Origin of the sequence: Phytohabitans kaempferiae (assembly GCF_042433955.1) — a bacterium.
Classification (GTDB): Bacteria; Actinomycetota; Actinomycetes; order Mycobacteriales; family Micromonosporaceae; genus Phytohabitans; species Phytohabitans kaempferiae.
In genome coordinates this window covers 56,516-160,655 of record NZ_JBHLUH010000023.1, presented here as the reverse complement: position 1 = coordinate 160,655, position 104,140 = coordinate 56,516, and the positions used below count along the sequence as shown (strand labels likewise).

The following is a 104,140-nucleotide window of genomic DNA, read 5'->3' as shown; positions in this document are numbered from 1 at the left end:
GAGCGTGCCCGTGAGGTCCTTTCCGACATAGATCTTCCCGTTCGGATACGTGATCTTATACACGACCTTCACGCGGACGACTATAGGCGCTCTCATACCGCATGAGCTACGGGATGAGACTTGCTACTACCTGACCAGTTACACTGCGCCTACCGATTCGCCTCATGCGCCGCACCCGACGCGATCAACTCGTCGACGTTTCCGATACCCCAGGCCTCCAGCGCCATTCTGGTGTCCTGCCCTGGAGCCGAAGGTCCTCTCGACAACGTCGCTTCCGTACGCGAAAAGCGTGGCGCCGGTGCCGGCTGTACCCGGCCCTCGTGTTCGACGAACACGCCGCGAGCCGCGATGTGCGGATGCCGTACCGCCTCGCTGAAAGGCAGGATGGGTGCCACACAGCCGTCCGTGCCGTCGAAGACCTCCGCCCACTCAGCCTGGGTCTTTCGCTTGAACGCCTCGGCCAGGGCCGTTCCAAGCGTGTCGAGGTCTTCGGCCGGTGCCCGGTCGACGCCGGTGAGGCGCAACAGATCGGCGTGGAACTGAGGCTCGAGCGCGGCCACCGAGACGTGCTTGCCGTCCGCTGTCTCGTAGATCCGATAGTTCGGGATGCCGCCGTCGAGAACGTTGACACCACGCTGTTCCTTCGCGATGCCGCTGGCGAGCATCGAGGCCCACATCAGGTTGAGATGTGCGGTGCCGTCGACGATAGCGGCGTCGACGACCTGCCCCTGACCGCTCGTGCGCGCCTCGAACAGTGCCGCGAGGAGGCCGATGACGAGATAGGTCGAACCGCCGCCGAAGTCGCCGAGCAGGTTCTGTGGAAAATGTGGCCGTTCGGGGTCCTGGCCGAGGGCATGCAGTGTCCCGGTGATCGAGATGAAGTTCATGTCGTGCCCGGCCGTATGAGCCCACGGTCCGGTCTGCCCCCAGCCGGTCATCCGGGCATAGACGAGTCTTGGGTTGTGGGCGAGGCAGTCGTCGGGCCCGAGTCCCAGCCGCTCGGTGACGCCAGGGCGCATCCCTTCCACGAGCGCGTCCGCACTCTCCACCAGTTCGAGCACCGCGGCGACCGCGGCTGGGTGCTTGAGGTCGAGCGCGACGCTCGGTCGGCCGCGGGTCAGCAGGTCTGACCCGCGCGGTTCGATACCGAAGCCGCCCTCGCCTGGACGCTCGATCCGGATGAGGTCGGCGCCGAGGTCGGCGAGAATCGTGGCCGCGTGCGGTCCAGGACCGATGCCCGCCAACTCGACGACTCTGAGCCCTTTCAGGGGGCCGGTGCCCTGACCGAGCGCGTGAGACGTCATCGGATACCTGGCGAGCGGTTGGTCGGCAACAGACTGGCGACGATCGCGACATCGTCGACCCGCTTCGCCGGTTCCGTGGCCAACGGGTTGAGCAGCAGCGTGGTGACGCCGGCGGCGGCGAGATCGGCGACCTGGCTCCTCAACTGGTCGGGGTTTCCGATCAGCGACACGCCCCGAACGAGTTCGTCGGGGACCGCGCGAGCGGCATCCTGCGTGCGTCCCGCGAGGTACAGTTCCTGGATCTCTTTGGCCTCGACGGCGTAGCCGTATCTACGGGCGAGCTCGTTGTAGAAGTTCTTCCGGCGCGCGCCCATGCCGCCGATGTAGAGGGCCAGCTGGCGGCGGACGGACGCGAGGATCTCCTCGGCCGGCTCGCTCACCGCGAAGGGGACCTGCAGCATGATATCGAGTGTTCCCAGCGCGGGATCCCGACGTGAGTAGCCGATGTCAAGGGCCTCGCCCCAGGCGGCGCGGTAACGTTCGCGATGAAAGAACAACGGCTGCCAGGCGTCCGCGATCTCGACCGTCATGGCGACGTTGCCCGGTCCCAGTGCGGCGACCGCGATCGGGATGCGGCCGCGAACCGGATGGTTGATCAGCTTCAGCGGCTTTCCCAGACCCGTCCCCTCGGTCTCCGCAAGCGGGATCCTGAAGTGCTTTCCCGCGTGCCGCAGCGGCTCGCGCCGCCACACGCGACGGCAGATCTCGATCACCTCACGCGTACGACCGAGCGGCGCGTCGTAGGGAACGCCGTGGAACCCCTCTACGACCTGCGGGCCGGAGGCTCCGATGCCGAGCGTGAACCGGCCGCCCGAGACGTGGTCGAGTCCGGCGGCCGTCATGGCCAGCAGTGCGGGAGTTCGGGAGTACACCGGCAGGATGGCGGAGGCCAGCTCGACCGTCCGGGAGCGGGCGGCGAGGTACCCCAGCTGGCTCACCGCGTCGAAGGAGTATGCCTCAGGGACAGCGACGAGTCGCAGGCCGGCGGCCTCGTAGTCGGGAAGGAGCTCAGCGGTCTCGTCGAAGCCGTGCGCGTAGTCGATGATCATCCCGAGTCGCATCGCTGTCCTCCCCCGTACAAACCGGAGTGCCCCGCCCCCGCCAGTTCGACGAGGCACTCCTCCCCCCAGCGCGGGCACGGTCAGCCGGCCTGCTCCACCGGCTTGCCGTTTTCGAACTTGAACGCGACAAGGCAGAGCTTGAACGCGCTGTGGCTCTCCTTGTAGCTCATCTGGCAGCCTTGCTTGCCGCTCACGCCCTCGATCGGCTCCATGGCGTCCAGGGCCTGCACGAGCTTCTCACCGTTGGTGTCGCCACCGGTCTGGTCGAGCACCTTGTCCAGGATCATGAACGCGTCGTACGTCGCGCCCGCCTGCTCGACCAGCGCGACCTCTGTGCCGTTGTTGTACTCGTCGGCGTACTTCTTCGCGAACTCCTGGTACTGCGGCTTCGACGGCTGCATGTTGGAGAACGTGTAGATGGCCGGCAGCTTCGTGAAGGCGTCGCCCCCGATCTTGAGGGCGTCCGGCGCGATGAGCGAGCTGAACCCGAGCACCGGCGTCTGCACGCCCTGCTCGACCATCGTCTTCATCGCCAGGCCCGCGTCGGCGGCGGAGCTGCCGATGGCGATCACCGAGTCGGCACCGGAGCGCTTGATCTCGGCGATCGGGCCGGAGAGGTCAGTCGCGTTGAGCGCGTACTTCACCGTGCCGGCCGGCTGGAGACCGGCCGCCTTGGCCGCCTCCTCGATCGGGCCGAACAGGGTGGCGCCCGTCGGCCCGTCGTCCGCGAGCACGACCGGCTTCTTGTAACCGAGCTTCGTGAGCAGTTCCATCATCTGCACCGGGTAGTCACGCTGGTCGTGACCCACCCGATAGGTGTAGACCGCCTTGTCGAGGAACGCCGGCGAGATCGTCGACGGGCCCAGGAAGACAATCTTGCGGGACTCCGTCACCTGGCGGATCGCCAGACCTTCGATCGTCGTGTACGCCCCGACGACGACCTCGGCCTTGTCCACGGTCACCGCTCGCTGCGCCACCTTGACAGACTCGTCCGGCGAGAGCTTGTCGTCATACTCCTTGACGACGAGGTTGCGCCCACCCGCGCCACCGCCAGCGTTGATGTCCTTGACCGCGAGCTTCGCCGAGTTGAGCATCATCTGGGCGGCCGCGCTGTTGCCGCTGGTGAGCGGGACCGGGACAGCCACCACGAGGTCTTCGCCACGGCCCTCGCCGCCCTGACCGGTCTCATCGCTGTCGCCGCACGCCGTCAGAAGCAGGAGAAGGGCGGAAAGGCCCGCCGCGGTCGCGTGGATTGGTTTCACAGGAATGTGCCCTTCGTCGATGTCATCCGATGAGAGGAGAGGCCCCAGTCCCCAAGCCGCCGCACGTGTCCGGCCGGCATCGCAGCTCTCGCGCACGCCACCTATCCACGTATCACTTAACAATGCAAAACAGTTGCACAGGTCACAGGTCACGTCAAGGATCTGTCATCGGATCGTGACACGGATTTCACACGGGTTCAGGAGGTTCGCAGCGCGAAGACACCTCGGTCGAGCACCACGCGGTCGCCGGCACGCGCCTGGAACAGGATGCCGGCTTGCGCCTTCCAGGCGTTCACCAACAGCTCCTGGCCCGGAAACACCGGCGCCGTGAAACGCACGCTCATCCGGCCGAACCGGTCGGGATCCCCGCCGGCACAGGAGTGCAGCAGCGCGCGGGCGGCCACGCCGAACGTACACAGCCCGTGCAGGATCGGCCGGGCGAACCCGGCGCGCTCGGCCGCGACCGGGTCGGAGTGCAGCGGGTTGCGGTCGCCGCTGAGCCGGTACAGCAAAGCCTGCTCCGGGCGCGTCTGCATCCGTACGCTCACGTCCGGATCGCCGGCCGGCAGCTGCCATCGGGCCGGCGCGGGGCCGCGTTCGCCACCGAACCCGCCCCCGCCGACGACGAGGCTCGTGCTGCGCGCCACCGCCAGCGGCGCACCCGTGGCGGGCTCACGCAGGGTCGTGCGCACCACCACTAGCTCGTCACGTCCCTTGTCCAGTACCGCTTCGGCGACGGTCTCGGCCTCGACGGCGCCTTCCGCCGGCAGGACGCCGCGCAGCTCGATCTCCATGCCGGCGTGCAGCACCTGGCTCAGGTCGAAGCCGCCGAGGCGTGGGTCCAGGCCGAGGGACGCCAGTGTGACCACGAACGACGGCAGCACCCGCTGCGGTCGGCCCACGGAGTTTTCCGTGACGAACGGCAGCTCGTCGAACCGCTCGTCCGAGCCCGCGCCGACGCCCAACGCGTACAGCAGCGCGTCGGTGCTCGACCAGGTGCGCGATTCCGCAGGCCAGGGCTGGCCCACGATGTCGGCGCGGAGGCTCATCTCGCGAGGCGCCACTGCGGGACGCCGACGTCCGGGTTGGCCCGCATCACGAACGCCCGCACCCGGTCGCCCACGGCGACCTCCTCGGGGTCGCAGTCGACGATGTTTCCCATCAGCCGAGGCCCCTCGTCGAGGTCGACGAGTGCCAGGACGTACGGAAGCATGCCCTTGAACGGTGGCACGCCGCTCTGCCGGACGATGCTGAACGTATAGACCGTGCCCAGACCCGACACCGCCTCGAGTACCGGCGTCGCACCGCAGCGCATGCAGATGCCGCGCGGGTAGTGCTGGGCCGAGCGGCACTCCGGGCAGCGCTCGACGGTGAGCGTGCCAGCGGCGCACAGCCGGAAGTACTCGTTGGCGAGGGGATCGTTTCCCGGCAGCGGCCGGTCCCAGTTCTCGACGTCGACGACTTCGAGCGTCATGCGGCACTCCTTCCGAGGATCGAGACACCGATCGTGGACAGCCAGCCACCCGAGCCGGCCGCCAGGGCGACCTCGCAGCCCGGGACCTGTACGTCGCCGGCGGCGCCGCGCAGCTGCCGAGTGGCCTCGATGAGCAGGAAGATGCCACGCAGCCCGGGGTGGCAGGAGGAGAGCCCGCCGCCGTCGGTGTTCATCGGCAGGGCGCCTCCCTTGCGCAGGTTCCCCGCTTCCACGAAGGCGCCGCCCTCGCCAGGGGCGCAGAACCCGAGGCTTTCGAGCAGGAGCAGGCAGGTGATGGTGAAGCTGTCGTAGAGCATCACCATGTCGACATCCTTCGGGGCGAGTCCGGCCCGGGCGAACGCCTCCGGGCCGGCGAGCGCTCCGGCGGTCGTGGTGAGGTCGGGTGCCTGGCTCACCGACCAGTGCGTCTGCCGGGCGGCGGTGCCCAGGATGTAGACCGGCGGCTGTCGCAGGTCGAGGGCGCGCTCCTCGGTGGTGACGATGACCGCGCCGCCGCCGTCGGTGATCGCGCAGCAGTCGAGGAGGTGCAGCGGGTCGGCGACCATCCGGGAGCCCAGCACGTCGTCGACGGTGATCGGGTCGCGGTACATCGCGTTGGGGTTGAAGGCGGCGTACTCGCGTACCCCGACCGCGATCTGGGCCAACTGTTCCGCGGTGGTGCCGTACTGGTGCATGTGCCGCCGGGCCGCCATCGCGTACGCCGCCACGGTCGGGTTGCCGTACGGCGCCTCGTACTGCTGCGCACCGATCGGTGGGCGGCCGTATCCGGTGCCCAGCGACCGGCCCAGCCGGGTCAGCAGATCGCTGCCGTAGCTGAGCACGATGGTGTGGGCCAGCCCTTCCCGGATCGCCGCTTCGGCGTGCTGGAGCTGGAACTCGTAGGCCGACCCGCCCGTGTAAGTGCCGTCGAGCCACTTGGCATCGATTCCCAGAAACTCGGCGGTCTCCGGAAGGTCCGAGCCCGGCACACCGGGGATCCACGACTCAGCGACGGCCAAGCCGTCGATGTCCTGCTTGCGTACGCCCGAATCGGCCAACGCCCGCTGCAGGGCTTGGGCCTGATGCCCGCGAGCATCCAGGTGCGGAGCCTTCGGGTAGTCGGACAGCCCGATGCCGCAGATGACTGGCGTGCGGTCCTTATGTGCCACGCGCGGCCTTCCATTTCCGGTTGGTGGAAACGACGGTGCGCCGTTCCAGGAGGAGATGCTTCTGGATCTTGCCGGAAGCGGTCGCCGGGAGTTCGTCGACGACGTACCACTCGGTTGGGAACTTCTGCTTGGTGAGCCGGGACGTCTCCAGGTGCCGCAGCACGCTGTCCGGGTCGGTCCAGATGACTCCCGGGGCCAGCGTGACGAACGCGGCGACGGCCTCACCAAAACGTTCGTCGGGCACGCCAACCACCGCGGCGCGGTCGATGTCGGGATGCGCGACGATCGCCTCTTCGATGTCGCGCGCCGAGAACTTCTCCCCGCCCCGGTTGATGATGTCCTTGATCCGGCCGGTAACGCGTAGCCAACCCTCTGCGTCGACGGTGCCCACGTCGCCGGTGTAGAACCAGCCGTCCTCGTCCACCTGCGCGGCCGTGAGGTCGGGATCGGTGTAGCCGATGAGGCTCTGCGGCCCTCGGGTGCGCAGCTCGCCTTCGACGCCGGGCGACAGCGGTTGACGGTAGGGATCCACGGCTTCCAACTCGGTGCCGTCGATGAGCCGTCCGTCGTAGTTGGCCCGGCGTTCAAGGTCGCTGTCGAGCCCGGGAAAGGTAATCCCCCCGCCGGTTTCGGTCATGCCGTAGCCGCGCATCGCGTGCACGCCGAGCGAGTCGGCCTCCCGGATCAGCACCGGGGGTGTCGCGGCGCCGCCGCTGACGAAGCGGGTGATGCGGTGGGACGCGCCCATTCCTTTGCGATAGCTGCGGACCAGGTCGTGCAGGAACACCGCGGCGCCGGTAGTGAATGTGACCCGCTCCCGCTCGATCAGGTCCGCGGCCGCGTCGCCGTCCCACTTGGGCATGATCACAACGCGGGCGCCGACGCTCACCGGCCAGGCGAAGCCACTGACGAAGCCGGCCAGGTGCGACAGCGGCGCGCAACAGAAGAACACCTCGTCCTCGGTCCAGGCCATGCGGGCGCCGACGCTGCGGTTGTTGGCCACGAACGCCCGGCCGGTCAGCATCACTCCCTTCGGCGCCGAGGTGGTGCCCGACGTGTACAGGATGAGCGCGCACGCCTCCGGTTCGAGGGGTTCGGGGAGGCCGGTGTCGTCCTGCGGCCCGTCCGGCCGCCGCGGGAACGGGGCCCACCCCGGCACAGTCGCCTCCCCGACGACGTACCTGACGGTGCCAAAGAGGCCGGCGCCGGCCAGGTGCCGGTCGAACTCCGCGCACGGCTGCCGGGTCGCGGTGTCCTCTCCTGCGATGACCGCCACCGGGCGGCAGTCGGCGACGATATGGCTCATCTCGTGCTCGCGGTAGATCGGGACGACCGGCACCGAGACGGCGCCGATCCGGAAGGCGGCCACCTGTGCCAGCAACGCCTCCACGCGGTTGGGGAGCTGGACGAGCACCCGGTCACCCCGCCGCACTCCCCTGGCGACGAGGTCTGCGGCGATCGCCGTGGCCCAGGAAGTGAACTCGCGATAGGTAAGACGAAGATCGTCGATGCACAGGAACTCGCGGTCCGGAAACTCGCGCGCCGCCCGGTAGGCGAGCCAGCCGAGCCGCTCGTCGTCCCATAGGCCGGCTTCGACGTAAGCCGCTTCACGCTGGGCTCGTGCCTCGCCCCGAGCATCCTCGGTCACAGCAGTCACGACGGTCCTCCCTGATGCGCGTGCTGGCGCGGAACGCCTTTGACACCGCCAAACTCTTGATAGTTTGCATGGTTAATGAAACCCTCGCAAGGGTCACAGCCGACCACGAAGACCGCGGCAAGGAGCGCCGAGAGATGGATTTCGACCTCGACACCGAGCAGGTCGCGTTCGCCCGCCTCGTACGGTCCTGGGTCGACGACAACTACCCCAAGGAGCGGTGCCGCGCGATCGAGGCGGCCGACGGCGTCTTCCCCACCGACCTCTGGAACGACCTGGCCAAGGCCGGGTTCCACGGCATCGGCATTGACCCGGAGTACGGCGGCGAGGGCGGCGACGTGGTGACCCAGTCGATCCTCGCCAGGGAGCTGACCAGGAACCTCGGCGGGCTCTCCGGCGTCTGGGGCGTGTCGTCGTTCGCCGGCGGCAAGACCCTGTCGACGTACGGCACGCCGGAGCAGAAGGCCGAGTACCTGCCGCGGCTGGCCCGCGGCGAGATCCGTTTCTCCATCGCGATCACCGAGCCGAGCGGGGGTACCGACCTGCTCGGCGCGATGCGCTCCCGGATCGACAAGGTGCCCGGCGGTTGGCGGCTCAACGGCCAGAAGGTGTGGTCCTCGGGCGCCAACACGTCCGACTTCCTTGTCGTGCTGGCCAAGGACCACGAGGTGGGCAGCTCCAGGTCCGCACTCACCGCGGTGCTGGTCCCCACGACCACCCCGGGGGTGGACATCCGGCGCATCCCCAAGCTCGGCATGCGCAGCTTCGCGGCGTGCGAGGTCTTTCTCGATGACGTCGTCGTGCCCGACGAGATGCTGGTCGGTGTACGCGGCCGCGGCTGGCACCAGCTCCTGCCGACGCTCAACAACGAACGGATCATCACCGCCTCGTCCGCGCTCGGTGTCCTCGACGCGGTGCTGGAGGACGCGCTGCAGTACGTCAAGGAGCGCGAGGCGTTCGGCCGGCCGATCGGCCAGTTCCAGGCACTCCAGCACTACATCGCCGACATGGTCGCCTGGCGTGAGCAGTCGGAGCTGCTGGTCCGCCGGGCCGCCTGGCTCCAGTCGCTGGAGCGGCCCTGCGGGGTCGAGGCGACCTTGGCGCACTACGTCTCGGCCGAGTACGCGAACCAGGCCGCCGACCGGGGCATCCAGGTGCTCGGCGGCCTGGGCTACTCCATGGAGACCGACATGCAGCGGTACTGGCGGGACTCCCGGCTGTATCGCATCGCGCCGATCACCGGCGAGATGGCGCGAAACATGGTCGCGGAGGCACAGGGCCTCCCCCGTTCGTTCTAGCCCAGGAGGATTCCGAATGACACTGTCCGGCAAGGTCGCCATCGTCACCGGAGCGGGCCAGGGCATCGGCCGTGCGGAAGCCCGAGCGCTCGCCCGGGCGGGGGCACACGTGGTGGTCAACGATGTCGGACGTGCCGCCGACGACCCGTCCGTGCGCACCGCCGACCGGGTGACGGCCGAGATCCGCGCGGAGGGCGGCTCCGCCGAGGCGAACCACTCCGACATCACCAGCTGGGACGGCGGGCGCGAGCTTGTCGAGCAGTCGCTGGCCCGGTCCGGCGCGCTGGACATCCTCGTGTGCAACGCCGGCATCGTCCGCGACCGGACGCTGTCCAAAATGGACCTGAAGGAGTGGGACGACGTCATCCGCGTGCACCTGCACGGGCACTTCGTCCCGATGCACTTCGCCGCCGTGCACTGGCGCGAGCGGGCACGCGTGACCGGCGCTCCGGTCGACGCGACGGTCATCGCGACGTCGTCCGAGGCCGGCCTGTGGGGCACCTTCGGGCAGGCCAACTACTCGGCCGCCAAGGCTGGGATCATCGCGCTGACCCAGGTCGCGGCCCGCGAGTTCGCCGCTTACGGGGTGACGGCGAACGCGATCTGCCCCCGCGCGCGTACCCCGATGACCGAGGGCGTGGGGCTGGACATGGACGCGGCTCCCGGCGAGGTCGACGAGTGGGACCCCGAGGGCATCGTGCCGTGGATCGTCTTCCTCGCCGGCCCCGGCGCCCGGCGGATCACCGGCGAGGTGTTCGTCGTGCACGGCAACACGGTCAAGCGCATGGAGTCGTGGCGGCCGCTCGCGCAGATCCGGCGCGAGGTCCACTGGGACCAGGAGTCCCTGGGCGCGGCCGTGGCCGAGCTCGGCGCCGGTAGCGACACGATGCGGATCGGCGACTTCCTGGAGCTGCGCGACCGCCTGGCCTGACGGCCCCCGGCGGGCGGGCCGGCACCCGGCCCGCCCGCCCACGCCGGCACCCGGCCCGCCGCCCGCCGCCCGCGAAAGCCTCGCGCCCGCAAGAGCCTCAGCCGAAGTACGCGGCCTGCAACCGGTCGCCCGCGAGGACGTCGGGGCTCCCCTCGGCGGCGACAGCGCCTTCCCGGAGCACGATCAGCCGATCGCACGTCTTGGCGACGCGCTGGCTGTTCTGTTCCACGATGAGCATCGAGATGCCCTCGTCCCGCAGCGATCCGAGCGACTCGTAGATGCGGTCGATGATCATCGGGGCGAGGCCGAGCGACGGTTCGTCGAGCAGCAGCACGTTGGGTTTCTGTACGATCGCCCGGGCCAGCGAGAGCATCTGCTGCTCGCCGCCGGAGAGCAGCCCGGCGAGCTGGTGCCGGCGCTCCCGCAGCACCGGAAACAAGCCGTAGACGAGCTCGCGGGTGGCCTTCAGCCGTGCCCGGACCCGGCCCCGCCCCAGCGACATGGTCGACAGTTCGAGGTTCTCGTCGACGGTGAGGGGCCGGATCACGCGATGCCCTTCCGGCAGGATGACCAGGCCGGACCGGGCCAGTGCGGCGGTCGAGCGGCCCTGGATGCTCGTGCCGCGGAAGAGCACCTCGCCGGATCGCGCCTTCAGACCTCCGGAGAGGGCGCGCATCAGGGTCGTCTTGCCGGCGCCGTTCATGCCGACGAGCCCCAGGATCTCGCCCGGTCGCAGGGCCAGGCTAACCTGCCGCAGGACCGGTTCGAGACGCCCGTACGAGACGGAGAGGTCGCGCGCCTCCAGCAGCGGGGTACTCATTCGGCGACTCCGAGGTAGGCGGCGCGGACGCCGGACTGGGCGAACACCTCGGCGGGCGGCCCCTCCGCGATGACCTTGCCCGCGTCGAGCACGTAGACGCGGTCGCAGGCCGAGGTGATCAGGAGCATGTTGTGGTCGACCAAGACCACGCCGATCTGCCGCTTGCTGAGCGACCGGATCGTGGCGGCGATCTCCTCCCGCTCGAACTCGGTCAGACCGGCGCCGGGCTCGTCGAGGAGGATGAAGGCGGGGTCGAGCATCAGGTTGCGGGCCACCTCGACGAGTCGCAGCACGCCGTACGGCTGGTCGGCGGCGCGGTGGTTGGCCCGGCCGGCCAGTGAGAAGTCCGCGAGCAGGCTGAGCGCGCGCTCGCGCGTCTCCCGCTCGATCCGCCGGTTCCTGGGCGAGTTGGCGACCTGCCGGATCCAGCCGGCTCCGCCGCGGGCGTCACCGCCGATCATGAGGTTTTCCAGCAGGGTGAGCTCGGGAATGACCTTGGGGCTCTGGAAGGTACGCCCCACGCCGCGCCGGACGACATCCTGCTGGCGCATCCCGAGCAGGCTCGCGCCGTCGAGCGTGAGGCTCCCACCAGTCACGCGGACGTCGCCGGTAATGCCGTTGAGCAGCGTGGTCTTGCCCGCACCGTTGGGTCCGATCAGCCCGACGACCTCACCGGTCCGCACCACCATGCTGACGTCGTCGACGGCCACGGTGCCCCCGAACGCCACCCGCAGGTCGCGTACCTCCAGGGCGCGCGGCGGGCCGGTGGGGGCCGCGGCGAGAGCTTCGATCGAGGTCGAGGGATCGCCTTCGGACAGTTCCGGCTCGGGACCTCGGCGCCGTCCGCTGAGCCGCCGGACCACCCGGTCGACCGCCCCGGCGATCCCGCCGCGGGTCGCCAGCACCAGCACCAGCACGCCGATGCCGTAGATGAGGTCCTGCGCCTGGCTGGTGGCCAGCGACAGCTCGTCCATGACCACCAGCGCCAGGACGCCGAACAGCGGCCCGTAGAGGAAGCCGGCGCCGCCCAGGATCGTGGCCAGCAGCAGCGCGGCGAGCCGGTTGAAGTTGAAGGTCTCCAGCTCGATGACCATCTGGAAGTGCGCGAACAGTACGCCGGCGAGACCGGCCATCGCACCGGCGAGGCCGAAGGCCAGCAGCCTCGTCGAGGCCGGGGAGACCCCCACCGAGGCCAGCACGCGCGGGCCCTCGCGCAGCGCGACGAGCCGCCGGCCAACCCCCGACCGGTGGATGCGCCGCATCAGCTCGGCGACCAGACCGACCGCCACGGCGGTGAGCCAGTAGAACGCCGGCAACCCGCCGATGAGGTCGGTGCCGAAGAACGAGGGGGACGGGATCAGGTAGATGCCGACCGTGCCGCCGGTGAACTCGTCCCACTGGCTCAGCACCTCGGCCAGCGCGAGCGCGAAGGCGAGCGTCTGGATCGCCAGGAACAGCTCGTTGAGTGTGCTGCTGGGCAGCGCGATGAGCACGGACAGCGCGGCGGTGACCAGGATCGCCACGACGGTGGCCAGCCAGAACGACATGCCGAACCTGACCTCGAGCCAGACGCTCGTGAAGGCACCGAGCCCGTAGGTAATGATGATCGAAAGGTTGAAGATGCCGCCGTACCCGTAGATCAGGTTGAAGCTCGCCGTCAGGATGTACGCGATCGCGGCCGCGGTGGCCAGGTGCAGGTAGTACTCGTTACCCGAGGTGGCCAGCCCGACCACGAGGAGGATCAGCGGCGGACCGACGACGTGCAACCACGAGCGCGGGATCCCCGCCCGCGCACCGCCGCGCTTGACCGGGCGCGGGCGCCGCAGCCGCGGCGCCAGGTCGGCTTCGGACTCGTTCACTGTCGAGCTCATGCCCGTCCTCGCTTCGCCGCGGGCGGGCATGAGGCACCGCGCACGCTGTACTCGATGATTCGCTCGCTTCGCTCACTCATACCCGCTCCGCCGTTCCGCGGAAGGTGAAGAGGCCTTGCGGCCGCACCACGAGGACAAGGGAAAGGATCACGAACAGCGCCGTCAGGTGGTAGCCGGCCTGTAGGTACTCGTCGGTCAGAGTCATGCCGATCCCCGCGATGAGCGCGCCGCCGACCGCCCCGAAGAGGCTGCCCAGCCCGCCGATCACGGCCCCGACCAGCGCGTAGACGAGTAGGGTCGGCGCGATGTCCACGGAGACGCTGGCCAGCGTGGCCTGGAACATCCCGCCGATGATCACGCAGACACCGGAGACGACCCAGGCCAGGACCTCGAACCGCCGGGCCCGGATGCCGTACATGCCGGCCAGCTCGGGGTCGTGAGCCACGGCGGTCAGCGCGCGGCCGATCAGCGTGCGGTCGAACAGCAGGTAGAGCAGCCCCACCAGCAACGCCGCGAGAACGATGACCAGCAGCCGCTGCCGCGCCGTCTGGTAGTCCCCGATGGTTACCGATCCAGGAAGCCATGGCTGGACTATCGAGGGTTCACCGCCGAACCAGGTGCGGGTCAGGAAGGTGAGCAACAGGCCGAAGCCCAGCGTCGCGAGGGTGAGGCCGATCGCCGGCACTCCCTGGCGCTGCGCGGGGTAGATGGCGATCAGGTAGCACACCGAGCCGAGGACGGCACCGGCCAGCAGTGTCGACACGACACCGAGGAACGCGTTCGACGCGCCCCAGGTGGCACAGGCGGCGCCCGCGAAGACGCAGAACCCGCCGGTCCCGAAGTTCACCACTCCGCTGACCCGGAACAGCAGGCTCACCGAGATAACCAGGGGAACCAGCACCGCTGTCATGGACAGCGCGGTAATTGCCAGTGAGATCACTGCCGACCTCCTCGACGAGGCGTGGGGGCCCCTGTGGGCGATCCTTTACGTGACTAACCAATATGAGACTGACGTCACGCCGCCCCGACGTCAAGGGGGTAGGCCGTCCCGGAAGCACTGGTCGCCTGACCGTAGCCGGAAACCTGAGCACCGTCTACCTGCCAATCACTTAATCTGACTAAGCAGTTCGGCGCGGGACGGCCGCTCGAAGGATGGGGCACCGGCGAGTAACGTAGGTCTGTTGAGCGTCCAGGAAAGGGGTCCGATGCCAGGGACGTACGCCCCGCGCCGCCGCGGCCGGCCGCCCATCCCCGAGCGGCGCGACCAGGTCGTCCGCGCGGCCGCCCGGCTGTTCCAGCGGCGCGGCTACCCGATGGTGGGGATGAAGGACGTCGCCGCCTCCCTCGGCATCACCGCCTCGGCGCTCTACCGCCACTGTGACAGCAAGAACGACCTGCTCCACGCCGCCATCACCTCCGGCCTCGACGTCGTCGAAGAGGCGCTGCGAAAGGCCGGGGAGTCGCTCGACGACGCGTTGCGGGCGGCGGCGGGGGCAGCCGTCGCGCGGGAGGATCTGTGGATCCTCGTCCGCCGGGAGCTGCGCCACCTGGATCCCCCGCTGCGAAAGGCGATCCGGCAGCGGCTCGCCACGATCCTGGGCACGCTGCAGGAGCGGCTGGCGCACGAGCGCCCCCGACTCGACCCCGATGCCCGGGAGTTCGCCGCGAGGTCGGCCCTGGCCACCCTGGCCGTGCCGTCGCAGTTCGGATACCGGTTCAACCCCAAGGTCCTGGAGACCACCATGGGCGACGTCGCCATCGACGTGGCCAACCTCGATGCCGGCAACGATCGCCCGACCCCCGACGTCCTGCCCAAGAAGCCCTTCGACGGCGAACTCTCCCGCCGGGAGGAGTTGCTGGGCCTCGCCGCCCGGCTGTTCGCCGAGCACGGCTACCAGGAGGTCAGCCTCATCGACATCGGATCGGCCGCCGGGATGGCCGGCCCCAGCCTCTACCACCACTTCAGCAGCAAGATCGACGTCCTCGTCGGCGTGCTGCGCCGGGCCGCGGAGTGGATCGAGCTGGACCTCCACTCCGCGCTGACCACCCACGACGACCCGATCCGCGTCCTGCGCCAGCTTGTGGCCGACCACGTCGACCTGGCACTCAACCACTGGGACCTGTTTCGCGTCTACCAGAACGAGTCCATCCAGCTTCCGCCCGACGAGCACAGCTGGATCACCGGCTCACACAAGGCATTCATGGAACGCTGGATCCAGCTCACCCGGACCGCGCGCCCCGACTACACCGAGACACAGGCCCGCGTGCGCGTGTTCTCCGCGCTCTGCATCATCAACGACCTGGCCGGTTCGGCCCACATGCGAGTCCATCCCGCGTTCCGCGTGCGCCTGGAGCACACGGCCTTCGGCTGCATCGGCGTCACCCCGACCCCGCACGACCAAAGGTCTAGCGGGCATTCGCGCTCGATGTGAGAGCTTTGCGTCCCTCGCCTTGAAACCTGAAGTTCCATAAGACATAGAGATGTGGGCTGCCGCGATGTTCGTCGTGGTCCCGACGCCGCTCCCGCGGCCTCACCCGTGGACATGCCGATCCGTGGACCTAGTCGTCGCTGACGCCCGGGGTCGCGACCCGGCGGTCTGAGGAGACGGAAACGGGATGATGATGTGCGGGCAAGCCGCGCCCGCCAGCGATTGCACGGTGGGCGACCACCGAATCTCAACCCAGAGCGGTACAAGACCCGCAACCAGACCGAACGCGGCTTCGGCCGGCTATCGGTTGGATACCGGCTATCGGTTGGATACTTGTGGGGTCGAGGTGGCCATGCCCTCACGGAGGACGCGCTTGAGGATCTTGCCGGACGGGTTGCGGGGGACCGGGCCGAAGATGAGCTCGCGCGGCAGCTTGTAGTCGGCGATGAGCTCGGCGCAGTGCGCGCGCAGCTCGTCCAGGGTCAGTGCCTGACCGCCGGCTAGGGTGACGCAGGCGACCACCGTCTCCCCGTACACCGGATCGGGGCGCCCGACCACCGCGCAGTCCGCCACGGCCGGATGGCTGGCCACGGCGTTTTCGACCTCGACGCAGTAGATGTTGCGGCCGCCGCTGATGATCATGTCCTTGAGGCGGTCGACGATGGTCATCGCGCCGTCCGAGTCGAGGCGGGCCAGGTCCCCGGTGCGCAGCCAGCCGTCGAGGAACGCCTCCTCCGTCGCGGCCGGGTTGCGCCAGTAGCCCTTCATCACCGTCTCGCCTGCGAGCAGCACCTCGCCCACCTCACCAGGGGCGACGTCCTTGCCGGCCGCGTCGACAACGCGGACCCGCATGAGCGGAAACGCCCGGTAGCCCGTCACCTCAGGACGCCGCACCGCCTCCTGCGGGCTGGAGAAGAACCCGCTGGGTCCGGCCTCGGTCGGGCCGTAGCAGGAAAAGAGCCGCACGTCGGCGAACGTCTCCTGCAGCCGCGCGGCCACCTCCGGCGGCATCGGTGCTGCGCCGTAGATCGACGAGCGCCAAGCCGACAGATCACGGGGCCGTTTCAGGTACTCGGCCAACAACATCTGGTACATCGTGGGAACGCCGAAGAAGATCGTGGTGCGCTCGCGCTCCATCGTGTCGAGGACCGTCGCGGCGTCGAAGTGGGACAGGATCACGTGGGTGGCGCCGACGAGCACACCCGGGATCAGCATCATCGTCATCTCCCCCGAGTGGTACAGCGGGGCGACGTGCACGAGTGACGCGCCTTCGGTCATGCCGATGGTGCCGACGGGGATGGTGACGCCAGTCCACACCAGACGGTGGTGGTCCATCAGCACGCCCTTGGCGAACCCGGTCGTGCCGCTCGTGTAGAGAATCATGGCGTCGTCCTGCTCGGTCACGGTCGACGGCGCCCGCTCCGCGCTGCACCCGACCGCCTCAGCGAGCAGGTCCGGGTACCCGTCGGCGGCACCGAGGCAGAGCAGGGCCGGCGCGTCCGCGTCGAGCTGCCCGATCGCCGCCGTCGCCACCTGGACCAGGGCCGGGTCGACGACCAGTACGCGGGCACCGCTGTCACGCAGGATGTGCGCGACCTCGGGCGGCGCCGACCGCGGGTTGACCGGTACGAAGATCGCGCCGAGCTTGGCCGTCGCGAACAGCGCGTACACGAAGCCGGGCGTGTTGACCCCCATCACTGCGCACCGCTCGCCGGCGCCGAGACCGGCCTTGGCGAGCACCGAGGCGACCCGGTTGACCGTCGCGTCCAGCTCCGCGTACGTCTGCCGCAGGTCGCCGAACACCAGCGCGGTCCGCTCGGGCACCCGCTCCGCCGCGTTTTCCAGCGCGCTCGCCAAAGTCACCACGGTCGCCTCCCTACACGGTTGATCAGCCTAGTGACGATGAACCATAGCCGCCCTGAGCTAGCGAAACAACGCTGGGATTGACGATCCTTCGGAACTTTTGGTTCGATAGACTCCACCAAGCGGCCGTTCACATATTTCCCCCGGCGGCGCGCGGCGGGGGAACGTTCCGCGACGAAGGGGTCCCATGCCACAGTTCACCCAGATCAAGACCTCGGTACAGAACGGCGTCGGAAGGATCACCTTCGACCGGCTCGACCGCCGCAACGCGCTCAGCATCGAGCTGTTCACCGACCTGAGCGATTGCCTCGACGCCTGGCGGGACGACGACGGCGTGGCCTGCGCCGTCCTCACCGGCGGCGAGGACGTCTTCTGCGCTGGCCTCGACCTCGCGTTGCAGTCCGTCTTCGACGACAAGAGCAAGCGCGCGGCGTACTCGAAGGCGTGCCTGCGGGCCTACGGCACGCTGCTGGACTACCCAAAGCCGACCATCGCCGCGGTCGCCGGGCCGGCCCTGGGCGGGGGCTGCGACATCGCCGTCTTCTGCGACATCCGGATCGGCGCGAGCAACGCCGTCATGGGCTACCCGCAGATCAAGATGGGGCTCACGCCGTACTTCTCGCCGCTGTGGCGCATCGTCGGGCTCAGCCAGGCCAAGCTGCTCACGTTCTCCGGTGACAAGATCGACGCCGCGGAGGCCCTGCGAATCGGGCTGCTCGACCGGCTCGTCGAGGCCGGCACGGTGGTGAAGGCCGCGACTGGTCTGGCGGAGTCGATCGCCGAGACGACGGTGGAGTCCGCCATGAACAACAAGGAGATGGCGCTGCGGGCACCGGCGATGGACCCGATCTCGGCGCTGACCTACGAGACGCTGGCCTACCGGGAGATCATCTGGCACCCCGAGGTCGTCGGCCGCATCGGCGCCGCGTACGACCGGATCCGCTCAGCATCCTGACGGCACGCGGTCAGCCGGCCGCCGGCGGTTTGGCGAGCAGCTCGGCGAGGCTCGTGTCGCTCTGGGTGTAGCCGGTGCTGGCGAACAGCGCGCGCTCCCGGGCGACCTGCCGGACGGCGAGGCCGCGCATCACCTCGCGCGCCCGGTCGGCCGCCGCGCCGCCTTCCGCGCACAGCGCCTCGAATAGCTGGGTCACGGCGGTCTTGAGCGCGCGGTTGCCCTCGGCCAGCGCGGCGAGCGGGATGCTCGCCTCGTCGGCCCGGGGCTCCGGCGCGGCGAGGACGGCGGCGGCCTCGTGATCGGCGGCGCCCACTGAAAGGAGGTCGCCGAGCGCGGCCGCGTACTCGTGGCGCTCGACCACCTCGTACCGGTAGGCGTGCGGGTGCACGGCGCGGACCACGTCGAGCGCCATGAGCACGAACGCCGCCTGCTCGCGCGCGAACTCCGCCTCGGGCGGCAGCATCGGGAAGATCGTCTCGGCGAGACGTTCCCTGATCGCCTCCAGGTGACGGTCCAGCGACGGGATCATCGGGCGCCTCCGAAGAGCACTCTGTTGAGGGCGGCGCACGACATCACGCCCTTGCCGGCCATCGTCTGGTACATGACGTCGAGCTGGGTCATGCCGGCCGCGGCGTTGCGCAGCCCGGTGGCGAGCAGTGAGATGTTGGACCAGTACATGTTGAACACGAAGTAGTAGTGCAGCCGCTCGGGGTCGACCGGCAGCCCGGAGACCTCCTCGTACGCCGCGACGAACCGGCCGGCGTCCAGCAGCCCGGCCACCAGGGTCACGCCGTCCTCCACGTGCCCGAACGACTTGAACATCGTGTACGCGAGGTCGGCGTGCCGGTCGCCGATCCAGGTCATCTCCCAGTCGATGACCGCGGTCACCACACCGCGCTCCTCGTCAAAGAGGAAGTTGCCGTTGCGGTAGTCGCCGTGCAGCAGCGACACGACGTCGACCACCGGGCGGTGCTCCCACAGCCAGTCGCGCGCCAGCGACATCGAGGGGTGCTCCTCCAGCCGGTCCTCGTCCCAGACCCGGTCCCAGAACGCCAGTCGCCAGTCGACGGCGTCGGTCGTGCCGGCCCGCGGCGGTTCGAACGTGTCGAGATCGGCGCGGCTGACGTCGAAGGCGTGCAGCAGCGCCTCGTAGGTGACGAACTGCGGCGCCAGCTTCGACCGTAGCGGCTCGGGATACCTGGTGCCCATGCCGCTAGCCCGCGTCACCTGCCCGCGCGGCGCCTGCACCCCGGGGCTGAAGTCGGTGACGACCGCGGGCGCGCCGAGGTATCGCGCGTCGTGGGTGGACCAGCGCGGGCGGGGCACCGGGATCAGCCCGTCGACGGCCCGCATGGCCTGGACCTCACGCCCCAGGTGCGTCACCACCCCGGATCCGGGGACCTTGACCCGCAGCACGAGGCTCTCCCGCGCGCCGCCGCGGTGCAGCGTGAAGGCGTACAGCTCGTTGGTGCCGGCGCCGGAGAGCCGGCGCAGGTCGCTCACCCTGGCGTGCGGGCCGTGCTCGTCGCCCATCCAGCGCTGGAGGCCGGCCCGGATCACCTCCGGACCGCGAAACCGCGCGTCCGGCGGCGGCGCGTCGCGCAGGCGGCGCCGGTGCGCCAGCAGCTCCAGCAGCGCGCCCTCCACCCGCCCGCGGGACCCGGCACGATCAGTCATCGCCGCCCACTCCCAGGTGATGGCAGACGAGGGCGGCCACCCGCGCGTGGATCTGGTCCTGTGCCTTCAACCGGCGCGAGCGTGCCATGTCGTTGACGACGCACAGCCCGGACGAGACCTGGACGTACGCCGCGGCCGGGGTCAGGGCCGGCCGGGCCCGGACCAGGATGCTGACCCAGTGGTCGAACAGCGAGCGCTGGGCGGTGAGAAACCGCTGTCGCTGGCCCTGCTCCAGGTGGATCGACTCGTCGGTGAACACGCGGTAGAGCGGGTTGTGGGTCAGGGCGAGGGCGACCTGGTCGACGACGAACTGGCGGAGCACGCTCCGGGGGTCGCTGTGGCGGCGCAGCGCGTGCGTGCGGTTGAGCTCGATCGACTCGAAAGCGCGCTGCGTCAGGCGGGCCAGGATCAGCGACTTGCTGGAGAAGTGGTGGTAGATGCTGGGGCCGCTGATGCCCACCGCCGCGCCGACGTCGTCGAGGCTCACCTCCGGATAGCCGCGCTCGGCGAAGAGCCTCGCCGCCGCCGCGAGGATCGCCTCGGCCCGCGACCCGTCGCCCGTGGCGCGCCCGATGCCCTCCTGGGACGCGGGCGACGGCAGCGCGGGCAGGGCGCCGAACGAGAAGGCGGCCACGCGCGCGCCCGCGTCGGCCAACGAACTGGCCAGCGCGGCCCGCGCCTGCCGCTGCGGGTACTGCGAGGGCGCCTCCAGGGTCGCCAGCGCGGCGTGGGACAGCAGGGCACCGTCGTCGCGGGACAGGTCGGCGCGCTGCTCGGCGATCAGCGCGCGCATCCGGGCGACGAGGGCGCTGAACACTCCCCTGACCCGCCGGGCGTCGTCGTCGGCCAGGTACCTGGCCTCCCGGCGCACGAGCAGCCACAGGTCGCGCCGCTCCACCGCGACCCGCGACAGCGGAGTCATCAGGGACAGGGCACCGGCGGCGGACCCGGCGCGCGCCTGCGCCAGCGCCTCGTCGACGAGGGCCAGGCCGGACTCGATGGCCGCCAGCAGGAGCGCCTGCTTGCCCGGGAAGTGCCGGTAGACCGCGGGGGCGGTCACCCCCACGGCCGCGGCGACGTCGCGGACCGCGACGTTGGCGTAGCCGCGTTTCTGGAAGAGCTCACCGGCGACGTGCGCGATCTGCGCGTCCCGGCGCGGCGCGGTGTCCCGTCCCTTGGGTGTCGCGGGCCTTGCACCACCCACCGTGGCTTCCCCTCGTCAGCGACAGCATCAGGCCTGCTTTCGCCGTGGACTCTAGCGCAGGTCTGCCACGCTGCGCCCTATTAGCTGTTCACCAATATTGCCGCCGGATGGCTTGGCCTGCGCTAGAAACCTTGACACCATCAGCCTATTCGTCGTTCACTGGCGCCGACCGGCCTGTGGAGGAGGCAACCGATCGTGATACCCAAGGGCGACCCCGTCACCGAGGAGTTCCTGCGCGACTTCTGCCACCGGTGGGCGGCGGCGTGGAACTCGCTCGACACAGGCACGGTGATGCGGCTGATGCATCCGGACATCGTCTGGGAGGACCTCGTGTTCTGGCCGCGGGTGATCCACGGGCACGAGGAGCTGCGCGAGTACGTCGACACCATCTACCGGGTGATGCCGGACGTGCGGTTCGAGGAGGTGCAGACCTTCACCGCGCCGGCGGACGGCCGGGCGCTCTTCCTCTTCCGGCAGACGTGCTCGGCACCGGCCAGCTTCGGCACCGGCAAGACGGCGACCACGTACGGCTGCGACATCCTGCTCGCCTTCGAGGACGGGCTGCTCTCCCGCTACCTCGCGCAGTACGACCTCGTGCAGATCATGTCCCAGTTCGACGTCCTGCCTCCGCGGGCCGACCGGATCGGCGGCGCCTACCTGCTCTCCATGCTGGGCGCGGGCGCGCGATGAGCGAGCGGAGCGCGGCGGTCGTCACCGGGTCCTCGCGCGGTCTGGGGCGGAGCTTCGCGATGGCCCTGGCCCGCGACGGGTACGCCGTGGTGGTCAACGGCACGGACCCCGACGCGGCGGCGGAGACGGTGCGGCTGATCGAGGGCGCCGGCGGCACGGCGGTGTGCCGCGTGGGTTCGCTCGTCGACCCGGACTTCTGCGGCCGGCTCGTCGACACGTGCGTGGACGCGTTCGGCCGCATCGACCTGCTCGTCAACAACGCCGGCCTCACCCGCGACCGTTCGGTGGTGAAGATGACCGCGGCGGAGTGGGACGAGGTGCTGGCCGTACACCTGCGCGGCACCTGGGCCTGCAGCGCGGCCGCCGCCCGCGCGATGCGCGGCCGCGGCGGTCACATCCTCAGCGTCACGTCCGGCGCCGGACTCTTCGGCATGTTCGGCCAGGCCAACTACGCGGCGGCGAAGGCCGGCATCGTGGGGCTCAACCGCGTCCTGGAGATGGAGCTGGGCAAGTTCGGGATCCGCTGCAACGTGCTCTACCCGGTCGCGCGCACCCGGATGACCGCGGTCTTCGCCGACGCGGCCGCCGCGGTCGGCCACGAGGCCACGTTCCCGCCGCCGGAGACGGTCGCACCGGTCGTGAGCTACCTGGCCAGCCCCGCCGCCGCCCACCTGCACGGCCAGGTCATCTCCTTCGACGGGCGGCGGCTGTCGGTCTGGTCCCACCCGGCCCCGACCGCCACCTGGACCCGCGAGCTCGGCGCCTGGCGGCCGGAGGACTTCGCGGCCGCGCTGACGGCGGAGGTCATGCAGCTGCCTCATCCCGACTCGTGGGGCCGCGGCGTGATCGCCGGCTGAGCCGCCGCGCGCGCCCGGCGTTCCCAGCCGTGGGCCAGATCGAAGACTTCAAGCCGGCAGATTTGGGCGGCCGCGATGATGCTCCTATGGATGTCAAGTGGCTGGTTCAAGATTGTTTGTTGTGATGAGTTGGTAGAGTTCGCGGGCTATGTACCGCTTCAGGCAGCGGATGATTTCTTTCTTGGACAAGCCTTCTTTGGTGCGTCGTTGCATGTAGTCCCGGGTGCGGGGGTCCCAGCGTAGGCGGGTGAGTACGACGCGGTAGAGGGCGGCGTTGGCTTGTCGGTCGCCGCCGCGGTTGAGGCGGTGGCGGGTGGTCTTGCCGGAGCTGGCGGGGATGGGGGCGACGCCGCAGAGCATGGCGAACGCGGCTTCGCTGGTGAGCCGGTCGTGGTTTTGGCCGGCGGTGACCAGTAGTTGGCCGGCGATGTCGGGGCCGACGCCGTTGGCGGTCAGCAGGTTGGGGTTGATGGCGGCGACGAGGGGTGCGAGGAGTTCGTCCAGGTCGGTGATCTCGGCGGACAGTTGTTGGTGGCGGCGGGCCAGGGCGCGTAGGGCGAGTTTGACGGCGGTGGCTGGGCGGGCGGCGTCGGTCCGGTCGCCTCGCAGGTTCGCGCAGGTGGCGATCAGCTTGTTGACGGGCAGGGTGTGTAGCCGGGCGCGTAGTTCGTCGGGGGCGGTGACGATCAGGGTTTTGATCTGGCGTTGGGTGTCGGCGCGTTGCTCGATGGCGCTGCGTCGGGCCACTCGTAGGTTGCGCAGGGCTTCGACGCGGCCGTCGCGTTGTTTGGGGGTGCCGGTGCGTTCGCCGGCCAGGGCCGCCTTGGCTGCGGCGATGGCGTCGATCGGGTCGGACTTGCCCTGCAGGCGGCGGGTCTTGCGGTCCGGGCGGTCGACCTCGATCACCTCGACGTCCTGCTCGTGCAGCAGGCGGGCCAGGCCGGCGCCGTAGGCGCCGGTCCCCTCGACCCCGACCCGGCCCAGCCGGCCGAACTCGCGCATCCAGGCCAGCAGGGCGGTGTAGCCGGCCGTCGTGGCGGGGAACTGCTGGGTGCCCAGCACCCGCCCGACCGCGTCGATCACGGCGGCGGTGTGCGTGTCTTGGTGGGTGTCGACACCACCGGCAACGTCGAACGCGGCGGTGTCAGGTGTAATAGGAGGCATCGTCGTCCTGTCGCTTGATGACCGGGGGCAGGGCGGCACGCACCAGCCGGGCAACGCGGACAAGACAGAGACGGGGCCTCTAGCCAGGCTCCTATGAAGTCACAACGCCACGCCTGATGAGTGCACGAGCACCTCCCGACCAGGGCCGACAGATCATCGCGAAGACCCAAAGGTCAGTCCGTCGTAGGGTCAGACCCCGGACGGGAGGTGCTCACAAACATCATCTCTGTCCGTCGTGGTAGCCCGAATCTTCCAGTTGTCGAGACCGTGAGGCCGCTGACACTAGACACTAATTCGTTGCTCGTCCTAATGTGTGTCCTATATCTGGTCACACTGGGGAGCGGAGCATGAGCCTTGACGTGGCGATCACCGGGATCGGCGTGGTATCCGCGCTCGGTCACGCACCACGAGACCTCTTCGACCGTCTGGTGGCCGGCGAGTCCGCGGTCCGGGAGACGCCGTGGACGCGCGGCGACCCGGAGCGCTTCGAGTACTGGGCGCCGATCGCCGACTTCGTGCCACCGTCCTGGATGGACGGGCGCATGCTGACCGGCATCGATCCCTTTGCCCAGCACGCCGGCGCGGCGGTGACCTCGGCGCTGGCCGACTCCGGCCTCACGGCGCTCGACGACCGGCGCACCGCGATCGTGGTCGGCACGTCGAAGAACGGCACGCAGACGATGGAGCGGGTCCAGTACGACGTGGACCGGCTCGGCCGCGCGGCCGCCGACCCCAAGATGATGATCAAGGTCTGGCCCAACATGGCCGCCGCGCAGATCGCCATGCGGTGGAGGCTGCACGGGCCGTGCCTGACGATCACGACGGCCTGCGCCTCGTCGCTCGACGCGATCGGGCTCGGTGCACGGCTGGTGGCCTCCGGGCAGGCGGACGTCGCGCTGGTGGGCGGCACGGAGGGCGGCCTCACCTATGGCGTCGACGGCGAGTTCGTGCCGGCCAGCGGCTACGCCCGCTACAACTACGGGATGGGGTCGGCGCGGGTGACCGACCCCGGCAGGGCGTGCCAGCCCTTCGACGTCAACCGCGCCGGCATGGTGATGGGCGAGGGATCGGGCATGTTCGTGCTGGAGAGCGCGGCGCACGCGCGCGCCCGGGGGGCCCGGGTGCACGCCTGGATCCAGGGCTGGGGCACCTCGTCCGAGGCGTACCACCCGTCGACCCCCGACCCGTCCGGCGAGTGGGAGCGGCTGGCCATGTCCCTGGCCATCGACGAGGCGCGGATCGGACCGGCCGACGTCGACGTGCTCGTGGCCCACGCCACCGGCACCCCCAAGGGTGACGTCGCCGAGATCCGCGCGGTCAACAACCTGTTCGGCGACCACGCCCCGGACGTGTCGGTGACCTCGCCGAAGGGGACCCTCGGGCACCCCGCCGGCGGGGCCGGCGCCATCGGCCTCGCCATCCTGCTGGAGGGACTGCGGCGCGGGCAGGTGGCCCCGACGGGCGCGACCACCGATCCCGAGCCGGACATCCGCTTCGACCTCGTGCTCGGCGAGCCGCGCAAGCGTTCGATGGAGTGGATGCAGGTCAACGCGTTCGGCTTCGGCGGCCAGAACGCGTCTCTCGTGGTCAGCGCGGGCCCGCGTTGACCGCCAGCGACACGCCCACGCGCGAGCAGATCCTCATCTCGAGCAACGCGGCGGAGCAAGCCTTCGGCACGCGCGTGGTCGAGATCGCGGACGGCACGTGCCGTGCCACGACCCTCGTGCCGCCGCGCAGCGACAGCTCCGGCTGGCTGGGGCCGCTCGCGGACGTGCTGCTGGCCCGGGCGGCGATGAGCGTCGACGGCGCGCCCATGGGGTGCCGCACCATCGACCTGCGGATCGACCTTCTCACCGCGACCGACCATCCCGGCGGCACCGTCGTGGGCCGGGGCGTCCTGCGCGACCTCGACGACGGCTTCGCGCTCTCCGAGGCGACCATCGAGGCCGCGGACGGCCGGCCGATCGCCCGCTGCGTGGGGCGGCTGCGGATGGTCGCGGCCAGCCCTGACCACATCCGGCGCTACGCGGTCGAGGCCGACAACCAGCTGACCACGCGGTCGCTCCCCGAACTTTTCGGGCTGCGGTGGCGCGCGCGCACCGATGCCGGAGGGCTGCTGGAGGTCGCCGGCGACCCGGCGGTCGGCAACCCGTTCGGCGTAATGCACGGCGGGGCGCAGCACTCCCTGCTCGTGGTGGCGGCGGAGGAGTTCTGCCGGCCGGATCCCGAGCGGTGGCGCGTGCTCGACGCGACCATGGCCTACCTGGCCTCGATGCCGGCATGCGGGCCGGACCTGACGGCCGCCGTCACCGTCGACGGCCGCACCCGCAACCTGTTGCGGCTCCGGCTCGAGTTCCGCACCACGCGCGGGACGGTGGCGTCCGGCACGGTCACGATGCGGCGCGTCGACGGCTGAGCCACCGGTGAGGGCGCCCGGCTCGTGGCTCGTCCCGGCGCTGCTGATGGCCGCCGCCAGCGGCTTCACGATGGGGTTCGGGCGCCTGACCTTCCCCGTCCTCCTGGAGGAGATGACCAGCGACTACCTCGGCAGCTACTCGCTCGCCGGCCTGGTCAGCGCGGCCAACCTCGGTGGCTACCTCGCCGGCACGCTGCTCAGCAACGCGTGGCTGCGGCGTACCCCGGCCCGCACCCACGTCCTCCGGGGCCTCGGCGTGGCAACGGCGTGCCTGGCGCTGACCCCCGCCGTACGGGGCGTGTCGTTCGTGCTGATGGTGATGTTCGTGCTCGGTGTCGCGTCCGGCACGGTGTGGATCTCGTGCGTACCCGTCGTATCGAGCACGGCGCCGGCCGAGCGGCGCGGTGTCGCCTACGGGCTGATGCTCTCCGGGATCGGCACGTCGGTCGCGCTGACCGGCCTGATCGTGCGGCTGGCCGACCACCTGTTCGGGCCGGGCTCGTGGCGCGCGGTATAGGTGATCGAGGGTGCCATCGGGCTGCTGGTCATCGCGTCGGTGCTCGTCCTGCTGCGGCCGGCCCCGGCCCGGCTGCCGGCTCCCGCCGCCGAGCGTGGCCGCTCCCGCGTAGGGCTTCCTGCCGGCATCGGCTGGGCGATCGCCATCTACCTGTTCTACGGCACCGTCCACGGGTTGTACTCCAACTACGTCGTGGCCGCCGCCCAGGAGGACGGCAACCTCAGCAGCGGCCAGGCGACGGCCGCCTTCTCCGTCCTCGGCCTGACGAACGTCGTGGGCGGTCTCGTGCTCGGCCGGCTCTCCGACGGGTGGGGACGGCGCCGCCTGCTCGTGGGCGCGCTGGTGGCCCTGAGTGGCTGCGCCGCGGCGATACCGCTCCACCGGGCCGGGCTCACCTTCGCCTCGTGCGCGCTCTACGGCATGCTCATGACCGGTGTGCCGGCGGTGCTCACCGCCTCGCTGGCCGACCGGCTCCCGCCGCGACACCTCGCCACCGGGTACGTCGCCATCTCGCTCGCCGTCGGCGTGGGTCAGCTTGTCAGCCCGCCCGCGGGCGGCTGGTTGGCGGACGTCACCGGCGACTTCGCCGTCACCTACCTCGTGGCCGCCGCCTTCGGCCTCGTCGCGGCGGCGGCCGCCGTGCGGTTTCCGGACCAGCGGCAGCCCGTTCCTCGACATTGGACACTCGTATAGCGCTACGCCATTCGAGTGGCATATATTGTGGCGGTGACCCACGTGATCACGCAGTCGTGCTGCAACGACGCGGCGTGCACGGCCGTGTGCCCGGTCGACTGCATCCAGCCGGCGCCCGGCACGCCGGGGTTCGCCACGGCCGAGATGCTGTACATCGACCCGGCGACCTGCATCGACTGCGGGTGCTGCGTGCCGGAGTGCCCGGTCGACGCGATCCGGCCGGAGGTCGACCTGCCGCCGTCGTTGAGCCACTTCGCGGAGCTCAACGCGGCCTACTTCGAAGGCCGGCGGCCAGGTCCGGTGCCACCCCGGTCGGTGGTCGCGCCGAGCCTCGCCGTGGAGCGGAGGTTGCGGGTCGCGGTCGTCGGCGCGGGACCCGCCGGGCTCTACGCGGCGCTCGACCTGCTGGAGACCGGCGGCTCCGGAGTGGCCGTCGACGTCTACGACCGCATCCCGACCCCCGGCGGGCTCATCCGGTACGGCGTCGCGCCCGACCACCCGTCGACCAAGCTCGCCGCCGAGGCGTTCACCGCCCACGCCCGCCATCCACGCCTGCGGTTCCGGTTCGGCGTCGAGGTGGGGACCGACGTCACGCCGGCCGAGCTCGCCCGGGCCCACGACGCGGTCGTCTACGCCGTCGGTGCCGCCGGGGCCCGGTCGATCGGCGTACCTGGCGAGGCACTGCCCGGCAGCCTCCCCGCCGCGGAGTTCGTCGCCTGGTACAACGGCCACCCGGAGGCGAGCTCCCGCCAGATCGACCTGTCCAGTCCACGAGCTGTCGTCATCGGCAACGGCAACGTCGCTCTCGACGTCGCCCGTGTCCTCGTCTCCGACCTCGCGCTGCTGGCGACGACCGACATGGCCCAGCACGCGCTCGACGCGTTGAGCCGCGGCCGGATCCGCGACGTGCAGGTAGTCGGCCGCCGCGGCCCGGTGCAGGCCGCGTTCACGACCGCGGAGCTGACCGCGCTCGAACGCCTGCCCGGCGTGCGGGTGGTGACGGAGCCGGGCGAGCTAGCCCTCACCCCGGCGGAGGAACGCCTGCTCGCCGCCGACCCGGTCCTGCGCGCCAAGTACGCCGCGCTCCGCCGGCTCGCCACCACGACACCCGGCGGGCCCGCGCGCAAGCGGATCCGCTTGCGCTTCCTGGCCCGGCCGGAGCGCATCCTCGGATCCACGGCGGTGACCGGCGTACGGCTGCACCGCCAGCTGAAGCAGGACGTCGACGGCGTCGTGACCTTCCGACCCGCCGGCGCGACGAGCACGATCCGCGCGGGGCTGGTCCTGGGGTCTGTGGGCTACCTCACCCCGCGGCTGCCCGGCCTGCCGTACGACGCCGGCGCGGGCGTGGTGCGCAACGCCGACGGCCGGATCGTTGACGAGTCCGGCCGGCCGGTGCCCGGGGCGTACGTGGTCGGCTGGGCCAAACGCGGCCCCACCGGCGTGATCGGCACCAACAAGCACTGCGCGTCGGTGACGGTGGCGCACCTGCGGGCCGACGCGACCGCCGGCCGGCTCGCCCCGCCGCGCGAGTCTCCACAGTGGCTGGACGAGCTGCTGGCGCGCCGCTGCGGCCAGCTCACGGACTGGGCGGGCTGGAGCCGCCTCGACCGGCACGAGCGGGCCGCCGGGCACGCGGCCGGGCGGCCGCGGGTCAAGGTGACCTCCCTTGTGGACATCTGGCGGATCGCCGGGGTGAGCCCGTGACCGCGCGAACGGCGATCCGCACTTGCCCGCTGTGCGAGGCGACCTGCGGGCTCGTGCTGACGATGGACGGCGACCGGGTGCTGCGCACCGCGGGCGACGAGCACGACGTGTTCAGCATGGGCTTCATGTGCCCGAAGGGCGCCACGCTCGGCGAGCTGCACCACGACCCCGACTGGCACCGGCGCCCCCTGATCCGCCACCGCGGCCGGCTCGTGCCGGCGAGCTGGGACGAGGCGTTCGAGCTGGCCGGCCACCTGGTCCGCGGGGTGATCGAGCGAGGTGGCCCGACCGCCATGGCCGCCTACTTCGGAAACCCCATCTCGCACAACCTCGGCGGGCTGCTCTACGCCCCGGTCTATCTCAAGGCGCTCGGGTCGCCCCGGCTGTTCACCGCCTCGTCGCTGGACCAGCGCCCGAAGGACCTCGTCAACGCGCTGCTCTACGGCGACCGCTTCACGCTCGCGGTGCCCGACCTCGACCGCACCGACTTCCTCGTCGTCATCGGCGCCAACCCGGTGGAGTCCAACGGAAGCCTGGCCACGGCACCCGGCTGGCCACGGCGGCTGCGCGCGATCCGCGAGCGGGGCGGCCGGCTCGTGGTCGTCGACCCGGTCCGCACCCGCACGGCCGAGCTCGCCGACGAGCACGTCCGCCCGCGCGTCGCCTCGGACGCCGCCCTGCTCGCGTCGATGGTCACCGTGCTGTTCGACGAGGGTCTGGTGCGGCTCGGCCGGCTCGGCGAGTTCGTCACCGGGGTGGAAAACGTGCGCCGGGCGCTGGCCGACCTCACCCCCGAGCGCGTGGCCGACTTCACCGGCGTACCGGCGGCGTCGGTCCGCGACCTGACCCGCCGGTTCGCCGCCGCCGAGCGGTCCTGTGTCTACGGCCGCATCGGCACGACGGCGACCGAGTTCGGCACGGTGACATCCTGGCTCGTCGACGTGCTCAACATCCTCACCGGCAACCTCGACCGGGAGGGCGGCGCGATGTTTCCGCTCCCGGCCTGCGGATCGCCCAACACGCGGGGGCGGCCGCGGCTCGGGCCGCCGCCCCGCCTGGACCGGTTCGCCAGCCGGGTGCGCGGCCTGCCCGAACGCTTTGGCGAGCTGCCTACCTCCTGCCTGGCCGAGGAGATCGACACGCCCGGCGAGGGTCAACTCCGCGGTCTGCTGCTGATCAGCGGCAATCCCGTCGTGTCCGCGCCCAACTCGGAGCGGACCGCGCGGGCACTCGCCTCGCTCGACGCCCTGGTGGCGGTGGACCCGTACGTGAACGACTCGACGCGGTTCGCGCACGTCGTGCTCCCGCCGCCCGGCCCGCTCCAGCGCTCCCACTACGACGTGCACTTCACCACGTGGGCGGTCCGAAACGTGGCCAACTACAGCCCCGCCGTGCTCGACCTCGACCCGGGCCAGCTCCAGGAGTGGCAGATCATGTGCCGCCTGGCCGCCGCCGTCGAGGGGCGCGGCGCGAGCGAGGCCGACATCGACCGCCGCCACGCCGAGGCGACCGCGCGCGCGGCCGTCTCCGCCGGGCAGACCGTCGACGACCTGCTGGCCGCGGTCGCTCCCCGGGTGGGGCCCGAGCGGTTGCTGGACCTGATGATCCGGTCCGGCCCGTACGGCGACGCGTTCGGCGGCCGGCCGGACGGCCTCACCCTCGCCGCGCTCGAAGCCCAGCCGCACGGTGTCGACCTGGGTCCGCTGCGGCCGCGGCTGCCCGAGGTGCTCCGCACCCCGACCGGCACGGTGGCGCTGGACCCTCCGCTCGTCGTCGACGACCTCCCCCGGCTGCGCGCCGCGCTCACGTCGCGGGCCCGCGAAGGGCTCGTGCTTGTCGGGCGCCGGCACGTGCGCTCCAACAACTCGTGGATGGGCAACGTGCCCTCGCTGATGACCGGCCGGCCACGCGCCACGCTGTGGCTCAGCCCGGCCGACGCCGCGCGCCTCGGCGTGCACACCGGCGACGCCGTCGCGGTGGCCACGCGAGTGTCCACAGTGCACGCCTCCGCCGAGGTGACCGAGCGGGTGCCGGCCGGGGTCGTCTCGCTGCCGCACGGCTGGCTGCACGACCCCGACGGCGTGCGGCTGGCCACGGCACGGGTCCGGCCCGGCGTCAACAGCAACCGCCTGGCCGACGAGCTCGTGCTCGACGTGCCGTCCGGCAACGCGGTGCTCAACGGCCTCCAGGTGCAGGTCACGGCCCTGCGAGCGGACGAACATGAACAACCGATCAACCCGTTGACACTTATGTGAACCGAAATTAGTGTACAAAAAATCACGTCGCTCGAATTCTATGTCACCTGACAGAGGAGCTCCCCGATGAGCGAGGACTGGCGACGAGCGGTCGACCCCGAGGACGCCGCTCACTTCCGCGCCCAAGGCTGGTGGCGCGACACAACGGGGCTCGACGAGCTGCTGGACGCCGTCCAGCGGCACCCGCACAAGGCGGCCATGGTCTGCTACCGCAAGGGCGACCCGCTACCCACCGTGGTCACCTACGGGCAGCTCGGCACGATGATCGACAGGTTTGCCGGCGCTTTCCTCAAGCTCGGGGTCAAGCGGGGTGACGTCGTCACCATCCAGCTCCCCAACACGTGGGAGTTTCCGGCCCTCGTCTTCGGCGCGATGCGGGCCGGCGCCATCCCCAACCCGGTGCCGCACATCTACCGCGAGCGCGAGCTCTCCTTCATGCTCCGCCACGCCCGGTCGAAGGTCTACATCGTCCAGTCGGAGTTCAAGGGGTACTCGTACCGCGACCTCGGGCTCCGCCTCAAGCCGTCGCTGCCCGACCTGGCGCACCTGGTCACCATCGGCGGGCCGGTGAGCGGCGACGCCGTCGACTTCACCGGCTTCTTCGTCCGCCCCCTGCACGAGCACGTCGACGGGCTGCGGCAGGAGCTCGACGCGCGCCGGCCCGGGCCGGACGACCCTGCCTTCCTGATGTTCACCTCGGGCACGACGGGCCAGCCGAAGGCGGCGCTGCACTCGCACAACACGGCGTGGTCGGCCGGGCGGCCGCTGCCCGAGGCGCTGCGGCTCACCGCCGAGGACGTCTGCTTCATGGCGTCGACGGTCGGCCACCTCACCGGCTTCTTCTGGGGCACCTACCTGCCGCTGTCCACCGGGCAGAAGGTCGTCTACCAGGACGAGTGGGATCCGCGCGGCCTCATCGACGTCATCGACCGGGAAGGGATCACCTGGACGCTGTCGGCCACGCCGTTCGCGATGGACATGATCGAGGCGCAGAAGGCGCAGCCCCGACCGCTGTCGACGTTCCGCGCCTTCGCCTGCGGCGGCGCGCCGATCCCCCCGTCCGCCGCGGTCGCGATGCAGGAGCACCTCGGCGTCGACCTCGTGTCCCTGTGGGGCATGACCGAGGTGGGCATCTGCAGCGTCCACCAGCTCGGCTCGTCGCTGTCGACGCTGGCCGCCAGCGACGGCAAGCAGGTGCCGTTCATGGGGCTCCGGATCGTCGACGACGACCTCCAGCCCGTGCCCGACGGAACCGAAGGCCGGCTCCAGGCGCGCGGACCGAGCATCATCCTCGGCTACCGCGACCAGCCCGAGCTGACGAGGGACGCGCAGACCCCGGACGGCTGGTTCGAGACCGGCGATCTCGGCAAGCGGATGCCGGACGGCGGGATCCGCATCACCGGCCGGAGCAAGGACATCATCATCCGCGGCGGCCAGAACGTGCCGGTGGTCGAGATCGAAAACCTGCTCGCACAGCACGGCAAGATACGGGACGTCGCGGTGGTCGCCTACCCCGACGAGCGGCTCGGCGAGCGCGGCTGCGCCGTCGTGGTGCCCGAGGGGACCCCGCCCACGCTCCGCGAGCTCACCGAGCACCTCGAAGCCGCGGGCATGGCCAAGCAGTTCTGGCCGGAGCGGCTCGAGATCCGCGAGGCCATGCCCCGCACCCCGTCCGGGAAGATCCAGAAGTACGTCCTACGCCGGGATGTGGCGGGTCACTCCTGAGCGTCGAGATGCTCCCAGTACACGGCCGAGCGCGACGCCCACGCGCCGTGGCGCTCGCGAAACAGCCGGACCGCCTCGTATCCCGGCCAGCCGGCGGGCAGGAAGCGCCGCGGCAGGTCGGGATCGAGGTAGGGAAAGCGGCGCCAGTCCTGCACGATCAGGACCCGCGCCCGGAAGCACTCGGCGTCGGTGTGCGGGTGGGTCGCCGCGTAGGTCTCGATGAACGAGCGGTAGTCGCCGGCGAGCGCGTCGAGATCCCAGGCCGCCTCGACGATCCCGGCCTCACTGCCCAGCGGTCCCAGCGTGCCCACGAACGAGTGGGCCTGCTCCTCCAGGCCCAGGTCGCGCACGATCTGCGCGATCTCGTCCGCGCGTTCCCAGTGGGTCGTGATCCACTGGCCGGGCACCGGGGATCCCATCCCGGCCCAGGTAAGCCGGTTTTGCAGGTGGTGGCGCAGCTTGCGCTGGGTCTCCGGCACCGACACCGACAGCAGCAGCCAGGTGCCGTCCCAGCTGGTGCGGCGGGCGTCCCAGTTGTACGTGCGCTCGTGCCCCGACGACATGATGCGGGCGCCCTTGGCGGTGATCGACCAGTGCACCCGGCGGCCGACCCTTCCCGGCTCGGTGATGCCCGACTCCGCGGTGCGGTGCAGCGCCTTGCGGGCCGCGTTGGGCTCGATGTCGAGCTCGGCGAGGGCGCGCAGGAGCGTCGAGGACCAGGCCGGCTCGCGAGTGGGCCAGACGAACTCGCCGAGCACCACGAGCAGCAGCGCACGCGCGCTGGAGGGGCGGGTGCCGCTCAGCGGGGTGGCCGTGCGCGCGGCACCGTCTCCCGCCGCCGCGTGCGCTACCTGTGCCACGCCTTCCCCATCCCCTCGATCACCGTCACAAGGATCAGCCTAGTAAACGAGGAGCGGCCGCGATGTCCAGCTTCGAGCACCTGCGTACCGGCGTCGAGGACGCCGTCGGCGTCATCCAGCTCGACCATCCCGAAAAGCGCAACGCGCTCGGGTGGGAGATGCACCACGAGCTGATCGACGCGCTCGCCGCCTGGGCGTACGACGACGACGTCGCGGCCGTGCTGCTCATCGGCGACGAGGAGGGCTTCTGCGGCGGCTGGCGGCTGGACGTGCTCGCCGGCATCACCGGTGACGAGCAGCGCCGCTTCACCGAGCTGGCCGCGCGGCTGATGGCCGCGTTGACCGACTACCGGAAGCCGACCGTGGCCGGAGTGGCCGGCGTCGCGCCGGGCTACGGCATGGACCTGGCCAACATGTGCGACGTCACCATCGCCTCGGAGAACGCCGTCTTCGGATCGACCCAGGTCAAGTACGGCATGAACGGCTTCTACGGCGGGCTGCAGCGCAAGGTCGGTCCGATGCGCGCCCGGCGGCTTTACTTCACCGGTGACGCGATCGACGCCCGCGAGGCGTATCGCATCGGCCTCGTCGACGAGGTCGTGCCGGTCGGTGCCTTACGCGAGTCCGCGCTGCGCGCGGCCAAGCGGATCGCCGAGGCCGGCGCGGAGCTGACCACCGTTCTCAAGGAGGTCGCGCTCCGGGCCACGACCATGGAGCACCTCGCCGGCATCGCGTACGAGCTGCGGGTCACCCACGACCTCACCCAGCGCGAGGTGTTCCACCAGCGGACCCCGGAGGGGCTCGCCCGGCTCCGCGCCGGCCACAGCCCCGCCACGGAGCGGATCCGCCGCGGCGCCTGACCCGGGCCTCAGCGGGGCATCCGGTCGGCCAGCCCGGCGACCGCCGCCCGCGCGGCCCGCGCGGAGGGGAGCCGGTCCAGCGCCGTGGAGTAGACCTCGACCGAGACCGGCCTCGGGTCGCCCGCCGGGCGTACCACCTGGAGGAAGCGCTCCAGGTCGAACTCCCCCTCGCCCAGGCACCGCCGCCGCGAGACGGCCTCCATCCGCACGTTGCCGGTTTCGGTGACCAGCGGGCCGTCGTTGACCTGGACCATCGTGAAGTGCGCCGGCCCGGCCTTGGCCAGCTCGTGCCAGTCGGGGTCGCCTCGGAAGAAGTGCCACGCGTCGACGCAGAGGCCACCGTTGGACCGGTCCGCCGCCGAGACGATCGCGGCGGCGGTCGCCACGTCCGGGATGTTCGTGTAGGGCACGAACTCCAGCGCGATCGACAGGCCGTGCGGCGCGGCGCGGTCGCACAGGGCGGCGAACGCCTCCACCGCGCGCTCCCCCGGCGGCTCGGTGTCGAACGTGCCGACGGCCTGCGCGCGCGGCGCCCCGAACTCGTCGGCCAGGCGCAGCACGGCCGCCTCGACCTCCGGGTCGGCGTAGACGAGGCCCGGGCGCTCGGGGATGTTCGCCGGTCCAGGCGGGGCGCAGAACCCGAAGATGACCTCGACCTCGCCGATGGTGACCGCGAAGTCGTCGAGGACCCGCCGCATCTCGGCGTGTGTCCAGCCCTGCTCCAGCAGCTGCCGGTAGTAGGGGACCGACAGGCCGATCGCGTCGTAACCCGCGGCCGCCGCCGCGGCCACCCGGTCCGGGAACGACGCGTGCCGCACCGTCCCCCAGGCGAGCACCGTGCTCACGATCCGTCCTCCTGATGACGTTCGGCCCGGCGCACGACCGCCGCCGCACGGGCGCGGACCGGGCCGTCCAGCATCTCCCCGTCGACGCTTGCCGCCCCGGCTTCCAGGGACGCGAGAACGCGCCGCGCCCACCGCAGCTCGTCCGCGCTGGGCGTGAAGGCTCGGTTGACCGGCGCGACCTGCGCCGGATGGACGCAGAGCCTGCCGGTGAACCCTTGCGTGGCGGCCAGCGCGCTGTCCGCGGCGCACAGCTCCGGATCGTCCAGGCGCGGGGTGACGCCGTCGACGGGGCCCGGCCGCCGTTCCGCCGCGGAGGCGAGGACGAGCTGCGCCCGCGCCCAGGTCGTCGTGTCCGACGGCTCCCGCGCGCCGGTGTCGAGCGAGAAGTCGACGCTGCCGAACGCCAGCCGCGCCGTCGCGGGATGCGCCGCGATCTCGCGGGCGGCCAGGACGCCGCGGGCGGTCTCGACGAGAGCCAGCACGCGCGTGCCCGGCAGCCGGTCGAGCAGCGCGGACATCTGCGCGCGGCCTTCCACCTTGGGCAGCATCACCGGCACCGGGGCCGCCGATCGGGCCAGGGCGGCGCAGTCGAGCGCGAAATGTTCGCTCGTCGCCGCGTTGACCCGCACCACGAACCGCCCGGCGCCGCCGGCGTGCGCCCGCTCGACCGCCGCGCGACCGTCCCCTTTTCGCTCCGGCAGGACGGCGTCCTCGAGGTCGAGGATCACCAGATCGGCGCCGGAGCCGACGGCCTTGCCGAACCTGTCCGGCCGGTCCGCCGGTACGAACAGCAAAGACCGCGCGTCGTCGACGGTCATGACAGGCGGGGAAGGATCCGGCGGCGTTGCAGCTCGCGGATGGCGTGCCGGAAGGTCAGCTCGGTGTCCCGGACGCCGGTGAAGCCGGCCTGCTTCACTTTGACGGTGCTGACGAGAGCCGGCGGCGGCGCCTCGGTCAGCCCCGACCCGAACGTGTAGTCCGCGTAGAAGTGCGACTGCCCGAGGACCGCGGCCAGATCGGGCTCGCGGAGCTGGTGGGCGGCTGCCACCTTGGCCCACGCCTCGGCGTGTGCCGGCAGGAAGTCGGCGAGCCTGCGGGCGACCGGCTCCGCGGCCACCACGCCGAGCTCCTCGGCGAGCACCGGCCACAGCTCCAGCCAGGAGAAGACCTCGCCGTTGGTCAGGTTGAAGTGCTCGCCGTGCGCGGCCTCGCTCGTGGCGGCCCAGACCAGCGCATCGGCGACGAGGCGGACGTCCGCGACCTGCTTGGGGACGCTGAGGGGCAGCCCGGGAAACCCGAACGGCTGGCCGGTCTCGTCGCACACGGCGGCCAGCGCGCCGATCACCGGAGGCGTGCAGTAGCCCACGCCGTACGCCGGGCCGACCACCTGCACCGGCCGGAGGATCGTCCACCGGAATCCGGCGCGGCCGGCGACCTCCCGGAGCAGGTCCTCCTGGTGCCAGTAGAAGTTCTCGTGCGGGTCGCGCGGGTGGCGCTCGCGGGCCGGCAGGGGGATCGGGTGCAGGTGCGCGCCGTACGCCTTCGTGCCCTGCATGACGGTGACCTGTTCGAGGTGGCCGGTGGCCGCCAGCGGCCGCAGGACGTTGTCGAGCATCGCCCGGTTGGTCGCCATCTGCTCGGGGTCCGACCAGCCGGCCACGAGCCCGGGCTTCTCGTACACCGAGGTGTACGCGAGGTGGGTGATCGCGGGCAGGTCGCGCAGCGCGGCGGCGACCGCCGGTGCGTCGCGCAGGTCGACCGGCACGCCCACGTACCGTGCGTCCGCGCGGGCGGAAGCCCCGCGGGACATCCCGACGGTGTCCCAGCCGGCGGCGAGAAACGCCTCGACCGCCGCGCGCCCGATCAGGCCGGTGCCGCCGGTGACGAGAACCCGCCGGCCCGTCACGAGACCCGCCCTTCGGCGACCCGGGCACCCGCGGCGTCGTGCACCCATGCCTCGGCGCGGGAGTCGTCCGCCGACCGCGCGGAGATCCGCAGCGTCTGCGGGCCGATCACCGGCCGGACGAGCCGGTACTCGAACCGCGTCCCGACCAGGTCCACCCCGATCGCGCGCAGCCGCTCAGCCATGAGTACGACCTGGAGGGGGCCGTGCACGACGCGCTCGGCGTACCCCTCCTGACGCGCGTAGGGCAGGTCGTAGTGGATCCGGTGCGCGTTCGCCGTCAGCGCCGAGAAGCCGAAGAGCACCACGGGGTCCACGTCGAAGTGCGCCGCCAGCGCGCCGTCGGGCGGGTCGTCGGCACCGGCGGGGCTCGGCGCGGAGCCGCCGGTCATGGGCCGGTAGACGATGTCGTGCTCCTCCGCGATCATCACCTCGCCCTCCTGGAGGTACTCGTGCCGCAGCGTGACGAAGGTCAGCGGACCGCTCCGGCCGCGCTTGTCCACAGTGGAGACGACCGTCGACCGCCGGTGCGCGGGCGCGCCGGTGCGCAGTGGTCCTCTATGGACGGTGCGCCCGCCTGCGAACATGCGGCGCAGACCGGGCGCCGGCGAGCTGGGCACGCCCCGCCGCGGGTGGCCGTCCGGACCCCTCTCGTCGCGCCGCACCGCCACCGGCAGCTGGAACCAGTGCCACATGGGTCGCACCACGCCGCCCAGGCACGCCGTGCCCAGCAGGGCGGCGGCGGCCTCGTCGCGGTCCGGGCAGACGTGTTCGCGGGTCAGCAACGTCGTGTCCATGATGGCCGGTGGTCAGACGACCACGCGCATCTCGGCCGGCGCCCGCATCTTCAGCCCCTGGTGCCGGGGCGTGAACCCGCTGGCCAGCCGGAGGTCGGGAAACCTGTCGAGGATCGCGTCGAGGCCGATCTGGAGCTCGGAGCGGGCCAGCATGGCGCCGAGGCAGAAGTGCCGGCCGAAGCCGAAGGCGAAGTGTTCGCCGCGGGCGGTGAAGGCGTCGGCGTGGGACAGGTCGGTGCGGTGGAAGTCGTACGACTCCGCGTCGGCGAAGCGCGACTCGTCCCGGTTGGCCGAGGCGATCACCAGGAACACCGTGGACTCCGCCGGCAGCGTGCGGCCTTCCATCTCCACGCTCTCCGCCAGGACCCGCCCGTTCATCTGCGAGGGCGGGGTCAGGCGCAGCGTCTCGCTGATCGCCGGGATCACGAGGTCGCGGTCGGCGGCCACTTCCTCGTAGCGTTCGCGCTGGGTCAGCAGGTGGCCGAAGAGGCTGCCGAAGGTCTTGTCCGTGGTCTCCGAGCCGGCGTTGAGCAGCTGCGTGACGTGGGTCTTGATCTCCTCGTCGTCGAGCGTGTGCCCGTCGACCTCCGCCGTCGCCAGGGCCGAGATCAGGTCGGTACCGGGGTCGGCGCGCCGCTGCGCGATGATCGGCGCGAGGTACTCGCGCAGCTCCCGCGCGGCCGCGATGCCACGCTCGTGCACCCGCGGGTCGCGGGCCAGGTTGGAGAGGAAGCCGATCATGGCGGTGTACCAGTCCCAGAACCGCCGGTAGTCGGACTTGGGCAGCGCGAGCATGTCGGCGATGACGAAGACCGGCAGCAGGTGGGCGAACCGCTCCAGGATGTCGAACTCCTCGCCCGGACGGATCGGTGCGAGCAGCAGGTCGACGACGCGTTCCACGGTGCCGTCGAGGATCTCGGCGACGTTGCGGTGGATGGTGCCGGACCAGGCCTGCAGGCCCGCGCCCCGGAAATGCGGGCTGACGAGGGCCCGCTTGCGAGCGTGCTCGGTGCCGTCGAGCTGCAGCAGGCTGCGCCCGAAGACCGGCTCCAGCTGCCACTCGTAGTTGCGCGTGGTGAACGCGGGATGCCGGTAGGCCGTCGAGACCGCGGCGTGCCGGGTCAGCAGGTACGCGCCCGCGCTCTCGTCGTAGTGCACCGGTGCCTCGCGGCGCAGCCGGCGGTAGAACGCGTACGGGTCGCGCGCCACCTCCTCGGACAGCAGCGCGGGCAGGGACGTCGTCGTGGTCATGGCTAGAACGGCTCGAGGAGCTTGATGTCCTGGCCGTCGCTGACGAACCACCGGGTCACCAGCCGCTTGGCGAACCGCCAGGTCCCGTCGCGGCGCTCGTACTCGTCGTCGTAGGTGGCCGAGACGAGGCTGACCCGCCCGTCGTGGTGCTCGCAGATGGCGAACGCGTCGCTGCGGCCGGCCGCGCGGTCAGGGCCGTCGAAGGTGATCGTGTGGTTGGTCGTCCAGTGCTTGGTCGACGCCCACGCCCGGCCGATCACGTCCTGGGACTCGCGGATCCGGTCGATGCCGACGAAGTCACCGCGGCCACCGGGGATCAGGTAGGAGGCGTCCTCGTGCCACAGGCTCAGAAACAGGTCCACGTTGGCGTGGTCCACCCCTTCGCAGTAGCCCGCGACGAGAGCGGCGATGGCCGCGCGGCTCTCCATCTCGTCGAGGCGCTCCTCGATCGATCGCTGTGTCATGCCCGGCTCCTCACTTGGTCCGGAACTTGGCCGGGTAGTTCTCCGGGAGGTCGTCCTCGCTGATCGGGATCACCTGGTGGTTCATCACGTAGCGGTCCTCGCCCTTGGCCTTGCCGTCCTCGTCGAACTCCCAGAAGACGACCGTGCGGCCGGCGAGCACGTAGTGGGAGGACTGCGGCGAGGAGTCGTCGACGTAGCCCATCTTGCGGGCGACCTGCGCGGTCAGGATCTGCCGGTAGGTGCCCTCGGTCACGATCTCGTTGTCGGAGACGACCACGCGGGTCTTCTTCGACTCGATCACGTACGAGCCGTTGTTGACCATCTCGGCGTAGTTGGCCAGGACGGCTTCCAGGCCCTTGGGTCCGGTGTCCTCCGTCGTGCCGGCGAAGACGCCGTACTCGTGGTATCGCGGGTTGTCGTTGAGCGTGGGCAGCACCATGTCCAGGTCCGCCAGCACCTCGCCCTTCGAGTGATGCACCACGGTCTCCAGGTGCTGCCGCTGCTGCGGCGTACGAGCCTTGTGCATGTGCTGCTCGAAGCTTGTGTAGGTGAGTTCCGGCTTGAGATCTTTGACGAGGTCGTTCACTGCCGTCCCCTCCTCCTGTGCGGCCCGCCCTTGCCCGGCGACCCAATACCTAACCATGTAAAGTAATCCTCGAAAAGGTTGAGCGCAACCGCCGATCAAGCGTTCCGCGTGGGTTTTCGACCCCTCCGGACGGGGGCGGCGGGCGGCTAGATAACTAGGTAAAATATTTGTCGCTCGTGGTACACGTGTACCCGGCGACAGGTCGCAACGGCGGGAGTCTCGATCACCATGACAGTAACCCGGTCCACCGCCGGTGGGCGCCGAAACAGCCGACGGATCCGCCACGAAGACCTGGTCCGCCTCCGCATGACGCTGGGCAGGCTCGGCCGCGTGCTGCGCCAGCAAAACGACGACGGGCTGTCCTACGCCCTCATCTCGTTGATGTTCGCGATCCACCGGATGCAGCCGGCCACCGCCGGCGACCTGGCCGCCAGCGAGGGCGTGAGCCCGCCGTCGGTCACCCGCAGCCTCAACCGGCTGGTCGAGCTCGGGCTCGTGGCCCGCGAGGCGGATCCGGTCGACCGGCGCAACGCGGTGATCTCGTTGACCGCGGCCGGCGAGCAGGAGCGGCAGCGGATCCTGCGCAGCCGCGAGGTGTGGCTCTCCGACCACCTCGCGCGGCTCACCGACGAGCAGCTGCACGCCCTGCTCGGCGTCCTGCCGGTGCTCGAGCTGCTCTGCGACCCGGAGCTGCCCTGAGCCGGGCGGCCTGGTCATTCGAGGTGGCGGCGTGATCGCTCCAGGGCGGCCGCCGAGCCGTGCCGGCGCTGGTCGGCGAGGAAGTTGTACTCCCCCGGCTGAAAGTGGATGTTGCTGAGCGAGGCGCCGACGACGGTGGCCGCGGCGAAGGCGTGGTCGACCCCCATCTTGGCCAGGGACGCGAAGACGGCGTACTTCTCCGTGACGATGCCGTCGCGCATGATGGACGCGCACATCTCCGCGAGCCGGACCGCCTCGCCGTCCGGGTCCGCCGAGACGCCGTCCACCAGGCCGTGACGCAGCGCCGTGGGGGCGTCCCAGGCGGTTCCGGCGTACATGAGCTCCTTCGTGCGCTTGAGCCCGACTGTGGCGATGAGCAGCGAGAGGTCGCCGTCCACGCCGACGTTCCGCCACCGGGGCACGGCGAACCGGGCGCTCTCGTGGGCGACGACGAGGTCGCTGCAGAGCGTCAGGTACAGCCCGGTCTCGTAGCACTCCCCCACCGCCTTCGTGATGGTGACCTTTCGGCAGTGCAGCAGGCGGTGGTAGAGGCCGTCGCGGCCCCACCACGCGTCGTCCAGCGCGACGAGCCGGGCACGCTGGCTGGGGTGCTTCTTCACCGCGCCGCCCGGCGCGTCGACGTACTGCTCCCACGCCTCGTGCGGATCCCAGCCCGACGACAGGTGCGTGCCGGCGCCCTCGACCACGGCGACCTTGATGTCGTCGTCGGCGTCCACCGTGTCGAGGTGGGCGACGAACTGCCGCGCCATCGCCCGGGTGAGCCGGTTGCCGTGCGCCTCGCGGCGGATCGTGATGAGCGCCTGGTGCCGCTGGCGGTCGAGGACCAGCTCGACCGTGCCCTCGTCGGTCGTCATCGCGGCCCGCCTTCCGTCTCCTCGGCCTGCCGTCGCCGGGCCGCGTAGTGGGTCGCGAGGTCGAAGTCGCGCCCCACCCCGTGAGCGTCGAGCACGGCCTGGAGCAGCATCTTCGACATGGTCACGCCGTCCAGCGGCATGGCGGTGACCTGGGCGGCCAGCGCCTCCACCTCGGCCCTCAGCGACGCGCGCGGCACCACCTGGTTGACCAGCCCGACCTCCTCGGCACGGGCCGCGTCGAGCACGTCGCCGGTGATCGCCCACGCCTTGGCCCGGTTGAGCCGCATCGTCAGCGCGGCCAGCACGAAGTTGGCCTCCGGCGTGGTCATGAACGGTGAGCCGAAGCTGCTGGTGTCGGCGGCGACGGTCAGGTCGGAGCAGAGCACGAGCGCGCTCCCGGCGCCCCGGCAGGCGCCGTCCACCTCGGTGACGACCACCTTCTTGCAGAAGGCGAGCGACTGGTACAGGCCCTTCGCGCCGGCGAAGACCCGGCGCCAGGTCGCCGAGCGGTCCGCCGGCGGCGACACCCCGGGCGCGTCCGGCGCGAAGTCCGCGCCGTCCGCCCGGAGCACGATCACCTTGACCTCGCTGTCGTCGGCCAACGCGACGACGGTGTCCCGCAGCTCCCAGGCGAAGGCCGCGTCGTAGCGGGTCAGCCCGGCGAAGTCCGGCACCTGGACCGTGCCGACCCAGTCGGCCACCTTCACGTCGATCACGAGCCCGGCTCCTTGCCCGAACGCGGGTCGGCGGCGCCCTTGCGGGCCTTGTCGGCGTCGAGGGCGCCGCCCACGCCGACCTGCCGGGCCGTCCGCCAGAAGTCCAGCTCCTCCGGTGCCGGCTGCAGGAAGTGCGAGACGAGCAGGCCGGTGATCGCCGGGACGCTGGTGTCCATCAGGCCCTCCGCCGCGCGCAGCCGGGCCACGAGGAAGTCGAGCGCGCCCGCGGGTCGGGCGGCTATCTCGCCGGCGATCCGCCGCGTCGCGGAGGCCAGCTCCGCGGCCGGGACACACTTGTACACGAGCCCGAGGTCGTACGCCTCGGTCCCGCTCATCGGCTTGGCGGTGAAGCCGGTGCGGCGGGCCGCCTTCATGCCGAGGATGCGGTTGATGTGCACGCTCGCCGCGGCGCCGGCCGGGCCGAGGAAGCGGGCCTCCAGCGCGCCGATCCGGGCGTCCTCGGCCGCCACGACCAGGTCGCACTTGCAGGCGATCATGAAGTATGCGGCCGCGGCGCAGTACCCGTGGAGCTGCGCGATGGTCACCTTGTCCGACCGGGAGATCGCCTGGCTGAAACCGAGCCGACCCCAGGCCATGTCGGCCCCGTACCGGTAGCCCACGTCGAGCGTCCGGCGGCGCTCGTGCGGCCGCCGCTGCCCCCACTCCTCGTTGATCTCGTTGCCGCTGCAGAACGACTTTCCGTTGCCGCGGAAGACGACGACCCGCACGTCGTCGGCGGCGTCGGCGGCCGCCACGAGCTCGGTGAGGCGCTCCCGCATCGGCACGCTCATCGCGTTGTGCTTCTCCGGCCGGTTGAGCGTGATGTAGGCGACGCCCGCCCGGTCGACGTCGTAGAGCACCTGCTGGTTGGCGGCCGCCAGGCTGTCCGGCGTACCCCAGCGCTTCGGCCTCATCGCGGCACCTCCACCTCGTGGAACTCGACGACGCCGCGCGCCCGCAGGTCCTCGGCCTCCTGGTCGGTGCGGCCGAGCCGGCGCAGCTCGGCCCGCGTGCTCTCGCCGAGGGCCGGCGTGCTCGGCCCCACCGTGCCGGGGGTCAGGCTCATGTGGAACGGGTGGCCGACCGTGCGAACCTTGCCCCACTCGGGATCGTCCTGCTCGACGACGTACCCGTTGGCCAGCACGTCGGGGTCGTCGGCGACCTCGAGGAAGGTCTGCACCGGCGCGACCGGTACGTCGGCCGCGCGCATGCGCTCCACCCACTCGTCGCGGTCGGCGGTGCGGAAGACCTCTTCCAGGATCGGTTCGAGGATCGCTCGGTTGGCCTCGCGGATCTTGCCGTAGGCGAAGCGCTCGTCGGCGAGCAGGTCGGGCCGGCCGAGGGCCTGGGTGAGGTTGCGCCAGAGCTTCTGGTCGGTGGCGCCGATCACCAGCCAGCGGTCGTCGCGGCACCGGAACGCGCCGGACGTCGACGTGACCCGCCCGTGCGGCCGGTACACGCGGTTCTCGTACAGCGCGATGGTCACCTCGGCGGTGTGCATCCCGAGGCAGGAGCCGACGAGGCTGGCATCGACGCGCTGCCCCTGCCCGGTCCGCTCCCGCACGTACAGGGCCGTGATCACCGCCATGGCCAGAAACATCGCGCCCGCCGAGTCGGCCATCGCCCGGGTGGCGAGCCGGGGCACGCCCTCGGGGCTGCGCATGAAGTCGGACACGCCGGAGACCGCCTGGGCGACCATGTCGTACATCGGCTCGTCGCTGCGCGGCCCGCCGGGCCCGTAGCCGGAGGCGCCGGCGTAGACGATCCGGGGGTTGACCGCCTTGAGCGCGTCGTAGCCCAGCCCAAGCCGGTCGAGGACGCCCGGGCGGAAGTTCTCGATGACCACGTCCGCCTCGCGGGCCAGGTCGAGTACCAGGTCACGCCCCTCCGGCGTGGTGATGTCGATCGCCACCGACCGCTTCCCCCGGTTGAGCCCGTGGAAGAACCCGGTGAAGCCGTCCTTGGCCGGCCGCAGCCGCCGGTCCCAGTCGCCGCCCGGCCGCTCGACCTTGAGCACGTCGGCGCCCATGTCCGCGAAGAGCCGGGTCGCATACGGACCTTGCAGGAACCGCGTGAAGTCGAGCACCCGGACGCCGGCGAGCGCGCCCCGCGGGTTGTGGCTCTTGCCCACCCCCGCTCCGTCGCTCGGCGCTCGTCCACCGCCGTGGTCGATGTCCGTAGCCTCGCGACTCCCGCTCATGACCGGGCCCCCGTCACGACGAGCGCGTCGAGCCCCTCCACCGCGGCGCCGTCGACGCGCAGCGGGTTGACCTCCAGCGTCTCCAGCCGGTCGCCGAGCGCGAGCGCCGCCCGGCTCACCGCCATGATCGCCTCGGTGAGCGCGTCGAGGTCCACCGGCGCCATGCCGCGCACACCGCGCAGCAGCGGCGCCGCCTTCAGCTCCAGCAGCATCTCCCGTACGGTGCGCGGGCTCACCGGCAGCACCCGCAGGCTCACGTCCTTGAACACCTCGACCCAGACCCCGCCGAGCCCCACGGCGAGCACCGGGCCGAACGTCGGATCGCGGGTCACGCCGACCAGCATCTCCAGCCCCCCGGCGCGCATCGGGGAGACGAGCACGCCCCGGACGGCCGCCCGCGGCGCGTGTGTGGCCGCCGCGGCGACGACGCGGTCGAACGCCGCTTCGGCCGCGGGCGGGCTGTCGACGCCGAGGACGACGCCGCCGATGTCCGACTTGTGGGCGATCTCCCGCGAGCAGATCTTCATGGCGACCGGCCCGCCCCATTCGGTGACCAACCGGGCGGCGTCCCGCCGGTCCGTCACGAGGGCCGCCGGCACCATCGGTACGCCGTGCGCGGCGAGCAGGTCACGCCCCTCGTCCTCGGCCCATGTGCCGGTCGGCGCCGGGCCGGAGCCGCGGTCCGCGGTCACCCGGGCGGGCGGGTCGTCGGCGAGCACGCTCGCGCGCAGGTCCACCCAGCGCATCAGGTGCCCCATGGACTTCAGCGCCAGGTCCGCGCCGGGCATCAGGTGGAGGCCGGCCGCGGTGAGCAGGCCGCGCGGGTAGTCCGCGAGGTCCAGGCAGGTGTTCGAGGCGAGGTACACCGGCACGGGAGCGTCACGCACGATCTGGCCGAGGATCTCCAGCCGGCTCTCGATGAACGTCGGGTCCTCCGGCCGGCTGCTCGGCAGCGGCGTCATCATCGTGAACATGAAGTCGATCCCGCCGTCCTTCACGGCGATCTCCATCAGGTCGTCTTCGGCCTTGGTCGGGCGGGGTCTGGCCCGGGCGTGACCGAATCCCGTGGTGTCCAGCGGGTTGAGGATCGAGGCGAACGGCGGCAGGTGCTCGGCGAGTGCTTCGACGGTGTCCCCCGTCCACTCGGGCAGGTCGAGCCCGTTGACCGCGGCCAGGTCGGCGATGATGTTGCAGCCGCCGCCGGAGGACGTGACCACGCCCATCCGGCGTCCCTTGGGCCGCTCGGGATAGTGGCCGAACAGGCCGGCGGTGCTGACCAGCTCCTCCAGGCTCTCGGCCCGGACGATGCCCGCCTGCCGGAAGACGGCGTCGACGACGGCGTCGTCGGTGGCCACCGCGCCGGTGTGCGCCATCGCCGAGCGCTGGCCGGCCTCGGTGCGGCCGGCTTTGAAGGCCACGATCGGCTTGTCGCGCTCCAGCGCCCGCCGGCCGAGCGCGAGCAGCCGGTCGGGCTCGCCCACCGACTCCAGGAACAGCGCGATGGCCCTCGTCGACTCGTCCTCCAGGAGGTATTCGAGGACATCCAGGCTGGTGAGGACGGCGGAGTTGCCGACCGAGGCCCAGAGGCTCGCGCCGACGCCGTGGCCCTGGGCGAACTCGTGCGCGGCGCGGGCCATCGACCCGCTCTCGAACACGGCGCTGACCGCGCCCTTCAGCGGCGGGCGCTCGGTGACGACCGCCCAGGGGGCGATGCCGGCCGTCGCGTTGATGAAGCCGACGGTGTTGGGTCCCATCACAGTGACGTCCAGCCGCCGGGCGTGCTCGGCCAGCGCGAGCTGCCGCGCGCGCCCGTCCTGGCCGGTCTCGCCGTAGCCGGCGGCGAGGACGACGGCGTTCCTGATCCCGGCGGCCGCCGCGTCCTCCAGGATCTCGTCGACCCGGCTCGGCCCCACCATCAGAAACGCGAGGTCGACCGGATCTTCGAGGTCGCGCAGGTTGGGCGCGGTCGCCTGCCCGAACAGCTCCGGGTACTTCGGGTGCACGAAGACGAGCTCCTTGAGCCCACCGGCGGCGTTGAGGCTGCGCACGAGGTTGCGCGCCCAGCTGGACGTACCGGAAGCGCCCACGACGGCCAGCCGCCGGGCCCCGAAGAGGTGGCGCAGACGGTCCGGCGTCACCAACGCGCGGCGCTTGTCGTACTCCAGCGTTGCCATCGACAGGTTCCTCTCTCGCGCCGCGCGGAGCGCCCGGCACACGTTTAACTAGGCTCAGTATTGGGCGGCTAGAGGACGACGCGGAGCGCCCGCGGTGAACGCATCTTGAGTCCGCGCTCCTCGACGGCGAAGCCGGGCGCCAGCCGCATGTCCGGAAACGCGTCGAGGAAGGCGTTGAGCGAGATCTCCAGCTCGCCGCGCGCCACCATCGCGCCGAGGCAGAAGTGGCGGCCGAACCCGAACGCGAAGTGCTCCCCCACCCCGTTGAAAGCCTGCTCGTGCCGGACGTCGTCGCGGTACATGTCGAACCGCGACGCGTTGGCGAACCTGCGCTCGTCCCGGTTGGCCGACGCGATGACGAGCAGCACGAACGAGCCGGCCGGAATCCGCACTCCCCGGATCTCCACGTCCTCGGTCGTCACCCGGCCGTTCATCTGCGAGGGTGGCGTGAAACGAAGGGTCTCGCTGATGGCCGGCAGCACGAGCGAGCGGTCGTCGCGTACGGCCGCGTAGCGCGCCGGCTCGGCGAGCAGGTGGCTCAGCAGGTTGGTCACGGTGCGGTCGGTGGTCTCCGAGCCGGCGTTCAGCAGGTGGGTCGCGTGCGTCATCACCTCCTCGTCGCTCAGCCGCCGGCCGTCGATCTCCGCCCGCGCCAGCTTGGAGATGAAGTCGTCGGCGGGCTCGGTGCGGCGGCGCGCGACGAAGGGGGCGAGGTACTCCCGCAGCTCCGCCAGCGCCCGCTCGCCGCGGCGTTCGACCGCGGGGTCGCGGGAGAGGTTGGAGAGGAACGCGCTCTGCGCCTGGTACCAGCCGTAGAAGAGCTCGTGGTCGGACCGGGGCAGCCCGAGCACCTCGGCGATCACGTACACCGGCAGCAGGTTGCTGAACCGCGGCACGAGGTCGACCTCCGCGCCCGCGAACATCCGGCCGACGAGTCCGTCCACTGTGGTGCGAACCGACTGGTCGAGCAGGCTCCGCACCGTGCCTTCGATCAGCGGCAGCCAGGGCTCCAGCCCGCGGCCGCGGAAGGAAGGGCTCATCATGCCCCGCACGCTCGCGTGCTCGCGCCCGGCCATCTGCAGGATCGTGCGCCCCATGACCGGTTCGAGCTGCCACCTGTAGTTCGCCGTGGAGAAGACCGGGTTGCGGTAGGCGGCCCCGACGTCCTCGTGGCGGGTCAGCAGGTAGGCCCCGGCGCGCTCGTCGTAGTGGACCGGGTCGTGCTCGCGAAGGTAGGCGTAGTACGCGTGCGGGTCGCGCTCCGTCTCCTCGGCCAGCAGGCTCTGTACCGCCAGCATGGCTGCTCCTCCCCGGGCGCAAAGCTTAACCTCACTAACCATTAGTACATCCGAGGTCTAGGCACGTCAACGGGGTTGGGCGAATGCTTAGCGATGTGTAATATCACGCTTGAGCGAGGAGGAGAGATGGGCACCGGACCACTGCTGCGGCTCTACCACACCGGCATGATCGTCGACGATCTGGACAAAGCCATGGTGCGGATGGGCACCGCGCTCGGCCTGCTCTGGGCACCGTCGAGAGAGGCGACGACGCCGCTGCTGTGCCCCGACGGCGTGCGGGACCGCCACGTCCGGTTCACGTACTCCCTTCAGGGACCGCACTTCGTGGAGCTGCTCGAACAGATCGACGCCGCGCCCTATCTCTCCCTCACTGGCGGCCGCTACATCCACCACCTCGGCTACTTCACCGACGACCTCCCGGCCGCCGCCGCGGCGCTGGAGTCCCAGGGCTACCGGCGCGAGCTGTCCGGGGTGCCTGAGGACGGCCGGATCACCAGGGCCTCGTTCCACTACAACCCGGAAGCCCCCGGGATGTGGATCGAGCTTGTCTCGCACGAGATCGCGGCCGAGATCGGCGGCTGGATCGCCGACGCCGCGGCCGCCGCCGGCGTGCCCTTCGTCTCCCCGTTCGAGTGAGCCGCGGTGCCTTCCGACCCGCTGTCCGGATTGCACGTCCTCGACCTGTCCACGTTCGTCGCCGGACCGTCGGGCACAATGGTGCTGGCCCAGCTCGGCGCCGACGTCGTCCGGGTCGACCCGCTGGGCGGGGCGACCGACACGCGCCGCCTTCCGCTCGCGCCCGACGGCAGCAGCCTCTACTGGGCGGGCCTCAACCGGCACAAACGCTCGGTGAGCCTCGACCTCGGCGGCGAGGCCGGGCGGGCGGTCGTCCGGCGGCTGCTGGCGCGACCCGGTGAGGGCTACGGCATCCTCGTCACGAACGCCGTCAACCAGCCCTGGCTCGACTACGACGCGCTCCGCCGCGTCCGGCCCGACCTGGTCATGGTGCACATTGCCGGCCGCCCCGACGGCCGCCCCGCCGTCGACTACACCATCAACGCGGAGGTGGGCCTGCCGTGGCTCACCGGTCCGGTGGACTCCACCCGCCCGGTCAACCACGTCCTGCCGGCGTGGGACCTGCTCACCGGCCTGCACGCGGCACTGGCGGTCGTCGCCGCCGACGGCAAGCGCCGCGTCACGGGCGAGGGCGCGCTGATCCAGGTCAACCTGTCCGACGTCGCGGTCACCACCCTCGCCCACCTCGGCTTTCTGGCCGACACCGCCGTCAACGGAAGCACCCGCGCCCGCGAGGGCAACTACCTGTACGGCGCCTACGGCAGCGACTTCGCCACCAAGGACGGACACCGGGTCATGGTCATCGCGCTCACCGACCGGCACTGGGCCCGGCTCGTCGAGGTCGCCGAGGCGTCCGCGGTCATCTCCGCGCTGGAGGAGCGGCTCGGCGCCGACTTCTCCCGCGAGCAGCACCGGTACGCCCATCGCGACCTGATCACGGCGATCCTGAACCCCTGGTTCTCCGCGCGGGTCCGGTCCGAGGTCGTCGACCGGCTCGAGCGGGCCCACGTGCTGTGGGGCGACTACCGCCGGACCGAGGAGCTGGATCTCGGCACCGACTCACCGGTGGCCGCCAGCGGCCTGTTCGAGGCGGTCGACCACCCCGGCGTCGGCACCTACCCCGTCCCCCGCCCGGTGGCCCGGATCCGCGGCTGGCAGCCGCCCCGCCCGGCGCCGGCCGCGACGCTCGGCGAGCACACGGACCAGGTACTCGCCGAGTGGCTGGCGGCCGACGAGGCCGAGCTGACCGCCCTGCGCGCCGCGGGCGTCACCCGATGATCGCCTGCCGGTGCTTCCTCACCCTGACCAGGCTGGACGATCCCGCCCGGCACCGCGAGTACAACGCGTGGCACCAGCTGGACCACCTGCCGGAGAACCTGGCGCTCCCGGGCGTGCTCTGGGGTGATCGGTGGGTGTGCGCGCCCGACTGCGCCCCGTTCGTCGTGGGCGAGGAGGCGGCGGCCGGTTACCAGTACGCGGTCATGTACTGGTTCCGCGACCCGGTGGAGCACGCCGTGCGGGAGTGGGCGGAGCTCAACCAGCGCGCCGTCTGGTGGGGGCGGCGCCCCGAACTCGCCTACACGCACCGGCGCCCGGTCGGCTACCTCACCCCCGTGCTGGCCCACACCGCCGCGGCCGCGCTCGTCGCGGCCGACGTCGTGCCCCTGCGCCCGCACCGCGGCGTGCACCTCACCGTGTCGCGGCTGGCCGCGCCGGGCAGCCCGCCGGCGGTGTCGTGGATGGCCCGCTACGCGCGCGAGCTCGTCCCGGCCCTGCTCGACCTGCCCGGGGTGGCGGGCGTCTCGTCGTACAGCTTCCACTCCGCCGGCGCCGGGTTCGGGACCGCGTCCGGCGCCGACGACTCCGGTGTGCTCGTCCGCCTTGTCCACTTGGACGGCGACCCGGTCGAGGCGATGCCGGCCCTGCGCCACGCGGCCCCGGGGTGGGACGAGTCGTCGAGCCAGGAGCAGGTCCTGTTCGCGTCGCCGATGCGCGCCATCGCGCCGTGGCGGTGGGACTGGTTCGAGGCCACGGATGGCTGACCCGCGGCACATCCTCGTCGTCGGGGGCTCCGCCGCCGGGCTGAGCACCGCCGAGGCCCTGCGCCGCTTCGGGTTCGATGGCGCCCTGACCGTACTCGAAGCGGAGGCCGGCGGCCCGTACGACCGGCCACCGCTGTCGAAGCAGGTCCTGGACGGCAGCTGGGCGCCCGCGCGGGCCGCGCTCTTCCCGGCCGAGCGGCTGGCCCGCATCGGCTTCCGCCATCTCACCGGGGTACGGGCGGTCTCGCTCGACCGCCGGCGGCGGGTGGTCCGCACGGACGTCGCGGGAGACATCGGGTACGACGAGCTGGTGATCGCCACCGGGGTCGCCCCGCGCCGGCTCGCCGGTGACCGGCCGCCCGGCACGCACGTACTGCGCACCATGACCGACGCGCTCCGGCTCCGCGAAGACCTCCTGCGCGGCGGGCGGCTGCTCGTGGTCGGCGCCGGCTTCGTCGGGCTGGAGGTCGCGGCGAGCGCCCGCCGGCTCGGGGTGCCGGTGACCGTGGTCGACCCCGACCCGCGACCCCTTGCCGGCCGCCTCGGTCCCGCGGTCGCCGGCCGGCTGCTGGGCCTGCACGCCGAGCACGGCGTGGAGGTGCGCCCCGGCATCGGAGTCCGGCGGGTCACCCAGGACGGTCTGGACCTCACCGACGGCACGCGCCTGGACGGATCGGCCGTGCTCGTCGCGATCGGCTGCCGGCCATCGGTCGAGTGGCTCGCCGGCAGCGGGCTCGACACCGGTGACGGCGTGCGCTGCGACGCGCGGTGCCAGGCCGCACCCGGCGTATGGGCCGCCGGTGACGTCGCCCGCTGGCACCACGACGGCTTCGGCCGGCCGATGCGGATCGAGCACCGGCAGCACGCCACCGAGCAGGCGCAGGCGGTGGCCCGCAACATCCTCGGCGCCGGCGCCGCCTTCACACCGACCCCCTACTTCTGGACCGACCACTTCGACGTACGCGTCCAGGTGGCGGGCTTCGTGCCGGCGGGCGCCACGCTCCGCCCGGTCGAAGGGGACGTCACCGGCGACCGCTTCGTGGCCCTGGCCGAGCACCACGGCCGGGTCGCCGGCGTGGTGGCCTGGAACTCCGCCAAGGCGTTCACCGCCCACCGGCGCCTGGTGAGCGAGCGAGTTGGCGCGGCGACGTCTGCACGGAGCTGGCCCGCCGACGAAGTCGGGGTTTCGGGCCAGCGCAGGAAGACGTCGCCTCCAGCGCCGCACGAGCGAGCGAACCAGGGAGGCGCGGTCCCCGGCCTTCGCCGGTGCGGCCAGCAGCCCGACGTCAGGAACGAGGAGCAGTCATGAGGGTTAGGACCGAGCGGGACTCCTGCATCTCCAGCGGTGCCTGCGTACTGGAAGCGCCGCAGGTGTTCGACCAGGACGACGACGGTGTGGTCGTGCTGCTGCAGGAGAGCCCGGCGCCCGAGGCGGCGGAGGCCGCCCGCAACGCGATGATGGCCTGCCCGGCCGCCGTCATCACGATCGACGAGGACGCCTGAGGGCGGCACCGCGCGTGCCGCCACCCGAACGGGCGGCGGCACGTCACGGCGTCAGGCGGCGGTGTGCCGCGGCGTCTTTCCCGTGCCGGTGGCCGGCATCAGCGCCAGCGACAGTCCACCGTCGACGGTGATCTCCGTGCCGGTCACGTGGGACGCGTCCGGACCGGCGAGGAAGAGCACCGCCTGCGCGATGTCCTCCGGCCGGCCGATCTTGCGCAGCGGGATCTGCGACTCGCGGAACGCCCGGTTGGTGACCGCCTTCGGGTTTTCCGTGTCGCCGAACGCGGTGAACGTCAGCGGCGTGTCCGTCGGGCCGGGGGCGACGCAGTTGACCCTGATCCCGGCCGGCCCCCATTCGAGGGCGAGCTGCTTGACGAGCATGAGCAGTGCGGCCTTGGCCGGGCTGTAGGCGCCCATCGGCGGCGTCGGGAAGCGGGCCGAGACGGACGTGGTGGCGACGATGCTCCCGCCCGCCTCGGCCAGCGATCCGTACGCCGCCTGGCCGAGCAGCAACGTGGCGCGCGCGTTCACCGCGAACACGCGGTCCCAGTCTTCGGCCGCGATGTCCTTCAGCGCCGCGAGGCCACCGATGCCCGCGTTGCTCACCAGCGCGTCGATGCCTCCGAACGCCTGCTCGGCCGCGCGCACCGCGTCGACCGGACCGTCCACTGTGGCGAGGTCGGCCGCGATGGCGACGACCCGCGCACCCAACGCGCTGACGTGCTCGGCGACCTCGTCGAGCACACCCTTTTCCCGGTCCACCAACGCCAGTGAGCAGCCCGCGTAGCGCTCGGCGGCCAGCGTCGCCACGGCCCGCCCGATGCCGCCGGCCGCGCCGGTCACGATCATCCTCATCGTCATGTCGCCCTTCTCTATCGGTTTGCCAGGATGGGCAGGCGGATCGGCGTACGCAGCGACCGGCCGCCCCAGACGATCTCCTCGTCGGTGAGCCTCGCCTCGGGAAAGCGCTCGGCCATCGCCGCGAAGAGCGCGACGGCCTCCATCCGGGCCAGCCCGGCGCCGAGGCAGAAGTGCGGGCCCAGCCCGAGCGATACGTGAAAGCGCGCGTCGGCTCTCGTCACGTCGAGCCGGTCCGGATCGGCGAACACCTCGGGGTCGCGGTTGGCGGCGGCGAGCACGCCGATCACGGTGTCGCCCGCCTCGATGACCACGCCGTCGAGCTCGCGCCGCTGCGCCGCGACGTACTGCAGGAAATGGGCCGGTGTGACGAACCGCAGCAGCTCCTCGACGGCGGCCGGCGCCCGCGACGGGTCCGCGACGAGCAGGTCCCACTGGTCGCGGTGCTCCAGCAGGCTCATCATCCCGATCGCCAGCAGGTTGCTGGTGGTCTCGTGCCCGGCGAAGATCATCAGCGCGAGCATGGCCCGCACCTCTTCGCCGTCCACCACACCGCCCGCCTGCGCCTCCAGCAACGAGGCGACGAGCCCGGTGGTGCTTCCGGTGCCGGCCTGCCGCTCGACGAGCTCGTCGATGTACCCCATCAGGTTGCGGTAGGCGTCGTCCGCGGCCAGCGACTTCTCCTCCGAGTCGGCGTTCAGCTTGTTCTCGGCGATCCGGAACGCCCACGAGTGGATGCGGTCGAGGTCGTGCAGCGGGATGCCGAGCAGGTCGCCCAGCACCTCCAGGGGCAGCGTGTACGCCACCTGCTTGAAGTCGACGGCGCCCCGCCGGCCGGCGATGCCGTCCATCGCCTGCGCGACCCGGCGGCGGATCTTCTCCGCCATCTCGCTCTTCAGCGCGCGTGCGGAGAACGGCGGCGTGACCACCCGCCGGACCCGCGGATGGTCCGGCGGGTCGAGCCGGACGAGCTGTTTGAACTCGTGCTCCAGTACCCGGTCGAAGGCGGCGCGCCCGGGCGGCGAGAACGCCTCCCGGGCATGCTCGTAGCGCGCCGAGTGCTTGGTGCGGGCCCGGCTGTACAGGTGGTGGTTGTCGCCGAGCAGGGTCTTGACGTCGCTGTGCCGGCTCAGCACGACCGCGTCGCCGATCCGGGTGACGGGCAGCTCGTCGCGGAGCCGGTTCCACACCGGGTACGGGTCGGCGAGCGCCCGCGGATCGCCGGCGAACAGTTGGCGGACCCGCTCCGCGAGGTCGGAGACGGTGGGCAGCGTCATGACTGTCGTCCTTTGCCGATAGTGGCCGGCCCGGTTGGGAGGCGCAGGTGCACGCTCATGTCGCCGCGCAGGACCTGCTCGATCCGGCGGTCGGCGAAGCGCCAGCCGCCGCGGTCCCGCGCGAAGACGTCGTGGTACCGGTTGACGCAGATCGTGGTGATCGCGTGGTCGCGGCTGGCCTGGTGCAGCACCTGGATGTAGCTGCGGCCGGTGGCCCGCGCGGGCGGGTCGAGGGTGACCGACACATTGTTCACCACGTGAACGGTCCGCGGTGAGCCGTCGTAGAGCCGCACGTGCGCGCGCAGCCACCCGAGGGTCTCGTCGTAGCCGTGCAGGCCCTGCCATCGCCCGTGGCGGAACAGCTCGGCGAAGCCCTCGAAGTCGGCGGTGTCCAGCCGATGGGCGTACTCGTGCATCAGCTCGACGATCGGCTCAACGCTCACACCCGCTCCTAGTCCTTAACCAGACTAAACATTATGGAGCCGTGCGGCGCAAGGGTTCGCGGCGTTCTCAGCTGGCGAGCTTCGCGGCCATGGCGTCGATGAGGTGGCGCAGCGCCTTGTGCGGGCGGACCAGCACGGTGATCTCCTCGATCCGCCCGTCGGTGCCCCACCGCAGGATGTCCACGCCCTGGATCTCGATGCCCTCCAGCACCGCGGCGAACTCCAGCACCGCGGAGTCGGCGGCCAGCCACATCCGCCGGTAGCCGATCGCGCCACCGAGGACGGCGAGCGCGGCGGCGAGGTAGCGGGTGGTCGCCTCCCGCCCCCGCTGCGGCGCGTGCACGGCCGGCGACCGGAACTCGACCGACTCCGCGAGGATCGCCGTGACCGGGCTCAGGTCGCGGTCGCGCATCATCTCGTGCCAGCGGCGTACCGGTTCGGGCAGCTCGGTCCGGCCGGGATCGGCCGGCTCCGGCGGGCGCGGGCGGCGGTGCCGCGCGAAGTCGGCTGGCCGCTTGGCCGCGAACGCCGTGATGCCCTCGACGCCGGACGGGCTGCCCGCCGCGTCCACGATGGCCTCGGCCTCGCGGTCCAGCTGCGCTTCGAGCGTGTGGTCGAACGCGCCGCGCAGCAGCCGGACCGAGTGGGCCAGCGCGGTGTCCGGTCCCGCCGCGAGCCGCCGCGCCAGATCCGCGGCGGCGCGGCGCAGGTCGCCGGGCTCGACCACATCGTTGACCAGCCCCCAGGCGAGCGCCTCGTCCGCCGCCAGCGTTCGGTTGGTCAGGACCAGCTCGGCCGCCCGGCGGGGCCCGACGAGCCTCGGCAGGACCCACGAGAGGCCGGTGTCCGGCGAGAGCCCCGCGCCGGTGTACGCCGTCACGAAGCGGGCCGTGCGCTCGGCCAGCACGACGTCGCACGCGAGGGCGAACCCGAGACCCGCTCCGGCGCACGCGCCCTGTACTGCCGCGATCACCGGCACCGGCAGCGCCCGCAGACCGAGCACGGCCCGGTGGGCGGCGTCCGCGAGCTGGCCGAGGTAGGCGCGCGGCTCCGGGGCCGCCGCCATCGCGCGCAGGTCACCCCCGACGCAGAACCGCTCCCCCGCGCCGGTGAGCACGGCGACCGCCACACCGGGCAGCGTCGCGACGCGGGTGACGACCTCGTGCAGCGACCGCGCGAGCTCTAGGTCGACCGCGTTGCCCCGGTCCGCCCGGGACAGCTCGATGGTCGCCACACTCCCGGTCACGTCGAGCCGGACGGTGCTCACAGCGCCTCCTGGTTCGCTCGCTCGTGCGGCGCCAAAGGCGACGTCTTCCTCCGCCGCCCCGAAACGCCGTCGGCGGGCCAGCTCCGTGCAGACGCCGCCGCGCCAACTCGCTCGCTCACAGCCCCAGATCCCGACCGATGATCTCTTTCATGATCTCCGTGGTGCCGCCGTAGATGGTCTGGATGCGGGCGTCGGCGAACCCGCGGCAGACCGCGTACTCGCGCATGTAGCCGTAGCCGCCGTGCAGTTGCAGGCACCGGTCGGCCACCCGCACCTGTAGCTCCGAGCACCAGTACTTGGCCTTGGCGGCCCGCACCGCCGTCAGCTCCTTGCGGCTGTGCAGCGCGACGCAGTGGTCGACGAAGACCCGGGCGATGTCGACCTCGGAGTGCAGCTCGGCGAGGAGGAACTTGTTGTGCTGGAACGTGCCGATCGCCCGCCCGAACGCCTGCCGCTGCGTGACGTACTCCATCGTGCGGGCCAGCGTCCCCTCGGCGGCGGAGACCGCGGTGACCGCCAGCGACAGCCGCTCCTGGGGGAGGTTGCGCATGAGGTGGAAGAACCCCTCGCCCTCCTCGCCGAGGCGGTTCTCCACCGGCACGCGTACGTCGGTGAAGTGCAGCTCGCTGGTGTCCTGGCCGTGCATGCCGAGCTTGTCCAGGTTGCGGCCGCGTTCGAACCCCGCCATGCCGCGTTCCACGACAAGCAGGGTCAGGCCGCGGTGCCGGTCGGGCGAGGTGCGGGCCGCGACCACGACGACGTCGGCGTTCTGACCGTTGGAGATGAACGTCTTCGACCCGTTGAGGACGTAGTGGTCGCCATCCCGGACGGCCTTCGTCGCGATGCCGGACAGGTCGCTGCCGGCATCCGGCTCGGTCATGGCGATCGCCCCGACGAGCGAGCCCGCGGTGAGGCCAGGCAGCCAGCGCCGCTTCTGCTCGCCGTCGGTCAGCTCGAGCAGGTACGGGCCGACCACGTCGTTCTGCAGCGCGATGGACAGCCCGGCCGAGGCGTACCCGGACCGGCCGAACTCCTCGTTGACGAGCGCGCTGAACCGCCAGTCGTCGATCCCGGCCCCACCAAAGGCTTCCGGCGTGGCGTGCATGAGCAGGCCGGCGTCACCGGCCCGCAGGAATAGGTCCCGGTCGACGATCCCGCGCCGCTCCCACTCCTCGTCGTGGGGTGCCACCTCGGCCTGGATGAACGACCGGACCGTCGACCGGAACTGCTCGTGGTCCTCGTCGTAGAGCGTCCGCGGGGTCGTGTCAGTCACCTTCGCCTCCGGGCAGGAACAGGTCGATCCGCAGCCGGGACTCGGGCGCGTCGCCGTACCGGTACGGCGTCAGGTCCGCCACGCCGGCGGACGCGAGCACCTCGTCGTCGATGAAGCACCGGCCGGTGACCTCCCGGGCCGACCGGGACAGGATCACGTGCGCGGCGTCGGCCATGATCTCCGGCTTGCGGGACACGGCCATCGCGGCCGGGCCACCGACGATGTTCTGGATGGCGGCGGTCGCGATGGTGGTTCGCGGCCACAGGCAGTTCGCGGCCAGCGGCCCGGGGTGACGCTGGGCGGCGAGCCCGAGGGTCAGCAGGGTCATCGCGTACTTGCTCACCGTGTAGGGCGCGTGCGCGCCAAGCCAGTACGGGTCGAGGTTGATCGGTGGCGAGAGCGTCAGCACGTGCGGGTTCGGCGACCGGTGCAGGTGCGGCAGCGCCGCGCTCGTCATCAGGAAGGTGCCCCGGGCGTTGACCTCCTGCATCAGGTCGTAGCGCTTGGCCGACAGCTGGCCGGTCGGTGCCAGCGTGATCGCCGAGGCGTTGTTGACGAGGATGTCGATCCCGCCGAACGCGGCCACGGTCTGCTCGACGGCGCGCGCCACGTCCTCCTCCCGCCGCACGTCGCCGACGATGCCCAGGCCCCGCCCGCCGGCGGCCTCCATCTCCTCGACGGCGGTGTGCACGGTGCCGGGCAGTCGCGGGTCGGGCTTGTCGGTCTTGGCCAGCAGGGCCACGTTGGCGCCGTCCCGGGCCGCGCGGAGCGCGATCGCCAGGCCGATGCCGCGGCTGCCCCCCGACATCAGGATCGTGCGGCCGGCTAGCGAGCGCCGTTCCGTCGCCGCGGTCATCGGTACAGCTCTCCCGCCTCGGCGCGGGCGACCAGCGACGGCGGCGGGGTGAACCGCTCGCCGTACGCCGCCGTCAGCTCGCGGGCCCGGGCGACGAACCCGGCCGGCCCGCCGTCGTACTGGTTCACGTACTGCAGGACGCCGCCGGTCCACACCGGGAAGCCGATGCCGAGGATCGAGCCGACGTTGGCGTCCGCGACCGACCGGAGCACGCCGGAGTCGAGGCAGCGGACGGCGTCCAGCGCCTCGGCGAACAGCATCCGCTCCCGCATGTCGACGAGCGGGATGTCGGTGTTGCGGCCGCCGAACGCGTCGCGCAGGCCGGGCCACAGACCCGCTTTGCGCCCGTCCTGGTACTCGTAGAAGCCGGCCCCGCTGGAGCGCCCCCGCCGGCCGAACTCGTCCACCATCCGGTCGAGCACCGCCCACCCCGGGTGGACCGGCGTCTCGACACCCGACGCCCGGTAGCCGGCCCGCGTCTGCTCCCGTATCGTCCTGGCCAGGGTGAGGGTCAGCTCGTCCACAAGCGCCAGCGCGCCCACCGGGTAGCCGGCCTGCGTGGCGGCCTGCTCCACCGAGGCGGCGGGCACGCCGTCGCCGACGAGGGCGATCGCCTCGTTGACGAACTCGAGGATGACCCGGCTGGTGAAGAAGCCGCGGCTGTCGTTGACGACGATCGGCGTCTTGCCGATCTGCCAGGCGATGTCGACCGCCTTGGCCAGCGTCTGGTCGCTGGTCTTCTCCCCGACCACGATTTCGAGCAGTTGCATCCGGTCGACCGGCGAGAAGAAGTGCAGCCCGATGAAGCCACCGGGGTCGCGCACCGAGCCGGCCAGGTCGGTGATCGGCAGGGTCGAGGTGTTCGACGCCACGACCGCGTCGCCCGCGAGGTGGGGCAGCACCTCGGCGATGACCCGCTTCTTGAGCTCGGGATCCTCGAACACCGCCTCGATGACGAGGTCGGCGCCCCGCGCGTCCGCGATGTCGGCGGTCGGCGTGATCCGGGCCAGGACGGCCGTACGCTGCTCGGGCGTCGTCCGCCCCGCCGCGACGGCCTTGTCCAGCAGGCGCTCGCTGTAGCTCTTGCCTCGTGCCGCCGCCTCGACGCTCACATCCTTGAGGACGACGTCCAGACCCGCCTTGGCGCTGACGTAGGCGATGCCGGCGCCCATCATCCCGGCGCCGAGCACGACGACCTTGCCGGCGGCGTGCGGCGGGTACCCGGCGGGCCGGCTCGCCCCCCGCTTGATCGCCTGCAGGTCGAAGAACATCGCCTGGATGATGTTCGCGGAGACCTGGCCACAGATGAGGTCGGCGCAGTACCGCGACTCGATGACCTGGGCGTTGTCGAAGTCGACCTGAGCGCCTTCGACTGCGGCGGACAGCAGGCTCTGCGCCGCCTCGTTGGGCGCGCCCTGTGCCTTCTTGCGCAGCAGCGCCGGCAGGGTCGGCAGCGTCGCCCACAGCGCCGGGGAGGACGGCGTCCCGCCCGGGAGCCGGTAGCCGGGACGGTCCCACGGCTGCCGCGCGTCCGGGTTGGCGGCGATCCAGCGCCGGGCGGCGGCGAGCATCGCCTCCCGGCCGGTGGCCAGCTCGTCCACGAGTCCCTGCTCCAGCGCCTCGGCCGCGCCAAACTGCCGTCCACTGAGGAGGATCCTCTCCAGCGCGACCTGTAGCCCGAACATCCGGACCGCCCGCGTGGTGCCTCCGCCGCCTGGCAGGAGGCCGAGGGTCACCTCGGGCAGCCCCACCTTGACCGCCCGGGAGTCGAGGGCGACCCGGTGGTGGCAGGCGAGCGCGATCTCGTAGCCGCCGCCCAGCGCGGCGCCGTTGATGGCCGCCACCACGGGCCGGCCGAGCAGCTCCAGGCGGCGCAGCGCGGCCTTGACGCCGTCGAGCATCGCGCGTACAGCGGGGCGGTCGTCCTCTGTGGTCCGCATCATGAGGCCGAGGTCGCCGCCGGCGAAGAACGTCTCCTTCGCCGACGTCACGATGACCCCGGCGATGCCGTCGCGCACGGCTTCGAGGCGGTCGAGCAGTTGCGGGAGCTGCTCGACGAAGCGATCCGTCATGGTGTTGGCCGACTGTGCCGGGTCGTCCATCGTGACGGTCACGATGCCGTCGGCGTCCTGGCTCCAGCTGAAGATGTCTGTCATGTGTGGGCTTCCTTCCCCGCGTCGACCGCTGTCGACCGGTCAGAGACGCTCGACGAGGGTGGCGACCCCCATGCCACCGCCGATGCACAGGGTGACGACCGCGCGGCGCAGCTGGCGCCGTTCGAGCTCGTCGAGCGTCGTGCCGACGAGCATGGCCCCGGTGGCACCCAGTGGGTGGCCCATCGCGATGGCGCCGCCGTTGACGTTCAGCTTCTCGTCCGGGATGCCGAGATCCTTGGCGTACTTCAGCGGCACCGCAGCGAACGCTTCGTTGATCTCGAACAGGTCGACGTCGTCGACGGTGAGGCCGACCCGGTCGAGGAGCTTGCGCGTCGCCGGGACGGGCCCGGTCAGCATGATCGTGGAGTCGGCGCCCGACGTCGCGGTCGCCACGACGCGTCCGCGCGGCGTCAGCCCCAGCCGGCGACCGGCGGCCTCGCTGCCGACCAAGACGAGGGCGGCACCGTCGACGATGCCCGAGGAATTGCCGGCGTGGTGGACGTGGTCGATCCGCTCGACCCAGTGGTAGCGCTGGAGCGCGACCGCGTCGAACCCGCCCCGCTCCCCCATGGCCGCGAAGGACGGTAGCAGCGCGGCGAGCGACCCCACCGTCGTGTGTGGACGCATGTGCTCGTCGTGGTCGAGCACCGTGATGCCGTTGCGGTCCTTGACCGGCACGACCGACTTCGCGAAGTACCCACCGGTCCAGGCCGCCGCCGCCCGCCGCTGGGAGCGCACCGCGTACTCGTCGACGGTCTCGCGGTCGAAGCCCTCGACGGTGGCGATGAGGTCCGCGCTGACGCCCTGCGGGACGAAGTGGGTGGCGAGGTTGGTCTCCGGGTCGTTCATCCACGCGCCGCCGTCGGATCCGAGCGGCAGGCGCGACATCGACTCCACACCGCCCGCGATCACCAGCTCGTCCCACCCTGAGCGGACCTTCTGCGCGGCGACGTTGACCGCCTCCAGGCCCGAGCCGCAGAAGCGGTTGAGCTGGAGACCACCCACCGTGTCCGGCAGGCCGGCTGCCATGGCGGCGGCGCGGGGCAGCACCGAGCCCTGGTCGCCCACCGGGGAGACGATGCCCAGGACCAGGTCGTCGATGGCGGCCGGGTCGAGGCCCGGGTGCCGGGCGCGCAGCTCGTCGATCAGGCCGACGACCAGCGAAACGGGCTTGATGGTGTGCAGGGCGCCGTTGCTCTTGCCGCGCCCGCGGGGCGTGCGGATGGCGTCGAAGATGAGCGCCTCGGCGGTTGGCACCGGATCGGGCATGTCGTCTCCTCGGTCGGATGGCTCCGGCGAGCCTACCTTGTGAATATTCACTAGGCAACCCGGTGTAGGCTGAGTCGGGCATCGAGAGGAGACGAGTCGTGTCGCGACCCAGAAGGGCGCTGAGCTCCGCCGAGCGCCGGCGCCAGCTGGCAGACCTCGCCGCCACGCATTTCCACCGCAGGGGCTTTCACCAGGTGTCCCTCGCCGGCATCGCCTCCTCGGCCGGACTCACCGCCCCGGCGATCTACCGCCACTTCGAAAACAAGCAGGCTCTACTGGCCGCATCCATTGAACGCGGCCTCGACATCGTGGAATCGGCATGGACCGCGCGAGCGCACGCCTCGCTGACCGACGCCCTGGCCGACCTCGCCGCCGCCGCCGAACAGCGCCGCGATCTCTGGATACTGCTCCAACGCGAGATGCGTCATCTCGACGAACGCCAGCGCAAACCACTCGAAGCGCGACTCAACGCCTTCGTCGCGAACGTCCGTCGACGCATCGGCGAGGTCCGCCCGGAGTGCGACACCGGCCAGGTGGCCGTCCTCATCACCGCGATCCTGGCCGTGTTGTCCAGTCCATCGGTGTACTCGATCCCGGGTCACACCGCTGAACGGGCGTGGCTCCTCGGACACCTCGCCGCGGCGGTGTCCGCCGCTACCTTGCCCCACGTCGACACCGGCCAACTCGCCGCAGCCACGGCCACACGGACACCAGCGGGCGAGGCGAGCCGGCGCACGGCCCTACTCGACACCGCGATCGAGCTCTTCCACGACCATGGATACGCGGCGGTGAGCCTCGACGACATCGGCGCCGCCGTGGGCATGGCCGGTCCGAGCATCTATCACCATTTCCCCACCAAGAGCGACCTGCTGGTCCACGCGTTCACGCGCGCGACCGAGCAGCTGCCCAGCGAAGGAGCGACGCTCGACGACCTCGTCAGCCAATACATAGACCTAGGCGTACGGGAAAGACTCGTCTTCGGTGTCTACGTCTTGGAGGCAATCAACCTCCCGCCCGACGCGGCACGGCACATCAAGACGTCGCTGGACGCTCACGTGGCCAACTGGTGCCGGACCCTGGCGGCCGAGCGGCCTGAACTCACCGACCCCCAGGCAGTCATACTCGTCCACGCGGCCCGGGCGATCGTCCACGACGTCGTGCGAATGGGGCATCTACACGAACGTCCCACCATCTCACTCGAGCTTCGCGAACTCGTCGACGCGGTGCTCCGCGCACCTTTGCCCGCGGAGACGCCGCCCGGCGCGCCTCTCGTCCTTGACGATCAGCGATAGCTGTCGGGACACTGCTCGACCCACGTTCGGGTATTGACAACTCGAACAAGGCAGTCATAGGTGATGTTTCGGTTACCCGGGTGTGGTGGCGCTACGGATCCGCTCTCCTTCGAGAACCGAAGGACCGAGGACCGGGTCTCCTTGACGCGCAATCAAGGGCTCGATGATTGAGCTTTCCGTCGCCGCGCGGCTGCGGAACGTTCGGCCAGCTGCAGCATGTACGCGGTCCGCGCGTGCTTGGCCATCGCGGCGCGGGTTTCCTCAGGCAGCGCCCCCTCGGGGTCGACCTGACGCTCGAACCGGTCAAGGAACGCCTTGGTCCCGGAGGACGTCCGCGCGGTGCGGTCAGCGGTCCTGGCCCAGGACGCGTGCGCGGCGATCCTGGCGCGGCGGCTCCGCTGCGCGGCGGTCAGCCCACTCCCCCGGTCCCGATCGCGATCAGACACGTTCGCCTACTTTCAGCCGGGCATGGACCTGCTGGGCACGTTCGGCTGCGGCGCTAGCGCCGTAGCGGCGAGGCATGTCGTCGGAGGTCCAGCCGAGCAGGAGCATCAGGTCGCCGGTGTCGCCGCCGGCAAGTTTCCATTCGTGCGCGAATGTGTGACGCCAGCGGTGAGCGTGCAGATGTGGCACACCGGCCGCAGCGCCGCGGCGACGGAGCATGAGCTTGATTCCGTTGACGGCCAGTGGGTTGCCGCCGCGCACGGCGAGCCATAGGTGCTCCGAGATGGCGTACCGGTGCTGCGCGCGGGCGCGCAGGTAGCGGCTGAGCGCTCGGCCGGTCTTCGGTCCGAACCTGACCTGCCGGTCCTTGGCGCCCTTGCCGTGGTAGTGCACCACGTCCCGATTCAGGTCGACGTCGGCAACGGCCAGGTTGGCGACCTCCGACAGCCGAGCCCCGGCGGCGTCTTCGGCTGCCGGACCCGCTCCATGGGCGACCGGTCGATCACCTCCTCGTCCTGGACCAGCCAGCGGAGGAACTGCTGCAATGCCTTGTACTTGTTCATCGCCGTAGACGGTGAGCGGGTCTGCACCATCCACGCCTGGAAGCTCTCCAGCTGCGCCCGCCGCACGGCCACCGGATCCATGGCGGCGGCCTCGGCGTCGAGACCCGAGCGGTGATCGTCGAGATAGCGAGCGAGTTGCGCGACCGCCAGCAGGTAGTTGTATCGGGTCGTCCCGGGATAGTTGCCCGCTCTCAGCGTCCGATCCCAGTCCCGCAGGAAGCCGGCCCACGTCGAGACGAGGCCATTGGTCAGCCGCTCGAGGTTCCCGGTCACGACAACTCCCCGCCGCCCGCGCACCCGACGGCGGCCCACGCCGACCAGTAACGCACTGACGACCTACCACCAGAATTGACCAGCCGGACACATATCAGCCATCGAACGAAACTAGGGTCACGTGTCCGATCCGCGATCGGCCCGGGAGGGACAGGGTGAGGGGACCCGGCGACGGGTGCCCAGCGATCCAGCCGTCCACGAGGACGCCCTTGCCGCAACACCGGTGCATACGAGCTGAACTCCGCGAGGTCCGCGTGGGAGGCCCACCCCACGTCGGGTAAGGAATGAGCTTGTCGTCGTCAGCACCGGCGGCCGCTACCTGCGGCAGAAGCAGGGCGATGCGATCCGATCCACGTTGCAGTGGTTTGCAGGAACCGGCCCCGGGATGGCTGGCCTCGGGCGGCCCCTACCACAGCCGCTGTCCGACCGTCCTGACGCGCGCCGCGTCCCGCGCGGGCCTTGAGGTGGGCAGCAACTGGGTCTGCATCGCCAGGCGGCCCGCCTGAGAGAAGCGGCGGTCACGGCGGGCTGGTCCGGCGGGGGCAGACAGCCTGACCGTCATTCGATCGGCGACCCAAGCGCACAGCGCAACGATGCACGTGGATGAAAAACTTGGTTGCCGCCACCGGTTTTTGGGGGGTTTTCGGGGGCGGTTTAAAACTTCATAGACAAGAATCAAGGCCCTGACCAACGTTTCCGCTGGTCAGGGCCTATTTCCTGTCGGGACGGCCGGATTTGAACCGACGACCCCTTGACCCCCAGGCTCACAACGACTCTGCCGCACCATGTCGGCTCGTTTCCTCAGGTACAGGTACCTGCGAAGACTATCACCAACGCATGGGTCTGCGTGGCCGGCATTGACACCTTGTCCAGCCCCAGTTGATCTCCACTGTGAGCGAATCTGTTAGCGCGTCCAGTCAAGTGCTCCTTGCGGCTGGATTTCGACTCTCAGGCGCACAGAGGCCACATTGGAACCGACCACACCGACGCCAGGAGCTTCGCCTGCGATCGCACCGACCACGTCCCCTCAAACTGGCCACCCGAATGCCCATCGTTGCCCGGCAAGGCAGACAGCAGTACATCGACCGAGGCGAGAGTCGTGACCAGCAATATGCCGCACACCACGAGAGCCGCCGTACCCGCCGCTTCCAGGTCACACCAAAGAACTCGGCCTACTAAGATCAAAAACGTCCACATCCGCTCGTTCTAAATGATCCTCGAACACACTCCATCCACTCTTATCTACCATCGACACTTCGTCGTCCGAGATAGGTATAAGCTGAACGAAGACCGTCGCCGGATCAGTGCCGCTATACGTTCGAAACTCTTTCCTATGAAACACCGGAACTGAGCAGTACAACGCCGTTAAATGAGAATCTGGCAAAAGCGGCCCGGCTGGCCCAAGCACTGTGCCTCGATCTGGACCGACCCTCGAGGAGATCAGGTCACCAGCCACGGTCACCAACACTCCGGGTATAGGCATTGAGGAATCGCGTTCGCGGCAGGACAGAAGAAGCTCCATGCGCACGCTGCGACCGTTCGACAGTTTCAACACGACCTTACTAAGCCCCAACGTGGTGAAGGTTACAAGATCCGCGAAGGGGGTACCGAGAAACCGGACCACGTTGGCGGCAACAGGTCGACCGTCGAGCGTTTCGGACCAACCGCCCCCAATTGGCCCGAGCGTCTGTTCCATATGTTCAATGAGGTTCATGGTCACGTGCACTCCGCTTTATCATCGGGCGCCACGACTCCGGTTACACGTCGGGCATTCCAACCGCACACCTCGCTGATAGTCAGCGATCACCTCAGCGCGGGTGAGCTCGGGGTTCTCTCGCATCTCTGGCGTCCTTGTGCTCCACGGTGGCTGGTGATCAATATCCCAGTCTCGGCGGCCTCCACCTGGCGGCACCTTGACCTCAGCTCCGCACGTCGGACAGAGCCGGCCCCCATTAGGCCCTGGCTCGGCATCGTTCCACGCACGCTCAACGGTTTCCTTCCGGAACTTTGGACGCGGGTCGACTGGTCCGCAAGTTCCATTGGCGTTGTGTACCAGCACCGGCGAGTCGCCGGCTACCACATAGTACGTGTGGATGTTGGCAACGGTGAGGTTGTGGACTGTCGCGATGGCGCTGTAGGCGTGGATATCGATGACTCGAACGCGGGCGCCGTCCGGGGTGAGGAGTTCATCGCCGGGCCGGAGCGTTCCGGCGTCCTGCCAGGTGGCTTGGCTGTCGACCCAGAAGGGGTGGCCGTCGGTCGCGACGATGGTCTTGGTCTCGCCGTCTCGGCCGGTGGCGACGGTAATGTCGACCAGTTGCTTGGCGCCGCTGCCGACGATCGTCGCCATGACCTCCTTGGTGGCGGTCTGGCCCGTTTCCGGGTCGGTGGCTACGACGTAGTCGCCGACGACGAGCTGCTCGATCGGTTTGTGGCCGCCGCCGGCCATGAGCACAAGCGTGCCTGGCATGAAGCTGTTGCAGCCGCCCAGATGCCTCGCCGCTCCACCGGTGCCCTTGGCCGCCGCGTTCTTGGCGGCGTTCGCGGCGATATTCTTGCCCGCGCCTGCCACGCCGGTGGCTATGGTCTTGGCCGTCGCCGCTCCGGCACCGCCTGGTACGAACAGGCTGCCGACGTTGGCGGTGAAGACGAACGCGTTCTCGACGGCGCCGGCCCAGTCGCCCTTGCTCACTGCGGATGCTGTCGCCTTCCCGGTCTCCACTGTCTCCTTGACGAACGCCAGCGGGCTCGTCGCGATCGCCATGTCGATCTGGGCCTTGTATTCCATGACCTCGTGGAAGGCGTCACCCCAGGATTTGTCGCCGTTGGCGGCTGCGGTCACGTTGCTGTATGCGAGTTCGGCTCCGGTCTTGACGACGTTGATGATGCCCGCCAGGGGCTCCACGTTGACCCGCTCGTAGCCGCGTTTGTAGCCCTCCCAGACCTGGCCGAGCAGAGACTTCTTCTTCTTTTTCTTCGGCGGCGGTGTGGGCGCGGCGGGAGCCTGCGGGGGCGGTGATCCAGGCATGATGCCGCTGCCGCCGCCCTCGAGCAACAGGCCGCTGGGGTCGGAGTTGGTGATGGGGCTGTTGTTGGCGTAGGCGTAGGCGTTCCACTGTTGCGGGTCGGACAGGTCCATGACTGGGTCGACGGTCACGAACCGGCCTATGGCAGCGTCGTATTCGCGGGCGCCGAGGTGGACCAGGCCGGTCGGGTCGTTGTCCCCGCCGACGAAGCCCTTCTGGTTTGGCCAAGTGGTCGGTGCGGCCCCGCGCAGGGTTCCGTACGGGGTCTGCCTTCGACGTTCGACTGCGTTGGTTGTGGCGTTGATGGAGATGCTGTTGGTGCCCTGGTGGTCGGGAACCAGCCAGCTCAGCGCCGCCACGGTGCGGCTGCCGACGGTCACGCCACTGTGGCTGTAGAAGCGGGTGACGCTCTTCGTACCGGTGGCCGTGTTGTAACGGATCTCCTGGCCGGGCAGGTAGAGGGTGCGCCCGCCGGAGTCGCGGCGGACGAGGCGGTTGCCGTCCGCGTCGTAGACGTAGCTCGTCGTGCCCGTGGGGTCGCTGGTGGTGGCGAGCCGGCCTTCGGGGTCCCAGGTGAGGGTCTGCGCGCCGCCGGTAACGGGGCGGCCGGTGGTGTTGCCGGCGTTGTCGTACGCGTAGGAGACGGTCGTCGCGCCCGTGGTGGTGGAGGAGACGGCGTGCGGGCGGGCCGCGCCAGCAGCCGGGTACGCATAGGTGGTGGTGACGTTGCCGCTGGCCTTGTGGTCGACCTGCTCGGTGCGGTTGCCGATGGTGTTGATGTCCCAGCTGAGCCAGTACGGTGCTGGGCCGCCGAGGCCGCCGGTGGTGGGTGCGGTCGCGCAGTTCCCCGAGGACGGTGTCCACGCCTGGCGCAGGCGCTGTAGGTGGTCGTAGGTGAAGCATTGCGTGTCGGTGGTTGGGCCGACCGCGTCGTGGATTCTGGTGATGTTGCCGGCGTGGTCGTAGGTGTAGGCCAGGTCTTGCAGGTTGAACGGTGCGGCGGTGTCGCGGGTGGCGATGCTGCGGGTCAGACGGCCGGTCTCGACCTCGCGGTCATAGGTGAGGTGGGTGTTGTGGCCGGAGGTGGTGCACTGGTCGGTGCACAGGTTGTACTGGTCGATCTGGCCCAGGGCGTTGTAGTGGGTGGCGTTGACGTAGCTGAGGCTGGTCGTGCCGTAGGTGGACCGGAGCCGGGTCGGCAGGCCCAGGTCGTTGTAGTCGTGGTGCAGGGTCTCGGTGGCCAGGTCGGTGCCCGTGGCCTGGTACATCGTGGTGGTCGCGACGGCACCGTTGGGGTGGTAGCTGTATTCATACTCGTAGGTGCCGGCCAGACCGGTCTCCGTGCTGGGTACGACGACCTGCATTCTCTCGGGCTTGTAGTCGTCGGTGTAGTCGGGGAAGCGGATCTCGTAGTTGGCGTTGGTGCCGGTGTTGCGGACGGCTGCGTGGAGTTGGCCCTTGTCGGTGATGTCGTAGATCCAGAAGGCACGGGGGGTGCCGAGCGGGAAGTTCTGGAATACGCCGGTCTTGCGGTTGAGGGCGTCGTACCGGTAGGCGAGCCTGATGTTGCGGGCGTCGATCGTCAGGGTGAGCCGGCCGCCGTTGTCGTAGCTGGACGTCGTGGTGCCCTTGTCCGGGTCGGTTTCCGTGGTCTTGAAACCGCGCAGGTTGTAGCCGTAGGTCCACTCGTTGCCGACCGGGTCGACGACCTCGGTGAGTTGGTCCTTGCGGTTGTAGGTGAAGGTGGTGACGTCGCCGCTGTTCCACGGGGTCAGACGTGGGTATTGCCAGAGCTGCGTCTGGCGGCCGCGGGCGTCGACGACGGTGGAGGTGGCGGTGCCGCCGGCGGGTGGGGTGACGTCGGTGCGGTCGCCGGCGTAGTAGGTGGTGGTCCGCCACCGTTCAGTGTTGAACGGCTCGAAGACGCTCGCCACGATGCGGCCGGCGCCGTCGTAGACGGTGCGGTTCTGGGTCGGGATCTGCCCGGGTTCGACCGGCACGTGCAGCTGTGGGTTGGCGGTGGGGAACGCGCCGCTGTTGTAGTAGGCGCTGTACGTTTCCGTTTCGCGGCCGAGGCTGTCGTAGAAGGTGTTGGTCAGCAGCCGCCCGCCGTTGTCGTCTGGTGAGGCCAGTTGGGTCTGCACCGGGCGGACGAGGCCGTCGTGTAGGACGTGGCTGGTGATGTACCGGCCGGTGCTGCCGGGCCCGTTGCCGTTCGGGCTGAGGGTCCTGGTGGTGAGCACCGACGGGGCGGTCTTCTTGATGTCGTAGCTGAAGAGGCTGTTCGCCGGGTCTGTTCCCTTCGTGCGGCCGGGCTTCCAGACCGCGCTGAGCCGACCCAGCGGGTCGTACGACATGTCGGTGCGTTTGTTGTTGGGGTCGACGACCGCGAGTGTGGTTCCCCAGGCGGTAGCGAGTGTGGTCGTGGTGGCGTGTCCGAGCGCGTTGGTCACTGTGGTCGAGGTGACCGGGCTGCCGACCGCCGGGGTGTAGGAGGTGTCGGTCGCGTTGCTGTTGGCGTCGATGGTTCTGGTGACGCGGCCGTGGTCGTCGTAGGTGGCCTGAGCGGTGGTGACGTATCCGGGTGTGCCCGAGCTCCATGTGCTCAGCTCCTCGGTCTTGGTCGGGTCACCCTTGGTCGGGGCCGTGCCGTAGCTGGCTGGGTTGTCGTACCAGGTCCTGGTGTCCGAGATGACGTCTGCCTCGGTGAGGCTGGCCGGGGTTGCCGTCGCCGCGCAGTTGACGGCGAAGACTTGGGCGCGGTGCACCAGGGTGACGAGGTGGGCACTGGTGTTGCGTGGCTCGTATGTGCTCTTCGTGCACTGCTCGTCGCCGCTGACACCTTCCTCGCCGAAGTCCTCCACCTGGGTGGGCTGGCCGTATCCGTCGAAGGTGGTCGACACTCTCGTCACTCGCTCGCCTCGGCCGGCGTCGAGCGCGACGCGCGACCGGATGGTGGTGACGTCGGTGAAGCGGGCATGGACCGTGTACTCGTCCGGCGTGCCCGGGAACTCGGTGCGGCTAGCGGTGGGCGCGGAGGCGAACGGGTCCTTGAGGGTGCTGGAGACTTCCGGTCCGCCGGGTCCGTTGTAGACGATCTGTTCACGGGTCATGCCGGCGAGCCAGTCGTCGTCTCGCCAGGTGCCGCCTCGGGAGTCGGTGATGTTCACGCTGCGGGCGGGCTGCCCGGTGGGCTGTTTGTCGCCGTGCATGCCGCGGAAGTAGCGGGTTTCGGTGTAGGAGAGCACGTCGTCACTGTCCGGGTCGCCCGTTGTCACACCGACCCGGCCGTAGCCGCGCCACTCCGACCAGGTCTTGTAGTCGCGTTTGGTGATGCCGTCGTCGTCGGTGTAGTGCCAGGCCGGGCTGTCCAAGTAGTTGTATCGGTAGAGCACCTGCCGGCCGCCGGCGACCATGTCGTGTTCGCGGACCTCGTCCACCCGGTACTTGTGGAACCAGTCCGTGATGGGGTCCTCCTGGCCGTCTGGGACCCACCGCACGGGGTAGCAGCGCCGATTGTTGTTGTGTGGTGCCGGCTTGGCGCCGCCAGCGGTGCAGTCCCGGTCGCTGTACGTGACCGCGATGGCGCCGCCGGTGTCTGTGTCGATGCGGACCAGGCGGTGCCAGGCCATCGCGTCGATGCCGTCGATGCCGTCCACCCGGTTGTCCATCGACAGGCTGGTGAACGTGATGTCCGGGAGGCTCGCGGTGCCGCCGACCAGGCCCTGGTACGAAAGCTTGTCCAGCCACAGGCCGGCCTGAGTGGTGTCGCCTGGGTCGGGGAACGTGTGGGTGAGCGTCCACCGGTCGACGTTGTCGTAGCCGCCGCCGGCGTTACGCACCTGTGTAGTCACCGAGGCCAGCCGTTTGGTGGTCCAGAAGGTCGGAGACGTGGTGTCACAGGAACTGGCGGTGGTGGCGCACTCCTGATCCCAGGGCGTGTCCGGCCAGTTGTCCTCGTGGGTGCCGCAGTTGGTCAGGCACCGGTCGGCAGGTCCGAAGATCACCTTGGCTCCGGCGGTGCCGGCGAAGACCGTGTCCACGTTGCCGTTGCGGCGAGTGCCGTACGAGATGTGCGCCAGCTGCCCACCCCGGATGTAGGACACTGTGTCGGACGGCGTGCCGTTGCGGCCGTACTTGTTGCTCTCCGTCGTGTACCAGTACGAGGCGGAGTTGCCGTGAAGGTCCACGACGTAGTCGAGGTTCCACCGCCACGCCTGCACACAGTGGGAGGTGGCGAACGTGCTGGCGTGGCACGGCTCGTTGGCGTGGTTGCCGTACACCGGCACGGTCCAGGTGGAGTTGGTGACCGGGTCGTTCGTGCCACGACCGGGCAGCACCTGCCGGCCAAACCAGTACTGCGTGCCGTTGGTCGTGGTGACAACCCACCATTCGCCGTCGTTGTCACCGTTGCCCGCGCTGGTCTCCCGGGTCACCCGTGAGCCGTCGTCGTCGCGCAGGCGCCAGGTGTTGCCGGTGCTCTTGACCAACTCGTTGCTGGTGCCGTTGAGATTGAGTACCGCGTTGTCGGTGGCCCAGCAGAGGTCACCAGTGTCCTGACTGTTGTTTCCGCCAGTCTTGTCGTCGGCACAGGAACGATAGCTGCGCTCGATGTAACCGCCGGGCAACAGGTCGAAACCGCCGCCGGCCCAGCCTGGCTGGTTGTTGGACGCGGCGTGCCGGCCGTCGACCGCCTGCGAGTTGTAGCTCAACTGCACGACTGGCGCGAGGTTACCCGGAACCGGTGGCACCCGCATCGGGTACGACCAGGTGAACGCGCCGGAGTTACCGCCTGCGGTCCACGACGACGTGGGTTGCAGTGAAGTGGCGGTGAAGTCTCCCGACGGGCCGGACGGGTCAGCCATCAAGGCCACCAGCGAGCCCGCGGCGCTGGCCGTTGGGACGGCGCCGTCGACGAGGTTGGCACCAGCCCGATTGCGCGAGGAGGCCACCGGCTTCGCTGCGCAGGCCGCGCTGTCCGGGGTGGACAGTGCGCACTCCGGAAGGAGGTACATGCGCAGGCGGGATGCCCAGCTCGCGCCGAATGCGGTGCGGAAGGAGCGGTAGTCGACGGTGACGGCGACCTCGCCGCCGGCCCTTTCCCCCGCGGAGGGTCCGACTCGCAGCAGCAGCCCTCGGACGCCGGCACGATCGGTGGTGGCGCGGTCGTAGACGCGAACCTCGACTCGTGCCGGGGCGGTCTTGCCGGCGCCGGGGTGGTCTACCAGGACGGGCAGGGTGCCGGCTCGGGTCGGGCCGGCGGCGGTGGCTCGCCGGTCGGCCGCGCTGGGCAGCGTCGCCTGCGCCGTACCAGCGGCGGGCCACACCGGGTCCGGCGCGTCCAGCGCGCTCTTGACCGGCGCGGCCGGCGGTGCCGGCTGCGGCTTGACCGCCTTGACCGGTACGTCGGGCACGTCCTTGGCGGCCGGCGGTGCAGGGGGTTTCGCGGCTGTGGCGGGCGCCTGCGCGAGGCCGAGGAGCACGACGGTGGTGACGCCGGCCGCCACGACGGCGCGCAAGCGGGGACGGTACCGCAGGGGGCGGCGGATAGGGTACGTCGAGGACGGGCGCGGTCTCACCGGAACCTCCGAGTGCGGGGGCCTTGAGGGCGGGACGAGAAGGAGGTGGCTAGCTGGTGACTGGGTGCAGCAGCAGGCCGCGCCCGTTGACGATCACGGGATGCCGGTAGGTGTATTGCACGGCGAGGGTGCCGTCGGCGTTCTCCACACCGACGGTGGCCTCGCCGCCCTGCTCGTAGAAGTTGACGTCGACGCCATCCCAGACGATCTCGATATCGCCCTGTTCATGCAGGATGACCTCGAACGAGACCCGCGTGTTGGCGGTGTCCTGAAAAGACAGCACATTGCGCCATTCCACGATGAACTGCCGGTTCGGGGCGGTGCCGGTGGTGGCGGTGCGGATGCTGGCCGAGGCGTCCACTACCCAGTCGTGCCAGAACGGGTACACCGCCGTGTTCGGATGGTTGCTGTCCCATTCGGACGGCAGCGGCCATGGATCCCAGGGCTGGTTGGTGATCTCCTCGAAGGACAGCACGCCGTCGGTCGCCACCCATGCGGTGTTGTACGACTGCCCGTACAGCTTGGCCGGGAACGGCAGCGTCACCTGTGTGATGCCGTCGTCGCCGCTGTTCGGCAGCACCGTCGCGTTGGCGGGCACGAAGGTCCGCGGTCCTTCCGTCACCGTGTACCGGGTGCCGGACGAGGCTGGCAGGTCGAAGTCCACAACGGACGCCTGGTTGGCGGATACTGTCACCGGTTCGGCGGCGGTGCCGTAGCAGCCGCTGCCCGCGCCAGGTGTGGCCAGGATCGTGTAGGGGCCGCCGGGCACGTCGGCGAACGTATAGGTGCCGTCGGACGCGGTGGTGGCGGTGCGGCCGGCGACCTTCACGCTCACTCCGCTCGCCGGTGCGCCGGCGCAGCTCACCGTGCCGGAGATGTCGCCGATCGGTGCCGGCCCCGGTGTGAACCGCACTCCGTGACCGCTGGCCAGCACCGTCTGCTTGTAGGAGTGCACCAGGGCGATGGTGCCGTCGGCGTTCTCGATCGCTACCGCGCCGAGTGAGCCGCGTTCGCGGTCGCTGGCCGGGTCGATGTCGTTCCAGGCGACCTGGATGTCGCCGCCCTCGTGGAAGACCACTTCGAAGGTGACCCGGGCGGACGGTTCCGCCCAGCTGTGGACGTTGCGCCATTCGACGACGAACTGGCGGTTCGGTGCCGATCCGGTGGTGGCCGTGCGCACGCTGGCGGAGGCGTCCACGACCCAGTCCTCCCAGAACGCGTACACGGCGGCGTTCGGCTGGCCTTGCTGCTCCACCGACGGCAGCTCCGCAGGCTGCCACGGCGTACCGGTGTACGGGGCGAACGCGACCAGGCCGTCGATGTCGACCCACGCGGTGGTGTACGACTGCCCGTACAGCGAAACCGGGAACGGCACCGTGACCTGTGTCTTGCCGTCGTCTCCGGTCAGCGGCAGCACAGCGTCGTTGGCCGGGGTGAACGTGATTGATCCGGAGTGGCAGGTGTTGCCGTGTGCGTCGGCCAGCGGGGTCAGTGGCAGGTCCACGTCGGACGGTTCGTACAGATCGACGTCCAGGTGCAAGACCTTGCCGCAGTGTTCGCCCTTGAGAGCCGAAACGGTGTATGAACCTGCCTCCAGGTCGGCGAACGCGTAGTTGCCGGATGCGTCGGCGGTCACCGTCTGGCCAGTCTGCTCGACCGTGACAACAGCGCCCGGCTGGGCGGTGCCGGTGGCAGCGTCGGTGACCGTGCCGGTCAGGTCGACCAGCTGGATCGGGTTCGACAGCATCGGTGGAAGGAACGCCACGGCTTTGTCGTCGGCCAAAACCGGATCCAGGAAAGAGTATTGCAGGCCGACCATGCCCCCGGGGCTCTCGATACCGGTAACGGCTTCACCGCCACGCTCGGGGTCACTGGTCGTGCTGAGACCGGTGTAGCTGAAGAAGATGGCGCCGCTCTCGTCGAGGGTCAACTGGGCGGTGATCCGCTCGGCGGTGTTGCCCGCACGATGCGCGTTGCGCCACTCCACGATGTACTGCCGGAATGGCGACACGACGGTATCAGTGTGGATGCCGGCCGCCCCGTCGACAACCAGGTCGTCCCAGAACGGCGCAATGACGGCGTTTGGCGCGGCGGCGTTGGGGATGGTGGTCGAGTTGTTCGGCCGGGACGAGCCGGGGTTTTCGAAGGTCAGCATCCCGTTCGTGTCCACCCAGGCACTGGTGAACGACTGACCGTAGAAGGGGAACGCGAACGGCAGCGTCACCTGGGTGACGTTGTTGTCCCCGTTGAGGGGCAACGCCGTGCCTGTGACCGGGGTGAAGGGCTGGTCGAACACCTGACAGCCGTACCCGAAGCTGTCCGTAGCTGGCTCCATGTACAGGTAGACCTCGGACGCGGTCGTGACGGTGACCTCGGTGCTGGCAGCGATGCCACAGCCACCGCCGAAGCTGGCAGCCACGACGTAGTCACCTGGGATCAGCCCGGTGAACGAGTAAATGCCGTTGGCGCCTGTGATGACGGTCGCCCCGCCAGGCTCAAGCCGGACTTCGGCGTCGGGCTGGGGCAGCAACGTAATGGCGTCGAAGATCCGCCCGCTGATGGCTGCCGAGCCGAGAACCTCGATCGTGGCGTTCTCGTGCGGTCCCACGGGTCCGCCGGCCCCTGCTTGCGAGGCGGCGAAAACCGTCATGGTTCCGGCCGCGGTAGCAGGAACGGTCACCGTGGCGATGCCGCCCGCGCTGGCCAAGGCGACGGTCTGGCTCAACGTGGCACTGTTTACGCTGTACTTGATGTGGGTGACGTTGTTGTCGCCGCGCGCGTCGAAGCGGACCTGCACCTGGTCGCCGACTGTGGCGGTGCTGCCGCCGGGGAAGGTGACCAGCGGCGCCAACGGCTTGGCCAGCTCGGCCAACTCCCCCGCTGTCGCCACGAAGCTGTAGACCTGCACGTCGTCGACCGCTCCGTTCAAGAACTGCCCGAACGTGCCGGCGCCGGTCCTGGTCCGGCCGATACTCAGCAGGCTGCCGTTGCTGTGTGGGGCCCAGGCCGCCGTGGTCGAATGCGTCGCCTCCAGGACCCCGTTCACATACAGGCGCATCTGCAACGCGGGTGCGTCCCACACCATGGCCAGGTGCGTCCACTTCCCGGAAACCGCGGCCGACGTACTGGTCAGCGTCGAGCCCGGGGCACCGGCGGTGTCGGTGGGCACCACCCGGTAGACCCACCTGTTGTCACCGCCGTTGTACGCCAGCCGCAACGCGTGGTTGTTCGCACCGTCGTAACTGACCACGTTGCCGACCCCGCCACCTGTGGCCGACAGCCGCGCCCACGCCGTGGCGGTGAAGCTGCCGTTCGGCGCCACCGGCACGGGCACCCCGGTCGTCGGATGTGGCTGGGTAACCGTGCCTGCGGTCGCCGCGTAGCCGGTGGTGCCGTTCAACGACAGCGCGGTACCCACACCAGCGCGGCCAGGCGTTCGCCCCGCGCTGCCGCCCAAGGCGGCGGTGTTGCCGTGCCCGGTGACATCGCCGGCGCTGCCGCTGGCCTCGTCGAACGTCCACTCAGCCGCCGGCCCCGACCCCGATGCCACCTTGAACTCGTACGTCACCGGCGCATTCGAGAGGTTTTCGGCCAAGTCCTCCGACCACACCCGCACGACGTTCACGCCGTCCTTGCGTGGACGCACGGTGATGTCGGCATTCTTGGTCGTCGCGTTGGCGCTCACGCGAGCGCTCTTGTCCGGCACGACCGCACTGTTGAGCGTCCACCGGTAGTACGCCACATCCGCGGGCAGCGACGCCGGCGCGTGCACCCGCAGCGTGCCGGTGAAGCCCACACCCCCGCTGCCGGGCTGGTTCGGGTTGGCCGGGTTGTACTCCGGATAGACGCCGTCCGTCGACGTGATGTCGGAGGCGCCGTTCGGCCGCACGAAGTCCGCCGTGAACTCGCACGTACCCGACCACGTACCGTCGTTGACATTGTCGAACGTGTACGCCTGAAACACATAGGTGGTCCCAGACGCCAGCGCCGGCGTCGCGGCCGAGGTTACCGGCGCCGGGTTCGCCGAGGTCCCCTGCGCATACGCCGTACCCCGCGCCTGCCCCTGCGGCCAGTAGTAGAAGCGGGTCGTCAACGCCTGCTGGCCCGCGTCCGGGTCGCTCGCCGTCGCCGTGAACGTCGGCGTCGCAGTCGTCACATACGGCCGCCCCGCCCCGCTCGCACACGCCTTCCCCGTCACCTTGAGGTCGCGGGCCGCGTTCGGCTTCGAGTTGTACTCAATCGACAGGGCCGCATCGTTCTTGAACCGCTTCCAGCCGTACCGGTCCGACTCGTTCTTCGCCCGCAGGCCCAGGTTCAGCCCTCCCGTGCCCTTCGCGGTCAACTGGGCCAGCTTGCCGGTCACGTTGAACTCGACCTTCCGCGGATTACACGAATGCCCATACCGTTGGACAGCGTCCGAGGTGCCCAGCACCTCACCCCACCCCGACCCCGACGTATTCCAGCTCGTGTTCCACACCGTCGACGTTGAAAACCCCTGCTTCAGCCAACGCAACTCCGTCCGGCGGGCACCGGTGTAGCCGCAGGCCGCACCCGACCACTGCTGCGACAGCGAAAACGTCGCCTTGTAGATGTGCTTGTACGCGAACGGCTTGATGTCGAACGAGAACAGCGACCGGTCCCGCACCGTCGGGCTCTCCCAGTCGCTGTACCCGGCCCTCATCACCCCATAGTTCCCATCCGAGCTCGTGATTGACGAGGCCTTGTAATACGAGTTGTTCGGCCAGGTCTGCCGCAACACCGTCCACGCGGTTTTCGACGCCGTCTTCTTCGTCCACGTCGGATCCACGAACACCGGAAACACCGTCGCCGGATCGTCCAGCATCGCCGCATCCGGCACCAACGTCAGCTTCCCAGCCGACACCTCCGCAGCCACCGCACCCTCGCGCGGTTCCACAGGAGGCGGCGGCGGACCGTCCGCGGGCTGCTTCCCCTCCGACGGCCGCGACGGCGAAGCCTCTGCCGGCGGCGTCGTTCGGGAGTCCCACATGGACGGTGTCGGCCCTTCGAACACCACCGCCCCGCTACCATCGACCGCCGAAACCACACCAGTGCCCGGCTCGGTACGAAGCGACACCCCGGACAACTCCGTGTCCAACGCGATCCGCGACACCGCCGGATTGTCGGCGGCCTTCGCCGACCGGATCACCAACAGATGCGTGAACGAGTCCGCATCCGCCCGCACCTGCAAATCAACGCCGGGCAACACATCCCGATACGTGGCCGTATCACCAGACAGCATCGGCTCCGGCAACGCACGCGGCCACCGCAAACCCACCTGCCGACTGCCATCCCGCATCACCGCGAACGGGCCAGAACCGCCACCGGAAAACCGCACGTCCAACGTAGACGCTGCTGGCGACACCGTGCCATCACCGTTACGGCGCAACGTCGTATCGACAGCCGCCCAAGACCCGTCAGAACGCCGCACCCGCTGCGGACGCAGGCTCGTCTCCGTCACGAACGACCCGTCCGGCCGCGCGAACGTCAAGCTGTGCTCATCCCGCAGCGTCTCCACCTCGACCCGCTGCCTCGACGCCGCCGCCCGCGCCACCGCCACCGACTCATCCACAGCAGCCGGCCGGCCCGAATCCGGCGCCCGCGGCGCCGCCCAAGACCGTGCCGGCACGCTCAGCAGGGACGCCACCAACACAACGGCAGCCGCCACGCTGACCCAAGACCGCGAAACCCGAACCGAACCCAGCCACGCAGACCGGCCAGCCACCACGGCGCCTCCCCATACACACCGAGCAAACTGATCGTCACACTGCGCCACATCGGGGATTGCTGTCAATGCCTCCAACAGGAGTTTCCTTCAAAGTTCGACAATCCCCGAGACACATCAACATCAGATAGGAACGTTCGAACAACAGCCACCAGAGCCACAAATCCACACCCGCGAGATCAGAACAGGACCAGATAGGTCGTGGCCAACCAAACTGCCCAAGCAGCCCGCCAATCCTCTCCCTTCTTCGACGCGAGGCGGAGGCAATCGAGCATCAACTTGGGGAGCCACCCACCCAATGCACTCGAGGCCCTCCATAAGGAGCAGCGGGCGCTAACGCCGTAAGTGATTGGATCGCGCGCGGGGATGAACCAAGGCGACAGTGACGATTCCTCCTCCTGCCACCGCTGGCCTCGGTTGATATGGCGAATACGGTAATCCACCACAGGAAACGATCAAACGACCAGTTAAGAGTAAGATGTCTGTTTGTTCGGTCGCGATCACCGACAACCTCGCCAAACACACCTCACTGCGGAGGTACGCCGAACCCGCATGACATAAGCGACGGCACTGTCACTGGTGCCGTCATGTAGACAAACTCTGATCGCACAACCAAACACTGACAAAAGTGGATTGTGTCGTGCCGCACCCGGTCCGCATACGGATCGGCTGCGAATACCGCTCGCAGCCGCTCACGGAACTTGGAGCAGTCCAGGCCAGGTTCAAGATCCTCTGCACTCCCCTGCGCCCTGAGCAACAGCGCCGCTGTCGTCATCACGACTTGCGGATCCTTGTCTGCAGCACACATACCAAGACCATGAGATCGCCGCCTGGCACACCTGACGCAAGCATTCGAACGACGAGCAGCACACAAGCGCTTCCCGTCAACTGAGGATGAGCAACCTCTTTAATCGCGCGGCCCGACTAGGAACCGCCAACCGAATGTCATGAACTCGACAAAGGCCTTGGAGGGCTTGTCGAGTTACGCCATTCTCAGCGTCCGACAGTAGGCAGTAACGCTGTGTGATCTTGATTTGCGTTAAGCACAGGGGGCCCTCGCGCCCTGAGGCGACGAGCCGAAGTGGTAGGTGTTGTGCCGGATCGAGAGCTATCCGACGTACGAGTCTTCTGGGGTAAGGCCGGACGGGCGAGGCAGGGTGAGGAGTCGGTCCCTCATCCGCTCATCTGCCACACGATCGATACCGCTGCGGTCGCGGAGATCCTCTACGAGAGGTTGCTGGGGCCTAGCTGCCGGGCTCAGCTGTCGGAGGCTTTCGCACCGCTCGGTGGCGACACCTGCAGGTGGGTGGCGCTATTGTGCGGCCTGCACGATCTTGGCAAGCTCTCGCCGGCGTTCCAGGCCGTGCGGGCGGACGTAGCGGTAAAGCTGCTGCCGGAGTCTGCGGCCGCGGCGGTTGAACGCCTCCACAGTCGACGAACGCTCGGCGGGCGCACCGACACGTTCCACGGCATCCTGACGGCCCATCACGTCCGGAGGCTGCTTGAGGAGTGGGATGCCTCCGCACAGACCGCGTTGATGCTGGGTCAGGTGCTCGGTGCGCATCACGGCAGCTTCTTCTCCGACCTGTCCATTCAGAACGCCGCCCTGGCCAGGTTCGACAACGGCGGCGAGTTGTGGGCCGGGTGGGTTGAGGCGCTGGTCTGCCAGACCGCGGAGCTGCTGGAGCTGCCGGATCCTCGGACACAGCCCTGGTCCGAGGTGGAGATCGGGACGGGTGCCGCCGTCGCGCTCGCCGGTCTGACGACCGTAAGTGACTGGATCGCCTCCGGTTCGATCGACAAGAGCACGCACGCGGGTGCCGACGTCGACCTCATTGGGTACCTCAAGGTCTCCCGTGAGCGGGCCCGAGAGCAGGTGGTCGACCGACTGGGTTGGTCCACCTGGATGCCACCGGTGGACCACACCTTCGTGGGACTCTTCGACGAACAGCCCCGCCCGTTGCAGGCTGCGGTCGAGGGACTGATCGGGTCGAAGACACGTCCCGGCATCCTTGTCATCGAGGCACCGACCGGTGAGGGCAAGACGAAGGCCGCCCTACAGAGTCTTGTCAGCCTGCTCGGCAAGCTTGGCCTGGCGGGGTTTTTCGTGGCCATGCCGACCCGCGCCACCAGTAACCAGATGTTCCAGGAGGCCGAGGATCTGCTACAGAGGCTCGACAGCCTTCTGCCGGTGAAGCTCCTGCACGGTACGGCAGCCGAGTATCTGGCCGACCCGCAAAGGCGAGCGACGCGGACCGAGGCGATCCGCCCGGTGGACGTCGGCGGTGACGGGCCCGGCGGTGCGCAGGACGAGGTGGTACGGGAGTGGTTCACGCGGTTTCGGTCGCTACTCGCGCCGCTCGCCGTCGGCACGATCGACCGTGTGCTACGGGGCGGGATCAGATCACGCTGGGCACCCGTACCTCTGGTTGGACTCTCCAACCGAGTCCTGGTTCTCGACGAGGTCCACGGCTACGAGGTCTACATGTCGACCCTGCTGGACCGGCTGCTGTGGTGGCTGGGCTGGTTCGAGGTCCCGGTGATTTTGTTGTCGGCGACGCTGCCGGCGACACGGCGGGAGGAGTTGGTGCGCGCCTGGTACGCCGGCGCCCGCCGCTGCCGCCCCAACCAGGTCGACCTCGCTCTGCCGGATGCTGGCTACCCTCGTGCGCTCTGGCTCGACGGGTGGGGTGTCCCAGAGCTGGTGGAGGCCGTGGCGTCGCAGACGAACGCCAACCGCCGAGTCGCGTTGACGCAGCTGGCCGACGAGGAGCTGGTCGAGTGGGCGCTGCGGCACGCCGCGGAGGGCTTGGGCGTGGCGATCATCCACAATCTTCACCGCCGCATCTCGAGCACGGTGACCGCGTTGCGGAATGCGGTTGACGCGCTGCCGGAGCAGAAGCGTCCCAAGATCGTGGAGATCACCGGCCAGCTGCCGCAGGGGCGACGGGCCGCCATCGAGGCGGAGCTGAAGGCGATGTTCGGGCGCGGTGGCACGCGCGCTCCCGAGGCCGGGTACATCGTGGTGGGCACGCAGGTGCTCGAACAGAGCCTGGACCTGGACTTCGATGTCATGGCAAGCGATCCCGCCCCCGTCGACAGCCTGATCCAGCGGGCGGGGCGACTGCACCGGTTCCGCGCGACGGATCCGCGTACTCCGCCGACGCTCTTCCTCGTCGGTGTCACCGAGTCCAAGGCCGGGCCGCGGTGGCCGGCGTACACGACGAACGTCTACCACGACCTGGTGTTACTGCGGACCTGGGCGCTGCTGCGTGACCGTACGCGGCTGCGGCTGCCGGACGACGTCCCGGCGCTGGTAGACGCCGTCTACCCGGAAGCCGACAGTGCCGCTGACTGCCCACCGGGCTGGGAAAAGCGCTGGATGAAGGCGGTCGAAACGATGCGGCGAGCTCGGGACGCCGACCGGGCAATGGCGCGAAACCTGTTCCTGCCCCAGCCAACCAGTGAGGACGCACTGGTGGACCTGACCCGGCACCCGAGAAACAGCTTCCAGACCCGTAAACCGGACGGTCGAAGGACACGCCGTGACTGACGACGCCCCCGACTACATGCCCGGTTCGGGCATCGACGTGGTGGTCCTCCGCGCCGTCGGCAATCAGGTCGTACCGGTGGTGGGTGAGACCCTGTTCGACCTGGACGCCACGCAGGAGCCAACGCAGGCGCTGCTGTCCGAACTCCTGGGCTCGACCGTACGGGTCACGACCGCCGAAGGCGTCCCGCACAACATCCTGGCAGTGCTTGAGGACATCCCGGTGCCGCCAGCGTTCCTCGCCTCACCGTGGCTCGCCGCCAGTCATCCCGTCCTCGTGCGGAGCGACGGCACCGGCCGGATCGGGGACCTACCAGTGCGGTACAGCGACGACCGGGGCCTCCAGATCCTCTACCCAGACCCAGAAGACCGCGACGACGAATGGGACGGGTGACTCGTGCCTTCCTTTGACCTGACGAAAGAGCCGTGGCTGCCAGTCATATGTCTCGACGGCCGGCTCGAGGAGGTCAGCCTCACCTCGCTGTTCCACAGGGCGCACGAGATACGACACGTCATCGGCCAGACACCGCCGATGACCGCCGCCCTTCACCGGCTGGTGCTGGCCCTGGCATGCCGGGTATACCAGCCGCTGGACAGCAACAGCTGGACCGAGTTGTGGAGGAACGAACGGCTCCCGACCCAGCAGTTGGACGACTACCTGCTCAAGCACCCGGGGCGCTTCGATGTCTTCGACAAGCAGCGGCCGTTCTTCCAGTGTCCGGCCGTGGCGACGGTCGCCGCGTCCAGCGCCGCGAAGCTGGTGCCGTACCGGTCGACCGGAAACAACACGACGCTGTTCGACCACACCACGTCGCGGGACGAGATCATGCTGGCGCCGGCCGAGGCCGCCCGGTGGCTGGTCACATTGCAGGCATACGACCCGGGCGGGCTGAAGTCGCCGTACACGAAGGAGAAGTCGTCTCAGGCGGCGCCGGCCAACTGGTTCGGCATGGTGCTGGTCGAAGGCAGCAACCTCAAGGAAACCCTGCTGCTCAACCTGATGCCGTACGACCCGGACGGCGAACAGCCGCGCAACACGTTCCCGAAGGACCGCCCGGTCTGGGAGGCCGACCCGCCCGCACCAGAGCCGGACAAACGTCACCCGCTGGGTTGGACGGACCTGTTGACCTGGCCGTCCCGGCGCGTCTGGCTGGCACACCGGCAGGTCGGCGATCAGACGGTCGTGGACCGGGTGGTCATCACGCCAGGGACCCGGCTCGAGGCCGCGCCAGAGGACAACGAGTGGATGGCCGCATACCGGCGGCCCGAGGTCAGGAAGGGCCAGAAGTCGGCAGCCGCGGCCGGGTGGTATCCGATCCGGCTACGGGACCTGCGAGGGGTTTGGCGGCACAGCCGGGAACTGTTCCTCGCTCCCGAACTCAGCGAGGAGCGGCGGCGGCAGCGGCCGGCCACGCTCGACCACGTGGCGAGGATGGTGGGACGCAAGGTCATCTCTGACGACGCCGTCTACACGCTGCGGGTGTTCGGGCAGCAACTGGACAGCAAGTCGACGGTCGTCCACCAGGTCCTCGAAGAGGCCGTCGCCGCCCCGGTCGCCCTGCTCAAGGCCGCACATCAAGTCGCCGGCCGGATCATCGGGCACAGCATCGAGCTGGCCGACCAGGTCGGCAGCGCGCTGAACCAGATGGAACGTGAATACCGTGCAGAGCTTCACGGGAGTCCTGCGGCACCGTCCCTAGAACTGGCCTACTGGCCGAGCCTGGCGGTGCCGTTCGACAGGTTCCTCTGGGACCTCGCCAAAGCCCTCGAAGCGGACCAGAGCCCGACGAAGGCCACCAGGGAATGGGCCGATGATGTGCGGCGGATCGCGGAGGACGCCGCGAAACGGTGGGCCGAGAGCTCCCCTCGCCAGGGACGAAACCTGGAGGTGGCCGGCGCCTGCTACGGAAGGTTCGTCGGGCTGCTCGGCCACCACGTAAACGCCTACCACGGCTTTATCGCCCGCTACGTCGCCTAGGAGACAGCAATCTTGGAACTACCCACCACCCCCGACAGCCGGCGCCGGGCATTCGTTCGCCATCTCTACGGGGTGCACAACGCCCTCAACTCCGGCAACCCGCGGCACTGCGCCGAGGCACGCCAGACCCTGGCCCGGCTCCGGCGGGCGTTCTCTGGCCAACGACACGAGGCCGAGGCGTACGACGTGGTCTTTCCCCACAATCCACCGGAGCGCGAGCAGGAACTGTGGCTTCTGGTCGCCGGCCTCTTCGCACTGCACCCACACGCCAACAACGCGGCCGGACGGTCGATCGGGTCGGCGATGCGGCTGCTCGTGGCCGACCGGCCGTCAGCGGCCCGCCGCTTCACCCAGTTGCTGTCCGTCGACCCGGCCGCAATGCCGCACTACCTGCGGCAGACCATCCAACTGCTCCGCTCCGACGACGTCTCCATCGACTACCAACTCCTCCTCGACGACCTGGTCAAGATGCGTACCCCCGGCGAGGCGCACAAGGTGCGGCTGCGCTGGGCCCGCGACTACCACCGCCGGCCCGCCAGCCAGCAGGCCGAGCTCGCCGAGGCGGACCTTTCCGAACAGTCCAACGTCGAACCGGTCGACGCCTAACCAGGAGACCCTGTGATCATCGAACTGCACCTGCTCCAGTCGTTCCCGGTCAGCAACCTGAACCGCGACGACGTGGGCCAGCCCAAGACCGTGACCTTCGGCGGCCACCTGCGCGGGCGGATCTCCAGCCAGTCGCTGAAGCGGGCAGCCCGCCTCCTCTTCCAGGACTACGGCTTGACCGCTACCGAGACCGGCGTCCGCACGAAGCGCCTGGTGTCCAGCACAGCCGAGTTGCTTACCAAGAGAAGAGGCGGAGAGGAGGCCGAGGCCGCTGCCATCGCCCAGGCCGGTCTACGTGCGCTTGGCTTCGGTGTCGACGACAAGAAGCAGTTGACGCAGTACCTGCTGTTCGTCGGCAGCACCGCAGCCGAGTTGCTGGCCGACTACTGCGAGAAGGACTGGGACCGCCTCGCCTCAGACGCTGCCGCCCGGGCCAAGGCCGCCGCAAAGACCACCAAAGCCAGCAACGGCGAACGGCAAGCGGAAGAGAAGCAGGCAAAGGCGAAGCCGGACAAGCAAACCCTCGCCGAGGCGGCCCGGATCCTCGACGCCAGCCGGGTGGTCGACGTCGCGATGTTCGGCCGCATGATCGCCGACAACAAGGACTTCAACGTCGACGCGGCATCCCAGGTTGCGCACGCGATCTCCACCCACGCCGTGGTCAACGAGTACGACTACTACACCGCCGTTGACGACCTGAAGCCGCACGACGAGTCGGGCGCAGACATGATCGGCACGGTCGACTTCAACGCCGCCTGCTACTACCGGTACGCCAACCTGCACCTGGACAAGCTCACCGAGAACCTGCGCGGCGACACCGACCTGGTTGGCCGGGCCACGAGCGCCTGGCTGAACGCGTTCATCGACGCCGTACCCGGCGGCAAGCAGAACTCGATGGCAGCGCTGAACCCGCCGGAGACCCTGCTCGTCGTGGTCCGCGACCGGGGCGCCTGGAACCTCGCCAACGCCTTCCTCCGCCCAATCCAGGATACCGACCTGATGGACGGCTCCACCCGCGCCCTGCTCGGACACTTCGAACGGCTGCGCCGGTTCTACGGCAACGACGACCTCCGCGGCGTGGTCGCGGCCTCGGTCACCGCCGACCTGGATGGTCTTGCCGCGCACGAGGTGGCGCAGACCCGCAGCGACCTGGTGGCCCGCGTCCTGGCCGCCGCCACGAAGGACTGACCGGTGCCGGCGTACTCACTCGCGCTCTGCTTCGACGCCCCCATGCAGTCGTGGGGCGTCCGGTCACGCGGCTCGATCCGCGACACCGGCCGGGAACCGAGCAAGTCAGGCGTCATCGGCCTGCTCGGCGCGGCGCTCGGCATCGCCCGCGACAACCACGAGGCAATCGCCGACCTCGCCCAGCTACGCATGGGCGTGCGGGTCGACCGAGAGGGCATCCTCGAGCGGGACTTCCACACCGTGCAGAACGTGCCGACCACCACCGGCACCGGGCACCGCACCGCCGTCAGCCACCGCTACTACCTGGCAGACGCCCTCTTCCTCGTCGTGCTCCAACACCAACAGCCGGAAAAGCTCAACCAGATCCTGGCCGCCCTACACGATCCGATCTGGCCGCTGTTCTTCGGCCGCCGCGCTTTCCCCCCGGCGCGGCCCATCGTCTCCAGCGGGCGCCCCGGCGAACATCTGACCGGGTTGGGACTGCTGGAGCAGCCGATCGAACAGGTACTGGCAACCCATCCCTGGCTTGAGAATCGCGACGAGATACGCACCGCCCAACGGCGTCAGGAGCTCCGCAACCCCCTGCGGACCGTGGTCGACTGCACCCCCGACGACCAGGCCGCGGAGATCCGGCCCGACCTACCGCTCTCCTTCACACACGGCGACCGCCGCTACACCACCCGGACCGTCCGGACCGGCCACGTGCCGTTGACGGACAGGCTGATCAACACGGAGGCGGCCACGTGTATCTGAGCAAGCTGCTGGTCAACACCTACTCACGCGAGTTCCGCCGCGACCACGCCGACATCCGGGAAATGCACCGCACCGTCATGTCCGGCTTCCACAACCTCCCCAACGACAGCCCGGCCCGCCAGTCCGCAGCCGTGCTGTGGAGACTCGACGGCATCCACCGAGGCTTCGCCGCCTACGTGCAAAGCAAGTCCAAACCAGACTGGAGCCGGCTCCCGGCCGACTACCTCACCGAGGCACCCCAGGTACGCGACCTGCAACCCGTACTCGACGCGATAACACCCGGCCGCCGCTTCGCGTTCCGGCTCATCGGCAACCCCACCCGCACAATCCCCCGCCTGGGCAACCCCAAAAGCCCCGAGACCGGCAAGCGGACCCACGGCCAACGCGTCGCCCGCAAAAAGCCAGAAGAGCAACTCGAATGGCTCATCCGCAAAGGCGAACAGCACGGCTTCGTCATCCCCTCAGGACGCAACGGCCAACCCGACGTCTCACCATCGCCATGCCTCACCCTGACCGGTCAGAAACGATCCGAAGACAAGGGCACGATCACACTCGAACCCGTACGGTTCGAAGGACACCTCATCGTCACCGACGCCGCCGCCTTCGCAGACGCCTTACAGACGGGAATCGGGCACGGCAAAGCGTACGGATGCGGCCTCATCAGCCTCGCTCCCCCACAAGGTAGGTAGGTTCTGCTCCACGGCCAAACAGCCTCGCCACGCTCGTGTCACGCACGAACGTCCCCGCGACGCGGCTCGGCTTGACGACTGGCGACGGTGGTGCACTGGACGCCCGGCGCCCAGTGGCGGCACCCGGAGGGGCCAGGCAGCAACGTCGGCGGACGCGAGCGGCATCCGGTAACCCATGTGAGCCACGCCGACGCGCTGGCGTACGCCAAATGGGCCGGCAAGGCACTGCCTACCGAAGCCGAGTGGGAGTACGCCGCCCGCGGGGGCCTCGACGGCGCGGTGTTTCCGTGGGGCGACGAGTTCTCGCCCCGCGGCCGCACGATGGCCAACACCTGGCAGGGCCCCTTCCCGTGGCGGCGCGACACACCGCGATTCGACCGCACCTCACCGGTGCGCTCGTACCCGCCCAACGGCTTCGGGCTGTACGACATCGTCGGCAACGTCTGGGAGTGGACCGCGGACCGGTACTCGACACCAGGCGAAAAGCCCCCGGCCCCCTCCTGTTGCGCACCGCAGCCGGACATCGAATCGGCGCGGTACGTCATCAAGGGCGGCTCACACCTGTGCGCGCCGACGTACTGCCTTCGCTACCGGCCGGCCGCCCGACAGGGACAGGCCGCCAACTCCTCCACCAGCCACGTGGGATTCCGCTGCGTCGTCCGTCCTCAGCTTTGATCGAGGTGAAGCACATCGCCTCGCCACCATCGCCCGCCAGCCACCCGCGCTCCGCTCCCCACGAGGGGCCACTCCAGGCGAGACGGCACACCGATTCGAACTCGCTCAGCTAACATTCGACGACGTTGACGGCGAGGCCGCCGCGAGCCGTTTCCTTGTATCTGTCGTGCATGTCCCGCCCGGTGTCGCGCATGGTCTTGATGGCTGTGTCCAGGCTGACCTTGTGCGTGCCGTTGCCGTGGATCGCCAAGCGGGCGGCGTTGATGGCCTTCACGGATGCGATGGCGTTGCGTTCGATGCAGGGGATCTGCACGAGTCCGCCGACCGGATCGCAGGTCAGTCCCAAATTGTGTTCCAGACCGACCTCAGCTGCGTTCTCGACCTGGGCCGGCGTGGCCCCCAGCACCTCGGCAAGGCCTCCGGCGGCCATCGAGCACGCGGACCCAACCTCGCCTTGGCAGCCGACTTCCGCGCCGGAGATCGACGCGTTCTCCTTGAACAAAATGCCGATGGCTGCGGCGGTGAGCAGGAAGCGAACGATTCCGTCGTCGTCGGCGCCGGGAACGAACCGCGCGTAGTAGTGCAGAACGGCCGGGATGATACCGGCGGCGCCGTTGGTCGGTGCAGTGACGATGCGCCCACCGGATGCGTTCTCCTCGTTGACCGCCAGTGCGAAGAGGTTGACCCAGTCCATAGCTTCGAGCGAGTCGGCTGAGCTGGTGCCGGCGCGGAGGCGACGAAACAGCGCAGGCGCCCGCCGGGGAACTCGCAATCCACCCGGGAGGACTCCTTCGCGAGCGCATCCGGCCTCGACGCTGCTCGCCATGATCGACCACAGCTGGAGCAGGCCGGAGCGAACCTCGTCCTCAGCACGCCAGGCCAGCTCGTTGGCCAGCATGACGTCGGAGATCCGTAGTCCTTCCCGAGCGCAGGTGTCGAGCAGTTCCGCCGCTGTGCTGAACGGGTACCGCACGGGAGTGGTGTCGACGACGATGCGATCGCGTCCGAGTGCGTCCTCGTCGACGACGAAGCCACCGCCGACCGAGTAGTAGGTCCGAGTGCGCAGCAGGTTGCCAGAGACGTCGGACGCCACGAACACCATGCCGTTCGGATGTGCCGGCAGCGACCTGCGCCGGTGCATGACTAGGTCGTTGTCGGGATGAAAGTGGATCTTATGGGCGCCCGCGAGTCGCAGCCCGCGGCTCGCTCTGACGGACGTCTCCCGAGCCGGTGCGGTCTGGGTATCGACGGTTGCCGGGTCCTCGCCCTCTAGCCCGAGGATCACCGCTCTGGGCGTACCGTGGCCGACCCCGGTCGCTCCGAGGGATCCGAACAGCTCGACCCGGACTCGCGCGACCGAGGTCAGGAGCCCGTCCTCGACCAGTTCGTGGGCGAAGCGCCCGGCAGCCCTCATGGGGCCTACAGTGTGCGACGACGAGGGTCCGATGCCGATCGAGTACATGTCGAATGCGCTCAGGGCCATCACGCGACTCCCGTTGGCCGAACCGTGCGGGCTTCCATGGCCTGCCGGTAGAGCCGTCCGGCGCGGTACGACGAGCGCACCAGCGGCCCGGACATGACCCCGGCGAAACCGAGCTCCTCGGCCTCGGCCTGCAGCTCGACAAACTCCTCGGGCTTCACCCACCGCTCGATCGGGTGGTGGTGCACCGACGGGCGCAGGTACTGCGTGATAGTGATGAGGTCACACCCGGCGCCGTGGAGGTCGGCCAGCGCCTGGGAGATCTCCTCGCGGGTCTCGCCCATGCCCAGGATGAGATTCGACTTGGTGATCATGCCCGCGGCGCGGGACAGCGACAGCACCTCGAGAGAACGCTCGTAGCGGAACGCCGGCCGGATGCGCTTGAAGAGGCGCGGCACCGTCTCGACGTTGTGCGCGAACACCTGCGGCTCGGCGTCGAACACCTGCTGCAGCAGGTCGGCCTTGCCGGCGAAGTCGGGCGTGAGGATCTCGACGCCGGTGTTCGGGTTGAACTTGTGGATCTCGCGTATGGTCTCGGCGTACAGCCAGGCGCCTTCGTCGGGGAGGTCGTCGCGGGTGACCCCGGTGACCGTCGCGTATCGCAGCCCCATGGCCTGAACCGACTCGGCGACCCGGCGCGGCTCGTCGCGGTCGAGGCCGTCGGGCTTGCCAGTGTCGATGAGGCAGAAGTCGCAGCGGCGGGTGCAGTGGTCACCGCCGATGAGGAACGTCGCCTCGCGGTCTTTCCAGCACTCGAAGATGTTGGGACAGCCGGCCTCCTGGCAGACCGTGTGCAGGCCCTCGCGTTTCACCAGCGACTGCAGCTCCCGGTACTCCGGCCCCATGGTCGCCTTCGTCTTGATCCAGGACGGCTTCTTCTCGATCGGCGTCTCGGCGTTGCGCCCCTCGGTGCGCAGCAGCCGACGTCCCTCCGGCGCGACAGTCATGTCACATGCCCGGATAGAGCGGGAATCGTAACGCCAGCCGGTCCACCCGGTCTCGCAGGTCGCCTAGGCGGTTCTCGCTTGGCGCTGCGATCAGCGCGCCGGCGATGATGTCGGCGACCTCGCGGAACTGCTCGGCTCCGAAACCTCGTGTGGCCAGTGCCGCGGTCCCGATGCGCAGTCCGGAGGAGACCATAGGTGGCCGCGGATCGAACGGGACGGCGTTGCGATTCACGGTGATGCCGACAGCGTCCAGCCGATCCTCGGCCTGCTGGCCGTCGAGATCGGAACGACGCAGATCCACCACCACCAGATGCACCTGCGTCCCGCCGGTGAGGACGGTAATGCCTGCGGCCTGGACGTCGTCGGCCAGCAAGCGCCCCGCCAGGATGCGCGCGCCAGCGAGCGTTCTCTGCTGCCTATCCCGGAACTCCTCAGTCGCGGCCAGCTTGAACGCCACGGCCTTGGCCGCAATGACATGTTCCAGCGGCCCGCCCTGCTGGCCGGGAAACACCGCGCTGTTGAGCTTCTTAGCCAGGTCCGCTCGGTTGGTGAGGATCACTCCGCCTCGCGGACCGCCGAGCGTCTTATGCGTGGTCGTGGTGATGACGTCGGCGTGCGGGATCGGGCTCGGGTGCAGGCCGGTCGCGACCAGCCCGGCGAAGTGCGCCATGTCGACCATGAGATACGCCCCGACCAGGTCGGCGATCCGCCGGAACGCGGCGAAGTCCAGGTGCTGCGGGTAGGCCGACCAGCCGGCCACGATCAGCCTCGGCCGGTGCTCGACGGCGAGCCGTTCGACCTCGTCCATGTCGACCCGGTGATCGGTCTCCCGTACGTGGTAGGCCACGACGTCGTAGAGGCGGCCGCTGAAGTTCAGCCGCATGCCGTGGGTCAGGTGGCCGCCGTGGGCGAGGTCGAGTCCGAGGATGGTGTCGCCGGGGTCGAGCAGCGCGGCCATCGCCGAGGCGTTCGCCTGGGCGCCGGAGTGCGGTTGCACGTTAGCGAACTCGGCGCCGAACAGTTCCGTCACGCGATCGATGGCCAGCCGCTCGATCACGTCGACGTGCTCACAACCGCCGTAGTAGCGCCGGCCGGGGTAGCCCTCGGCGTACTTGTTCGTCAGAACCGAGCCCTGCGCTTCCATGGCGGCGACGGGCGCGAAGTTCTCGCTGGCGATCATCTCCAACGTCTGCTGCTGCCGGCGTAGTTCGGCACGGATGGCCGCGTGGATCTCGGGGTCGAAGTCCGCCAGCCGCTGATCCAGGCTCATCAACGGTCCTCACCCTCCGTCAGCGCCTCGTAGGCGGCGGCGTCGAGCAGGTCATGCGAGGCTGTCACGCGGACGCGGAAGAGCCAGCCTGCGCCGAACGGATCGGAGTTGATCAACCCGGCATCCGCGACGACTTCGCCGTTGACCTCGACGACCGTGCCGTCGACGGGCGCGAAGAGATCGCTGACGGACTTGGTGGACTCGATCTCGCCGCAGGTGGCGCCGCCGATGAGGGCGGCGCCGACCGAGGGCAGGTCAATGTAGACCACATCGCCCAAGGCGTCGGCGGCGAAGGCGGTGATCCCGACAGTGGCGACCTCGCCGTCGAGGAGGAGCCACTCGTGCTCAGGGGTGTAGCGCAGGTGCGCGGGGACGGACATCGTCTGGTCTCCTTGGGTACGGGTCAGGGACGGCGGTAGAAGGGCATCGGGACGACCACGACGGCTTCCCTCTTGCCGCGGATGTCGACGAGCAGCTTGGTTCCGGGCTCATGCAGCCCGACTGGGACGTACGCCATGGCGATGGGGTGGCCCAGGGTGGGCGACGGCGCGCCGCTGGTCACGTGGCCGACGACCCCACCGGCAGGGTCGATCACCGTGTAACCGCTGCGCGGCGCGCGCCGACCGGCCGACGCCAGGCCGGCCAAGACCTGACGTGCGCCTTCGTCACGACGCTGAGCCAGCGCCGTGCGGCCGACGAAGTCACCTGGCTTGTCGAACGCCACGAGCCGACCGAGTCCGGCCTCGAACGGCGTGACCTCCGGGTTCAGTTCATGTCCGTAGAGCGGCATTCCCGCCTCGAGCCGTAGCGTGTCACGACAGGCGAGACCGGCGGGGATTAGGCCGTCCGATGAGCCCGCTTCGGTGAGAGCAGCCCAGATCCGGGCAGCGTCGCCAGGGCGGCAGTACACCTCGAACCCGTCCTCCCCGGTGTAGCCGGTCCGGGCAAGCAGCACCTCGCACCCCGTCAGCGATCCGGTCGTGATCGCGTAGTACCGGAGCGCGGACAGGTCGACCGACGTAAGCCGTTCGACGATCGCGGCCGCCGCCGGTCCTTGGACGGCAATCAGTGCCCACTCGTCGGAGGTGTCGCGCACTGAGGTGTCGAAACCGGCAGCACGGTCCTGGAGGGCAGCGGCCACCACCGCCGCGTTGCCTGCGTTGGCAACGACGAGGTAGCGATCGTCGGCCAGGCGGTAGATGACGAGGTCGTCGAGGACGCCGCCGTCGTCGGCGCAGAGCATCGAATACCGAGCACGCCCGATCCCAATCTTCGACGCGTGCCCGACGATGGCATGGTCGAGCGACGCGCCGGCCTCGGGACCCGTCAATTCGATTTCCCCCATGTGCGACAGGTCGAACAGGCCAGCGCGTTCGCGGACCGATTCGTGCTCGGCGATCTCCGATCCGTACCGGACCGGCATCGACCAGCCGGCGAAGTCGGTGAACCAAGCCCCCAGCTCCTCGTGGAGTTCGGTCAATGGGGTGTACCTCGACATCAGCGTCCTCAGCTCTCGAATGTGGCCGGTGCCGGGCACGAGCAGACGAGGTTCCGATCGCCGTAGGCCTGCTCGATCCGGCCTACCGGCGGCCAGTATTTGTCCGGCGACGCGCCCGTGGGGAAGGCGCCGTGTCCGCGGGTGTAGCCGCGGCTCCACTCGTCGCCGGTCACCGCCGCCGTTGTGTGCGGCGCGTGCCGCAGTGCGCTCTCCTCGACGGCCACGACCCCGGCCGCGATCTCGTCGATCTCCCGGCGGATCGCCACCATCGCTTCCACGAAGCGCTCCAGCTCGGCGAGGTCCTCGCTCTCGGTCGGTTCCACCATCAGGGTGCCTGCTACCGGGAAGCTCATCGTCGGGGCGTGGAAACCGAAGTCGATGAGTCGCTTGGCGACGTCGTCGACCGTCACGCCGGTCGCGGCCGTCAACGGTCGCAGGTCCAGGATGCATTCATGGGCGACCAAGCCGTTCTCTCCGACGAACAGGATCGGGAACGAGGGCGACAGCCGTCGAGCGAGATAGTTGGCGCTGAGCACGGCCACCTTGGTGGCCTCGGTCAGGCCCGCGTCGCCCATGAGCCTGATATAGGCCCAAGCGATCGGCAGGATGCCGGCCGATCCGTACGGCGCCGCGCTGATCGTGCCGGCGCCGAGGCGGCGCCGGGGATCGGGGTGAAGCGGATGGGTGGGCAGGTACGGCACCAGGTGTGCGGCGACGGCGATGGGGCCGACGCCCGGCCCGCCGCCACCGTGCGGTACGCAGAACGTCTTATGCAGGTTGAGGTGGGAGACGTCGCCGCCGAACTCACCCGGTCTGGCCACACCGAGCAGAGCGTTGAGGTTGGCGCCGTCGACGTAGACCTGACCGCCGTATTCGTGGACGAGGTCGCACAGCCGGGAGATGCCGTCCTCGTAAACTCCATGGGTCGATGGGTAGGTGACCATCACCGCAGCCAGCTCGTCCGCGTGCTGGCGGCATTTCGCCTCAAGATCCGCCAGGTCGACGGCCCCGTCGTCCTGAGAGGCAATGACGATCACGCGCATCCCGGCCAGCACGGCCGAGGCGGCGTTGGTGCCGTGCGCGCTGGCGGGAATGAGGCACACGTCCCGCCGGGCCTCGCCGCGGTCGCGGTGATACGCACGAATCGCCAGCAACCCCGCCAGTTCACCCTGCGAGCCGGCATTGGGCTGCACGGATACGGCCGCGTACCCCGTGATCTCAGCCAGCCACGTCTCCAGCTGCCTGATCAGCCGCGTGTACCCGGCAACATCTTCCGGTGGCGCGAACGGGTGGAGGTCGGCGAACCCGGCCAACCCGATGGCCTCCATCTGGGTGGTCGCGTTGAGCTTCATCGTGCAGGAGCCCAGCGGGATCATGCCGCGGTCCAAGGCGAAGTCGCGGCCGGACAGCCGGCGCACGTAGCGCAGCATCGCGGTCTCCGACCTGTGCTCGTGGAAGACCGGGTGAGTGAGAAACCCGGACCGGCGGCGCATCCGTTCCGGCAGTCCGCCGGCCGTTTCCTGACGCGCGGCACACGGGGTTGCGCCGAATGCGGCCAGCACAGAACTGATGTGCTCGGCCGTCGTGATCTCCGAGCATGCGACCGCGACGTGATCGGCATCGACCAGCCGGAGCAGCAGACCGGCCTCGTGTGCCGCGTCCACGACAGCCGCGCCACGACCCGGCGCACGCACCGTGAGCGTATCGAAGAAGTGTTCGGTGACGACTGCATGCCCAGCAGCCCGCAGCCCGGCGGCCAGTGCCGTCGCATGGTCGTGGACCTGGCGCGCAATCGCGGTCAGCCCGGCCGGGCCGTGGTAGACGGCGTACATCGACGCCACCACTGCGAGGAGAACCTGCGCGGTGCAGATGTTGGAGGTCGCCCTGTCGCGCCGGATGTGCTGCTCACGTGTCTGCAGTGCCAGCCTGTATGCCGGGTTCCCGGCGGCGTCGACGGAGACACCGACCAGTCGGCCAGGCAGGTGCCGTTCGAGCCCTTTGCGCACCGCCATGAACGCGGCGTGTGGACCTCCATGGAACAGCGGGACGCCGAGGCGCTGCGCGGAGCCGACAGCGATGTCCGCCCCGAACTCTCCCGGTGGGGTGAGCAGTGTGAGAGCCAGCAGGTCAGTGGCTGCCGCCACCAGGGCCCCACGCTCGTGCGCCTGTACGACGAGCGGAGCCAGATCGCGGATCTCCCCCGAGCAGCCGGGATAGGAGATGACGAGACCAAAGAACTCGCCGCCGGGCAGCAAGTCCGTCACGTCGATGAGCTCGACTTCCACCCCGATCGCCGCCGCTCGCGTGCGCAGCACCTCGAGCGTCTGTGGCAGCGTGTCGGAGTCGACCAGGAGCCGCGACGACGACCCCGACGCACGCCGCATCAACATCATCGCCTCGGCGACGGCAGTGCCCTCGTCGAGCAGAGACGCATTGGCAATGGCCAGACCGGTGAGGTCGCCCACCATGGTCTGGAAGTTCAGCAGCGCCTCCAGCCGACCCTGGCTAATCTCCGGCTGATACGGCGTATAGGCGGTGTACCACGCTGGGTCCTGTAGCACGTTGCGACGGATGACGGCCGGCGTGATAGCCGGGTAGTAACCCAACCCAATCATCGGCACTGACACTCGGTTGCGAAAGGCCAGTTCGGCGAGTTCCGCCGCCACATCGGCTTCCGGCACAGGCTGTGGCAATCGCAGCCGGCGGGTGGATCGGATGGCGGCTGGAACGGCTGCATCGATCAAGTGGTCGAGCGTGCCGAAGCCCAGTTCGGCCAGCATCGTCGCCCGGTCACCGGCAGAGATGCCGATATGGCGGGCGGTGAAAGCAGGTTGAGCAGCGTCGGATTCAAGAATCGCGGCCACGTCGGAGGCTCCCTCTGTCCGGCACCACGACACAGTGATGCCATACCTGGTCACCTCCCCGCTCTGTCATCGGTACCTGAGAGCTTCGCCGCCTTGTCAGCAGCTTGCACCGTGGGCGCAGGACGAACTGGGTCCTGACTTTCCAGAGTCGCCTGGCCTGCGCGGTACTCGTGCCTGAGAGTTCTGGGGAGTCTTGCTCCTTCGGCGCCTCACCCTGTGTGGGGCGAGGACTCTCCCGCGCGGGCCGTGACGGCGCGATATGAAGTTGAATGGCAGGGACTCTACATCGGCCGCCGCCCGTTTGTCGCCGGGGTCATCGCCCCCGGCTGCCCTGACGGCCCTTCACACCTGGCCTCTGAGCTGAGAATCAGGCCGTCGGCGGCTCCGTTGACGTCTTCCTGAGATCTCGTCGACATCCCTGCCACCAAGGCCAGCGTTCTCCATTTGGAACGCTCGTACCCAAGGATGAACAACTGAGCGATCGTCCTGTAGGCTCCCCCGCATGGTGCTGGCAACGATCAACCCCGCTACCGGCGTCCGCGAGGACGAGTTCGAAGCCCATGACGCCGCCGAGATCGAGCGTCGTGTAGAGCAGGCCGCCCAGGCGCACTTGGAGTTGCGCGTGACCGGGTTCGAGGACCGTGCACGATGGACGCGCCGGGCCGCCGAGCTCCTCGAAGGTGACGCCGAGGACACCGCCAGAATGATCACTGTCGAGATGGGGAAACCGATCGCCCAGTCGCGCGCGGAGGTATACAAGTGCGCGAAGACGCTGCGGTTTTACGCCGATCACGCGGCCGAATTCCTCGCCGACGAGCACCTCGCAAATCCCTCGGCCGTCAACGCATCGCAGGCGTTCGCTCGTTACCATCCGATCGGCGTGGTACTCGCCGTCATGCCATGGAATTATCCGCTCTGGCAGGTCGTGAGATTTGCCGCGCCCGGACTCATGGCCGGCAACGCCTGCCTCTTGAAACACGCCTCGAACGTCCCGCGGTCTGCGATCTACCTGGACACGCTCTTCGAACGAGCCGGTTTTCCGGCAGGCGCGCTGAACACACTTCTCATCGGCGCACGAGACGTCGAAGCGGTGATCGCGGACCGCAGGGTTGCGGCCGTGACGCTGACCGGCTCAGAGCCTGCCGGCCGTTCGGTCGCAGCGGCGGCAGGCAGGTCGATCAAGAAGACGGTGCTCGAGCTCGGCGGCTCCGACCCGTTCATCGTCATGCCGAGCGCCGACCTTGAGGCTGCCGCGGAGACGGCCGTGCGCGCACGAGTGGCGAACAACGGTCAGTCTTGTATTGCCGGTAAGCGATTTATCGTGCACACGGATGTCCATGACGATTTCCTCCGGCTTTTCGTCAAGCACATGGCCGACCTCACCGTCGGCGATCCCCTCGATGAGGCGACGGATGTCGGCCCGCTAGCGACCCGCGGTGGCCGCGACGAACTCGCCGAGCTCGTCGACGACGCCGTTGCCAAGGGCGCGACCGTCCTTGTCGGGGGTTTTACACCGGACCGCCCGGGGTGGTTCTATCAGCCCACGGTCGTCACCGGCCTGACCAGCGAGATGCGTTTGGTCGGCGAGGAAGCCTTCGGGCCCGTGGCTTCGGTCTATCGGGCGCAGGATCGGCAGGACGCCGTCCGGATCGCCAACCAGACCACCTTCGGGCTGAGCTCGGCTGTGTGGAGCAACGATCGCGATGAGCAGGACTGGTTCGTCTCGGCGCTGGATGCCGGAGCGGTCTTCCTGAACGGCATGACGGTGTCATACCCAGAATTGCCGTTCGGCGGGATCAAGGACTCCGGGTTCGGCCGGGAGCTCGCTGCCGTCGGCATTCGAGAGTTCTGCAACCTCAAGACCGTCTGGCGAGCGTGATCGGCAAGCCATCATGTCGGACTATCCTGCTGGTGTGCACTCTGCAGATGGGGAAGATCACCCCAGCACCCTGACGGGCTCCGGTGGCGCCGACGCATCGAGTTCGGTCCGATCCGCCACCAGGGCGCTGCACATCCTGGAATACGTCGGAGCCGCCGGGCGCGGGGTCCGCCTCGCTGAGATCGTCAACGAGCTCGACATCCCCAAGACGAGCGCCCATTCGCTCATCAAGAGCCTGGTCAGCATCAACTACCTTGTGCCCGACCAGAATCGCGGTTATCGGCTCGGTCTGCGAGTGTTCGAGCTGGGAACTGCGGTCGACATCACGCAGGCACTCATCGAGGCCGGCCGTCCCGAGCTACTTGCCACGTCGCGCGCGACCGGTTGTACCTGCAACCTGGGCATCCTCGACGGCTACCACGTCTTCTACGTTGACAAGGTCCAGGACTCAGAGACCCGAATCCAGATCGTCACGCGGGTCGGTGGTCGTCTTCCGGTTCACGCTACGGCTATGGGCAAGGTTCTGTTGAGCGGGTTGACCGATCATGCGCTCGACTCGTGGATCGGCGGCATGACCTTCGAGCCGCTGGCCCTCCGAACGGTCACCGACCCCGCGATCCTCCGCGAGCAGGTGATCGCTGCCCGCACCAACGGGTTCGCCGTGGACGACGAGGAGTCACACCCGAACGTGGTCTGCGTCGCCGCGCCCGTCGTCGATGCAGCGGGCAAAGTCATCGCCGCTGTGAGCGTGACGGGGCTGCGCGATTCCATGGTCGTGGACGGCGATTACCCGGCGCGGCGTACGGTCCAGGAGATGGGTCGTCGAGTGAGCGCTGCGCTCAGGTAGTTCGTCCTGCGATCGCAGCATAGAAACGCGTCGCCCGAGAGCAGTCGGCCTCGAAGTCATCCCACTGCGCTTCCGCGGAGAAGCGGCCGTCTGCGCGAACCAGCTCCTGGAATCGAGCAATCCAGTCCAGGCACCACTGCGCGTCGTCGGCGCGCGCGATCTCTCGCCCGTCCACACGAACCCACACTGGGCTGGTGTGCGCGAAGACCGAAGGCTGGTCGCCATACAAGGTGGCACGCTTCCCGCCATGTGCCGTCGCCGCGAGCCAGGTCGGGGACTCGACCGCGAGCTCCACGCTCAACGATGCGCCATCGTCCGAGACGATCTCCGAGCGGGCGAGCGGCCCGTCGGGTCCCACGATGAGCAGTTCCTCCAGCCCGGCGCCGCTCACTTCGGCCTTCGCCTGCAGCCTCGCCCCTGGGCCGGCCTCGACGCAACCTCCGATCCCCACGTCGTTGACCGTCAGCTCGAGCCATGGTCCGTTCGTCACGAACGTTCGTCCGGCCGATGCCGCCTGCTGCCAGCGTCGGCTCGTCGGCTGTTCTGTACCGATCTCGGCGTACGCGCGGAACCAACCCGGGGGATTCGACAACTCGCCCCAGGCACTGCTGAACGACAGCAACACGTCCGTCCCCGCAGTCAAGGCAAAGCGCAGTCCGCAGTTGTAGAGGCGGCGTACGACCTCCATTGAACCGATGATGTGGTTCGGCCCGCCCACGACATCGACGCCGTCGACCAGGCCGAGCGGCGCATCCACCACCAGCGCCCTAGCCTCGCAGGATCGTGCCCGCGCACGAGAGAAGACCTCGTCCAGTCCGCCTGCGGCCGCGACATCGACGAGGAAGGGGTGCGTATAGGTGACGAACGCGCCGCCCTCGCGGAAAGCGCCGGCCGCTTGAGAGTTCGGCGGCCAGTCTACGTCGTGGGTGGCGCGCGGATGACCCGTGTGGAAACGCTCCGGTCGAGCATCGGGATTGAGCACCGTCATGTGACCGTACAGGTTGTTGCGGTACTCCACGCCGACTACGGTGCCGTCGTCGTCCGCGTGGTTGGCCTGCAAGGTCTCGGTGAGCAGAATGTCGTCGTAGATCAGATCAGTGTTCCAGTTCGCGGCGAGGAGGTTCATCACGTGCAGTCCCTCCCCCTGTCGCACCACCCGTCCACGCGCGATGTCGTTGACATGGTCGCCTGAGTAGTTCAGGTGGACGTGGAGGTCGGCACTCGCCCAGCCGCGCGCCAATCCGTTGTGGATGCGCTCGGGTTCGACGAAGAGTTCAATCGTCCGATCGGGCGCAATGTCAACCAGTTGCTCGACGGCCTTGAACTCGGTGCCGCGCGCCACGCGCACACGCGTGGGCCCACTCGGGACCCGTACCGTTGTCGCCCGTCCGTAGAAATACGGAACACCTTGAGCGTCGTAGCGGTGCGGTTGATCGTCGGGGAACCACGCACCGCCTCGCTCATCGAGGACCGTCCAGCGTGAGACGTATGCCGACGACAGTTCGAGGGTCCCGGCTGCGCTCGGTTCGGCGGCTTCGACCGTGTGACCGCCGATCACCACGCAGGGCTGCTCATAGCTCACGCGATGCACCGAATCACTGAACGATGCGTGCCTGTCCGGTCGAGAGAACACGATCAGGTCGAGGAGGCCGCCAGGAATCACGAAGGGACGTAGCGGGCCAAGCTTGGCGCACCCAGAGTCCCAGACGACGACCTCGGGAGCCTGCGGGTCACGAAGTGCGGATACCACGAAGTCCACCGGATCGACCGTGAGCTCGCCCCTGTGAAAGGCCTCGAAGAATCCCTCCAGCCAGGTTTCTCTACGGCAAAAGCGCTCGTATCGCGTGATCAGCCGGCGCGGGTCGTTGAGCTCGCGGCCCCAGTCGAATCCGTTCCGCTCCTGGAGCCTCCGGAGAGAGGCAGGATGCCTGGTAGTCATTCTCCGGCCCTGTTCTGGCCGTCGCTGTCGACCGCGCCCCACCATGACCGGAAGAGCTCGCCGACCCATTCGATGGTGTCGGTTGCCTCGTCGACGATCGCCGTCCAGCGAATGAAACCGTGCAGCTGGCCGACGGCCTCGCGGAAGACGGTGTCCACGCCCTCGTCGCGGGCGCGTTCCGCGTACTGGAAGCCCTCATCGCGGAGGGGATCATGAGATGCCACCACGACTGCCAGCCGCGGAAGCCCGGCCAGCGACACGGCGTTGATCGGGGATGCGTCCGGCGACATCCTGGTAGCCGGGTCTGGACAGTAGTGATTCCAGTACCACTCCATTCCAGCCCTGGTCAGGAAGTACCCATCCGCATAGTGCTCCACCGATTCGGTGGAGAGGCTCGCGTCGATGCACGGGTAGAAGAGTAGGTGTCCGGCGAGCCGGACACCGTCGGGCAGCGGCTGGTCACGTAGCCGCAGCGCCACGACCGCTGCCAGATTTCCCCCAGCGCTGTCGCCCGCGACCACGATCCTGTTCGGATCCACGCCCGCTGCGGATTGGTTGCCAGCGAGCCAGCGGACGACCGCCTCGGCATCGTCGGCCGCTGCGGGATAGGGGCACTCCGGAGCCCGCCGGTAGTCGACCGAGTAGACCACGCCCCCGCTGGCGTTGGCGATGCGGATGCACAGCTCATCGTAGGTGTCCACGTCGCCGACAACCCAGCCGCCACCATGCAGGTAGACGACCGCCGGCGCGTCGTTGGCCGGCGCATCCGCCGGCCGGTACTCGCGCACTCGGACCTCGCTTCCGGGACCACCGACCGTGAGGTCACGCATCGAGCCGATGTCCGGCGCCCCGGAGCCCAGCCGCTTGGTCGCCTCGATCTGGGCCTCCCGCGCCGCCGCCACGCTGCCGCCGTGCGGCGCTCGCGTCTCCCCCGCGCTTTGCGCGTCCAGGTACCGCTGAGCCTGTGGGTGAAGGTCCGGCCAGATTCGGCCACCGGTCATGGTCATCTGTTCCCCTTTCGCGATCATCATTCGGCAGTACTGCGCAACGCCCATACGTTCACCGTTCCAGTCGGCGAGTTCACATATCCGTCCACCGAAGACGCGAACGCATGGGTATTCGCGCGGTCAACGAGATAGACCACTGGAACCGTGTCGGCTGAAATCTCGGACATCCGGTCTCGAGCGGCCGCATAGTCCGCTTCCGACAAGGGGAGGCGAAGCTGCGCCAGAACCTCCTCGAAGGCTGCCTCGTGGTACCCGAAGGTGTTCTGATAGCTTTCACTCGCGTTGTATAGATTCATTTGATAATAGAGGTCGGCCACTGGTGGTGGCTCCATGTAGAGCATGAGCTCGTACTGGGCCTTGTTGAACCGATTGATGAACTGGCTGGCCGAACCTATGACCTCGAGGGTCAGGTCGATACCGACCTTGGCCAGTTGGTCCTTCAGTTGGACGGCGACCGGTTGGGCGTGCGCGCCCGGCCGTGATGAGCTGATCGTCAACGCGAGGTCGATGCCATCCGGGTATCCGGCCTCCGCGAGGAGCTCCTTCGCCGTCTCACGATCCAACTCGACCGCGCCTGCGGCGGATCCGTCGAGGTAGACCCGGCTCACGCCGTGGTCGGCGGGGAACCCGTAGCCGCGGTACGGGCCCTGGACGAGCACATCGCGGTCGATCGCCAGCGAGATGGCCCTGCGGACACGTGGGTCTGCGAGCTCCGCGGTCGCCTGATTCAGGACGAGGGTGTCGCGATAGTTGCTGAGACAGCTGATGACGTCGACGTCATCGGACTTCTCAAGGAAGGAGTAGTCCGCGAAGTCCAGCTTCTCGGCGTACTCGGCCTCGCCGACCTGCAGGACCTGAGTACGCAGCGACGACTCCGGCATCGCGCGAAGAATGAAGCGTCCGTAGTCGCCCGCGTTCTCCGCATTCCAGAAGTTCGGGTTCCGCTGCCAGACGATCTCTGTTCCTGGGGTGAACGACTCGATGGCCCATGGCCCGAAGTTGGGTATATGGGTCTGCAGGTAGGCGTTGCCCCACGGGTCGTCAGGAGTGGCGTGCGCTTTCACCTCCTCCGAATCCAGGACCATGAAGGTCAGATACTGGAAGATCGCCACGCTCATGGTCACCGGGCCGTTCGTGTGCACCCTGAACGTCCGCTCGTCGACTGCCTCGTAAGGGTCCTCTGCGCGGAAGTTGGCCAGGCCGGCCGAGAAGGTCCCGTTGGCGCCGTTCTCCAACGTGCGCTCGAAGCTCCACTCCACGTCGTACGCGGTCAGCTCGTTGCCGGCGGCGCTCAGGACGCCTTCACGGATCGTAAAATCGATGGCGTTCTCCGTGACGGTCCAGCCACTGGCCAGTCCGGGCTCGAGGTCATCCGTGCCAGGTAGCTCCTCGCAAGCCGCATCCGGCATCGCGGCAGAATCCGGTGTCACCAGCGTGGAGCCCATTTCGTAGCCCACGATCCGGCTACCGTCCCCTTCGAACTGGTTCCACATGTCCAACTGTTGAGGGACAGCCGGCGTCAGGTAGACGAAGCCCTCACCATTGGCGGACGTTCTGTCGCCGGAACCCACGTTTGGCCACGCGCAGACGGCCAGGAGAAGCAGGGCGACGGCACCGGCACCGACCGGACGCAGAACGGATCGCACTGTTCTGATCATTGTCAGTCACCTCGGGACAGATGTGTCATGCGACGGAGGATCGGTCGTCATAGCGCCGCCGCCGTATGCGCGGGTCAGGGCTGAGATACGCGTCCAGCAACTTGATCGTGTAGGGATCTGACGGCTGCCTCAGCACCGTCTCGGTGCTGCCCGCCTCGACGATCCGGCCGTGGTGCATGACCGCGACGTCGTGGGCGATGTGGTTCACGGTGGCGAGATCATGCGAGATGTAGAGATAGGCCATGCCATGGCGGTCCTGCAATCTCGCCAAGAGATCGAGGATCTGCACACGAACGGACAGATCGAGAGATGACGTCGGCTCATCGAGGACGAGGAAACGAGGATTGT

The 104,140-nt window shown here is 69.7% G+C and carries 80 protein-coding genes, 2 pseudogenes and 2 riboswitches (1 of these 84 only partly in view); of the genes and pseudogenes, 30 read left to right on the top strand and 52 right to left on the bottom strand.

Annotated features, from left to right (window positions below; all coding sequences use genetic code 11):
* Nucleotides 1-149: 149 nt before the first annotated feature.
* The 7 genes from ACFFIA_RS15805 to ACFFIA_RS15775 all read right to left on the bottom strand — a co-directional run bounded on the left by ACFFIA_RS15805 (nucleotide 150) and on the right by ACFFIA_RS15775 (nucleotide 7,927).
* Nucleotides 150-1,304, bottom strand: a complete 1,155-nt coding sequence (locus ACFFIA_RS15805; RefSeq protein ID WP_377251555.1) for a CaiB/BaiF CoA transferase family protein — start codon at nucleotides 1,302-1,304, stop codon at nucleotides 150-152.
* A complete protein-coding gene (locus ACFFIA_RS15800) occupies nucleotides 1,301-2,353 on the bottom strand; it encodes an LLM class F420-dependent oxidoreductase (protein ID WP_377251567.1) in 1,053 nt (350 codons plus the stop codon). Before ACFFIA_RS15800 ends, ACFFIA_RS15805 begins: the two co-directional genes overlap by 4 nt.
* 92 nt (nucleotides 2,354-2,445) lie before the next feature.
* Entirely contained in the window at nucleotides 2,446-3,780 is a 1,335-nt protein-coding gene (locus ACFFIA_RS15795) for an ABC transporter substrate-binding protein (RefSeq protein ID WP_377251553.1), read from the bottom strand.
* Between the two features lie 44 nt (nucleotides 3,781-3,824).
* Nucleotides 3,825-4,676 (bottom strand): MaoC family dehydratase, encoded by an 852-nt coding sequence (locus ACFFIA_RS15790; protein ID WP_377251551.1) that lies wholly within the window; start codon nucleotides 4,674-4,676, stop codon nucleotides 3,825-3,827.
* A complete protein-coding gene (locus ACFFIA_RS15785; RefSeq protein WP_377251549.1) occupies nucleotides 4,673-5,101 on the bottom strand; it encodes a Zn-ribbon domain-containing OB-fold protein in 429 nt (142 codons plus the stop codon). The genes ACFFIA_RS15790 and ACFFIA_RS15785 overlap by 4 nt, the downstream gene beginning before the upstream one ends.
* Nucleotides 5,098-6,270: an acetyl-CoA acetyltransferase gene (locus ACFFIA_RS15780; protein WP_377251547.1), complete on the bottom strand. Its 1,173-nt coding sequence runs from the start codon at nucleotides 6,268-6,270 to the stop codon at nucleotides 5,098-5,100. Before ACFFIA_RS15780 ends, ACFFIA_RS15785 begins: the two co-directional genes overlap by 4 nt.
* Complete coding sequence (locus ACFFIA_RS15775; RefSeq protein WP_377251545.1) at nucleotides 6,260-7,927, bottom strand: class I adenylate-forming enzyme family protein; 1,668 nt, start codon at nucleotides 7,925-7,927, stop codon at nucleotides 6,260-6,262. The genes ACFFIA_RS15780 and ACFFIA_RS15775 overlap by 11 nt, the downstream gene beginning before the upstream one ends.
* A gap of 134 nt (nucleotides 7,928-8,061) precedes the next feature.
* Here ACFFIA_RS15775 and ACFFIA_RS15770 point away from each other — a divergent pair, with 134 nt between their 5' ends.
* A complete protein-coding gene (locus tag ACFFIA_RS15770) occupies nucleotides 8,062-9,222 on the top strand; it encodes an acyl-CoA dehydrogenase family protein (RefSeq protein WP_377251543.1) in 1,161 nt (386 codons plus the stop codon).
* Nucleotides 9,223-9,238: 16 nt separating this feature from the next.
* Nucleotides 9,239-10,153: an SDR family NAD(P)-dependent oxidoreductase gene (locus ACFFIA_RS15765; RefSeq protein WP_377251541.1), complete on the top strand. Its 915-nt coding sequence runs from the start codon at nucleotides 9,239-9,241 to the stop codon at nucleotides 10,151-10,153.
* A gap of 97 nt (nucleotides 10,154-10,250) precedes the next feature.
* Here ACFFIA_RS15765 and ACFFIA_RS15760 read toward each other — a convergent pair whose 3' ends face one another.
* The 3 genes from ACFFIA_RS15760 to ACFFIA_RS15750 form a co-directional block, all read right to left on the bottom strand.
* Entirely contained in the window at nucleotides 10,251-10,973 is a 723-nt protein-coding gene (locus ACFFIA_RS15760) for an ABC transporter ATP-binding protein (protein WP_377251539.1), read from the bottom strand.
* Entirely contained in the window at nucleotides 10,970-12,844 is a 1,875-nt protein-coding gene (locus ACFFIA_RS15755) for a branched-chain amino acid ABC transporter ATP-binding protein/permease (protein ID WP_377251537.1), read from the bottom strand. The genes ACFFIA_RS15760 and ACFFIA_RS15755 overlap by 4 nt, the downstream gene beginning before the upstream one ends.
* Before the next feature lie 76 nt (nucleotides 12,845-12,920).
* Entirely contained in the window at nucleotides 12,921-13,784 is an 864-nt protein-coding gene (locus ACFFIA_RS15750; RefSeq protein ID WP_377251535.1) for a branched-chain amino acid ABC transporter permease, read from the bottom strand.
* A gap of 265 nt (nucleotides 13,785-14,049) precedes the next feature.
* On the opposite strand from ACFFIA_RS15750, the gene ACFFIA_RS15745 reads away from it, so the two are divergent.
* Nucleotides 14,050-15,276 (top strand): TetR/AcrR family transcriptional regulator, encoded by a 1,227-nt coding sequence (locus ACFFIA_RS15745; protein ID WP_377251533.1) that lies wholly within the window; start codon nucleotides 14,050-14,052, stop codon nucleotides 15,274-15,276.
* Nucleotides 15,277-15,591: 315 nt separating this feature from the next.
* Here ACFFIA_RS15745 and ACFFIA_RS15740 read toward each other — a convergent pair whose 3' ends face one another.
* Nucleotides 15,592-17,139 carry a class I adenylate-forming enzyme family protein gene (locus ACFFIA_RS15740; protein WP_377251531.1) on the bottom strand — a complete coding sequence of 516 codons (1,548 nt, stop codon included), beginning with the start codon at nucleotides 17,137-17,139 and terminating at the stop codon, nucleotides 15,592-15,594.
* Between the two features lie 184 nt (nucleotides 17,140-17,323).
* On the opposite strand from ACFFIA_RS15740, the gene ACFFIA_RS15735 reads away from it, so the two are divergent.
* Nucleotides 17,324-18,091 carry an enoyl-CoA hydratase/isomerase family protein gene (locus ACFFIA_RS15735; protein WP_377251529.1) on the top strand — a complete coding sequence of 256 codons (768 nt, stop codon included), beginning with the start codon at nucleotides 17,324-17,326 and terminating at the stop codon, nucleotides 18,089-18,091.
* Nucleotides 18,092-18,101: 10 nt separating this feature from the next.
* Here ACFFIA_RS15735 and ACFFIA_RS15730 read toward each other — a convergent pair whose 3' ends face one another.
* From ACFFIA_RS15730 to ACFFIA_RS15720, 3 genes are read right to left on the bottom strand one after another with little or no spacing between them, the layout of a single operon-like run.
* Nucleotides 18,102-18,620, bottom strand: a complete 519-nt coding sequence (locus ACFFIA_RS15730) for a hypothetical protein (RefSeq protein ID WP_377251527.1) — start codon at nucleotides 18,618-18,620, stop codon at nucleotides 18,102-18,104.
* A complete protein-coding gene (locus ACFFIA_RS15725) occupies nucleotides 18,617-19,768 on the bottom strand; it encodes a phosphotransferase family protein (protein ID WP_377251525.1) in 1,152 nt (383 codons plus the stop codon). The genes ACFFIA_RS15730 and ACFFIA_RS15725 overlap by 4 nt, the downstream gene beginning before the upstream one ends.
* A complete protein-coding gene (locus ACFFIA_RS15720; protein WP_377251523.1) occupies nucleotides 19,761-20,972 on the bottom strand; it encodes a TetR/AcrR family transcriptional regulator in 1,212 nt (403 codons plus the stop codon). The genes ACFFIA_RS15725 and ACFFIA_RS15720 overlap by 8 nt, the downstream gene beginning before the upstream one ends.
* A 195-nt stretch (nucleotides 20,973-21,167) precedes the next feature.
* On the opposite strand from ACFFIA_RS15720, the gene ACFFIA_RS15715 reads away from it, so the two are divergent.
* Both ACFFIA_RS15715 and ACFFIA_RS15710 read left to right on the top strand, forming a co-directional pair.
* Nucleotides 21,168-21,662, top strand: a complete 495-nt coding sequence (locus ACFFIA_RS15715; RefSeq protein ID WP_377251521.1) for a nuclear transport factor 2 family protein — start codon at nucleotides 21,168-21,170, stop codon at nucleotides 21,660-21,662.
* Nucleotides 21,659-22,519 carry an SDR family NAD(P)-dependent oxidoreductase gene (locus tag ACFFIA_RS15710; protein WP_377251519.1) on the top strand — a complete coding sequence of 287 codons (861 nt, stop codon included), beginning with the start codon at nucleotides 21,659-21,661 and terminating at the stop codon, nucleotides 22,517-22,519. The genes ACFFIA_RS15715 and ACFFIA_RS15710 overlap by 4 nt, the downstream gene beginning before the upstream one ends.
* A 93-nt stretch (nucleotides 22,520-22,612) precedes the next feature.
* Here the strand turns inward: ACFFIA_RS15710 and ACFFIA_RS15705 are convergent, their stop codons facing one another.
* Nucleotides 22,613-23,683 carry an IS110 family RNA-guided transposase gene (locus tag ACFFIA_RS15705; protein WP_377251517.1) on the bottom strand — a complete coding sequence of 357 codons (1,071 nt, stop codon included), beginning with the start codon at nucleotides 23,681-23,683 and terminating at the stop codon, nucleotides 22,613-22,615.
* Between the two features lie 347 nt (nucleotides 23,684-24,030).
* On the opposite strand from ACFFIA_RS15705, the gene ACFFIA_RS15700 reads away from it, so the two are divergent.
* The 6 genes and pseudogenes from ACFFIA_RS15700 (at nucleotide 24,031) to ACFFIA_RS15675 (ending at nucleotide 32,996) form a co-directional block, all read left to right on the top strand.
* Complete coding sequence (locus ACFFIA_RS15700) at nucleotides 24,031-25,290, top strand: beta-ketoacyl-[acyl-carrier-protein] synthase family protein (protein ID WP_377251515.1); 1,260 nt, start codon at nucleotides 24,031-24,033, stop codon at nucleotides 25,288-25,290.
* Entirely contained in the window at nucleotides 25,287-26,099 is an 813-nt protein-coding gene (locus tag ACFFIA_RS15695; protein ID WP_377251513.1) for a PaaI family thioesterase, read from the top strand. The genes ACFFIA_RS15700 and ACFFIA_RS15695 overlap by 4 nt, the downstream gene beginning before the upstream one ends.
* Nucleotides 26,100-26,145: 46 nt before the next feature.
* Nucleotides 26,146-27,309, top strand: a pseudogene (locus ACFFIA_RS15690) (MFS transporter).
* 33 nt (nucleotides 27,310-27,342) lie between these two features.
* Nucleotides 27,343-29,016, top strand: a complete 1,674-nt coding sequence (locus ACFFIA_RS15685; RefSeq protein ID WP_377251511.1) for an FAD-dependent oxidoreductase — start codon at nucleotides 27,343-27,345, stop codon at nucleotides 29,014-29,016.
* On the top strand, nucleotides 29,013-31,271 hold the full coding sequence (locus tag ACFFIA_RS15680; RefSeq protein ID WP_377251509.1) for a molybdopterin-dependent oxidoreductase: 2,259 nt from the start codon (nucleotides 29,013-29,015) through the stop codon (nucleotides 31,269-31,271). The genes ACFFIA_RS15685 and ACFFIA_RS15680 overlap by 4 nt, the downstream gene beginning before the upstream one ends.
* Before the next feature lie 66 nt (nucleotides 31,272-31,337).
* Complete coding sequence (locus tag ACFFIA_RS15675; protein WP_377251507.1) at nucleotides 31,338-32,996, top strand: AMP-binding protein; 1,659 nt, start codon at nucleotides 31,338-31,340, stop codon at nucleotides 32,994-32,996.
* Here the strand turns inward: ACFFIA_RS15675 and ACFFIA_RS15670 are convergent.
* Entirely contained in the window at nucleotides 32,987-33,856 is an 870-nt protein-coding gene (locus tag ACFFIA_RS15670) for a PaaX family transcriptional regulator (protein ID WP_377251505.1), read from the bottom strand. The two genes, ACFFIA_RS15675 and ACFFIA_RS15670, sit on opposite strands and share 10 nt — an antisense overlap.
* Nucleotides 33,857-33,918: 62 nt before the next feature.
* Between ACFFIA_RS15670 and ACFFIA_RS15665 the strand changes: the two genes are divergently transcribed.
* Nucleotides 33,919-34,716, top strand: coding sequence for an enoyl-CoA hydratase/isomerase family protein (locus ACFFIA_RS15665; protein ID WP_377251503.1), 798 nt, complete (start codon nucleotides 33,919-33,921; stop codon nucleotides 34,714-34,716).
* Nucleotides 34,717-34,724: 8 nt separating this feature from the next.
* On the opposite strand, the gene ACFFIA_RS15660 is transcribed toward ACFFIA_RS15665, so the two are convergent.
* The 7 genes from ACFFIA_RS15660 to ACFFIA_RS15630 are packed head-to-tail and all read right to left on the bottom strand — an operon-like array spanning nucleotide 34,725 to nucleotide 40,562.
* Entirely contained in the window at nucleotides 34,725-35,561 is an 837-nt protein-coding gene (locus ACFFIA_RS15660; RefSeq protein ID WP_377251501.1) for a sugar phosphate isomerase/epimerase family protein, read from the bottom strand.
* Entirely contained in the window at nucleotides 35,558-36,379 is an 822-nt protein-coding gene (locus ACFFIA_RS15655) for an HpcH/HpaI aldolase/citrate lyase family protein (RefSeq protein WP_377251499.1), read from the bottom strand. The genes ACFFIA_RS15660 and ACFFIA_RS15655 overlap by 4 nt, the downstream gene beginning before the upstream one ends.
* Nucleotides 36,376-37,467: an NAD-dependent epimerase/dehydratase family protein gene (locus ACFFIA_RS15650; protein ID WP_377251497.1), complete on the bottom strand. Its 1,092-nt coding sequence runs from the start codon at nucleotides 37,465-37,467 to the stop codon at nucleotides 36,376-36,378. Before ACFFIA_RS15650 ends, ACFFIA_RS15655 begins: the two co-directional genes overlap by 4 nt.
* Nucleotides 37,464-38,261 (bottom strand): HTD2 family dehydratase, encoded by a 798-nt coding sequence (locus tag ACFFIA_RS15645; RefSeq protein ID WP_377251495.1) that lies wholly within the window; start codon nucleotides 38,259-38,261, stop codon nucleotides 37,464-37,466. Before ACFFIA_RS15645 ends, ACFFIA_RS15650 begins: the two co-directional genes overlap by 4 nt.
* Nucleotides 38,262-38,273: 12 nt before the next feature.
* Nucleotides 38,274-39,512, bottom strand: a complete 1,239-nt coding sequence (locus ACFFIA_RS15640; protein WP_377251493.1) for a cytochrome P450 — start codon at nucleotides 39,510-39,512, stop codon at nucleotides 38,274-38,276.
* Between the two features lie 2 nt (nucleotides 39,513-39,514).
* Nucleotides 39,515-39,976 carry a nuclear transport factor 2 family protein gene (locus tag ACFFIA_RS15635; protein WP_377251491.1) on the bottom strand — a complete coding sequence of 154 codons (462 nt, stop codon included), beginning with the start codon at nucleotides 39,974-39,976 and terminating at the stop codon, nucleotides 39,515-39,517.
* Nucleotides 39,977-39,986: 10 nt separating this feature from the next.
* Nucleotides 39,987-40,562, bottom strand: coding sequence for a hypothetical protein (locus tag ACFFIA_RS15630; RefSeq protein ID WP_377251489.1), 576 nt, complete (start codon nucleotides 40,560-40,562; stop codon nucleotides 39,987-39,989).
* Between the two features lie 228 nt (nucleotides 40,563-40,790).
* Between ACFFIA_RS15630 and ACFFIA_RS15625 the strand changes: the two genes are divergently transcribed.
* The gene (locus tag ACFFIA_RS15625; RefSeq protein ID WP_377251487.1) at nucleotides 40,791-41,261 is read left to right on the top strand and encodes a MarR family winged helix-turn-helix transcriptional regulator; all 471 of its coding nucleotides are present in this window, start codon (nucleotides 40,791-40,793) and stop codon (nucleotides 41,259-41,261) included.
* A 14-nt stretch (nucleotides 41,262-41,275) separates the two neighbouring features.
* Here ACFFIA_RS15625 and ACFFIA_RS15620 read toward each other — a convergent pair whose 3' ends face one another.
* The 6 genes from ACFFIA_RS15620 to ACFFIA_RS15595 all read right to left on the bottom strand — a co-directional run bounded on the left by ACFFIA_RS15620 (nucleotide 41,276) and on the right by ACFFIA_RS15595 (nucleotide 48,524).
* Nucleotides 41,276-42,136 carry an enoyl-CoA hydratase/isomerase family protein gene (locus ACFFIA_RS15620; RefSeq protein ID WP_377251485.1) on the bottom strand — a complete coding sequence of 287 codons (861 nt, stop codon included), beginning with the start codon at nucleotides 42,134-42,136 and terminating at the stop codon, nucleotides 41,276-41,278.
* Nucleotides 42,133-42,852 carry an enoyl-CoA hydratase/isomerase family protein gene (locus tag ACFFIA_RS15615; protein ID WP_377251483.1) on the bottom strand — a complete coding sequence of 240 codons (720 nt, stop codon included), beginning with the start codon at nucleotides 42,850-42,852 and terminating at the stop codon, nucleotides 42,133-42,135. Before ACFFIA_RS15615 ends, ACFFIA_RS15620 begins: the two co-directional genes overlap by 4 nt.
* Nucleotides 42,849-43,766 carry an enoyl-CoA hydratase/isomerase family protein gene (locus ACFFIA_RS15610; protein WP_377251481.1) on the bottom strand — a complete coding sequence of 306 codons (918 nt, stop codon included), beginning with the start codon at nucleotides 43,764-43,766 and terminating at the stop codon, nucleotides 42,849-42,851. Before ACFFIA_RS15610 ends, ACFFIA_RS15615 begins: the two co-directional genes overlap by 4 nt.
* Nucleotides 43,763-44,983 carry a CaiB/BaiF CoA transferase family protein gene (locus tag ACFFIA_RS15605; RefSeq protein ID WP_377251479.1) on the bottom strand — a complete coding sequence of 407 codons (1,221 nt, stop codon included), beginning with the start codon at nucleotides 44,981-44,983 and terminating at the stop codon, nucleotides 43,763-43,765. The genes ACFFIA_RS15610 and ACFFIA_RS15605 overlap by 4 nt, the downstream gene beginning before the upstream one ends.
* A gap of 65 nt (nucleotides 44,984-45,048) precedes the next feature.
* Entirely contained in the window at nucleotides 45,049-47,226 is a 2,178-nt protein-coding gene (locus tag ACFFIA_RS15600; protein WP_377251477.1) for an acetate--CoA ligase family protein, read from the bottom strand.
* A gap of 68 nt (nucleotides 47,227-47,294) precedes the next feature.
* Entirely contained in the window at nucleotides 47,295-48,524 is a 1,230-nt protein-coding gene (locus tag ACFFIA_RS15595; RefSeq protein ID WP_377251475.1) for a cytochrome P450, read from the bottom strand.
* Between the two features lie 126 nt (nucleotides 48,525-48,650).
* Here ACFFIA_RS15595 and ACFFIA_RS15590 point away from each other — a divergent pair, with 126 nt between their 5' ends.
* Genes ACFFIA_RS15590 through ACFFIA_RS15570 form a run of 5 tightly spaced genes read left to right on the top strand, consistent with a single transcriptional unit; the run spans nucleotide 48,651 to nucleotide 52,645 of the window.
* Nucleotides 48,651-49,160, top strand: a complete 510-nt coding sequence (locus tag ACFFIA_RS15590) for a VOC family protein (protein ID WP_377251473.1) — start codon at nucleotides 48,651-48,653, stop codon at nucleotides 49,158-49,160.
* Between the two features lie 6 nt (nucleotides 49,161-49,166).
* Complete coding sequence (locus ACFFIA_RS15585) at nucleotides 49,167-50,378, top strand: CoA transferase (protein WP_377251471.1); 1,212 nt, start codon at nucleotides 49,167-49,169, stop codon at nucleotides 50,376-50,378.
* Complete coding sequence (locus ACFFIA_RS15580) at nucleotides 50,375-51,142, top strand: hypothetical protein (protein WP_377251469.1); 768 nt, start codon at nucleotides 50,375-50,377, stop codon at nucleotides 51,140-51,142. The genes ACFFIA_RS15585 and ACFFIA_RS15580 overlap by 4 nt, the downstream gene beginning before the upstream one ends.
* The gene (locus ACFFIA_RS15575; RefSeq protein WP_377251467.1) at nucleotides 51,135-52,451 is read left to right on the top strand and encodes an NAD(P)/FAD-dependent oxidoreductase; all 1,317 of its coding nucleotides are present in this window, start codon (nucleotides 51,135-51,137) and stop codon (nucleotides 52,449-52,451) included. Before ACFFIA_RS15580 ends, ACFFIA_RS15575 begins: the two co-directional genes overlap by 8 nt.
* Complete coding sequence (locus ACFFIA_RS15570) at nucleotides 52,448-52,645, top strand: ferredoxin (protein WP_377251465.1); 198 nt, start codon at nucleotides 52,448-52,450, stop codon at nucleotides 52,643-52,645. The genes ACFFIA_RS15575 and ACFFIA_RS15570 overlap by 4 nt, the downstream gene beginning before the upstream one ends.
* A 51-nt stretch (nucleotides 52,646-52,696) precedes the next feature.
* On the opposite strand, the gene ACFFIA_RS15565 is transcribed toward ACFFIA_RS15570, so the two are convergent.
* The 8 genes from ACFFIA_RS15565 to ACFFIA_RS15530 form a co-directional block, all read right to left on the bottom strand.
* A complete protein-coding gene (locus ACFFIA_RS15565; RefSeq protein ID WP_377251463.1) occupies nucleotides 52,697-53,506 on the bottom strand; it encodes an SDR family NAD(P)-dependent oxidoreductase in 810 nt (269 codons plus the stop codon).
* Nucleotides 53,507-53,517: 11 nt separating this feature from the next.
* On the bottom strand, nucleotides 53,518-54,780 hold the full coding sequence (locus ACFFIA_RS15560) for a cytochrome P450 (RefSeq protein ID WP_377251461.1): 1,263 nt from the start codon (nucleotides 54,778-54,780) through the stop codon (nucleotides 53,518-53,520).
* Entirely contained in the window at nucleotides 54,777-55,223 is a 447-nt protein-coding gene (locus ACFFIA_RS15555) for a nuclear transport factor 2 family protein (RefSeq protein WP_377251459.1), read from the bottom strand. Before ACFFIA_RS15555 ends, ACFFIA_RS15560 begins: the two co-directional genes overlap by 4 nt.
* A gap of 67 nt (nucleotides 55,224-55,290) precedes the next feature.
* Nucleotides 55,291-56,490 (bottom strand): enoyl-CoA hydratase/isomerase family protein, encoded by a 1,200-nt coding sequence (locus tag ACFFIA_RS15550; protein ID WP_377251457.1) that lies wholly within the window; start codon nucleotides 56,488-56,490, stop codon nucleotides 55,291-55,293.
* Between the two features lie 115 nt (nucleotides 56,491-56,605).
* Nucleotides 56,606-57,763 (bottom strand): acyl-CoA dehydrogenase family protein, encoded by a 1,158-nt coding sequence (locus tag ACFFIA_RS15545; protein ID WP_377251455.1) that lies wholly within the window; start codon nucleotides 57,761-57,763, stop codon nucleotides 56,606-56,608.
* Nucleotides 57,756-58,619, bottom strand: a complete 864-nt coding sequence (locus ACFFIA_RS15540; RefSeq protein WP_377251453.1) for an SDR family oxidoreductase — start codon at nucleotides 58,617-58,619, stop codon at nucleotides 57,756-57,758. The genes ACFFIA_RS15545 and ACFFIA_RS15540 overlap by 8 nt, the downstream gene beginning before the upstream one ends.
* Nucleotides 58,616-60,775 (bottom strand): 3-hydroxyacyl-CoA dehydrogenase NAD-binding domain-containing protein, encoded by a 2,160-nt coding sequence (locus ACFFIA_RS15535; RefSeq protein WP_377251451.1) that lies wholly within the window; start codon nucleotides 60,773-60,775, stop codon nucleotides 58,616-58,618. The genes ACFFIA_RS15540 and ACFFIA_RS15535 overlap by 4 nt, the downstream gene beginning before the upstream one ends.
* Before the next feature lie 39 nt (nucleotides 60,776-60,814).
* Complete coding sequence (locus ACFFIA_RS15530) at nucleotides 60,815-62,044, bottom strand: acetyl-CoA C-acetyltransferase (RefSeq protein ID WP_377251449.1); 1,230 nt, start codon at nucleotides 62,042-62,044, stop codon at nucleotides 60,815-60,817.
* Between the two features lie 98 nt (nucleotides 62,045-62,142).
* On the opposite strand from ACFFIA_RS15530, the gene ACFFIA_RS15525 reads away from it, so the two are divergent.
* Complete coding sequence (locus tag ACFFIA_RS15525; RefSeq protein WP_377251447.1) at nucleotides 62,143-63,336, top strand: TetR/AcrR family transcriptional regulator; 1,194 nt, start codon at nucleotides 62,143-62,145, stop codon at nucleotides 63,334-63,336.
* Between the two features lie 438 nt (nucleotides 63,337-63,774).
* Here ACFFIA_RS15525 and ACFFIA_RS15520 read toward each other — a convergent pair whose 3' ends face one another.
* The 5 genes from ACFFIA_RS15520 to ACFFIA_RS15500 form a co-directional block, all read right to left on the bottom strand.
* Nucleotides 63,775-64,188: a tyrosine-type recombinase/integrase gene (locus tag ACFFIA_RS15520; protein WP_377251565.1), complete on the bottom strand. Its 414-nt coding sequence runs from the start codon at nucleotides 64,186-64,188 to the stop codon at nucleotides 63,775-63,777.
* Nucleotides 64,185-64,616 (bottom strand): phage integrase N-terminal SAM-like domain-containing protein, encoded by a 432-nt coding sequence (locus tag ACFFIA_RS15515; RefSeq protein WP_377251445.1) that lies wholly within the window; start codon nucleotides 64,614-64,616, stop codon nucleotides 64,185-64,187. Before ACFFIA_RS15515 ends, ACFFIA_RS15520 begins: the two co-directional genes overlap by 4 nt.
* A 1,153-nt stretch (nucleotides 64,617-65,769) precedes the next feature.
* Nucleotides 65,770-66,330, bottom strand: coding sequence for a suppressor of fused domain protein (locus ACFFIA_RS15510; protein WP_377251563.1), 561 nt, complete (start codon nucleotides 66,328-66,330; stop codon nucleotides 65,770-65,772).
* A 21-nt stretch (nucleotides 66,331-66,351) separates the two neighbouring features.
* Nucleotides 66,352-73,161, bottom strand: coding sequence for a polymorphic toxin-type HINT domain-containing protein (locus tag ACFFIA_RS15505; protein ID WP_377251443.1), 6,810 nt, complete (start codon nucleotides 73,159-73,161; stop codon nucleotides 66,352-66,354).
* Nucleotides 73,162-73,270: 109 nt separating this feature from the next.
* Nucleotides 73,271-78,799, bottom strand: coding sequence for an NIDO-like domain-containing protein (locus tag ACFFIA_RS15500; RefSeq protein ID WP_377251441.1), 5,529 nt, complete (start codon nucleotides 78,797-78,799; stop codon nucleotides 73,271-73,273).
* A 1,246-nt stretch (nucleotides 78,800-80,045) separates the two neighbouring features.
* On the opposite strand from ACFFIA_RS15500, the gene cas3 reads away from it, so the two are divergent.
* From cas3 to ACFFIA_RS15460, 8 genes and pseudogenes are all read left to right on the top strand, one after another.
* A complete protein-coding gene (gene cas3 / locus ACFFIA_RS15495; protein WP_377251439.1) occupies nucleotides 80,046-82,517 on the top strand; it encodes a CRISPR-associated helicase Cas3' in 2,472 nt (823 codons plus the stop codon).
* Nucleotides 82,510-82,908 carry a hypothetical protein gene (locus ACFFIA_RS15490; protein ID WP_377251437.1) on the top strand — a complete coding sequence of 133 codons (399 nt, stop codon included), beginning with the start codon at nucleotides 82,510-82,512 and terminating at the stop codon, nucleotides 82,906-82,908. Before cas3 ends, ACFFIA_RS15490 begins: the two co-directional genes overlap by 8 nt.
* A gap of 3 nt (nucleotides 82,909-82,911) precedes the next feature.
* Nucleotides 82,912-84,492: a type I-E CRISPR-associated protein Cse1/CasA gene (gene casA, locus ACFFIA_RS15485; protein ID WP_377251435.1), complete on the top strand. Its 1,581-nt coding sequence runs from the start codon at nucleotides 82,912-82,914 to the stop codon at nucleotides 84,490-84,492.
* 12 nt (nucleotides 84,493-84,504) lie between these two features.
* Nucleotides 84,505-85,098, top strand: a complete 594-nt coding sequence (casB, locus tag ACFFIA_RS15480) for a type I-E CRISPR-associated protein Cse2/CasB (protein WP_377251433.1) — start codon at nucleotides 84,505-84,507, stop codon at nucleotides 85,096-85,098.
* A gap of 12 nt (nucleotides 85,099-85,110) precedes the next feature.
* Nucleotides 85,111-86,286: a type I-E CRISPR-associated protein Cas7/Cse4/CasC gene (gene cas7e, locus ACFFIA_RS15475; RefSeq protein WP_377251431.1), complete on the top strand. Its 1,176-nt coding sequence runs from the start codon at nucleotides 85,111-85,113 to the stop codon at nucleotides 86,284-86,286.
* 3 nt (nucleotides 86,287-86,289) lie between these two features.
* Nucleotides 86,290-87,039, top strand: a complete 750-nt coding sequence (cas5e, locus tag ACFFIA_RS15470; protein ID WP_377251429.1) for a type I-E CRISPR-associated protein Cas5/CasD — start codon at nucleotides 86,290-86,292, stop codon at nucleotides 87,037-87,039.
* Nucleotides 87,030-87,728 (top strand): type I-E CRISPR-associated protein Cas6/Cse3/CasE, encoded by a 699-nt coding sequence (cas6e, locus tag ACFFIA_RS15465; RefSeq protein WP_377251427.1) that lies wholly within the window; start codon nucleotides 87,030-87,032, stop codon nucleotides 87,726-87,728. The genes cas5e and cas6e overlap by 10 nt, the downstream gene beginning before the upstream one ends.
* A gap of 70 nt (nucleotides 87,729-87,798) precedes the next feature.
* Nucleotides 87,799-88,403 (top strand): annotated as a pseudogene (locus tag ACFFIA_RS15460) (SUMF1/EgtB/PvdO family nonheme iron enzyme); the annotation flags it as partial.
* A gap of 109 nt (nucleotides 88,404-88,512) precedes the next feature.
* On the opposite strand, the gene ACFFIA_RS15455 reads toward ACFFIA_RS15460, so the two are convergent.
* Genes ACFFIA_RS15455 through gcvP form a run of 6 tightly spaced genes read right to left on the bottom strand, consistent with a single transcriptional unit; the run spans nucleotide 88,513 to nucleotide 96,462 of the window.
* Nucleotides 88,513-89,886, bottom strand: a complete 1,374-nt coding sequence (locus ACFFIA_RS15455) for an L-serine ammonia-lyase (protein WP_377251425.1) — start codon at nucleotides 89,884-89,886, stop codon at nucleotides 88,513-88,515.
* Nucleotides 89,886-90,830 carry a lipoyl synthase gene (lipA, locus tag ACFFIA_RS15450; RefSeq protein ID WP_377251423.1) on the bottom strand — a complete coding sequence of 315 codons (945 nt, stop codon included), beginning with the start codon at nucleotides 90,828-90,830 and terminating at the stop codon, nucleotides 89,886-89,888. Before lipA ends, ACFFIA_RS15455 begins: the two co-directional genes overlap by 1 nt.
* Nucleotide 90,831: 1 nt before the next feature.
* Nucleotides 90,832-92,100: a serine hydroxymethyltransferase gene (gene glyA / locus ACFFIA_RS15445; RefSeq protein WP_377251421.1), complete on the bottom strand. Its 1,269-nt coding sequence runs from the start codon at nucleotides 92,098-92,100 to the stop codon at nucleotides 90,832-90,834.
* Entirely contained in the window at nucleotides 92,100-92,480 is a 381-nt protein-coding gene (gene gcvH, locus ACFFIA_RS15440) for a glycine cleavage system protein GcvH (RefSeq protein ID WP_377251419.1), read from the bottom strand. The genes glyA and gcvH overlap by 1 nt, the downstream gene beginning before the upstream one ends.
* A gap of 23 nt (nucleotides 92,481-92,503) precedes the next feature.
* Nucleotides 92,504-93,598 carry a glycine cleavage system aminomethyltransferase GcvT gene (gene gcvT / locus ACFFIA_RS15435; RefSeq protein WP_377251417.1) on the bottom strand — a complete coding sequence of 365 codons (1,095 nt, stop codon included), beginning with the start codon at nucleotides 93,596-93,598 and terminating at the stop codon, nucleotides 92,504-92,506.
* A gap of 8 nt (nucleotides 93,599-93,606) precedes the next feature.
* Nucleotides 93,607-96,462: an aminomethyl-transferring glycine dehydrogenase gene (gene gcvP, locus ACFFIA_RS15430; RefSeq protein ID WP_377251415.1), complete on the bottom strand. Its 2,856-nt coding sequence runs from the start codon at nucleotides 96,460-96,462 to the stop codon at nucleotides 93,607-93,609.
* Between the two features lie 53 nt (nucleotides 96,463-96,515).
* Nucleotides 96,516-96,614: riboswitch (glycine riboswitch) on the bottom strand.
* A riboswitch (glycine riboswitch) is annotated at nucleotides 96,615-96,710 on the bottom strand.
* 254 nt (nucleotides 96,711-96,964) lie between these two features.
* On the opposite strand from gcvP, the gene ACFFIA_RS15425 reads away from it, so the two are divergent.
* Both ACFFIA_RS15425 and ACFFIA_RS15420 read left to right on the top strand, forming a co-directional pair.
* Nucleotides 96,965-98,341 carry an NADP-dependent succinic semialdehyde dehydrogenase gene (locus ACFFIA_RS15425; RefSeq protein WP_377251413.1) on the top strand — a complete coding sequence of 459 codons (1,377 nt, stop codon included), beginning with the start codon at nucleotides 96,965-96,967 and terminating at the stop codon, nucleotides 98,339-98,341.
* A gap of 34 nt (nucleotides 98,342-98,375) precedes the next feature.
* The gene (locus ACFFIA_RS15420) at nucleotides 98,376-99,188 is read left to right on the top strand and encodes an IclR family transcriptional regulator (RefSeq protein ID WP_377251411.1); all 813 of its coding nucleotides are present in this window, start codon (nucleotides 98,376-98,378) and stop codon (nucleotides 99,186-99,188) included.
* Here the strand turns inward: ACFFIA_RS15420 and ACFFIA_RS15415 are convergent.
* The 4 genes from ACFFIA_RS15415 to ACFFIA_RS15400 all read right to left on the bottom strand — a co-directional run.
* Nucleotides 99,181-100,947 carry a CehA/McbA family metallohydrolase gene (locus tag ACFFIA_RS15415; protein ID WP_377251409.1) on the bottom strand — a complete coding sequence of 589 codons (1,767 nt, stop codon included), beginning with the start codon at nucleotides 100,945-100,947 and terminating at the stop codon, nucleotides 99,181-99,183. The genes ACFFIA_RS15420 and ACFFIA_RS15415 overlap by 8 nt on opposite strands.
* A gap of 176 nt (nucleotides 100,948-101,123) precedes the next feature.
* Nucleotides 101,124-101,915: an alpha/beta hydrolase gene (locus tag ACFFIA_RS15410; RefSeq protein WP_377251407.1), complete on the bottom strand. Its 792-nt coding sequence runs from the start codon at nucleotides 101,913-101,915 to the stop codon at nucleotides 101,124-101,126.
* Between the two features lie 239 nt (nucleotides 101,916-102,154).
* On the bottom strand, nucleotides 102,155-103,792 hold the full coding sequence (locus ACFFIA_RS15405; protein WP_377251405.1) for an ABC transporter substrate-binding protein: 1,638 nt from the start codon (nucleotides 103,790-103,792) through the stop codon (nucleotides 102,155-102,157).
* A 25-nt stretch (nucleotides 103,793-103,817) separates the two neighbouring features.
* Nucleotides 103,818-104,140 carry the 3' portion of an ATP-binding cassette domain-containing protein gene (locus ACFFIA_RS15400; protein WP_377251403.1) on the bottom strand. It continues 493 nt past the right edge of the window, so 323 of the gene's 816 nt are visible here — the last part of the coding sequence; its start codon lies beyond the right edge, outside the window; it ends in the stop codon at nucleotides 103,818-103,820.

Coding starts and splice junctions, on each gene's coding strand:
- ACFFIA_RS15805 (WP_377251555.1), bottom strand. CDS start 1,304: ATGACGTCTCACGCGCTCGGTCAGGGCACCGGCCCCCTGAAAGGGCTC.
- ACFFIA_RS15800 (WP_377251567.1), bottom strand. CDS start 2,353: ATGATCATCGACTACGCGCACGGCTTCGACGAGACCGCTGAGCTCCTT.
- ACFFIA_RS15790 (WP_377251551.1), bottom strand. CDS start 4,676: ATGAGCCTCCGCGCCGACATCGTGGGCCAGCCCTGGCCTGCGGAATCG.
- ACFFIA_RS15785 (WP_377251549.1), bottom strand. CDS start 5,101: ATGACGCTCGAAGTCGTCGACGTCGAGAACTGGGACCGGCCGCTGCCG.
- ACFFIA_RS15770 (WP_377251543.1), top strand. CDS start 8,062: ATGGATTTCGACCTCGACACCGAGCAGGTCGCGTTCGCCCGCCTCGTA.
- ACFFIA_RS15765 (WP_377251541.1), top strand. CDS start 9,239: ATGACACTGTCCGGCAAGGTCGCCATCGTCACCGGAGCGGGCCAGGGC.
- ACFFIA_RS15760 (WP_377251539.1), bottom strand. CDS start 10,973: ATGAGTACCCCGCTGCTGGAGGCGCGCGACCTCTCCGTCTCGTACGGG.
- ACFFIA_RS15755 (WP_377251537.1), bottom strand. CDS start 12,844: ATGAGCTCGACAGTGAACGAGTCCGAAGCCGACCTGGCGCCGCGGCTG.
- ACFFIA_RS15745 (WP_377251533.1), top strand. CDS start 14,050: ATGCCAGGGACGTACGCCCCGCGCCGCCGCGGCCGGCCGCCCATCCCC.
- ACFFIA_RS15735 (WP_377251529.1), top strand. CDS start 17,324: ATGCCACAGTTCACCCAGATCAAGACCTCGGTACAGAACGGCGTCGGA.
- ACFFIA_RS15730 (WP_377251527.1), bottom strand. CDS start 18,620: ATGATCCCGTCGCTGGACCGTCACCTGGAGGCGATCAGGGAACGTCTC.
- ACFFIA_RS15725 (WP_377251525.1), bottom strand. CDS start 19,768: ATGACTGATCGTGCCGGGTCCCGCGGGCGGGTGGAGGGCGCGCTGCTG.
- ACFFIA_RS15710 (WP_377251519.1), top strand. CDS start 21,659: ATGAGCGAGCGGAGCGCGGCGGTCGTCACCGGGTCCTCGCGCGGTCTG.
- ACFFIA_RS15705 (WP_377251517.1), bottom strand. CDS start 23,683: ATGCCTCCTATTACACCTGACACCGCCGCGTTCGACGTTGCCGGTGGT.
- ACFFIA_RS15700 (WP_377251515.1), top strand. CDS start 24,031: ATGAGCCTTGACGTGGCGATCACCGGGATCGGCGTGGTATCCGCGCTC.
- ACFFIA_RS15675 (WP_377251507.1), top strand. CDS start 31,338: ATGAGCGAGGACTGGCGACGAGCGGTCGACCCCGAGGACGCCGCTCAC.
- ACFFIA_RS15665 (WP_377251503.1), top strand. CDS start 33,919: ATGTCCAGCTTCGAGCACCTGCGTACCGGCGTCGAGGACGCCGTCGGC.
- ACFFIA_RS15655 (WP_377251499.1), bottom strand. CDS start 36,379: ATGACCGTCGACGACGCGCGGTCTTTGCTGTTCGTACCGGCGGACCGG.
- ACFFIA_RS15645 (WP_377251495.1), bottom strand. CDS start 38,261: ATGGACACGACGTTGCTGACCCGCGAACACGTCTGCCCGGACCGCGAC.
- ACFFIA_RS15640 (WP_377251493.1), bottom strand. CDS start 39,512: ATGACCACGACGACGTCCCTGCCCGCGCTGCTGTCCGAGGAGGTGGCG.
- ACFFIA_RS15635 (WP_377251491.1), bottom strand. CDS start 39,976: ATGACACAGCGATCGATCGAGGAGCGCCTCGACGAGATGGAGAGCCGC.
- ACFFIA_RS15625 (WP_377251487.1), top strand. CDS start 40,791: ATGACAGTAACCCGGTCCACCGCCGGTGGGCGCCGAAACAGCCGACGG.
- ACFFIA_RS15620 (WP_377251485.1), bottom strand. CDS start 42,136: ATGACGACCGACGAGGGCACGGTCGAGCTGGTCCTCGACCGCCAGCGG.
- ACFFIA_RS15610 (WP_377251481.1), bottom strand. CDS start 43,766: ATGAGGCCGAAGCGCTGGGGTACGCCGGACAGCCTGGCGGCCGCCAAC.
- ACFFIA_RS15600 (WP_377251477.1), bottom strand. CDS start 47,226: ATGGCAACGCTGGAGTACGACAAGCGCCGCGCGTTGGTGACGCCGGAC.
- ACFFIA_RS15595 (WP_377251475.1), bottom strand. CDS start 48,524: ATGCTGGCGGTACAGAGCCTGCTGGCCGAGGAGACGGAGCGCGACCCG.
- ACFFIA_RS15590 (WP_377251473.1), top strand. CDS start 48,651: ATGGGCACCGGACCACTGCTGCGGCTCTACCACACCGGCATGATCGTC.
- ACFFIA_RS15580 (WP_377251469.1), top strand. CDS start 50,375: ATGATCGCCTGCCGGTGCTTCCTCACCCTGACCAGGCTGGACGATCCC.
- ACFFIA_RS15575 (WP_377251467.1), top strand. CDS start 51,135: ATGGCTGACCCGCGGCACATCCTCGTCGTCGGGGGCTCCGCCGCCGGG.
- ACFFIA_RS15570 (WP_377251465.1), top strand. CDS start 52,448: ATGAGGGTTAGGACCGAGCGGGACTCCTGCATCTCCAGCGGTGCCTGC.
- ACFFIA_RS15565 (WP_377251463.1), bottom strand. CDS start 53,506: ATGACGATGAGGATGATCGTGACCGGCGCGGCCGGCGGCATCGGGCGG.
- ACFFIA_RS15560 (WP_377251461.1), bottom strand. CDS start 54,780: ATGACGCTGCCCACCGTCTCCGACCTCGCGGAGCGGGTCCGCCAACTG.
- ACFFIA_RS15540 (WP_377251453.1), bottom strand. CDS start 58,619: ATGACCGCGGCGACGGAACGGCGCTCGCTAGCCGGCCGCACGATCCTG.
- ACFFIA_RS15535 (WP_377251451.1), bottom strand. CDS start 60,775: ATGACAGACATCTTCAGCTGGAGCCAGGACGCCGACGGCATCGTGACC.
- ACFFIA_RS15530 (WP_377251449.1), bottom strand. CDS start 62,044: ATGCCCGATCCGGTGCCAACCGCCGAGGCGCTCATCTTCGACGCCATC.
- ACFFIA_RS15510 (WP_377251563.1), bottom strand. CDS start 66,330: ATGAACCTCATTGAACATATGGAACAGACGCTCGGGCCAATTGGGGGC.
- ACFFIA_RS15455 (WP_377251425.1), bottom strand. CDS start 89,886: ATGGCCCTGAGCGCATTCGACATGTACTCGATCGGCATCGGACCCTCG.
- lipA (WP_377251423.1), bottom strand. CDS start 90,830: ATGACTGTCGCGCCGGAGGGACGTCGGCTGCTGCGCACCGAGGGGCGC.
- glyA (WP_377251421.1), bottom strand. CDS start 92,100: ATGAGCCTGGATCAGCGGCTGGCGGACTTCGACCCCGAGATCCACGCG.
- gcvH (WP_377251419.1), bottom strand. CDS start 92,480: ATGTCCGTCCCCGCGCACCTGCGCTACACCCCTGAGCACGAGTGGCTC.
- gcvT (WP_377251417.1), bottom strand. CDS start 93,598: ATGTCGAGGTACACCCCATTGACCGAACTCCACGAGGAGCTGGGGGCT.
- ACFFIA_RS15425 (WP_377251413.1), top strand. CDS start 96,965: ATGGTGCTGGCAACGATCAACCCCGCTACCGGCGTCCGCGAGGACGAG.
- ACFFIA_RS15405 (WP_377251405.1), bottom strand. CDS start 103,792: ATGATCAGAACAGTGCGATCCGTTCTGCGTCCGGTCGGTGCCGGTGCC.